This window comes from Kitasatospora sp. NPDC001175 (genome assembly GCF_053598215.1).
In genome coordinates, this window is the sequence record NZ_JBSFJU010000001.1 from 112,855 (window position 1) to 228,197 (window position 115,343).

Consider the following 115,343-nt stretch of genomic DNA (forward strand, 5'->3'; position numbering starts at 1 on the left):
CCGCCCTTGCTCGACGGCGCGAACACGCCGGGGACCAGCAGCAGACCGACCACCGCGGTGGCGATGGAGTTCAGCATGATGGTCGAGATGACCTCGCTGACACCCCGGGTGATCTTCAGGACACCGGCGACACCGGCCCAGATGGCGCCGACCAGCATGGCGACGACGATCAGCAGCGGGATCTGGACGACCGCGGGCAGGTCCACCTGGGAGCCGACGAACGCCGCGAACAGCGCGGCCAGCTTGTACTGGCCCTCGGCGCCGATGTTGAACAGGTTCATCCGGAAGCCGAAGGCGACCGCGACACCCGCGAGGTAGTAGGTGGTGGCCTTGTTGAGGGTGGCCACCTGGGCGTCGGACTTGACGCCGTAGCTCAGCATCGTGCTGAACGCGTTGAACGGGTCCAGCCCGGAGACGGCGAGCAGGACGGCACACAGCACGACCGAGAGCAGCACGGCCAGCACCGGCGCGGAGAGGCCGAGCAGGACGCGCTCGCCGTCGAAGCGCTTGGCCGCCGGGCGCGTGGCGGTTTCAGGACTACTGGTCATGGGTTACTCCCCCGCCTGCGCGTTGCCGTCGGCGGTGTCGGTGGGCTCGTCGGCGGACTCGCCGAGGTGCGGGTGCTCGGCCTCGGCCTCGGTGCCCTCGGCGGCGACCGCCTTGTCCTCCTCGACGGCCTCGGACTCGGACTCGATGTGACCGGTGGCCGCACCGGTCATCGCGGTGCCCAGGTCCTCTGCGGTGACCGTGGCCGGGTCGGCGTCGGCGACCAGGCGGCCGCGGTAGATGACCCGGATGGTGTCGGAGAGGCCGATCAGCTCGTCCAGGTCGGCGGAGATCAGCAGCACCGCCAGGCCCGCGCGCTGCGCGGTGCGGATGTGCTCCCAGATCTGCGCCTGCGCACCGACGTCCACACCGCGGGTGGGGTGGGCGGCGATCAGCAGCTTGGGGTCATGGGCCATCTCGCGGCCGATGATCAGCTTCTGCTGGTTACCACCGGAGAGCGAGGCCGCGGTGACGTCGATCCCGGGGGTGCGAACGTCGAACTCCTCGACGATCCGCTGGGTGTCCTTGCGAGCGGCGGCCGGGTCCAGGAGGACGCCCTTGGAGTTGGGCGACTCGGTGACGTGACCGAGGATGCGGTTCTCCCAGAGCGGGGCCTCCAGCAGCAGACCGTGCCGGTGGCGGTCCTCCGGGATGTAGCCGATGCCGGCCTCGCGGCGGGCGCGGGTGAGCGAACCGGAGAGGTCCTTGCCGTCCAGCGTCACGGTGCCGGCGTTCAGCGGGAGCATGCCCATGATCGCCTCGACCAGTTCGGCCTGGCCGTTGCCCTCGACACCGGCGATGCCGAGGACCTCACCCTTGCGGATGCTCAGCGAGATGTCGTCCAGGACCACGCGCTCGATGCCCTCGGCGTCCGCCTTGGCGATGCGCAGGCCCTCGACCGTGAGCATCTCCACGTCGGTGACGGTGCACTCGCGGCTCTCCGGGGAGGGCAGCTCGGCGCCGACCATCAGCTCGGCGAGCTCGCGGGCGGTCACGCTCTTCGGGTCGGCGTCACCGACGGTGGTGCCGCGGCGGATGACGCTGATCGCATCGGCCACCGAGAGCACCTCGTGCAGCTTGTGCGAGATGAAGATGACGGTGACGCCCTCGGCCTTGAGTTCGCGGAGGTTGTCGAAGAGCGCGTCCACCTCCTGCGGCACCAGCACCGCGGTGGGCTCGTCCAGGATCAGGATCCTGGCGCCGCGGTAGAGCACCTTGAGGATCTCGACGCGCTGGCGGTCGGCCACGCCCAGGTCCTCGACCAGCGCGTCCGGGCGCACGCCCAGGCCGTACTGGTCGGAGATCTCCTTGATCTTGGCCTTGGCCTTGGCGCCTATGCCGTGCAGCTTCTCGCCGCCGAGGACGACGTTCTCCCACACGGTGAGGTTGTCGGCCAGCATGAAGTGCTGGTGCACCATGCCGATGCCGCGCGCGATGGCGTCACCGGGGGTGTGGAACTCGACCTGCTCGCCGTTGATGGTGATGGTGCCCTCATCGGGCTTCTGCATCCCGTAGAGGATCTTCATCAGCGTGGACTTGCCGGCGCCGTTCTCGCCCATCAGGGCGTGCACGGTGCCGGTGTTCACGGTGAGGTTGATGTCGTGGTTGGCCACGACGCCGGGGAAGCGCTTGGTGATACCGCGCAGTTCGACGGCCGGTGTCGCCGTCCCCGTGCTGGGGTTGCCGCCCTTGTTCAGGACGGGTTCGGAAGCGGTGATGGCGATCTCCTGGTGTTCTGGATGGCGCGTCGCTGCGCTGGAGGGCCAAGACGGGGGGATTTGAGGGGGATGGGAGGGGCCCGGTGGAGCGCGTTACGCGCGCCCCGCCGGGCCCCTCCCTGAATTCGCGTCAATCACGCCCTGCCCGGCAGGAGGCAGTGGCAGGTCAGGCTGGTGTCAGTTCTGCGGCGCGGTCGGGACCTTGGTGGCACCCGAGGTGATGGCCGTGGTGGCGTCGTCCAGCTTGGCCTTGAAGTCGCCGATGAAGCCGCCGGTGATGGCCAGCGAGACGCCGTCGCTCTTCAGGTCGAAGTTCTTGACACCGGTGAGCGGGTTGCCGTCCTTGGCCGCCTTGATGTACTGGAACACCGCGACGTTCACGTTCTTCACCATCGAGGTGAGGATGTGGTCCTTGTACTTCTGCAGCGCCGGCTGCTTGGCCTGGTCGGCGTCGACACCGATGGCCCAGGCGCCGTCCTTCTGCGAGACGGCCTCGATGGCGCCCGAACCGGAGGAACCGGCGGCGGAGTAGATGATGTCCGCGCCCTTGTCGAGCTGGCCCTGAGCGGCCTCCTTGCCCTTGCCCGGGTCGTTGAAGCCGCTGAAGTCCGGCGGGGTGCTCAGGTAGGTGGTCTCGACCTGGATCTTCGAGTCGACCGAGGCGACACCGGCCTTGTAACCGGCCTCGAACTTCTTGATCAGCTCGGACTGGACACCGCCGATGAAGCCGACGTGCTTGGTCTTGGTCTTCAGCGCGGCGGCGACACCGGCCAGGTACGAGCCCTCCTGCTCCGAGAAGGTCAGCGAAGTGACGTTGCTCGGCTGGGTGTTGGAGGAGGAGTCGATGATCGCGAACTTGACGTTCGGGTTCTCCTTGGCGACCTTCTCGACGGCCGGCTGGTACACGAAGCCGACTGCGATGATCGGGTTGTAGCCCTTGGAGACCAGGGTGGAGAGACGGGTCTCCTTGTCGGCCTCGGCCTCACCGGTCTTGGCCTCCTGCTCGGCGACGTCCACGCCCAGCTGGGCCTTGGCATCGTCGAGACCCTTGGCGGCCGAGTCGTTGAACGACTGGTCGCCACGGCCGCCGATGTCGTAGGCCATGCCGACCTTGAGGGCGGAGCCGCCGGAGGAGCCGGAGCCGGAGGAGGCGGTGTCGGTGCTCTTTGCGCCGCAAGCGGCGAGCGAGGCGATGCCCAGGGATCCCGAGAGCACTACCGCGGCGAGCTTCATTGAACGGCGCAAGGGAGTTTCTCCTTCTCAACACAGCCGTTTGGCGTGGTTGAGCGCCACCGTAACGCGCGTAGAACACGGTTGGGTTACAGCCTGCGGGGGCCTGGGGGTTGTTACCAAAATGTGGTCCTACGTCCGGACAAAGCGGACAAAAACGAAACCCTCTATCCCCCGAACTGTCAGTGTCGGGTGATAACGCGAACACCCTGCGCCAGTACTCGAACACCCTACGCCAAGACGCCGCTTGCTCTCACATCCGCTTCTCGTATATCCCGCCGCCGCTTGCCACTTGCCGCTTGGCCCCGCGGGGCCGGGAAGGCCCCCGGCTCACACCCGGCCGTGCTCCAGCGCCAGCGCCGCGAAGAGCTCCACCCCGATCCCGATCGCCCGCTCGTCCACGTCGAAGTCGCCCTGGTGCAGGTCGCGCACCCCCTTCTCGTGCGGGGCCCGGACGCCGAGCCGGGCGAGTGCACCGGGGGCCTGCTCCAGGTACCAGGAGAAGTCCTCACCGCCGAGGCTCTGCTCGGTGTCCTCGACCACCGGGCCACCGCCCTGGGCGAAGCGGGCGGTCATCGCCGCCTCCAACTGCGCGATCGACTCGTGCTCGTTCACCACCGGCGGCACGCCGCGGTGGTAGTCGAGGCTCCACTTGGCGCGGTAGGTCTCGGCGATCTTGGCGATCAGCTCGTGCAGCGCGTCGGGCGCCTCGCGCCAGCCCGCCAGCTCCAGGCAGCGGACCGTGCCCTCCAGTTCGGCGTGCTGCGGGATGACGTTCGGCGCCGACCCCGAGGCGATCCGGCCCCAGACCAGGCTGACGCCCCAGCGCGGGTCCATCCGGCGGGCCAGCGCGGCGGGCAGGTCGGCGGCCATCCTGGCCACCGCCGTCACCAGGTCGGTGGTCAGGTGCGGCCGGGCGGTGTGACCGCCGGGACCGTCCAGGTGGAGCTCCAGGCGATCGCAGGCCGAGGTGATGGCACCGATCTTCAGGCCGATCCGGCCGACCGACACCCTGGGGTCGCAGTGCAGCGCGAAGATCCGGCCGACCCCCTCCATGCCGCCCGCCTCGATCACGTCCAGCGCGCCGCCCGGCATCACCTCCTCGGCCGGCTGGAAGATCAGCCGCACCGGCTGCCTCAGCTCCCCGGCCTGCAGCGCCTGGGCCAGCACCAGCGCGGTACCCAGCACCACTGAGGTGTGCACGTCGTGCCCGCAGGCGTGGGCCCGGCCCGGCAGGGTGGAGTGGTAGGGGACCTCGGTCTTGGCGTCGTCGATCGGCAGCGCGTCGATGTCCGCGCGGAAGGCCAGGAAAGGCGCGCCCGGCCTGGCCCCGGCCGGCACCAGGTCCACGATCATGCCGGTGCCACTGGGGAGCACCCGGGGCGTGAGCCCGGCTGCCACCAGCCGCTCGCGCAGCAGCCTGGTGGTACGGAACTCCTGCCGTCCGAGCTCGGGGTGGCGGTGCAGGTCCCGGCGGAACGCGATCAGCTCGGCCTCGTACGCCCGGACCCGGGCGCGCAGGTCGGAGCCCGGCCGGACGGCACCAGGGCGGGCGGGGGGTGTGGGTGCGGACTCGACGGCCTGAGGTTGGTTCACCTCAACAAGAGTAGGCCGGTGACAGGGATTTGGCCTGACTTCCGAAGAAGTCATGCTTACCGGCCGTGCAGATGGGTATGACATACCGTTTCAGCCGCCTTCCCGATGATCACTGCCCTGTGCAACGACTCCAGGGCCCGACGGACACGGCGGCCCCTGGGAGCCTGCCGCAATCCGCCCCTCTGCCCGGATTGCCCCGCACTGCACCCCTACCCGCGGGTCATGCGCTGGCAAAGCTTTTGGATGAACTCTTGAGCAGCGCACACGCGTCCGAATAGACAACTACCGCACAGTCAACTTCCCTGCCACAGCTGGGTGAACAGCTCGTGGCTTCCTCCGTCGTGCCCTGATGAAGGCGATCTGACGGACCGTTCACAGAAGTGGGGACCCTACGTGCCAGCAGCACGAACCCTGCGCACCCGGGCGGCGGTGGCGGCTCCGGCCGTCGCCGCGCTGATCCTGGGCACGCTCGCGGCCGCGACTCCCGCCGGTGCAGCCACCCCGGTCAACGAGCAGGCCGCCAAGGAGCTGCCGGGCAGCCACCCGGCCTGGGCCACCGCGCAGGCCGACGCCGGGGCCGTCGCCGACTCCACCCAGAGCACCGCCCGGGTCTACCTGGCCGGCCAGAACTCCGCCGGGCTGGCCGCGCTGGCCAAGGCCGTCTCGGACGTCAACTCGCCCGACTACGGCAAGTTCCTCTCCGCCGACGAGGCCAAGACCAAGTTCGGCGCCACCCCGGCCCAGGTCAAGGCGGTCACCGCCTGGCTGACCGGCGCCGGCCTCAAGGTCACCGACCAGACCGCGCACTACGTCGAGGTCTCCGGCACCACCGGCCAGCTGGCCAAGGCCTTCGGTGCCCCGATCCACTCGTACCGGACCGCCGACGGCACCCACCGCGCACCCGCCCGCGACGTCGTGGTCCCCGCCGCCCTCGCCGGCTCGGTGCTGGGTGTCGCCAACCTGACCGACGTCCAGCACAAGGCCGTCTCCCAGGCCGTCTCGGTCAAGGACGCCGAGCAGGCCGGGGCCCAGTCCCGGGCCGCCGCCGCGCCCGAGGCCGCCAAGCCGGACGCCGGCCTGCCGACCGTCCCGACCTGCTCGGACAACGGCTACGCCTCCAAGATCGCCAAGGGCGCCCCGGCCGGGTACGAGAAGAACGAGCCCTTCGCTCCGTGCTCGTACACCCCGACCCAGCTGCGCAAGGCGTACGGCATCAGCGATGCCAAGGTGACCGGCAAGGGGGCCCGGATCGCCATCATCGACGCCTACGCGCTCGGCACCATGGAGCAGGACGCGAACCACTTCGCGCAGCTGCACGGCGACAAGCCGTTCGCCAAGGGCCAGTACAGCGAGGTCGTCACCAAGGACAAGTGGAACCACCAGTCCGACTGCGGTGACTGGTCCGGCGAGGAGGCCCTGGACGTCGAGATGGCGCACGGTCTCGCGCCCGACGCCAAGGTCGTCTACGTCGGCGCCGACTCCTGCCTGGACGGCGACCTGAACGCCGCGCTGGCCAAGGTCGTCGACGGTCACCTGGCCGACATCGTCTCCAACTCGTGGGGCGAGATCATGCACGGCAAGAGCGGGGACCTGGACCCGGCCGTGATAGCCGCCGACAACCAGCTCTTCGAGCTCGGTGCCGTCGAGGGCATCAGCTTCACCGTCTCCAGCGGTGACTGCGGCAACGACTCGCCGCAGGCCGCCGCGACCGGCATCAACTGCGAGAAGGAGACCAACCAGGCGCAGGCCCAGTGGCCGTCCTCCTCGCCGTGGGTCACCTCGGTCGGCGGCACCGCCCTGGAGCTCGCCGACAAGACGGGCAAGTACGGCCACGAGGTCTCCATGGGCGACGTGCGCTCGGTGCTCTCGGACGACGGCAAGTCCTGGACCCCGAAGCCCGGCACCGGCACCTTCTACTTCGGCGGTGGCGGCGGCGTCTCCAAGGACTTCCAGCAGCCCTGGTACCAGAAGGGCGTCGTGCCGAAGTCCGTCTCCATGACGGCGGCCGACGGCACCAAGTCCCTCACCCCGCTGCGCGCCACCCCCGACGTCGCGATGAGCGGTGACCTGGTCGCGGCCACCCTGGTCGGTTACACCGACAAGGGCACCTACAGCGAGGGCGGCTACGGCGGCACCTCGGTCTCCGCGCCGGAGTACGCGGCCATCCTGGCCGACACCATCCAGGAGCGCGGCGGCCGGGCGATCGGCTTCGCCAACCCCGCCATCTACGACCGGGCCGGCACCAAGGCGTTCCACGACGTCAACGACGCCGCCGTGCGCACCCCGCGCGGCAACGTGGTCGACCTCGGCATGGTCGGCGGCTCGCTCAAGGTCCGCCTGTACAAGATCGGCGCCGACTACGGCCTGACCGCGAAGAAGGGCTACGACACCGCGACCGGCGTCGGCACCCCGAACGGCGCTGACTACTTCAAGTCCTTCAAGCTGCCCAGGAAGAACTGACGCGGCGCACCACCCGAACGCCCCCGGTCCCTCTGCGGACCGGGGGCGTTCGCCCTGTCGGTCGGCCTCAGAAGCGCTCGACGGGCGCGTACGTCCCCCAGATCTCGCGCAGCGCGTCGCAGACCTCGCCGACGGTGGCCCTCGCCGCCAACGCCTCCCGCATCGGGTACAGCACGTTGTCGCTGCCGGAGGCGGCCCGGCGCAGCGCGGTCAGCGCCCGATCCACCGCCGGACCGTCACGCCGCGCACGGAGGCCGGCCAGCCGCTCGGCCTGCCGCGCCTCGATCGCCGGGTCCACCCTGAGCGGCTGGTAGGGCTCCTCGGCGTCCAGCCGGAAGCGGTTGACCCCGACCACGGTGCGCTCGCCGGAGTCGGTCTCCTGCTGGATGCGGTAGGCGGTGCGCTCGATCTCGCCCTTCTGCCAGCCCCGCTCGATCGCGGCCACCGCGCCGCCCGACTCCTCGACCCTGGCCATCAGTCCGAGTGCGGCCGCCTCGAGGCCGTCGGTCATCGACTCCACCGCGTAGCTGCCCGCGAACGGGTCCACGGTGGCGGTGACGTCGGTCTCGTACGCGAGCACCTGTTGGGTGCGCAGCGCGAGCCTGGCGGCCTTCTCGGTGGGCAGCGCGATGGCCTCGTCGTAGCTGTTGGTGTGCAGCGACTGGGTACCGCCGAGCACCGCGGCGAGCGCCTGCACCGAAACCCGGACCAGGTTCACCTCCGGCTGCTGGGCGGTGAGTTGGACCCCCGCGGTCTGGGTGTGGAAGCGCAGCATCTGCGACTTGGGGTTCTGGGCCCCGAACTCCTCCCGCATCACCCTGGCCCAGATCCGCCTGGCCGCACGGAACTTGGCGACCTCCTCCAGGAGGGTGGTGCGGGAGACGAAGAAGAAGGACAGGCGCGGCGCGAAGTCGTCCACGTCCATCCCGGCGGCGACGGCGGTGCGCACGTACTCGATGCCGTTGGCCAGCGTGAAGGCGATCTCCTGCGCGGGGTCCGCCCCCGCCTCGGCCATGTGGTAGCCGGAGATCGAGATGGTGTTCCACCTAGGGATCTCGGCCCGGCAGTACCGGAAGACGTCCGCGACCAGGCGCAGGCTGGGCTTCGGCGGGAAGATGTACGTCCCGCGCGCGATGTACTCCTTCAGCACGTCGTTCTGGACCGTGCCGCTCAGCCGGCCGGGCGCCACCCCCTGCGCCTCGCCGACCAGTTGGTAGAGCAGCAGGAGCAGGGCCGCGGGTGCGTTGATGGTCATCGAGGTGGACACCTCGCCGAGCGGGATGCCGCCGAACAGGATGTCCATGTCCTCGACCGAGTCGATCGCCACCCCGACCTTGCCGACCTCGCCGGCCGCGATCGGGGCGTCCGAGTCGTACCCCATCTGGGTCGGCAGGTCGAAGGCGACCGACAGGCCCGTGGTGCCGTGGGCGATCAGCTGCCGGTACCGGGCGTTGGACTCGGCGGCGGTCCCGAAGCCGGCGTACTGGCGCATGGTCCACGGCCTGCCGGTGTACATCGTCGGGTAGACCCCCCGGGTGAAGGGGTACTCGCCGGGCCGGCCGAGCCCGGCCCGCGCGTCCCAGCCTTCGAGGTCTTCGGGGCCGTACACCGGCGCGATCGGGAGGCCGGACTCGGTGCGGCGGGGATCAGTGCGGCGGGGGTCGGCTGCCATGCGGGGCCTCCGCGGGATGGAAGGTGCCTTGACCGCAATGTAGTGGGGGACGGAAGGCGGCGCCGGTCGTACGCGTTGAGATGATCAGTTCCAACGACCGGATCTTTCCCAGGAGTGGCAATGACCGAGCAGAAGGTGGCCGTGGTCACCGGTGCGAGCAGCGGGATCGGCGCGGCGACCGCCAGACGGCTGGCGGCGGACGGATTCGACGTGGTCCTCGCCGCCCGCCGGACCGAGCGGATCGAGGCGCTGGCCAAGGAGATCGGCGGCCGCGCCTACACCCTGGACGTCACCGACCGCGCCGCCGTCGACGCCTTCGCCGCCGAGGTCGGCCGGGTGGACGTCCTGGTCAACAACGCGGGCGGGGCGATCGGCGCGGAGTCGGTGGAGAGCGGCGACCCGGACGACTGGCGGGCCATGTACGAGGTCAACGTGATCGGCGTGCTGCACGTGACCCAGGCGCTGCTGCCCGCCCTGCGGGCGAGTGGCGACGGCACGGTGCTGGTGCTCTCCTCCACCGCCGCGCTGGCCGCCTACGAGGGCGGCGGCGGGTACGTCGCGGCCAAGCACGCCGCGCACACCATCGCCGCGACGCTCCGGCTCGAACTGTGCGGCGAGCCGATCCGGGTGATCGAGATCGCCCCCGGCATGGTCAGGTCGGAGGGCTTCGCGGTGACCAGGTACCGCGGGGACGAGGAGAAGGCCGCCGCGGTGTACGCGGGCGTGGCCGAGCCGCTCACCTCCGAGGACATCGCGGACACCGTCTCCTGGGCCGTCACCCGGCCCTCGCACGTCAACATCGACCTGCTGGTGGTCCGCCCGCGCGCCCAGGCCGCCAACCACAAGGTCCACCGCGTGCTGTAGCCCAGATGAGGCTCCTCCGGGCGGCGGGGCGCGGGCCCGCCGCCCACCGTCCCGCGCGCTTCCCGCGCCCCCGTCCGCCCGGGTGCCCCTCGGGAACGCCCTGCCCCTGGGGCCCTGGGACATGACCCGTTGGTGTCAACGTCACAACTTGATAGCTCGATCGAATGAATTCTGCGCGCCGCCTCCACAACTGATGAGCACTCAACTACCGTTGTCCCGCTGCCGGGTCGGACCTCCTGACACCCGGCCCGGCCCGCTCCCACAGGTCGGTCGCGCCATCGCACAGCACGTATGTCCGTGCGCGCACCCGCCCCTGCCTGCTCCCCTCACGAGGAGGACCCGCTGGCCAGCGACATCCCGCCGCAGCGACCCGATCCTCCCCCGGACACCGTCCGGGAGGACCCGCCCCCAGACTTCGTCCGGGGGGACCCGCCCCCAGACTTCGTCCGGGGGGACCCCCGATCGACGCCGTCCCTGCTCGGGCTCCACCGCTTCAACGAGGCCGACCCCGGCGCGGCGGAGGAGGCCCTGCTGGCCTGCTGCGGCAGCCACCGGTGGGCCCTGCGACTCGCGGCCCACCGCCCCTACCCCGACATAGAGTCCCTGCTCGCCGCCGCGAGCGAGGCCTCGTACGACCTGCGGCCGGCCGATCTGGCCGAGGCGCTGGCGGACGAGAGCTGGATGCCGCAGCCGCAGCTAGGCATGCGCGCGCCCGGCAGCCAGGCGGCCCACACCGCCCTGCGGGCCGCACACGCCGCGTACGAGGCGCGGTTCGGCCATGTCTTCGTGGTGTGCCTGGACGGCATCGACCCCGAGGAGATGCTCGACACCGTGCTGAGCTCGATCCGCACCCGGCTGGCGAACGACCCGGACGAGGAGCGCCTGATCGCCGCCGAGGAGCTCCGCCGGATCGCCCTGACCAGACTGGAACACCTGGTCGCCACCCACCAGGCCAGCCCGGCCCGCTAGGGCCTGGCCCAGCGCGTCACCCCGCTGTTACTGCTGCTGCGCCTCCCGCAGCTTGGCCACCTGCGCCTGGACCAGCCCCTGGTCCGGCGCGGGGGCCGGGTTCCCGCCCGCCCCGACGGTGGTGAACACCGCCAGTACCGTGCCGGCCCGCGCCAGCAGGGCGCGCTGGACGAGCGAGGTGGCGTCGGATTCATTCGTGAGGGTGAACGCGCTGGCGCCGTCCGCTCCCTCCGGCGTGGGCGTGTCGATCCTGGACAGCCGGTGCCTGGTACGGACCACGGCCCCCTTGCCGCCCGCCGGTCCGGCGCTCCGGGCGGTCGAGGTGAAGCTGCCGCACTGCGCCAGTACCCGGTCCAGCTCGCCCTGGATGTCGGCGGCCCGGCCGGGCTCGAAGGCCAGCAGGCCGGCGTAGACACTGCCCGCGGGGTCGGCGGCGAGCGCGACGCCGAGATCGGTCTCGGCGATCGGGCCGGAGGCCGCCTTGCCCGGCGCCATCGCGTCGAGCACCGGCTGACAGGCCGCCACGTCGGAGGTCTGGCGGTCGGCGCCCTGGGCGGTCTGCCGGCCCGGGGCCATCAGGGTGACGCTGTATCCGTGACCGAGGTCGCCGTCGGTGACGGCAGCGGCCCTCAGCTGGTCGGCGGTGAGCAGCCGGGGTACTCGGTCGGACGACGGGGCTACGGTGGCGCAGCCGGCCGCCAGCGCGAGCAGCGCACAGCTCAGAACACTCAGGGGACGGTGGGGCACGGCGGTCCTCGACAGCGGGAAGCGGACGGTGGATCGCACCGTAGCGCAGTTGCATCATCACCCAGAGTGACAGTTCCCGGTTCTGCTAGCCCGTACGTGCCTGATTGATCACACCTGACACCCCCGGAGGCGTCCGACGACACGGCGTCGATAGGATGCTGGCGGCCGGTGGACCGTACCCGGCCGGGCTGACCGACACCGAAGCCGGCCGAGCCCCCGAATCCGCTTCCGGAGGGTTTTCCGTGCCGGCTGGAACGCTGTACCGCGGCCGGGAAGGCATGTGGAGCTGGGTGGCTCACCGAGTCACCGGCGTCCTCATCTTCTTCTTCCTGTTCGCACATGTCCTCGACACCGCACTGGTGCGGGTGTCGCCGCAGGCGTACGACTCCGTCATCGCGACGTACAAGACGCCGCTCGTGAACCTGATGGAGTACGGCCTCACCGCCGCCATCCTGTTCCACGCCCTGAACGGCCTGCGCGTCGTTGCCGTGGACTTCTGGGCCAAGGGCCCGAAGTACCAGAAGCAGATGCTCTGGACCGTCGTCGGCGTCTGGGTCGTCCTGATGGCCGGCGCCTTCTACCCGATCCTGCAGCACACCCTTCGCACCTGGTTCGGGGGCTGATCCCAGATGGCTACTGAGACCACCGACACGCTGGTCGTCCCGTCCGCCCAGGCCCACACCGGCCAGGGCCTGGGGACCGGCAACCCGGCCGACGCCTTCGTGATCGAGCCGGCCCGGACCCGCACGAAGAAGACCCCGCGCCGTACGCGCACCAACTTCGAGATGCTCGCCTGGCTGTTCATGCGCCTGTCGGGTGTCGTCCTGGTCGTCCTGATCCTGGGCCACCTGCTGATCAACATCGTCCTCGACGGCGGTGTCTCCAAGATCAGCTTCGCCTTCGTGGCCGGCAAGTGGGCCTCGCCGTTCTGGCAGGGCTGGGACCTGCTGATGCTGTGGCTGGCCATGCTGCACGGCGCCAACGGCATGCGCACGGTCATCAACGACTACGCGGAGAAGGACTCCACTCGCCTGTGGCTGAAGCTCCTCCTGGGTGCCGCGACCGTCTTCACGGTCCTGCTCGGCACCCTGGTGATCTTCACCTTCGACCCCAACATCTAAGTCGGTAGCGAGCCCACAGCGAGGCGACTAACCCCCATGCAGATTCACCAGTACGACACCGTCATCGTCGGCGCGGGCGGCGCCGGCATGCGCGCGGCCATCGAGTCGACGCAGCGCAGCCGCACCGCCGTGCTGACCAAGCTCTACCCCACCCGGTCCCACACCGGCGCGGCCCAGGGCGGCATGTGCGCCGCCCTCGCCAACGTCGAGGAGGACAACTGGGAGTGGCACACCTTCGACACGGTCAAGGGTGGTGACTACCTGGTCGACCAGGACGCCGCCGAGATCATGTGCAAGGAGGCCATCGACGCGGTCCTCGACCTCGAGAAGATGGGCCTGCCCTTCTCCCGCACCGACCAGGGCCGGATCGACCAGCGCCGCTTCGGCGGTCACTCCCGCAACCACGGTGAGGCGCCCGTCCGCCGCTCCTGCTACGCGGCCGACCGCACCGGTCACATGATCCTCCAGACGCTGTTCCAGAACTGCGTCAAGCACGGTGTCGAGTTCTTCAACGAGTTCTACGTCCTCGACCTGCTCATCAACGAGGGCAAGACCGCCGGCGTCGTCGCCTACGAGCTGGCCACCGGCGAGATCCACGTCTTCCAGGCCAAGGCGGTCGTGTTCGCCTCCGGCGGCACCGGCAAGATGTTCAAGGTCACCTCGAACGCCCACACGCTGACCGGTGACGGCCAGGCCGTGGCGTACCGCCGGGGCCTGCCGCTGGAGGACATGGAGTTCTTCCAGTTCCACCCGACGGGCATCTGGCGCATGGGCATCCTGCTCACCGAGGGTGCCCGCGGCGAGGGCGGCATCCTGCGCAACAAGGACGGCGAGCGCTTCATGGAGCGCTACGCCCCCGTCATGAAGGACCTCGCGTCCCGTGACGTCTGCTCGCGCGCCATCTACAGCGAGATCCGCGAGGGTCGCGGCTGCGGTCCGGACGGCGACCACGTCTACCTGGACCTGACCCACCTGCCGCCGGAGCAGCTGGACGCCAAGCTCCCGGACATCACCGAGTTCGCCCGCACCTACCTCGGCATCGAGCCCTACACGGACCCGATCCCGATCCAGCCCACCGCGCACTACGGCATGGGCGGCATCCCGACCAACGTCGAGGGTGAGGTGCTGAAGAACAACACCGACATCGTCCCGGGCCTGTACGCGGCCGGCGAGGTCGCCTGCGTCTCGGTGCACGGCGCCAACCGCCTGGGCACCAACTCGCTGCTGGACATCAACGTGTTCGGCCGCCGCGCGGGCATCGCCGCCGCCGGCTACGCCGAGAAGCACGACTTCGTCGAGCTGCCGGCCGACCCGGGCAAGCTCGTCCAGGACATGGTCGACGGCCTGCGCGAGTCCACCGGCACCGAGTCGGTGGCCCAGCTCCGCAAGGAGCTGCAGGAGAGCATGGACGCCAACGCGTCCGTGTACCGCACCGGTGACACCCTGAAGCAGGCGGTCAAGGACGTTCGCAACCTGCGCGAGCGGTACAAGAACGTCGCCATCCAGGACAAGGGCATGCGCTACAACACGGACCTCCTGGAGGCCGTGGAGCTGGGCAACCTGCTCGACCTGGCCGAGGTGCTGGTCGTCTCCGCGCTGGCCCGCGAGGAGTCCCGCGGCGGTCACTACCGCGAGGACTTCCCCAAGCGCGACGACGAGAAGTTCATGCAGCACACCATGGCGTACCAGGAGGTTGCCGCGGACGGCAGCACCTCGATCCGCCTCGACTACAAGCCGGTCGTGCAGACCCGCTACCAGCCGATGGAGCGTAAGTACTGATGAGCACTCCGACCGTGGAGAAGCACTCGGCCGCTCTGGACGCGGCCGAGTCGGGTGCCACCCAGCTGATCACCGTCACCCTCCGGATCCGCCGGTTCAACCCGGAGGAGCACCCGGACCCGGTGTGGGTCGACTACAAGCTGGAGATGGACCCCAAGGAGCGCGTCCTGGACGCCCTCAACAAGGTCAAGTGGGAGCAGGACGGCACCCTCACCTACCGCCGTTCCTGCGCGCACGGCATCTGCGGCTCCGACGCCATGCGGATCAACGGCCGCAACCGGCTGGCGTGCAAGACCCTGATCAAGGACGTCAACCCGGAGAAGCCGATCACGGTCGAGGCCATAAAGGGTCTCGCGGTCCTCAAGGACCTGATCGTCGACATGGACCCGTTCTTCCAGGCGTACAAGGACGTCATGCCGTTCCTCATCACCAAGGGGAACGACCCGACCCGCGAGCGCCTGCAGTCCCAGGAGGACCGCGAGCGGTTCGACGACACCACCAAGTGCATCCTGTGCGCCGCGTGCACGTCGTCCTGCCCGGTCTTCTGGAACGACGGCCAGTACTTCGGCCCGGCCGCCATCGTCAACGCGCACCGCTTCATCTTCGACTCGCGTGACGAGGGCGCCGAGCAGCGCCTGGAGATCCTCAACGACCGTGAGGGCGTGTGGCGTTGCCGCACCACCTTCAACTGCTCCGAGGCCTGCCCCCGTGGCATCGAGGTCACCAAGGCGATCCAGGAAGTGAAGCGGGCCCTGGTGACCCGCCGCTTCTAGTCGCCGAGCCCCGAGGGCCCGTCCGGTCGAACCGGACGGGCCCTCGGGCGTTCTCGTCAGGACAGGACGCCCAGGTCCTTCGGCGCGGTGAAACCGTGGAAGGTCAGCAGGTGCCGCTCGGCGGTCACCGCGTACAGGTCCGGCACGCCGTCGCCGTCGATGTCGCCCACGCTGGCCAGCGTCGGGTACTCGTCGACCGGGAAGGTGCCGGCCACCGTGCCCGAGGCCGGATCGGCCAGCGCCGAGAAGTCGTACGTGCCGTCGGCCAGTTTGCCGACCGGGTACGTCCGCAGCGTGCCGGTGGCCCGCTCGCGGGCCCACAGGGCGAGGCTGCCGATATGCGTGCGCCGGATAAGCGCCCGGCGCAGATCCTGGCAGCGCCGGGGCGGTGGGGGCAATCGGTTTGGAAGGGTCAGTCCTCGCGGGGCGCGCGCAGGCCGCGGACGCCGATGCCGCCGATCACGAGGCCGAGGAGCAGGGAGGTGACGGCGAGCAGGAGGTGGATCCAGAAGAAGGCGGTGGGCTGGGAGTGGTCGCCGCCCACGAAGGCCTGGCCGCCGGAGTCCTTCCAGAGGTTCTTCACGAAGGTGGTCCAGATGATCAGGGACCAGACGCCGAAGGCGGCGAGGAACCAGGAGGCGCGGCGGCTGAGCTTCATGGGGTGTCCTTGGGCGGGAGGGGCGGTCTCGTTCCAGTATGAGGAGTCTGCCGGACGGCCCAGCGACCGGCACTCTTCGGAGGGACGGATACGGCGCGGCGACCGAATCGGCAGCGGTCTGGGTACGTTCACTTCGTGCGATCAGCCTGTCACCTTGCGTACCGCTGCGCGGCGGTCGCCGCCGCCGTCTCACTCTGCGCCGCCGCGGCGGCCCCCCTCGAGGAGCAACCGCCACCGGGCCTGTCGAAGATCGGCGGCGCCCGGCTCGCCCTGGCCGGCGTCCAGGTCTCCCCCAAGGCCGGGGCGCCGGCCCTTCCGGGGGGTCTGACCGGCCGTGCCTGGCTGGTGGCGGACGCCGTGAGCGGCGAGGTGCTGGCGGCCCAGAACGCCCATGTGCGACTGCCCCCGGCCAGCACGCTGAAGATGCTGTTCGCGGACACCGTGCTGCCCAGGTTCCCTCGCGATCAAGTGCACAAGGTCGCCCACGGGGAGCTGGCCAGCCTCGGCGCGGGCAGCAGCCTGGTCGGGGTGAAGGAGGACCTCGACTACCGGGTCGAGGACCTGTGGCGCGGCGTCTTCCTGAGCTCGGGCAATGACGCGGTGCACGTGCTCGCCCACATGAACGGCGGGATCGACAAGACCGTCGCCCAGATGCAGGCCAGGGCGGACGCGATGGGCGCCCATGACACCCATGTGGTCTCCCCCGACGGCTACGACGCGGAGGGCCAGCTCTCCTCGGCGTACGACCTGACGCTGTTCGCCAGGGTCGGACTGCGCAACACGGACTTCCGCTCGTACTGTTCGACAAAGCAGGCCACCTTCCCCGGCGCCTACGACAAGACCACCGGCCAGCGCGCCAGCTACGGCATCGCCAACACCGACCGGCTGCTCGGCCACTACCCCGGCCTGATCGGCGTCAAGAACGGCTACACCACCAACGCCGGCTCCACCTTCGTCGGCGCCGCCGAGCGCGACGGCCGGACCCTGCTGGTCGCGGTGATGCACCCCGAGACGTACATGAAGGTGTACGAGGAGACGGCGGCGCTGCTCGACTGGGGTTTCGCGGCCGAGGGCAAGGTCGCTCCGGTGGGGCAGCTGGTGGACGAGCCCGCCGGGAAGGCGGAGAGCCCGGGCAGCCGGGGGGCGCACGGCGCGGCGGGGAGGACCCGGACCGTCCAGGCCGCACGGGACGAGGTGGACGCCGGCGGCTGGATCGCCGCCGGGCTGTGCGGGGCGGCCGGGGCGGCCGCGCTGTGCGGGCTGCTGGTGCGGCGCCGTCGGGCCCGGGCCAGGGCTCTGCGGGCCGTGGCGGGGCCCGGGTCCGACGGCTCGGAACAGCCGGTGGGTGCGACCCCGGGGTCGCACGACTGACCGGGCGAACGGTCCGGGGCACGGGGCTGCCGGGGCAGACCGGCTTAGCCCTGGAGGCGGTGCCGGGCCCGGCGCAGAGCCCGGGTGGCGATCGGCGGGAGGACGTCGAGGGCGAGGCGGCGGGGAGTGGAGCGGCCGACCGGCCCGGGGGCGGGCTTGGCGGGATCCTCCCAGGCGAGGCGGTGGAGGGTCCGGCCGGCGATGGTCTCCTCGTCCATGCGGAAGCCCTCGCCGCGCCAGTCGCGGACGCACAGCTCCCGCTTGAGGGCTTCGGCGTCGCCCCAGGTGCCGTAGAACTTCTCGGGCGTCAGGCAGACCGGCTGCAGCCCGTGATCGAAGACGGCCTCCCAGACCGCGGCCGCCACCCCGGGGGTGTGCTCGGAGCGGTAGTCGTCCAGGGCGATCAGGCCGTCCGGGCCGAGGGCCGCTCGGGCCACCTGGATGTCGCCGGCGACGTGCTCGTACAGGTGCGAGGCGTCCACGTGGACGAAGCGGCAGCTCCCGGCGGGGATGCGCCCGTCGGCGAGGGCCGAGGTCGGGGCCTGGACCACGGTCGGCAGTTTCGGGTGGAAGGCCAGGTAGTTGGCCTCGAAGGCGCGGCGGGTCAGCGAATCCCGGTACGACATGGCCATTTCGGCGGAGTTGTCGTCGTCGGGCGCGTCGGAGTCGAAGAGGTCGCAGACGGTGAGGCTCTCGCCGGGCTGGAGGTGTTCGCCGAGCAGGATCGCGCTGCGGCCGAGGTAGGTGCCGAGCTCCAGGATGTCGCCCCCGGTGCCGGCAGCGGTCTGACGCTCCAGCATCCAGCCGAACACCTCCTGGTCGGCCTTCCAGAACCACCCCGGCACGTCGTCCGGAGTACGGGGCGCGGGGGCGGAAACGGGGGCGGTGTCAGCGCTGGTCAATGAGTGCCTCCAGGGAGGGTAGGCGGGGGGGAGGGTCAGTCCCGGGTGGCGGCCAAGGCGGTTCTGGCCTGTTCGGCGGCGCGTTCACGAGCGGCTTCGGGGTCGTCCAGGGCGGTCCAGGAGACGCAGTACATCAGTAGCCGGGAAACGAAGTTGATCCAGAGCAGCAGGGCGATCGGAACGGCGAAAGCCCCGTAGACGCTCCGGCCCGCCACCTTACTGAGGTACGAGGCGAGCGCAACCTTCAGTACCTCGAAACCCACCGCGCCGATCAGCGCGCCGGACAGTACGGCTCGCCGGCGCTGCCCGCCGATCCTGGGGAACGGGCTCAGCAGGTAGGCGAACAGCACCAGGTCGGCGGCGACCGCGATCAGGAAACCGACGACGGCCAGCAGATAGCGGCCGGGGCCGCTCTGGGACAGGCCGAGCCACCCGGCGAGGCGCTGGGCCAGCGTGCTGCCGACGGCGGAGGCGACCATCGAGACGGCACAGACCAAACCGAGGCCCACCAGGACCACGCAGTCCCAGACCTTTCGCAGGATGAAGTTGCCGCCCTCCTCGGGGAGTTGCCAGATGTCACGGATCGATCCGCGCATGGTGTTCACCCAGCCGAGGCCGGAGAGCAGCAGCACCGCGGCGCTGACCACGCCGATGGTCCCGGCGTTGGCGGCCACCTCGTTCAGGTCGAGCGAGTTGGAGATCCCGGGCAGCTGCTTGGCGATGTCGCCCTGCAACTGCTGCACGCGCGCGTGCGAGAGCGTCCCGACGGCGACCGCCATAGCCACCGTGAGCAGCGGGAAGAGCGCGAGGAAGCCGAAGAAGGTGACGGCCCCGGCGAGACGGTTGCTCTTGAGGGCGGTGAAGTGCTCGTACACGCGGTAGGGGCGGCTGCGCAGCACTCGGGCCACCACCGGGCCGATCAACGGCAGTCGGGTCAGAAAGTCCATCGGCGCACTCCCGCCTGGCAGGGCAGTCGACAGGGACAGCGGACGGTAGGGGTGGATACGCGGAGCAGAGCCCTGTATATCCCGGCCGGCCGACGGGGTGGCAACGGCGCTCCGCGGACGGGCCGTTGCGGGCCTCAGCCGGGCCGGTCGGTGAACGGCGCGGTGCCTCCGCAGTAGGCCGGCCAGTCCTTGGCCTCGACGTTGCCGCACCAGAGCCGGGTGTTCCTGCTGTCCTGCGGCCGCCAGTCCGGATGCGGTGCGGCGCAGGTGTGGCCGGGAGCGTACGACGGGCAGCTGCCGTCGGCCCGTTGCAGCAGGTGCGCACGGTAGGCGTCGATGCCCATGGTGTCGGTCTGCGGGCCCTGCGGCATGTACCGGTTGGCGGACCAGGACGCGGCCATCGCCCCGAACACGGCGAGCGAGCAGAGCGAGCCCGCCGCCAGGCGCCGGCCGAGGAAGCGCGGGAGCTTCACCCGCCGCTCGGCGGTCAGCCGCAGCCAGGCACCGCGGGCCCCGCCGGCGAGCAGCATGGCCGAGAGCACGGTGAGGGCGATCAGCGCGTACAGGATCAGCCAGGTGGTGCGCGGGTAGAGCATGACGGCCTGGTCGCGCTCCATGTGCCCGGCGAACCAGAAGCGCAGCAGCCAGGCACCGACCAGGCAGCCGACGGCGGCGATCACCGGGGGCCGGCGCAGGCCGAGGGCCAGGGCGAGGCCGGTGCCGGTCAGCACGAGCAGCGCGAAGGTGGTCTGTCCGGCGAGTTCCCCGGGCGGCGGCCACGCCCAGGCGGCGGGCCATCCGGAGCGGTCGGAGCGCCAGCCGAGGACGTACGCCGGGTCGATGTAGACGTCGAAGTAGGCGTAGCGGTCCACGGTGTCGGCGCCGTGCTCGGCGAGCTTGACCAGCAGCGGCGAGCCGACCGCGGCGGCGGTGGCCGCGGCGGCGCCGAGCAGGCCGGCCGCCCTGGCCAGGGCGGCGGAGCCCTGACGCCACGGTACGAGCAGCAGGACGGCCACCAGGACACCGGGGGCGGACCAGACGAACCAGCCCGAGTAGCACAGGAAGAGCAGACCGAGGACGGCGCCGAGGGCCGCGCCGCGCAGCGCAGCGGTGCGGACGGACATCCGCGGCGCGTGGGCGAGTTCGGTGAGCAGGCGGCCGATCAGCGGCAGCAGCACCACCATCACCAGGTGGCTGTACGGCCGGATGGGGTCGAGGAAGAGGACGGCTGCGGGCAGCGCGACGGCCAGTGCCCAGGCGGGGCGGAGCAGGGTGCGCCAGGCGAGGTAGCACAGCGGGCCGAGGACGGCGCTGAGCAGCAGCTGGAGGTCCTTGAGGGCGTAGCCGACGTGGCCGCCGCGCAGGTACCGGGCCCATTCGGCGAGCAGCACGATGAAACCGGGCGGGTAGACGTCGGGCAGCCCCTCGCCGCGCAGGAAGGACGCGGCGTAGCCCAGCAGGGTGCCCGGGTCGCCGTCCTGGCCGCCGAGGCCCCAGGGGGTGCCGCGCAGGGCGACGGCGATGCCGCCCGCGACGATGCCGGTGCCGAGCCCCGCGACGACGGCGCAGCCGAGGCGCAGCACCAGCTGCCAGCGGTGGCCCCGGGCTCGGTGGGCGGCCCACAGGACGGCGGTCAACAGCGGGACGGCCAGCACGGCCGCCCGGAACTGCAGCACCGCCAGACCGCTGACCTGGCCGACCCTGATCAGCGGGTTCACCTGGATGTTGCGGGACCAGAGCATGAAGCCGACGGCGACGGCGAGGGCGGTGGCCGCCTCCGCCGCGGCGGGCAGCCGGCGGGCCGGTGCACCGGGCGTGGCCGGCCGCGGGCCGGGTGGGGCGAGGTGCGGTTCTTCGGTTGCCTCGGTGGCCACATCGGGCATGCTGCTTCGCTTCCGTCGGGGAGGGGGCGCGTAGTGCGGGTACCCGGTCGCACCGTCGGGGGGCGCCGCGCGGCGCTCCGGCACTGCCTTCGGCGTAACGAGGTGTCACCCGGATGGGGCATCGATTTGTGATCCGATTAGCCCGAATGGGGCACCCGGGGTCGCTCACCGACGTTTCAGCGGACGATCGGACCGATCAGCGGGCGGCCGTCGCCGGTGTAGCGGACCAGGACGACCTCCAGGCGGCCGGCACGGCCCGGCCCGGCGAGCCGCGCGGTGGCGGCCGCCAGGGCGGGGTCGTCGAGGTAGACCCGCAGCGGGGCCGGGGAGCGGTCGGCGAATTGGACGATCTCCTGCGGGGTGCGGCGCCAGCGGCCCCAGATCCAGGCCCGCCAGGAGCGGCCGTTGTCGCGGGCGAGCACCCCGAGCCAGAGGTTGCCCTCGTAGAAGCGCGGGTCCTCGCCCTGCCTCGGCTCGGTGAGCAGCACGCCGATCCCGGGGTCGGGCACCGGGCGGGTGACGTGGACCGCGGTGACCAGGGAGGCGCTGAACGGGGCCGCCCGGTCCCCGTGCAGATAGCCGGCGAACCGGCTGGTCTGCCAGCCGCTGGTCCCGTCGTCGGTCTGGGAGTTGAGCACCAGCGCGGCCAGCACCACGAGGGCGGCGGCCCCCGCCCGGACGGCCCGCGCCGGGTTGCCGGCCGCCGTGCGGCCGCGCCCGGGCGGGCCGAACAGCGGGAGGGCGGCGGCACCGAGCGCGATCAGGCCGACCACGACCAGCTGGTGCAGCAGCTTCTCGTAGTAGTACTCGGTGTGCCCGGTGCTGGCGAGCTGGTACTGGCGCAGGGCGACGACCAGCCCGGCCACCGTGGTCACGGCGCAGAGCGCGGCGCGCCGGACGGCGTTGCGCCGGGCCGCCGCGGTGAGCAGCCCGAGGACGGCCGCCGCGAGCAGCGGCAGCAGCAGGTGCCGCACCACCGGCAGCGCGCCGCCCGGCATCGCCAGCACGGCGGGCGAGTTGGCTTGCCGCCAGTTGGCCAGGACGGGCAGTGCGGCGGCCGTGCCGGTGAGGGCGGCAGCGGCGGCCAGGGCGGCCCGGCGTACCGGCCGCAGGCGGCGGCGGTGCACCACCGCCCAGATCAGCAGCAGCGGGACGGCGGTGACCAGCAGCAGGTAGTACGAGAAGGAGATCCCGACGGTCAGCGCACCCAGCAGCAGCAGCTGTTCGCCGGGGCGGGCGAGCGGACGCAGCACCAGCGCGGTGAGCAGCGCGAACAGGGTGAGGCCGAAGATCTCGCTCTCGAAACCCGAGAGCAGCAGCCCGGTCGCCTCGTCCAGCACCAGGTAGCCGCCGGTCAGCGCGCACAGCAGCAGTACCGCCCAGCCGCCGAACGCCGGCCCCGCTGCCCGGCAGGCCGCCCAGAGCACGGCGGCCACGCAGGCCGCCAGCACCGTCCCGGTGAGCAGGGTGAAGGTGCCGAGGGAGGTGAGCGCGGGCGGTGCTCCGGTGCCGCCGCGCACGAAGCCGGTGAGCGCGGCCAGCACCAGGTGGCTGCCCTGCGGGTAGCTCTGGAAGCCGTCCTGCAGGGCGACGGCGGCCTGCTCGCGGTGGAAGACCAGGTAGCCGCCGAACCTGAGCACGGCGTCGTAGAGCGCGAAGTGCCGGGCCAGGTCCTCGCCGTGGAACAGGACGGCCAGGCGGCCGGTGGCGTCCTCGCCGAGCAGCGGGCGCAGGCAGCACCAACCGGCGGCGGCGAAGGCGAGCAGCAGCAGGCGGTCGGTGAGCGGGAGGGCGAGTCGGGGCGGCGGCCCGGGGCGGGTCAGCGCGAGGGCGGCCAGCGGCAGGGCGGTGGCCTCGGCGAGGGCGACCGGGTGCAGGCCCCACGGCCAGAGCGAGGCGAGGACGCCGAGCAGGCAGCCCCAGCCGGTCAGCAGGCCGGCGGACAGGACCAGCCGGTCGAGCGTCGTGAGGCGGGAGCGGAACCGGGCCGCGGTGGCGCACCAGAGCAGGGCGAGGGTGAGCGGGTCGACGCGGAGCAGGTGGAGCACCGGCGGGGCGAGGAGCAGTACGGCCGCGGGGACCAGTCCGGGCGCCACCGGCCTGAGGGGACGGGTGAGGCGGGGCACCGCGCCCTTGGAGTCCTCGGGGGCCTGGGTCGCCGCGTCGGGCATGGTGATCCGCTTCCGTCGGTCGTCGAGGCCGGGGCAGAAGCGGCGGCGCTCAGCCGGCGGGCGGGCCCCGGCGCACCGAGGTTGGCACAGTCCGCAGCTCCCCTCCGCCACTTCCGGTCCCCCGCCCGCGACGACCACCCGCATGGGCGACGCCCCGCGCCGGTCACCGTCGCTGCGGGGTGCGGGCGAGCGCGCGAGGGAATGCGCGTACGTCCGGCCGGGCCGCCGGGTCCGTGCTCCGCACGGCTCCCCCAGTCCCGGGGCGGGCGTGCGTCAGAAGATGCGCCGGGCGGCGAGGGTGGCGGCGTGGCGGGTGCGGGCCAGGGCGCGGATGGTCTGGTAGGCCAGGTAGCGACCCTGGCTGAGGAGCTCGGTCCGGACGCTGCCGGTGCCCGGGGTCGGGTGGTAGTCGGCGGGCCGCAGGCGGGCGCAGTGGCGGGCGGCCCGGCGGAAGTACTCGCGGCGGTCGCCCGGGGGGATCCGGCCGGGCTTGCTGACCACGGTGTTGAGGTGGTGCAGCATCCGGCCGTAGACCACGGGCCGCCAGTGGGCGAGGTCCTCCCGGCGGTCGAGGAAGGCGAAGACTCGGTCGTACTGGTCGAAGACGTCGAAGTGCTTGCGGGACGCGGTGGCGAGTATGTTGCCCCCGCTCTCGCGCTGGCGGTAGTGGACGCCGACCTGGTCGAGCACGGTGATCGAGCGGGCGGCGAGCAGGGCCGGGAAGGTCCAGGGGGTGTCCTCGTAGTAGCCGGCCGGGAAGGTCAGGCCCTGCTCGTCGATGTAACTGCGGCGGTACGCCTTGTTCCAGACCACCATCAGCAGTTCCAGCAGGTCGGGCCGGTCGTCGAGGGTGAAGACCTCGGGCCCCGGGCGGGCGAAGACGGGGGCGGAGCTGCTGCGCACCACGCGGCCGTCCCAGTAGGTCCGGGCGTAGTCGTAGACCAGGATCTCGGGGTCCGCGCAGGCCTTCAGGCGTTCCTCGACGGCCTCGAGCAGGCCTGGCGTGAGGGTGTCGTCACTGTCGAGGAAGATCACGTAGTCGCCGGCGGCGGCCTCCAGGCCGGCGTTGCGGGCGCGGCCGAGTCCGACGTTCTCCGCCAGGTGCAGTACCCGGATGCGCTCATCGCACTCGGCGGCCCCGTCCAGGATGGCGCCGCTCCCGTCGGGCGAGTGGTCGTCGACCGCGATCAGCTCGAAGTCCGCGAAGGACTGGCTGAGCACCGAGTCGAGACATTCGGTCAGGTACTCCTCGACCTGGTAGACCGGGACGATCACGCTGAAACGGGGCATTGGACTCTTTCCCACGGGGACACGAGGGCCGCCGGAGATCACCGGGCCGCCGACGACGCAGGCCAGGTTTGGCCTGGGGAGACCGGAAACGGAACAGCCCGGTTATGGGCATGATCCGTACCCCCGGCGGCCACGACCGACTCTCCCACCAAGCGCGTAACGAATTGGCGCAATCTCGGTTACCAGCGTCGTACCTTCGGGTGAATCACACGGGCGACAACTTCGCCACCCCTCTACTCTCCGTCACAACTCGATCTCCTATCAACCCTGCCGCACCCGGAACCGACCGGCCGGCACCCCGGAGAGGCCACCGCCATGTCCGAAACCCACGAACCGCCGCAGCCCTCCTCCTCCGCACCGGGCGCCTGCGCCCCCGGCCGCAGCGGCACCGGGGAGGCGACTGCCGGCGCCTCGTACACCGAGCGGCTGGTCACCCTGGAGCGGTCGGGGTTCAAGCGACTGCTGCCCACCCAGGCCCCCTACCGCTGGAACCTGCGGCGGCTGCGGCTCGGGCGGGTGCTGGACGTCGGCTGCGGGGTCGGCCGGAACCTGCAGCACTGCGCGGCGGGCAGCGTCGGCGTGGACCACAACGAGACCTCGGTGGCCACCGCCCGGGCGCGGGGTCTGGAGGCCTACACCGCGGCCGAGTTCGAGAGCGACGCGGGCCTCGCCCGGCCGGGCGCCTTCGACAGCATGCTGGTCGCGCACGTGCTGGAGCACCTGGACGAGGCCACCGGTGCGGAGCTGCTGAAGAGCTACCTTCCGAGTGTCCGCCCGGGCGGGCGGGTGGTACTGATCACTCCGCAGCCGGCCGGGTACCGCTCGGACCCGACGCACGTCCGCTTCGTCGACTTCGGTGGCCTGCGCGGGCACGCCGAGAACGCGGGGCTGGCCGTGCTGCACAGCTACTCCTTCCCGCTACCGGAGGCCGTGGGGCGGGTGTTCAAATACAACGAGTACGTACTGGTGGCCCGCCTCCCCTGAGCTGCGACCGCGCCCGGTCGCGGCTATTCGGTCACTTTCGGGCGGTACTATCCGCCCGTGTGCCGGCTCCGGACCGCCCATGGTCGGCCCGAGACCGGTCGCCAAGCCCCCGATGAAAGGCCCGCGCAGCCGATGGCCCCCCGCCTCTCCGTCGTCGTCCCGATCTACAACGTCGAGCGCTATCTGGAGGAGTGTCTGGACTCGATCGCGGCACAGACGTATCCCGACTTCGAGTGCGTCATGGTGGATGACGGCTCCAAGGACGGCAGCGCGGCCATCGCCGAGGCGTACGCCGCCAAGGACGCGCGGTTCCGGCTGGTGCGGCAGGAGAACAAGGGCCTGGGCGCGGCCCGCAACACCGGCTACCGGCACATCGCCGAGGGCACCGAGTTCCTGGCCTTCGTGGACAGCGACGACACCCTGCCGCCCAGCGCGTACGAGCTGATGATCGGCACCCTGAACGAGACCGGCTCGGACTTCGCCACCGGCAACGTGCTGCGCTTCCGCGCGATCGGGTACTACCAGTCGGGGGGGCACCGCAAGCCGTTCAAGGAGACCAGGCTGCGGACCCACATCACCGAGATCCCCTCGCTGGTGACCGACCGCACCGCGTGGAACAAGGTCTACCGCCGCTCGTTCTTCGACACCGCCGGTGTGCTCTACCCCGAGGGCATCCTGTACGAGGACGCGCCGGTCAGCGTGCCGCACCACTACCTCGCCCGCAGCGTGGACGTGCTCTCCGAGCCGATCTACCACTGGCGCGAGCGCGAGGTCGGCGAGATGTCGATCACGCAGATGCGGACCAACCCCAAGGGCCTGATCGACCGGGTGAAGTCGATGGAGCTGGTCCGCGCCTGGCTGCTGGAGCAGCAGGACCCCAAGTACCGCCGCTACCTGCGCTCCTACGACGAGAACAACCTGGTCGAGGAGATCCCGATGTTCTTCTCCTCGGTGCTGGAGGGGGACCAGGACTACCGCGACGCCTACCGGGAGTGCGTCAGCCGGCTGCTGCGCGCGATCGGCCCCGAGCAGGTCCGCAAGCTGCGCGCACCGTTGCGGCTCAAGTACCACCTGACCCTGCAGGGGCGGATGGACGAGCTCGTCGAGCAGTTGCGCTTCGAGAAGGACAGCAACGGAGCCGCCCCGGCGCGCGGTCTGCTCCGCCCGTACGCCGACTACCCGTTCCTGCGCGGCGGCCGCAAGAGCGTGCCGACCGACGTGCTGCGGCTGGACAACGCGCTGGTGATGCGCAGCCGGCTGTACGACTCCGCCTGGGAGGACGGCAAGCTGCGGATCACCGGGCACGCCTTCCCCGAGCACCTCGGTGCCGAGCACAAGCACGACATGGTCAAGGTGCTGGTGCTGCGCGAGGCCAAGGGGCACCGGGTGCTGGCCGTGCAGACCAGGGCGATGTACAGCCCGGAGGCCACCGCCAGCTCCCCGCACGACCTCTACAGCTGCGACTGGGCCGGCTTCACCGCGGTGATCGACCCGGGGCGCCTCAAGAGCCGGGGCCGTTGGAAGGACGGCTCCTGGCGGGTGCTGATCGCCGGTTTCGGCAAGGGCGGCGTCTACAAGGGCCGGATCTCCGGCGGCTGGAGCGACACCGCAGAGTACCCGCCGGTGCACTGGGTCGAGGACGACGTCCGGATCGTGCCCTGGCTCAAGGACAACCACGTCTACCTGCGGGTCGAGCAGGTCCGGGCCCGTGCGGTGCAGGTGGACTCGGCCGGCGGCGAGGTGCACCTGGCCGGCTCGGTGCGCTCCGGTGCCGACCTGGCCGGCGCCGAACTGCGGCTCAAGCACGTCGAGTCGGACCGGGAGCTGCTCTTCCCGCTGAAGCTCGGCACGCCCGCCGGGCGGACCGTACCGTTCACCGCGAACTTCCCGATCGCCGAGCTGACCGCCGTCCGCGAGGCCTGGGACGCGCTCGACCCGTCCTCCGCCGACCGGATGCGCGACCGCTGGGACACCGAACTGCGGATGGCCGACGGCTCCACCGTGCCGATGGTGATAGACGACCGCCGGGCGCCGGCCCAGCTGAACGTGCCGATCGACCACCGGTCGGCCGGGGCGGCTTCCGGCACCGCGCGCGGCGGTCGGCGGGCGCTCTACTCCAAGCCCTCCCCCAGCGGGTACCTCCAGTTCTGCGACCAGGTGCTGCAGCCGGTCGTCGAGGAGGTCACGGCCGCCCGGGACGACGACGGCTTCCTGCTCAGCGGCAGCTTCCCGCTGCCGGGCACGCACCGGTACGAGCTGGTGATCCGGCACAACTGGCAGGAGGAGGAGCACAGTTACCCGGTGGAGATCGCCGAGGGCCGGTTCCGGGCCGCGCTGCCCGCCGTGCCCACCGCCTCCTTCGCCGGACAGGTACCGCTGCGCCGGGGCACCTGGGAGGTCTTCTTCCGGCCGGCCGGCGCCGCCGCCGACGGCGCCTGGCCGCAGGTGGTGCTGGCGCCGTCCTGCCACGGCTCGCTGCCGCTGGAGGTGGAGGCCAGGGGCAAGCGGATCGCCCTGGAGCGCCGCCGCCACGACATCCTCTCTCTGGAGGCGCACGCCGACCTGCTGCCGGAGGAGCGCAGCGGCTACCGGCAGCGGCAACTGCGCCATGAGTTCGCCGAGTTCCAGCGCCGTCCGCTGACCGACACGGTGCTCTACCTCGCCTCCAGGACCGGGCGGTACGGCGGCTCGCCGCGCGCCGTGCACGAGGAACTGGTCCGCCGCGGCGAGAAGCTGCGTCACCTGTGGACCGCGGACGACCGGCAGGCCGACCTGCCGCGGACCGCGGAGTCGATCCGGTGGGAGTCCACCGAGTGGTTCGAGGCGCTGGCCACCGCCAAGTACGTGGTGACCGGCGACCATCTGCCCGAGTTCTTCGAGCGCCGCCCGGGCCAGGTGGTGCTGCAGACCTGGCACGGCACCCCGCTGAAGCGGATCGGCCACGACTTCGAGAAGGTCTGGTTCACCGACGCCCAGTACCTGCGGCACCTGGAGCACGAGGTACCGCAGTGGAGTCTGCTGGTCGCGGCCAACCGCTGGTCGGCGCCGGTGCTGCGGCGGGCCTTCCGCTACCAGGGCGAGATCCTGGAGAGCGGCTACCCGCGCAACGACCTGCTGTTCGCCTCGGACCGGGAGAAGACCGCCGAGCGGGTGCGCGAGCGGCTCGGCCTGCCCGAGGGCAGGAAGGTGGTGCTGTACGCGCCGACCTTCCGCGAGGACCGGCGCCGCCCGCAGGGCGGCTACCAGCTGGACCTGCGGCTCGACCTGGCCGCCGCGCAGGCCGCCCTCGGCGAGGACCAGGTGCTGCTGGTCCGCGGCCACGAGGTGATGTGCGGCCAGATCCCGGGCGCCGGCAACGGCTACCTCTGGGACGTCGGCACCTACCCCGACATGGCCGAACTGCTGCTGATCGCCGACGTGCTGGTCACCGACTACTCCTCGGCGATGTTCGACTTCGCCAACACCGGCCGCCCGATGCTCTTCTTCACCCATGACCTCGCCCACTACCGGGACAACCTGCGCGGCTTCAGCTTCGACTTCGAGGCCGAGGCCCCGGGGCCGCTGCTCGCCACCTCCGGCCAACTCATCGACGCCCTGGGCCGGGTGGACGCACTCGCCGCCGAACACGCCGACAGGTACGCCGCGTTCCGCGAACGCTACTGCGACCTGGACGACGGCCAGGCCTCGGCCCGAGTGGTGGATGCCCTGCTGGAGAACTGAGCCGAAAAATCAAAAATAAAAACTGAACATAATGGCGGCCGGGCAGCTTTCCGAAAGCCCGGCCGCCACATTTCCGCTGTCAATTTGAAAATTGACCCGCCCGTCGGCCGTGGTGTGAGATAACGGGATATCAGCAGGGCTCTCGACTCCCGCAGCGCGAAGGGCATTGAGGTGCCTCGACCTTCCTTTGCCAGATCCCTCGTATTCTCCGTCCCGCTCCCCCGCCGGGCGGCGCTCACCGGCCCGGCCGATCCCGCCCCCCGGATGGGCATCCGCTCCGCCGCCTGGGTCGACGGACTGCTCGAACTGGTCGGCCACGCCCACGTCCCCGGACGCAGCGCCGACCGCCTCGGCACCGCCCGCACCCTGATCACCCTGCACCGCCCCGGCCGCCGCCGGCTCACCGTGCTGCGCACCACCCCCCGTTACCTCCCCGAGATCACCGACGAACTCGCCGAAGGAGGCCTCAACCTCGACTGGGCCGGGTTCGCGGTCCGGATCGATCCGGCGCTGCTGCGGCGCGGCGGTCACTGGGAGGACGGCGTCTGGCGGATCGGCGGCCTGCTGCTGGACGGGCTGCGCCCTTGGCCCGGCGACTTCACCGCCCACTGGTGCGGCTCGGGCGAGTACCCGCCCGCCGCCTGGGTGGCCGAGGGCGTACAGGCCATCCCGTACTTCCGGGGCGGCCAGCTGTGCCTACGGGTGGAGACCGCCCGCGCCCGGGTCAGCGCCACCCGCACCGTCGGGGACAGCATCGAACTGGCCTGTCTGAGCAGCCGACGGGCGGAGGGGGCGACCGTCCGGCTCAACCACCGCCAGTCCCCCGCCGTCATCGCGCTGCCCGTGCTGCCCGGTCCGGGCCGCAGCCTCACCGTCCGGATCCCGCTCGGCGCCTTCGAGCTCAGCGGCCGCCCCGAGCCCGACCCGGCCGAGACCGCGCACTGGGACCCGGTCCTGCACTACCCGGACGGCCGGACGGAGCCCCTGGTGCTCGACCACCCGTCGTGCGGCCTGGCCGCCCAGTTCGCGCTCCCCGCCCCCGGCCGCACCCTGCGCCTTAAGCACCTCGCCGACAGCCATCTACAGCTGTGCGAGCAGCGCTGCGTCCCGGTGGCGGACACCGTCGCCGCCATCCCCGAGGGCTTTCTGCTCACCGGCCACTTCCCGCAGCCCGGGGCGGGGCCGCACGAACTCGTGCTGCGCCACGGCGGCGGCCTGGACGAGCAGTCGATCGGCGTCGAACCGCTCGCGGGCGGCCGGTTCCAGGCCCGGCTGCCGATCACCGCCCCCACCTCGTACGGCGGTCGGCTACCGCTGCGCAAGGGCGTCTGGGACGTCCTGATCCGGCCCGCAGGCGACCCCGGGGGCGAGCAGCCGGTGGCGCTGGCCCCCGACGTGCTGCACGTGCTGCCGCTGGCGGCCGAGGCCCGGGGCAAGCGGGTCCTGCTGCAGCGGCGCTGGCACGACACCCTGATCGTGGACTCCACCCCCGTCCTGCCCGCCGCCGAGCGCAGCGCCCACCGCCAGCTCGGACTCCGCTCCCAGAGCTACCCGGCGGCCAGGGTGGAACCGCTGCGCGAAGCCGTGCTGTACGACGTCTTCGGCGGGCGCGGGTACGCCGACTCCCCGCGCGCGGTCCACGCCGAACTGGCCCGGCGCGCCAGCGGGCTGCGCCACCTGTGGACGGTGGACGACGCGCAGGCCGAACTCCCCGACGGCGTCGAGGCGGTGACCGTCTGGAGCGCCGAGTGGTACGAGGCCCTGGCCACCTGCCGCTACCTGGTCGGAAACACCCACTTCCCCGAGTTCGTCCGGCGCCGGGACGGCCAGGTCCTGCTGCAGACCTGGCACGGCACCCCACTGAAACGGATCGCCCACGACGTCGCCACCGGCTGGCTGGACGGCGACGGCTACCTGCGTCGCCTCGCCCAGGAGGTGCCGCAGTGGAGCCTGCTGCTGTCCCCCAACTCCTTCAGCACCCCGATCCTGCGCCGGGCCTTCCGCTACGACGGCGAGATCCTGGAGAGCGGCTACCCGCGCAACGACCTGCTCGCCCACCCGGACGCCGCGCTGGCCGCGGCCGTGCGCCGGCGGCTGGGCATCCCGGAGGGCAGACGGGTCGTGCTGTATGCGCCCACCTGGCGCGAGGACGCCAGGAGCGGTGACGGCTACCGGCTGGACCTGCGGCTCGACCCTCAGGCGGCGCGCCGGGCGCTGGGGGCGGACCACGTCCTGCTGGTCCGGCCGCACTCGCACGTGCTCCAGCGGTGTCCCGGCCGCGGGGACGGCTTCCTGTACGACGTCGGCGACTACCCCGACACGGCCGAACTGCTGCTGATCGCCGACGTGCTGGTCACCGACTACTCCTCGGTGATGTTCGACTTCGCCAACACCGGCCGCCCGATGCTCTTCTTCACCCACGACCTCGCCCACTACCGGGACGACCTGCGCGGTTTCTACTTCGACTTCGAGGCCGAGGCGCCGGGCCCGCTGCTCGCCACCTCCGGCCAACTCATCGACGCCCTGGGCCGGGTGGACGCACTCGCCGACGAACACGCCGACAGGTACGCCGCGTTCCGCGAACGCTACTGCCACCTCGACGACGGCCGGGCCGCTGGGCGGGTCGTGGACGCCCTGCTGGAGCACCGCTAGCCGCACGGGTCCGGTGCCCCGGAAGTCTCACCCCTGGCCGAAGAGGTAGCCGCGCCAGGGCCGCCAGACCTCGTCCGCGTCGAAGCGGGACAGGCAGAACCCCAGCACGTCGAAGGCGGCGTGAAAGGTCCGGGCCTTCTCGTACGCCGCGTCGAGGACCTCGTCGGGAAGGCCGTGGGCGACCGTGACGTGCGGGTGGTACGGGAAGGCGAGCTCACGGGCGAGCGGCCCGGAGCGGACGGCGGCCTCCAGCACCCGGCACTCCTGGGCGCCCTCCTCCACCCGGATGAAGACCACCGGGGAGACCGGGCGGAAGGTGCCGCTGCCCTGGAGCAGCATCGGGAAGACGGCGTGTTCGGCGGCGACCGCGCTCAGGTGCTTCTCGATGTCGGGCAGCCGCTCGCACGGGACCTCGGTCGGCGGCAGCAGGGTGACATGGGTGGGTATCGAACGGGCGAGCGGGTCACCGTGGCCGTCGCGGGCGTCCTGGATAGCACTGCCGTACGGCTCCGGGACGGTTATGGACACACCGATGGTGACGGCCTCCGGGAGGTCGCCACCACCGGGAAGTGAGCGCGAGGGCATCAGCGCGTCAGCGCTTCGGCGCCAGGAAGCCGATGCGGTCGTAGACCGTCGCCAGGGTCTGCGAGGCGACCTCGCGGGCCTTCTCGGCGCCGAGGCCGAGCACCCGGTCCAGCTCGGCCGGGTCGTCCAGGTAGGTCTTGGTCCGGACCTGGAACGGGGTGACCCACTCGGTGAACAGCTCGGCCAGCTCGGTCTTCAGGGCGCCGTACATCTTGCCCTCGAAGTGCTCGACCAGCTGCTCGATCGACTGGCCGCTGAGCGCGGAGTGGATCCGCAGCAGGTTGGAGACGCCGGCCTTGTTCTCCTCGTCGTAGGAGACCACGGTGTCGGTGTCGGTGACGGCGCTCTTGAACTTCTTGGCGCTGACCTTGGGCTCGTCCAGCAGGTTGATCAGACCCTTGGGCGAGGCGGCCGACTTGCTCATCTTCGCGGTCGGGTCCTGGAGGTCCTGGATCTTCGCCGTCTCCTTGAGGATGTACGGCTCCGGCACCGTGAAGGTCGGGCTGTAGCGGGTGTTGAAGCGGTCGGCGAGGTCGCGGGTGAGCTCCAGGTGCTGGCGCTGGTCCTCGCCGACCGGGACGGCGTCCGCCTGGTAGAGCAGGACGTCCGCGACCATGAGGACCGGGTAGGTGAACAGGCCGACCGTGGTGCTCTCGGCGCCGTGCCGGGTGGACTTGTCCTTGAACTGGGTCATCCGGGAGGCCTCGCCGAAGCCGGTGAGGCAGTTCATCACCCAGGCGAGCTGCGCGTGCTCGGGCACGTGCGACTGGACGAAGAGGGTGCAGTGCTCCGGGTCCAGGCCGGCGCCGAGCAGCTGCGCGGCGGAGATCCGGGTGTTCTGGCGCAGCGCCTCCGGGTCCTGCGACACGGTGATCGCGTGCAGGTCGACCACCATGTAGAAGGCGTCGTTCTCCCTCTGCAGGTCGACCCATTGGCGCACTGCGCCCAGGTAGTTGCCCAGGTGGAAGGAGCCTGAGGTGGGCTGGATGCCGGAGAGCACCCGGGGACGGTCCTTCACCGGACCGGTGACCGCTGCGTTGACCATGTGGGCCATTGTTCCAGCTCCACCTCCCGGTCAGGAAACGTCTGCGCCTGGAGGGTCGGACAGTGTGACCGCACTCACCTTGATGCGTTCGATCCGGCGGCCGTCGAGCTTGGCCACGGTTAGCCGCACCCCGTCCTCGGTGACGGTCTGGTCGCCCGCCTTCGGCAGCCGTCCGAGCGCGCTCACCAGGTAGCCCGCCACGGTCTCGTACGGGCCCTCGGGGAGGGTGACGCCGGTCTCCTCGGCGAAGTCAGCGAGGTTGAGCAGGCCGTCCAGCTCCATGCCGCCGCCGTCCAGCCGGCGGGTGGCGGTGGTGTCCTGGGCGTCGTACTCGTCGCGGATCTCGCCGATCACCTCCTCGACCAGGTCCTCCAGGGTGACGATCCCGGCGGTGCCGCCGTACTCGTCCACCACGATGGCCAGGTGGTGGCCCTCGCGACGCATCTCGCTCATCGCCTCCAGCACCCGCTTGGTGGCGGGCAGCAACTTGACCGGGCGGGCGATGTCGCGGATCCGCACCGCCTGACCGCCCTTGGCGCCGTACAGGTCGCGGACGTGCACGAAGCCGACCACGGCGTCGTACGAGCCCTCGACCACCGGGTAGCGGGAGTGCGGGGCGGAGGCGGCCTCCTCGCGGACCTCGGTGAGCACCCGGTCGGCGTCCAGGAAGGTGACCTCGGTGCGCGGCACCATCACCTCGCGCAGCTGGCGTTCCCCGGCGGCGAACACGTCGGCGATCAACGCCCGCTCGTCACTGCCGAGTTCGGTGTTGGCGGCGACCAGTCCGCGCAGTTCCTCCGAACTCATGCTGCCGCGCCCGGCCTTCGGATCGCTGCCGAGCAGCCGGACCATGAGGTTGGTGGAGTGCCCGAGCAGCCAGATCACCGGGCGCAGCGCCACGGACATCACGTCGACCACCGGTGCGGCCAGCACCGCGATGGAGTCGGCACGTTGCAGGCCGATCCGCTTGGGGGTCAACTCGCCCAGCACCAGCGAGACATAGCTGATCACCAGGGTCAGCCCGACCAGCGCCACGGCGTCCGCGATTCCCGGGGCCAGGCCCAGCCGGGCGATGTAGGGGGCGGCCTTGCCGGCCAGCGTGTCCGCGCCGAAGGCGGCGGACAGGAAGCCCATGCAGGTGACCCCGACCTGGACGGCGGCCAGGAACCTGTTGGGGTCGGCGGCGAGGTGTGCGGCCCGGACGGCGCCCCTGGTGCCGCGCGCCTCCAGCTCGCGGATCTGGCCCTCGCGCAGCGAGATCAGTGAGATCTCGGCGACGTTGAACAGGCCGCCCAGCATGATGAAGACCAGGACGAGGGCAGCGTCCTGCAGGGTTTCGCTCACATCGGTTCAGTCTACGGCCGCGGCCGGGCGCCTCCCGTTATTCCTCACGAGCCAAAAGGCTCGTGAGGGGGGTGGGTGGCACCCGGCCGCGTCATGCCGCGGGAGCGGCTCAGATGAGGCCGAGCTCCTGGACCGCGTCGCGCTCCTCGATCAGCTCGCCGACCGAGGCGTCGATGCGGGCGCGGGAGAACTCGTTGATCTCCAGGCCCTGGACGATCTCGAACTTGCCGTCCTTGCAGGTGACCGGGAAGGAGGAGATGATGCCCTCCGCCACGCCGTAGGAGCCGTCGGAGACGATGCCCATCGAGGTCCAGTCGCCCTCGGCGGTGCCGTTGACCCAGGTGTGCACGTGGTCGATGGCGGCGTTGGCGGCCGACGCGGCCGAGGAGGCGCCACGGGCGTCGATGATGGCGGCACCGCGCTTGGCGACGGTCGGGATGAACTCCTCGGCCAGCCACTTCTCGTCGTTGACCTCGGCGGCGGCGTTCTTGCCGGCGACCTCGGCGTGGAAGATGTCCGGGTACTGGGTGGCCGAGTGGTTGCCCCAGATGGTCATGCGCTTGACCTCGTTGACGGTGACGCCGAGCTTCTTGGCCAGCTGGGCGACCGCACGGTTGTGGTCCAGGCGGGTCATCGCGGTGAAGCGGTCGGCCGGGACGTCCGGCGCGTTGCGCTGGGCGATCAGGGCGTTGGTGTTGGCCGGGTTGCCGACGACCAGGACCTTGATGTCGTCCGCGGCGTGGTCGTTGATGGCCTTGCCCTGCGGGCCGAAGATGCCGCCGTTGGCCTGCAGCAGGTCGCCGCGCTCCATGCCGGCGGTGCGCGGACGGGCGCCGACCAGCAGCGCGACGTTCGCGCCGTCGAAGGCCTTGTTGGCGTCGTCGGTGATGGTGATGTCGCGCAGCAGCGGGAACGCGCAGTCGTCCAGCTCCATCGCGGTGCCCTCGGCGGCCTTGACGCCCTGCGGGATCTCCAGCAGGCGGAGGTTCACCGGCACGTCGGCGCCGAGCAGGTGGCCCGAGGCGATGCGGAAGAGCAGCGCGTAGCCGATCTGGCCGGCCGCTCCGGTGACGGTGACGTTGACGGGGGTGCGGGTCATTTTTACCTTCTCCAGCAAATCGCCAGTGCCCCAGGCACATCGGCGCTGGAGCCGAGGATGATCTCTCGACATCGAGAGATCCGCCGTCAGGTTATCGCAAGGCGTCCTCCCGGAGCGCGTACGGGCCCGGTTGTTGCGTCACAGACGCACCGGGCCCCGCCCGCGGTGCGGACGGGGCCTCGGCGCCCGACGGGAGGGACTGTGCTCAGTAGTGCCGGCGGCCGATGAGCTGGCCGATGTTGTCCAGTACGGACAGGTGCAGCCAGGGGTCCGGCTGGGTCACCAGGGTCAGCAGCACGATCACCGCTCCGAGGAAGCTCAGCACCGAGATGTCGGTGAACCGGCTGCGCACCGCCAGCATGCCGACCTCCGGCAGCAGCAGGCGCAGCACGGCGGCCAGCAGCAGCGAGCCGCCGACCGTGAGCAGCCCGGCCTTCGTCAGCAGACCGGACTTGGAGTCGCCGAACCAGGCGATGGCGAGTCCGGTGCAGGCCACCGCCAGGACCAGCGTTATCGGCCACTGCCGGACCGGCAGGGGGTGGCTGTAGTGCAGCGCCGTCCCCGAGCCCTCGGGGGGCAGGGTGCCCGTGGTCTTCACCGGCCGACGCCTCGACCGGTTCACCTTGATCCCCATCCGGCTCAGCGACCGGCGCGGCGCTCGGCCGCCTCGACGATGTTGTTGAGCAGCATCGCGCGGGTCATCGGGCCGACCCCGCCGGGGTTCGGGGAGATCCAGGCGGCCACCTCGGCCACGCCCGGGTCCACATCGCCGACGATCTTGCCCTCGGCGTCCCGGCTGACGCCCACGTCCAGCACGGCCGCACCCGGCTTGACGTCCTCCGGCTTGACCAGGTGCGGCACACCGGCGGCGGCCACGATGATGTCGGCCTTGCGCAGGTGGTAGGCCAGGTCACGGGTGCCGGTGTGGCACAGGGTGACGGTGGCGTTCTCGCTCTTGCGGGTGAGCAGCAGACCGATCGAGCGGCCCACGGTGATGCCGCGGCCGAGCACGACCACCTCGGCACCGTTGATCTCGACCTTGTGCCGGCGCAGCAGCTCCACGATGCCCAGCGGGGTACACGGCAGCGGGCCCTCGATGCCCAGCGCGAGGCGGCCCAGCGAGGTGGGGTGCAGACCGTCGGCGTCCTTGTCCGGGTCCATCAGCTCCAGGACCGGGTTCTGGTCCAGTCCCTTGGGTAGCGGCAGCTGGACGATGTATCCGGTGCACGCCGGGTCGGCGTTGAGCTCGCGGACGACGTCCTCCACGTCCTGCTGGGTGGCGGTCGCGGGCAGCTCGCGCTGGATGGAGGCGATGCCGACCTCCGCGCAGTCCCGGTGCTTGCCGTTGACGTACCAGCGGCTGCCCGGGTCGTCGCCGACCAGGACGGTGCCGAGGCCGGGGACGATGCCCCGTTCCTTGAGAGCCGCGACGCGCACGGCCAGTTCGGACTTGATCGCGGCGGCTGTGGCCTTGCCATCGAGAATCTGGGCAGTCATGGCCCCATTGTCCTGGATCCCCCCCGGTGCCCGCGTCACCGCCCCGGCGGCGTCGGAAGTACCGTTCGGGAGGACGTAGCGTGGGTTTCGGGTTGCGGTTGCGCCACAGTTGGGCGCCGCGCCGGAACTCGGCTGGACACCGCCGCGCGGGCCGGTTGACGATAGGGACTTGTAATCTCCGCCGCCGCTCGCTACGTCCGTGACGGGCCGTAGGAGACGACGGGGAGATCCCGGGGGAAGAGAAACAAGTGAGCAATCCGTACCAGACGCCGCCGTCCGATCCGTACGGCGGATACGGCGGCCCGCCGCAACAGCCCTACGGCGCACCGCAGTACCAGCAGCAGCCGCAGCCCGGCTACGGCTACCCGCATCAGCCGGTGCCGCAGCAGCCGTTCACGGCCCCGCCGTTGGCGCAGACACCGCAGCGGGACTCCTACGCCACCGCCTCGGTGGTGCTCGGCTTCCTCGCCATCGTGCTCTCCTGCGCCTACCTTGGCTTTCTCGGACTGATCGGACTCGGCCTCGGCATCGCCGCGCTGAACCGCTCGGCCGCCACCGGGACGGGCCGGGGCGTGGCGGTCGGAGGGATCGTGCTCAACGCCCTGGGCATCCTGATCTCCGTCGCCATGGTCGTCCTCTTCACGGTCATCTACAAGTAGCCGTGTCCGCCACTACTGTGACGGTGCTGCGGGACCGCTGGCGCCGCTCGGAGGAGCGGCTGTCGGGGGCGGTTCTGCGAGTGCTGCTGCGCGGGGGAGGCGGTGCGGCGGCCGCCCTGGCGGTGGCCCGACTGCACGACGTGCACGACCCGGGAGCGCTGTGCATGCTGCGCCGGTTCACCGGGATCCCCTGCCCGGGCTGCGGCAGCACCACGGTCTTCATCGAGGCGGGGCACGGCAATTGGGCGGCCGCGCTGGCGGCCAACCCGGTCACCGTGGTGGCGGCCATCGGCTTGCTGTTCGCCCCGCTCGGCCCCGGGCGCTGGTGGTGGCAGCTGCCGAACGGCCGTCGGAACGTCCTGCTGGGCACGGCGTTGACGGTCTCCTGGCTGTGGCAGCTGCACCGGTTCGGCTTCCTCCATCTCTGAGGTCGCGTCGGCGCTCCTCATGCGCACGGATTTCCGGGCGATGCCGACCCTGTCTCGGTGTCAGCCCGGTCCGCTAAGGTCCCACCCGGTCGGCACGCTCAACTGCCCGTCCGCACCGGGATTCTCCTGTCCCACCCGTCCCAACATCCCAAACCGCTCGGAGGCACCGATGAGCTACCCGCCCGACCCGAACAACCCGTACGGCCAGCAGCCCCCGCAGCCCGGCTACGGCTACCCGCAGCAGTCCCCGCCGCCCGCCCCGGGCTACGGCTACCCGCAGCAGCAGGCCCCGGCCCCGGGTTACGGCGCCCCGCAGCCCGGCTACGGCGCACCGCAGCCCGGCTACGGCGGCATCCCGCAGCAGCCGGGTCCGTACGGCAACGCCGGCATGGTGCAGAACTTCTACGCCGGCTGGGGCAGCCGGGTGGTCGCCCGCATCATCGACTCGATCGTGATCGGCATCATCCCCGGCATCATCCTGTTCGTGCTGAAGCCGAAGACCAAGGTCGACTGTTCGGCGCTCATGTCGCCGGGCGGCCACTGCGTCACCACCACCACCGGTGGCGTCAACCCGGCCGTCTACAACGTGGTCCAGGGCGCGATGATGATCCTCATCTGGGCGATCCTGGCCCTGATGAAGAGCCAGATGGGCCAGTCGCTGGGTCAGAAGGCCGTCAACATCCGCATGGTCCGCGAGGACAGCGGCCAGCCGCTGGGCTTCGGTGCCGCCTTCGCCCGCGAGGCACTGCACCTGCTGGACGAGCTCAGCTGCTGCGTCGGTTTCCTGTGGCCGCTGTGGGACGCCAAGAAGCAGACCTTCTCCGACAAGATCATGGGCACCGTGGTCGTCAAGTCGCAGTAACTGTCCGGCGGTTACCGCAGGCGAGAGGCCCTGCACTCCCGAGCGGAGGGCAGGGCCTCTGCCTTGGACCGGCCGGCGACAGGACCTGTCCGAAGCCGGCCGGGGCCGGCCGGAACCGAAAGGCCCCGGCCGGCCCGGCATCAGTGGAAGAAGTGCCGGATGCCGGTGAAGTACATCGTCACCCCGGCCTCGGCGGCGGCCGCGATCACCAGCTCGTCGCGGATCGAACCGCCCGGCTGGACAATGGCCTTGACCCCGGCGGCGATCAGGATCTCCGGGCCGTCCGGGAACGGGAAGAAGGCGTCGGAGGCCGCGTACGAGCCCTTGGCCCGCTCGCCGGCCCGCTCGACCGCCAGCTTGCAGGAGTCCACCCGGTTGACCTGGCCCATGCCGACGCCGACCGAGGCGCCGTCCTTGGCCAGCAGGATCGCGTTGGACTTGACGGCCCGGCAGGCCCGCCAGGCGAAGGCCAGCTCTGCCAGCTCGGCTTCGGACAGCGCCTCACCGGTGGCCAGGGTCCAGGTCGACGGGTCGTCGCCCTCGGCGTGGATCCGGTCGGTCTCCTGCAGCAGCACACCGCCGGAGATCGGACGGGCCTCCTTGCGGTTGCACGGGGCGTCCGGGGCGACCAGCACCCGGATGTTCTTCTTCTGGGCCAGCACCTCGACCGCGCCGTCCTCGTAGGCGGGGGCGACGACGACCTCGGTGAAGATGGGCGCGATCTGCTCGGCCAGCTCCACGGTGACCGGACGGTTGACCGCGATCACACCGCCGTAGGCGGAGACCGGGTCGCACTCGTGCGCCTTGCGGTGCGCCTCGGCGACGTCCTTGCCGACGGCGATGCCGCACGGGTTGGCGTGCTTGATGATCGCGACGGCCGGCTCGGTGTGGTCGTACGCGGCCCGGCGGGCCGCGTCGGTGTCCACGTAGTTGTTGTAGGACATCTCCTTGCCGTGCAGCTGCCGGGCGCCCGCGAGGCCGCCGCTGCCGTCGGTGTAGAGCGCCGCCGCCTGGTGCGGGTTCTCGCCGTAGCGGAGCACGTTCTGGCGCTCGAAGGCGGAGCCGAGGAAGGCCGGGAAGGCGCTCTCGGACTCGGTGTAACCCGAGGTCTCGAACCAGTTGGCCACCGCCACGTCGTAGGCGGCGGTGTGCGCGAAGGCGGCGGCCGCCAGGCGCTTGCGGGTCAGCAGGTCGAAGCCGCCGGAGCGGACGGCGTCCAGGACGTCGCCGTACCGGGCCGGGTCGACCACCACGGCCACCGAGGGGTGGTTCTTGGCGGCGGCGCGGACCATCGACGGGCCACCGATGTCGATCTGCTCGACGCACTCGTCCGGGGTGGCGCCGGAGGCGACGGTGGCCTTGAACGGGTAGAGGTTCACCACGACCAGGTCGAAGGGCTCGATCTCCAGCTCGGCCAGCTGGGCCCGGTGCGTCTCGAGGCGCAGGTCGGCGAGCACGCCGGCGTGCACGCGGGGGTGCAGCGTCTTCACGCGCCCGTCCAGGCACTCCGGGAAGCCGGTCAGCTCGGAAACCTCGGTCACCGGGACGCCGGCGGCGGCGATCCGGCCGGCGGTCGAACCGGTGGAGACGATGGCGACCCCGGCGGCGTGCAGGCCCTGGGCGAGCTCCTCCAGACCGGTCTTGTCGTACACGCTGATCAGCGCGCGGCGGATCGGCCTCACGTTCTCGGAGACGGGGGGCGTGGTGGAGCTGGCACTCATGCTCCCACCTCGCTGCGCTCGGCGGGCGCTGCGCGCCGGGCACCCCGCTCGATGATTCCTTCGCTGCGCTCACTCATGTGCCGGGATCCATACCTTTCGGTCCTCGATGCGGTGACCTTCGCGGGCCAGGCGGCCCACGACGTCGACGAGCAGGGTGCGCTCGACAGTCTTGATGCGCTCGTGCAGCGCTTCGCCGCCATCGGCGTAGTCGGCGTCCTCGACCTGGACGACGCCCTGCGCGATGATCGGCCCGGTGTCCACTCCGGCGTCGACCAGGTGGACGGTGCAGCCGGTGACCTTCACCCCGTACGCCAGCGCGTCGGTGACACCGTGAGCGCCGGGGAAGGAAGGCAGCAGGGCGGGGTGGGTGTTGACGATCCGTCCGGAGAACGCGGTGAGGAACTCGGCGCCGAGGATCTTCATGAAGCCGGCCGAGACCACCAGGTCCGGCTGGTAGCCGAGGACCGAGGCGGTCAGCGCGCGGTCCCAGTCGGCGCGCTCGGCATGGTCCTGGACCCGCTGGACGAAGGTGGGGATGCCCGCCTGCTCGGCACGCCCCAGCCCCGCGATCCCGGTCCGGTCGGCGCCCACGGCGACGATCTCCGCTCCGAACGCCGGGTCGTCGGCGGCGTCGATCAGCGCCTGCAGATTGGTGCCGGAACCGGAGACCAGGACCACCAGACGGGCCGGTCCCGGCGTACGCGGCGGGAAGACTTGGGCGGAAGCAGCGGCCACTGCGCGTTTCTCCGTACGTCGTTGCTCGCTGGTACATCCACCGTCGGTGGGGCCACTACGAGCGGCGAACATGTCATGAGCGGATCCTGGTTGCCGGGACGCGCGCTGCACTGCCGGGGCCCCGGGAACCCTTCCGAGCTGCTGACCGTCACCACGATAACGGCTGGTCGGAGGCCTTCCGTACGCACCTGGCAGCGCTACGCGCGTAGTTGAGACGGGGATCTCGATGATCGGCTCGGCCGCTCCGCGGGTGCGGAGCACCGACCGGCCCCGCGGACCCCGCGCACCCCGGGGTGGCGCAGGTCGGCAGGGCGGCGTCAGGCCCGAGGCGGCCTGCGGGATCATTGGTTGCGCGGCCCCGCACCGACCCGTCCCCGACGGCGCACCGGCCCGCACCGATCGAACCGATCACACCGATCGCACCGACGAGAAGGAATGGCTGACCCGATGAGCAGCGGCGACGACACCGGCGAGCGCAACCCCTTCGCGCCCCCGCCGGCGGGCACCCCCGATCAGCCGTGGCAGCCGCGCACCCCGCAGCAGCCACCGGCCGCCCCCGAGGACGAGGACGACCGCCCCGCCGTACCGCCGCCGCACCCCTGGAGCCCGCACTACCAGGGCCGCTGGTCGGCCCCGCAGCCGCCGCAGACGCCGAAGTTCGATCCAGGCGACCCGCTGCAGCGCCGCTCCAGGTACGCCCTCAGCGCGGGCATGGGCGCCCTGTTCTGCGTGGTCACCGGCATCGCGTACGTGGCCCTGCTGCTCGGCGCGCTCGCCCTCTACTGGGGCATCAGCGCCCTGCGGGCCCCTCGGCAGGCCGCCGCTGCCACGGCCGACGGCACCGCCGGTACCGGCCGGGCCGGTGCACCCCCGATCGGCCCGCAGCCGGTCCGCCCGCAGACCCCGGCGGCCGTGGGCGGCCTGGTGACGGGGGGTGTCGCGGTGCTCTTCGTACTCAGCTTCCTCGGCGTCAACCTGTACTACCACGACTACGTGACCTGCGTGAGCGACGCCCTCACGGCCGAGGCCCAGCAGGGCTGCAGCCCGCTCGGCCCGAAGATCCTGGTCGACCTCTACAACGGCGCCAACCAGTAGCGGGGCATCCGCCGGGACGCGAGCGGACGGGTAGCCAGGCGGACGGGTAGCCAGGCGGACGGGTAGTCGGGTGTGCGGGGCTCGTGCGGGCGGCGGGTAGCCGTGCGGGCGTGTCGGCAGGCGGTACGGATCGCGCGCAGGCGTGTCCTCCGGCCGCGTGGCCGCTCGCGCGGCTCCCGAGGCCCTGGTCGGCGTGGGTGCGGGGTCACGGCGTCGCTGCCCGGCCGCGGTGTCCGGGCGGCCTCCCGTGGCCCTGACGTTGTGCCCTGCCGTGGGGCGTTCAGCGCCGAGGGGGCAGGCGGTCGGCGGCGCGGGTCAGGGTGCGGTGGAGGGCCAGCCGGGTGAGAGCGGCGCGGCGGCGGGCGACAGTGGTGCACCGGCCCCACCAGGTGGGCGCGGTACCGCGGGTGAGCCACCAGCGGCCTAGCAGTGCCCCGGGCAGCGTGACCGCGGCCAGCCAGCCCGCGGCGGCCGGTCCGGCCAGCCACGGGACGGGCCCGAGTTCGGACATCCGCCCGCCCGCGAGCGCGCCACCCGACAGCCAGGCGCAGAGCGCGGCCCCGGCCCCGGTCAGCAGGGCGCTGCCGAGCGCCGCGACGGCGGTGGCCACCGGATGCCACGGCCGTGCGTCCGTCCCGGTCCCCGCACCGGTCGCCACCCCTGCCACCGGCTCCGGCTCAGGTCTGCCCTCCTCGTCCTGCACGGCCGTCCCGCCCCGCGCCGGCCTCCAGCTCCGTTCCCCGGCCGCCGCCCGGCCGATCAGCACCGCCGGCACCACCCCCGCGAACAGCGGAAGCGCGCACGCCGCCAGCCGCCAGCCCGCTCCGCCGGCCTCGGGCAACAGCGCGAAGAGCGGGAAGTCGGGCAGCGGGCCGAGCCGGGTGCCGGTCGGTGCGACGGCCGTGCCGGTGCCCACGGCGAAGCCCGGTCCGAGCGTGTACGAGGCGGCCCACAGCACCGCGTTGGGGAGCAGCAGCAGACAGGCGACGAGCAGCCCGGCGTACCCGGCCATGCTCTCGTCCACGGCCCGGGCCGATCGCCCGGTGGCACCGAGGCCGGTCAGCAGGGCGGCGAGCAGGAGCAGTCCGCCCGCCGCCACCAGGCCGGACCCCCCGGCCGCGGCGGCCCGGCGGATCGCGGGGCCGCCGCCGGTCGGCACGGCCCACGACGGCAACCAGGTCCGTGAGCGTACGCCGGAGCGTGCCGGCCACCAGCCGCACTCGGGGCGCGCCCCTCCGATGACCGTGCCACTCAGCAGCGCGGCGGCGGCCAGTACCGCGACGGCGACCATGTCGTACGCCGGGCGGGACCGGAACGGCCCCTCCCCGGCGCACCCGGAGACCACGGCCACCGCGACACCCAGATACCCGGCGCACACCATCAGGGGAGCCCGCCACTGGACCGGCTGGCGCCGTCCGACGTGCGCCCCCGTCCGGTAGAGCAGCGTCACGGTGAACAGGGTCGGCAGCAGCGGGGTGAGGGTCACCTGAGTCATCTGGTCGGCATCGGTCAGCGGCCCGCCGTGGCCGAGCAGCCAGAGCGCGCAGACCAGCCGCCCCGCACCGGAGGGCGTGTCGTCCGCGTACGGGGTCAGCACCCAGAGCCCGAGGACGGGGACACCGATCGCGGCAAGGGTGACCAGTCCCACCCGCACTCCGGTGAGCAGGTCGGCGATGACCGGACGGGCGCCCAATTCTCCCGGTACGCCCAGCATCGGACGGCCCATCAGCTGCGTCATGGGCCTCATGGTCCCAACTCCGACCCGTTGTGCCCCGTCAAGCGGCAAAACCTCGACGTGTCCCGGATTATTTGCTTATGTGCCAAGTTTGCACGCGTGGCCGCGCCAGGTGACGCGGTGACGACGACACCCGCAACGGCACGCAGTCACCCGGATGCCGCCAGACTGCTCCGGGTGCTGTCGCCGCGTGAGGCCCAGATCCTGGCCATGCTGGCTGCCGGTACCGAGCTCCAGGCCGTCGCCTGGGAACTCGGCATCGCCTCGAACACGGCGCGCAGCCACCTGACCCGGGCCGTGCGGAAGCTGGGCCTGCGGACCAAGGAGGAGGCCGTCGCCCTGGCGGCCGTCCTCGTCGCACCGGGCCCGGCACCGTCCGCCGACCGGGCGCAGGCGGCGGCCCCGACGGACGCCCTGGACACGGCAGGACCGAGCGACGCTCAGGACGCGGGCCCGGACGGCACGCAGGGCGCAGCTGGCACGGCCGGCGCTCGGGAGGCGGGTCGGGCCGGCGCGAAGGGCACGGCTGGCACGGCCGGTGCCCGGGACGCCACGGACTCGGACGAGGCGCAGCACACCGCAGTCCCGGACGGAGCCCCGGAGGCCGCCCGACCCCCGGAGGTGCTCTGGGGAGCCGGCTGGACCCCCGGCCGGTCCCGGGCCGGCACGGCACCCAAGGACGCGAACGGCATCCTGTACGACCCGATCGACGGCAAACCCGTCCCGCCGCGGCTCGTCTTCGCCGACTTCGACGCGCTGTGCACCGTCACGCACACCCGGCTGGTGCAGCAGACCTTCCTGCTCACCGGCTGCCGTCACCGCGCCGTGCACATCGTGCGTCTGGCGCTCGGTGTCGCCGGCCGCCGGTGGCACCAGATGTCGCGGCTGCCGGACCCGGAGCGCTGGGTGCGCTCGTACGCGTTCGAGACCGCGCTCTCCCCCTGGCGCCGGGGCGGCCCCCGGCGCACCCACCGCTTCTGGCGTCTGCCGCGCCCGCGGATCAAGGTCTGCCCGGTCAGCCAGGACCGTCAGGCCGACCCCGGCCGGGAACGGTTGACATCCCGTGACCGGGCGCTGCTCAGGGCGCTCCGGCGGCTCTCCCGCCCTCAGCGCCACGCGCTGGTGCTGCACGACGCGCTCGGGCTGCCCGTCGCCGAGGTCGCGGTGGAGGTCGAGTCCAGTACGGCGGCGGCCGAGAGCCGGGTGCGCCGGGCGCGGGCCGCGCTGGTGCGGTCCGTGCCCGACCTGGTGGGCCGGGATCCGTCGGCACCGGGGTTCGGCGAGCAGTTGGCCACCCTGCTGTACCGGGCGGCGGTGCACGGCTGCCCGGCGCCGCGCCGGCCGTCGCCGCTGCGGTTGAGGGTGCAGGCCGGGCTGCGCAGCGGGCTGCTGACGGCGGCCGCCGGGCTGGTGGTGCTGGTGGTGGGCGCGGCGATCGTGGCGGTCGCGATCGGCTACGGCCCGTCGCGGCTGATGCGGCCGTCCGCCCCGGTGCCGCCGCCGCTGTGCACCGGGCCGGGCAGCGGCGGCGCGGGACCGCTGCTGCCGGGCAGCGAGGCCGGACTGCGCACCGTGTGGTGCGGGCCGACGCCCGGCCGGCCGCTGCCGATGGTGGCCCCTCCCCCGCTTCGTCAGCGGCGGCCCAAGACCATGTCGACTCCGGGGCTCAGACCGCCTCGGCCCGAGCGCGGCGCGGCCGGGCGGGGCACGTCGAGCGCCGAGGGGATGCAGCTACCGGGGACGCCGGTCGCCCGTGCCGCCCAGGCAGTGCCGGGGGCTGCGGCTCTGTCCGGCGGCGTCGCCGACCGACCTTCCGCTGCCGATCTGGCCGACCGCCTGGGAGGAGTGACGGCGGCGCAGCTGGCGTGGGCACGGACACACAGCGGCGCCCCTACCGGTGGGCAGGGGCGCCGCTGCGAACGCTCGGCTACGGCTCAGCGGCTAGCGCTGCGCCGTACGGCTCACTTGTTGGCGTCGAAGAGCTCGCGAGCCAGGCGGGCGGTCTCGGACGGCGTCTTGCCGACCTTGACGCCGGCGGCCTCGAGGGCCTCCTTCTTCGCCTGGGCGGTGCCGGAGGAGCCGGAGACGATGGCGCCGGCGTGGCCCATGGTCTTGCCCTCGGGGGCGGTGAAGCCCGCGACGTAGCCGACGACCGGCTTGGTGACGTGCTCGGCGATGTAGGCCGCGGCACGCTCCTCGGCGTCGCCGCCGATCTCACCGATCATGACGATGAGCTCGGTCTCCGGGTCCTCCTGGAACGCCTTGAGGGCGTCGATGTGGGTGGTGCCGATGACCGGGTCACCGCCGATGCCCACAGCGGAGGAGAAGCCGATGTCCCGCAGCTCGTACATCAGCTGGTAGGTCAGCGTGCCGGACTTGGAGACCAGACCGATCTTGCCGGCCTTGGTGATGTCCGCCGGGATGATGCCCGCGTTGGACTGTCCGGGGGAGATCAGGCCGGGGCAGTTCGGGCCGATGATGCGGGTCTTGTTGCCCTTGGCACCGGCGTAGGCCCAGAAGGCCGCGGTGTCGTGGACCGGCACACCCTCGGTGATGACGACCGCGAGGCCGATCTCGGCGTCGATCGCCTCGACAACGGCGTCCTTGGTGAACTTCGGCGGCACGAAGATGACGGTGACGTCGGCACCGGTCTTCTCGATGGCCTCGGCAACGGAGCCGAAGACCGCGACCTCGGTGCCGTCGACGTCAACGGTGGTGCCGGCCTTGCGCGGGTTCACGCCACCGACGATCTGGGTGCCCGAGGCGAGCATCCGGCGGGTGTGCTTCATGCCCTCGGAGCCGGTCATGCCCTGGACGATGACCTTGCTGTCCTTGGTAAGGAAGATAGCCATGGTTAAAGTCCCCTTCCTTACTTCTGGTTGGCCAGCTCGGCGGCGCGGTCGGCCGCACCGTCCATGGTGTCCACCTGCTCGACCAGCGGGTGGTTGGCGTCGGTCAGGATCTTGCGACCCAGCTCGGCGTTGTTGCCGTCCAGACGGACGACGAGCGGCTTGGTGACCTGCTCGCCCTTCTCCTCGAGGAGGGCCAGGGCCTGCACGATGCCGTTGGCGACCGCGTCACAGGCGGTGATGCCACCGAAGACGTTGACGAAGACCGACTTGACGTCGGCGTCGCCCAGGATGATCTCCAGGCCGTTCGCCATGACCTCGGCGGAGGCGCCGCCACCGATGTCGAGGAAGTTGGCGGGCTTGACGCCACCGTGGTTCTCACCGGCGTAGGCGACGACGTCCAGGGTGCTCATGACGAGACCCGCGCCGTTGCCGATGATGCCGACCTCACCGTCGAGCTTGACGTAGTTGAGGTTCTTGGCCTTGGCGGCGGCCTCCAGCGGGTTGGCCGCGGCGTGGTCGACCAGCGACTCCATCTCCGGCTGACGGAACTCGGCGTTCTCGTCCAGGGAGACCTTGCCGTCGATCGCGATGAGCTTGCCCTCACCGCTCTTGACCAGCGGGTTGACCTCGACGAGGAGGGCGTCCTCGGCGACGAAGGTCTTCCACAGGGTCTGCAGAACCTCGGCGGCCTGCTCGGCGATCTCGGCCGGGAACTTGGCCGCGGCGACGATCTCGGCGGCCTTCTCCGGGGTGACACCCTCGTTGGCGTCGACCGGGACCTTGGCGAGGGCCTCGGGCTTGGTGGCCGCGACCTCCTCGATGTCCATGCCGCCCTCGACGCTGGCCATGGCCAGGAAGGTGCGGTTGGTGCGGTCGAGCAGGAAGGAGACGTAGTACTCCTCCTTGATGTCCGCGGTCTGGGCCAGCATCACCTTGTGGACGGTGTGGCCCTTGATGTCCATGCCGAGGATCGCCCCGGCCTTGGCGACGGCGTCCTCCGGGTCCGAGGCGAGCTTGACGCCACCGGCCTTGCCCCGGCCACCGACCTTCACCTGCGCCTTGATGACGGCGCGGCCACCGAAGCGCTCTGCGATCGCGGCAGCAGCCTCGGGGGTCTCGATGACCTCGCCGTCCAGCACGGGCACGCCGTGCTTGGCGAAGAGGTCCCTCGCCTGGTACTCGAACAGGTCCACGTGTGTTCGTCCTTGTTCGTGGTCGCGGATTGTGTTCTACGAGCGTGCCACGGCAGGATCTTCGCTGCGGGTCGTCGGGGCTGGGCAGGTACGCAGATGTACGGCCTTGCGGCCTGCGGAGCCTCGGGCGCACACGTCAATCAACACGCGCGTCACGTCCGTCTGGCAGGTTATCCCCGTACGACGGCCGTGTTTCGCCCCGGGCCCGCTCCTGTTTGGTGAGAACCGTCACAACGGGCGCATCCGAGCGTGTCGTGCGCCCAGCTCACAGCGGGTATGCCGATCGGGTGAGAGCCCTGTGCGGGACTCGCGACCCGCAGGTGACGGGCGGCGGCCCTTCCGGCCCTGTCCCTGCCCCGCCCCGGTCCTCACTTCCGCTCCGGCCCTCGTCCCTCCGGCCGTCCTCATGCCCCTTCCGGGTGGTCTTCGGCGTCGACTACGTGGTCAGTCCTGCTTCGGTATCGGCAGGGGCCGCTTCTCGATCGCGGCGGCCATGATCTCCGGGAAGGCGTCCGGTGTGCAGGCGAAGGCCGGGGCACCGAGCTCGGCCAGCGCGGCGGCGTGCGCGTGGTCGTACGCCGGGGCGCCCTCGTCCGAGAGCGCCAACAGCGCGATGAACTGCACGCCCGCCGCCTTCATCGCGGCCACCCGCTTGAGCATCTCGTTGCGGATGCCGCCCTCGTACAGGTCACTGATCAGCACCACGATGGTCTCGGACGGGCGGGTGATCTTCGACTGGCAGTAGGCGAGGGCGCGGTTGATGTCCGTACCGCCGCCGAGCTGGGTGGCGAACAGGACGTCCACCGGGTCGGTCAGCTGCTCCGTCAGGTCGACCACCGAGGTGTCGAAGACGACCAGCCGGGTGGCCAGGCTCTTCATCGACGCCAGCACCGCGCCGAACACCGCCGAGTGCACCACCGACGGCGCCATCGAACCCGACTGGTCGATGCAGAGGATGACGTCCTTCTTCACCGCCCGCTGGGCCCGGGCGTACCCGATCAGGCGCTCGGGCACCACCGTGCCACGACCGTCAGGACCCGCGTCGGGCAGGTAGTTCTTGAGGTTGGCCCGGATGGTGCGATCCCAGTCGATGTCGCGGTGGCGCGGGCGGTTGACCTTGGCGCTGCGGTCCAGGGCGCCGCCGAGCGTCGCCCTCGTCCGGTCCGCGAGGCGGCGCTCCAGCTCGGCGACCACCTTGCCGACCACCATCCGGGCCGTCTCCCTGGTGGTGGCGGGCAGGGCGTGCTTCAACGAGAGCAGCGTGCCGACCAGATGCACGTCCGGCTCGACCGCCTCCAGCATCTCCGGCTCCAGCAGCAGCCGGTCCAGGCCCAGGCGGGTGATCGCGTCCTGCTGCATCAGCTGGACCACCGAGGTGGGGAAGTACTCCCGGATGTCCCCCAGCCAGCGGGCCACCTGCGGCGCCGACCCGCCGAGCCCCGCGCTGCGGGCGCCCTGCCGCCGGCCGGCCGCCGGGTCACCCCCACCCCGGTAGAGCGCGGCGAGCGCGTCGTCGATCGCGGTGTCCCGGCCGGTGAGTCGGCAGCCGGTGCCGTCGGACTCGCCCCCGAGCACGAGCCGCCACCGGCGCAGCCGCTCGGCGGCGCCGTCCTGGAGGGGGGCGGTGGGGTCGGTGGCGGGATCGGCGGCGGTGGGCATCTCGGTCTCCTCGTCTGGAGAGCTCTCGGGAGAGAGCTCTCGGGTTCGAAGGCGGCTGCTCGGCGGACTGGGGCGTGGCGGCCGGGGCTCGGCGGCAGGGCTCGGCGGTGGAACTCGCCTGCGGGATTCGATCTGCGCGCTGTCAGCTTCTCGGACGGCACTGACATCGATGCCGATGCTCGGGTTCCGATGGGCCGGTCCCCTCCCTGGCCGGGTCAGCGGGCTCGGCGGTCGGACTGGCGGGGGATGCGGGGCGGTCCGGGGTTGCCGGAGGGGGCCGGGAGGCCGAGCAGCAGTGCGAGGGTGGGGAGTGCGGCGTCGGCCCTGGACTGGTCGAGACGGACGGCGGCGCGGGCGGCGGTCGGACCCGTGCCGAGGGGACCGGCGGCGACCCGCTCGCCGACCGTGCGCCGGACACCTGCCTCCAACTCGGCGAACGTCCGTCGGAGCAGCGGCAGTACGTCGACGAAGACCTCGCCGGACACACCACACAGCCACGCGTCGAGCAGACCTAGCAGCCGGGTGTCGTGCAGCAGCAGGGCGCCACCGCCGGCGAGGAAGCCCTCCACCCAACCCGCCGCGTCCGCAGGGGAGTTGGCGACAGAGAGGACCAGCCCCATCCGGCGCCCGGCCTCCTCGGAGTCGAGCCGGCCGTCGTCCAGCAGCAGCCGGACGGCGCGGCCGCGCAGCAGCCCGGGCACTCCGGTGGCCGGCCCTGCGGACGGCTCCCGGCGGGAGAGCGCGAGCAGCGTCGCGGCCCACCGGTCGGCGGGCGAGTCGCCCCCGCCCGGAACGGCGGCGACGGCGGGAGCGTCGTGCGAGTCCGCGCGGCCGTTCTCCGCCGTACCCGGGGCGGTGGCTCCCTCGGTCTGCGTACCGGCCGGGCGGCCCGTCTCCGCCGCGGGGTCGACCTGTGCCGACGCCAGCAGGCCGACTGCGGTGTGCACGGCGTCGAGACGGGCGCGCATGGCGGCGGCGCCGTCCGCGTCCAGGCCGGTGCAGGCGGACGGGAGGCCGATGCAGATGCGGTCGGCGAGGCTGCGGGCGACGCCCTCCAGGGCACTGCTGTCGGTGCCCCGGACGTCGCCGTAGCGCAGCGCCCGGACCAGCGCGGGGAGGGCGTCGGCGAGGTGGGCGACGTCGGTGTCGAGGGCGGCCCGGTCGCCCAGGACCCGCATCACGGCCGGCAGTGCGGTGGACAGCCCGGCGAGCAAGCAGCGTTCGGCGAGGCCGGTGAGCCGGGCGAGCTCGGTGGTGCCGAGCGCCGTCTCGACGGCCTTGCCGGTCGCGGCGTCCTCGACCGTGGTGCCCCACTGTGCGGCTTCGACGACGCGCACCGCGAACTCCGGCTCCCAGCGCAGTCGCCAGCTCTCCCGGAAGGTGCCGGTGGAGTTGACGGCGGACCGGGCCGGGGTGCCCCAGTCGACGCCCAGCAGGCGCAGCCGGTGCAGGAGCCGGGACCGGGCGGCATCCAGCTCCTTTCGCAGGTCGAGGTCGAGCTGACGCTCCTCGGGCTCCGGCTTGAGCCGGAGGCTGCGCTGCAGCCGGGCGAGGTCGCGCTGGAGCGGTACGGCGGGCACCGCCTCCGGGACCTCGCCGAGGGCGTCGCCGACCACCAGACGGTCGTGCACCAGGGCGAGGGCGATGTCGGAGCCGTCGCACATGACGGACCGTACGGCGTCGAGGGTCTCGGTGAGCCCCGCGAGCGGACGGCCGCGCATCACCGCGAGCGAGTCGGCGAGCCGGACGGCCTCGATGACATGGGCGGAGGAGACCGGGTGGTCCTCCGCGCGGAGCAGCTCGGCGACCTTGGTCATCCAGCGGGTCACCGGCTCGGAGCCGGCGGTGAAGAGGTGGTGGTACCAGCCGGGCGAGTCGATGCCGGCGCCGTAGCCGGTGTGCTGGGAGAGCCTGCGGTGGGTCCACGGCACCCAGGTGATGTCGGTCTTCGGCTTCTTCGGCAGCCCGGCGAGCAGGGCGCGGTCGTGGGCGACGGTCGGCATGGACTGCAGGGCGGGAACGTGCCAGGCGCCGCAGACCACGGCGATCCGGGTGTGCCCGGCGCGGCGGGCGGCACGGATCTGCTGGCGCATGTGGGCCTCGCGCAGCTCGTCCCGGCGGCCGACGGCCACGGCGGTGCCGGAGCCCGGCTCGCGCAGGGCGTTCATCGCCTCGGCGACGGCCGCGAAGGGGGCGAGTGCGTCGGCGCCGGGCGCGCGGTGCTCGATGACGTCCTCCCACCAGCGCTCGGGGTCGTCGTGGCCGGCGGCCTCGGCGAGTGCGCCGATCGGGTCGTGGACGACCGGCGCCGTACCCGCCGGCACGGTGCCGCAATCGCCGTCGGTGTCGCTCGCCGGCCCGGTGCCGGTGCCCGGTGCCGGGGAAGTGCCCCCCGGCACTCCCCCGGCGGCCTCCGCCAGGGCGAAGGTCTGGGCAGCGGGCAGGTCGATGAACCTGACCGGGAGCTCGTGCTCGACCGCGTACCGGATGGCGACCCATTCGGGCGAGAAGACCGCGAAGGGCCAGAACGCGGCCCTGGCCGGGTCGTCGACGACATGGGCGAGCAGGGCGACGGGCGGCACCATGTCCTTCTCGCCCGCCAGCGCGATGATCTGATCTGCCTCCGGCGGGCCCTCGATCAGGACGGCGTCCGGCCGCAGTTGCTCCAGCGCGGCGGCCACCGCACGGGCGGAGCCGGGCCCGTGGTGCCGTACGCCCAGCAGAGTCACCTCGGTGCTCATGGTGTCCTCCCCTCTCGGTTGGTCCGGTGGATCAGCGGGAGTGCTCGCGGGCGGCGCGGTAGAAGTCCTTCCAGCCGTCCCGCTCGCGGATCACGCCCTCGACGTACTCGCGCCAGACCGCCTGGTCGGCCACCGGGTCGCGGACGACGGCGCCGGCGATGCCGGTGGTGACGTCGGCGGCGCGCAGCACGCCGTCGCCGAAGTGGGCTGCCAGGGCGAGGCCGTTGGTGACCACCGAGATCGCCTCGGCCGTGGAGAGGGTGCCGCTGGGCGTCTTGACCTTGGTACGGCCGTCGGCGGTGATGCCGTCACGCAGCTCGCGGAAGACGGTGACGACCCGTCGGATCTCCTCGGCGCCGCCGGGCAGGTCGGGCAGGTCGAGCGAGCGGCCGAGCTGGTTGACCCGGCGGGTGACGATGTCGACCTCCTCCTCCAGCGTGGCGGGCAGCGGCAGCACCACGGTGTTGAACCGGCGGCGGAGCGCGCTGGAGAGGTCGTTGACGCCGCGGTCCCGGTCGTTGGCGGTGGCGATCAGGTTGAAGCCGCGGACGGCCTGGACCTCGGTGCCGAGCTCGGGTACCGGCAGTGTCTTCTCGGACAGGATGGTGATCAGGCTGTCCTGGACGTCGGCCGGGATGCGGGTCAGCTCCTCGACCCGGGCGATCTTGCCGTCGGCCATCGCCCGCATCACCGGGGAGGGCACCAGGGCCTCCCGACTGGGGCCCTGTGCGAGCAGCTGGGCGTAGTTCCACCCGTAGCGGACGGCCTCCTCGGGCGTACCCGCGGTGCCCTGGACGAGCAGGGTGGAGTCGCCGCTGATCGCGGCGGCGAGGTGCTCGGAGACCCAGGTCTTCGCGGTGCCCGGGACACCTAGCAGCAGCAGCGCGCGGTCGGTGGCCAGCGTGGTGACGGCGACCTCGACGACCCGGCGCGGGCCGATGTACTTGGGAGTGATCACGGTGCCGTCAGGCAGTTCACCGCCCAGCAGGTAGGTGGCGACGGCCCAGGGCGAGAGCCGCCAACGCTCGGGGCGCGGCCGGTCGTCGTGGGCGGCGAGGGCGGCCAGCTCGGCGGCGAAAGCGTCCTCGGCATGCGCGCGCAGGACCTCGGCCGGGGCCTCGGACCGAGCTGTGGATTCACTCGAAAGGATGGTCATCAAAAGCTCCTCGGAGTCGGCCGCCGAGCCCCTGCGAGGGGGCGCCCGGGCGGTGGTGGATCGGTGGGGAGCATCGGCGCAGATGTCTTCTGACGTGCGAAGACGGGTGGGTCGTACGTACGTTCCCGACTCGCAGGAACAACCATGCACCCGCCCACTGACAACCGACGCCCGACCGGTGACCGGACGTCAGTTCCCCCAGTCCGGCTGTCAGTGGCCCGTCCTAGCGTCGTCGGCATGGAGGAACGCTGGAGCACCGAACACGTCCTGTCCCTCGCACCCGACCAGGCGTCGTGCAAGGCGGCCGGGAAGCTGTCCGCGCCCGCTCCCTGGTCGCAGGTCGGCTGGGGGCAGGGCGCTCTGTGGGGGCAGTGCAAGGGCAGCGGCGGCACGCCGTACCGGACGGTGGTCGAACTGGCCACTCCCGCGTACAAGTGCACCTGCCCCAGCCGGAAGTTCCCGTGCAAGCACGCCCTGGGCCTGCTGCTGCTCTGGAGCGGCAGCCCGGAGGCGGTCGCCGAGGGCGCCGAGCCACCGGATTGGGCCACCGAATGGCTGGAAGGACGTCAGCAGCGCAGTGAGCAGGTCGCGCAGCGGCTGGCGGCCAGGGCGGAGGCCGAGGCGGCCGACCCGGCGGCGGCCAGGCGCCGGGCCGACCGGCGGGCCGCCAGGGTCGCGGCGGGCGCCCAGGAGCTGCGGCTGCGGCTGGCCGACCGGGTCCGGCACGGGCTCGCCGACCACTCCACGGCCGCTGGCGACTGGGGCGAGGTCGCGGCCCGGATGATCGACGCCCAGGCCCCCGGGCTGGCCGCCCGGGTCAGGGAGTTGGACGGCACCCCGCAGGACGGCCTGCTCGCCGAGTACGCGCTGCTGCACCTGCTGGCCGGGGCGTACGGCCGGGCCGACCGGCTGCCCGACCCGCTGGCCGCCACGGTGCGGGCCCGGGTCGGCTACACCACCGACACCGCCGAGCTGCTCGCCGGGCCGACGGTGCGGGACCGCTGGCTGGTGCTCGGCGCCCGTGACACCTCGGACGAGCGGCTGACCACCCGCCGGATCTGGCTGCGCGGCGCCAAGACCGGCCGCCCGGCCCTGCTGCTCTCCTTCGGCCGCCCCGGCCAGGCTCCCGACCTTGCCCTCCCCACCGGCCGCCTGCTGGAGGCCGAGCTGGCCTTCCACCCGGGCGTCCGCCCCCTGCGGGCCGTCCTCGGCACCCGGTACGGTGCCCCCGGGGCAGGGCCGGCCGAGGCGCCCAGCGGCCTCTCGGTGGCCGAGGCGGTCACCGAGTACGGCGCGGCGGTCGCGGACGATCCGTGGCTGGAGTCCTGGCCGACCACGCTGAGCGGTGTCGTGCCCGTCCTGGCCGCCGAGGGCTGGCAGCTGACGGATGGCCTGCACAGCGTCCCGGTCCGCCGCGGCAGCGCCCCGGAGTCCGCGCTCTGGCGGCTGGCCGCCGTGTCGGCCGGCCACCCGGTGACCCTCTTCGGGGAGTACGGCCACACGGGCTTCGCCCCGGTCACCGCCTGGGGCCACGACCACCGCCCGACGGGGGTGGCCCAATGACCCTCCGTCCCGGTCCGCCGCGCGACCGGCCGGCCGTGGCAGAGCACGCCGGAGCCGGTCGGCGCCCACCGTCCTCCCACCGCATCGGCAGCGGGCGGCGGGCGGCCGGGCCGCACACCCCGACTCGCCCGCCCCGTACGGCCGGTGGCCCGATCCCCTCCGTTCACCGGGGCCGGCCGGGGCCGGCCCCCGCACGCACCGCGGCGCACCCGGTCCCACCGGCCGCCGTACGCACCGCCGCAGGCCGCCCGGCCCGCCCGAGCAGAGGAGCCAACCGGTGACCGCTCTCACCACCGCCGGCGACAGCTGGGAAGAACTCCAGACCACCGCCATGCTGGGCACCGACCGCCGTCCGCTGCCCGCCCTGACCGGCTCGCCGGCGCTGAGCGCGGCGGCCCAGGCCGTGGAGCGTGCCGACGCCGCCACCGCGCTGCTGGAGCTGGCCGCGCTGGAGACGGTCCGCCGCCGGGCCGGGGCGGTGGCCGCCGAGGCCGACGGGCTGCCCGAGCCAGCCGCCCCCGACCCGCGCCGCGAGCTGCCCGAGGCGGCGGCCAGGCGGCTTGCCGTCCTGGTCGGCGGGCGGAGCAGCGCGGGCATGGTGGCCAACCTCGGCGAACTGCTGCCGCAGTGGCTCGCCACTGCCCGGGAGCATGACTTCCGAGCGCCCGCCGCTCTGCTCCCCGCGCTGTTGGACGCGGCCCGGGCCCGCAGCGAGCTGCGGCCCGACGCGGTCGCGCTGGCCGGCCCGCTGGGCCGCTGGCTGGCCGAGCGGAACCCGGACTGGCGGTTCGTCACCCGCACCGCGGTCGAGCCGGGCCGCTCCGCCAGTGCCGCAGGCGGCGCCTCGGGGGGCGGGGGCGGCACCGCCCCGGCCGATCCGGGTGACCGGATATGGGAGGAGGGCCTGTTCGCCGAGCGGGTCACCCACCTCACCAGGCTCCGCCGCAGCGCTCCGGCCGCCGCCCTCGACCTGCTGCGCGGCACCTGGTCCACCGAGCGCGCCGAGGACCGCCTGCTCTTCCTGGACGCCCTGCAGGAGGGCCTCTCCCCACTCGACGAGCCGTTCCTGGAGGCCGCGCTCTCGGATCGCAGCAAGAACGTCCGGAGTACGGCCGCCGAACTGCTCTCCACCCTGCCGAGGTCGGCGCTCGCCGCCCGGATGGCGGAGCGCGCCCGCGCCGCCGTGCGCCTGGTCCGCCCGGCCGGCGAGACGGGTGGCACCCGATTGGTGGTCAGCCCTCCCGTCGAGTGCGACTCGGCGATGCAGCGGGACGGCATACCGCCCAAGTCGCCGACCGGGCGTGGCCAGCGGGCCTGGTGGTTCGGCGAGATCATCGCTGCGGCACCGCTCGACCTGTGGACCAGCGACACCGGCCTCACCCCCGAACAGCTGCTCCGCCTTCCCGTCGTCGACGCCGATGTCGACCTCACCGGCCAGGGCGGCGACGGCTCGGTGCAGGCCGGGAGTTGGGCCGACGACCTGCGGGAGGGATGGGCGCGGGCCGCCGTCCGCCAACAGCACGTCGAGTGGGCCCGGGCCCTGCTCGGCCCGAGTCCTCGCCCGGGCCAGGCCGGCGGTACGGTGGGCGCACCGGCCAAACTGCTCGCCGTTCTGCCACCGGCCGAACGGGCCGCCTGGACGGCCGCGTTCATCGAGAGCCACGGACTCGGCGAGGCGTTCCAGCTGCTGGGCGCCTGCGCCACCCCGTGGACACCGCCGCTGAGTACCTCCGTGGTGGCGGCACTTGAGCGCTCGGCCCGCACCGGGGCCTACCCCTGGAGCCACAGCGGGGTACTCGGTATGACGGAGCGCGCGCTGGCTCCCGAAACCGCCCCGGCCGTCGAGGCGCTGGCATCCGGCGCCGCACCGGACACCGCCTGGGCCGACACCTTCAACCGGCTGGCCGCGACACTGCGCTTCCGGGAGGCGATGCTGACCGAGCTGAACGTCTGATCGCCGCCCCGTCTGGTGGGCCGGCGGCCCGGATCACCCGTACGACCGCCTCGGGAGCGCGCGTCGGCACCCCCGAGGCGTCGGGGCCCTGGTGCGAGCGTGGCCGACTGCCGGGGCCTGCCTCAGCCGGCGACGCGGAGAAAGGCCTCAGCCCGCAATGCGGAGGGCACGGTCTCAGCCGGCGGCACGGAGGTTGGCCTCGACCCAGGCGACCACGTCCCGGGTCGGGGTGCCCGGGGTGAAGATGTCCGCGACACCGATCCGCTTGAGCTCGGCGATGTCCTCGTCCGGGATGATCCCGCCACAGAAGACCTTGATGTCGGCGGCGTCCCGCTCCTTGAGCAGTTCGATGACCCGCGCGCACAGGGTCATGTGCGCGCCCGAGAGGATCGACAGTCCAATACCGTCCGCGTCCTCCTGGATCGCGGTGTCCACGACCTGCTCCGGTGTCTGGTGCAGGCCGGTGTAGATGACCTCCATGCCGGCGTCGCGCAGTGCTCGAGCGATGACCTTGGCCCCGCGGTCATGACCGTCCAGCCCCGGCTTGGCGACCACCACTCGGATCGGCCCTGACACACCCATCACTGCCTCCTGGACCACGTTGTCCACCACAGCGGCCGACCGGGTCGGGCACGCGCGCGGTTAACCACCGATAACAGAACTGAGGGGAGGTTAGCGCCACCAGGACCGGTTGGCCGTTTCGGCCGTCAAGAGGAGGGGAAAATCACAGCACCACCCACCAGTCACCCCCGTACGTACCCACTTCCGCGCGGTGCGTACCCACTGCCGTGCCCCGCCGACCCCCGGGTCGGCGCCACCTGCGCCGCCGCGTGCACTGCGCGCGCCCGTATGTGCACTGCCCACGCCCGTCCCGGCACCGCAGACTCCTGGGTAAGCGCTGTCGCACCCGCCCATGCGGGCACCACTCGCACGAGCAACGCCTGGACGAACCCTGCCCAGAGCGACACCCGGGCGAGCGGTGCCCGGGTGGTCAACGCCCGTACCGGTGCTGCCTGTACGAGCGCTGCCCGCGCTAGCACCGAGTGTGCGGGCAGCGCCCCTGCGGGCGAGCAGCATGTGAGCACCGCCTGCCCCGGCGCCGACCGGCCCGGGGAAACCCGCGCCGCCCTGCCGGGGAGGGCCGAATGAGCATTCCGTTCCAGCGGACCGCCGTCACCGTCCGTGGCGCGGGCGCGGAGGCCGCCGCCCTCGCCGGCCACCTGCTGCGCTATCCGACCGGCGTCCCGCCCGAGCACCAGCCGCGCCCGTGCCCGGCCCGGTACGCGGCGGCTCCCGCGCACCACGGTCCGGTCCTGCTGCTGCACGGCTTCATCGACAACCGCGCGGTCTTCGCCCCGCTCCGCCGCACGCTGGGCGGTCATGGCTGGACGCATCTGCACGCCCTCAACCACAGCCCGCTGACCAGGGACGTACGGGCTGCCGCCATCCTCCTGGCCCGTCACGTGGAGTGGGCCAGCCAGGCGCACGGTGGCGCTCCGGTCGCGCTGATCGGGCACAGCCTGGGCGGGGTGATCGCCCGCTACTACGTCCAACGCTTGGGCGGGGACGAGCTGGTGGACACCCTGGTCACCCTGGCCACCCCGCACGAGGGAACCACCGCCGCGCTCCTCCCGACCCCGTTCCCGATCACCCGCCAACTGCGCCCGAACAGCCCCCTGATGGCCGAGCTGCGGCTGCCCGCGCCGGGTGCCGTACCCACTTCACCGCCGTCCGGGGCGAGTTCGACGAACTGGTCCTGCCCGGCCCGCACGCCTGGCTGCACCACCCGGACCTGACCGCCGACAACCAACTCGTCGCAGGCGCCGGGCACATCGGCCTGCCCTCGCACCCCCGCACGGTCGAGTCGGTGCGGCGCGCGCTGGAGGCGGCGGAGCGAAGGCGGGCGGAAGCGGCGGAGCCGAGGGCCGAGCGGCGCGCCTCGTGAACCGCGCGCTCCGCCCGACTACTCACGCCGCCCGGCCGCACGTCCCACCACACCAAGCCGACGGCCGACAGCAGGCCGCCGGCCAACGGATCACCGCTGCTCCCGGGGCGGCAGTCAGAGCTTGTCCACCGGCGCGTACCGGAGCAGCAGTTGCTTCCGCCCGGAGGCACCGAAGTCGATCGTCGCCTGCGCCTTGTCGCCCACGCCCTGGGTGGCCACCACGGTGCCCAGGCCGAAGCTGTCGTGGGTGACCCGGTCGCCGACCGCCAGCGAGACCACCTCGCGCTCGACCACCCGCCGGGCCGACTGCCCCCAGCCCGCCTTCGGTCCGGCCGCCGTACGCGGGGCCGAGGACGACGACGAAGAGGAGGACCCGTACGACGAGGAACCGTACGAGGACCGCGAGGAGGAGGCCGGGCGCGAGGAGGAGGACGAGCGCGCGGAGGAGGACGAGAAGCCGCGCGAGGCCGACGCCGCACCCGTACGCTTCCACTCCACCAGCGTCTCCGGGATCTCCTCCAGGAAGCGGGAGGCCGGGTTGTACGAGGGCTGGCCCCAGGCACTGCGCAGCACCGACCGTGTGAGGTAGAGGCGCTGGCGGGCGCGGGTCAGTCCGACGTACGCCAGGCGGCGCTCCTCCTCCAGCTCCTTGACCTGGTTGAGCGCACGCATGTGCGGGAAGATCCCGTCCTCCATGCCGGTCAGGAAGACCACCGGGAACTCCAGGCCCTTGGCGGTGTGCAGGGTCATCATCGTGATGACGCCCGTGCCCTCCACGTCCTCGTCCGGGATCTGATCGGAGTCGGCGACCAGTGCCACCCGCTCCAGGAAGTCGGCGAGCGAGCCGACCGGCGGTGTGCCCTCCTCCTCGGCGTCGGGCCGCTCGCCCGGGTCCTGCTCGTACTCCAGCGCGACCGAGGCGAGCTCCTGGAGGTTCTCCACCCGGGTTTCGTCCTGCGGGTCGGTGGAGGACTGGAGTTCGGCCAGGTAGCCCGTCTCCTCCAGGACCGCCTCCAGCACGGCGGCCGGACCGGCGCCCGACTCGACGACCTGGCGCAGCCCGGCCATCAGCGCGTTGAACTTCTTCACCGCGTTGGCCGAGCGCGCGGCCATCCCGTACGCCTCGTCCACCCGCAGCAGCGCCTGGGCGAAGCTGATCCGCTCGCGTGCGGCAAGCGCGTCGATCATGGCCTCGGCGCGCTCGCCGATGCCGCGCTTGGGCACGTTGAGGATCCGGCGCAGCGGCACGGTGTCCTCGGGGTTGGCCAGCACCCGCAGGTAGGCAAGGACGTCCCGGACCTCCTTGCGCTCGTAGAAGCGCACGCCGCCGACCACCTTGTACGGCAGGCCGACCCGGATGAACACCTCTTCGAAGACACGGGACTGCGCGTTGGTGCGGTAGAAGATCGCCACGTCGCCCGGCCTGGCGTCCCCGGCGTCGGTGAGCCGGTCGATCTCGTCGGCGATGAACTGGGCCTCGCCGTGCTCGTCGTCGGCGACGTAGCCGACCACCTTCTCGCCGTTCTCGCCGGCCGTCCACAGGTTCTTCTTGCGGCGGTTGGTGTTGCGCTCGATGACGGCGTTGGCGGCGGTGAGGATGGTCTGGGTGGAGCGGTAGTTCTGCTCCAGCAGGATGGTGGTGGCGTTGGGGTAGTCCTCCTCGAACTGGAGGATGTTGCGGATCGTCGCGCCGCGGAAGGCGTAGATCGACTGGTCCGCGTCACCGACCACGCAGAGCTCGGCGGGCGGCACCTCGGCGAGGCGTCCGGCGGCCTCGTTGACCCAGTCGCCGTCCACGGTGCGCTTGGGGGCGGCCGCCACCGAGCCGCCGCTGAGCTCGCGCACCAGCATGTACTGGGCGTGGTTGGTGTCCTGGTACTCGTCGACCAGGATGTGTCGGAACCGGCGCCGGTAGTGCTCGGCGACGTCGGGGAACGCCTGGAGCAGGTTCACCGTGGTCATGATGATGTCGTCGAAGTCCAGCGCATTGGCCTCGCGCAGGCGCCGCTGGTAGAGGGTGTATGCCTCGGCCAGCTTCCGCTCCATCGGGTTGGCGGCCTGCCCGGCGTAGGCCTCCTCGTCGATCAGCTCGTTCTTGAGATTGCTGATCTTCGCGGTGAAGGACTTCGGCGGGAACTGCTTCGGGTCCAGGTCCAGGTCGCGGCAGACCAGCGACATCAGCCGCTGCGAGTCCGCCGAGTCGTAGATGGAGAAGCTGGAGGTGAAGCCGAGCAGCTTGGACTCACGGCGCAGGATCCGTACACAGGCGCTGTGGAAGGTGGAGACCCACATCGCCCGGGCGCGCGGGCCGACCAGTGCCTCGACGCGCTCGCGCATCTCGCCGGCCGCCTTGTTGGTGAAGGTGATCGCCAGGATCTCGCCCGGCTGCGCCCCGCGCGCGGCCAGCAGGTGCGCGATCCGGTGGGTCAGCACCCGGGTCTTGCCCGAGCCCGCACCGGCCACGATCAGCAGCGGGGAACCGGCGTGCAGCACGGCCTCGCGCTGCGGGTCGTTCATGCCCTCCAGCAGCTGCGCCGGGTCGACCACGGTGCGGGCGGCGCCGTTGCGGTGCCAGGCGTCGCGCTCGGTGGCGGCGGCGTAGTCGGTCTGGAACAGCCCGTCCGGAAGCTCCTCCTCGTAGGGGGCCTCCTCGTAGGGGACCTCCTCGTACGGAGCCCCGTCGGACGGCTCGTAGGGCTCGTACGGCTCGTCGGTGCCGTACGGCGGCTCATCGGCGGCGGTCGGCTTCGACCCGGCGGCAGGAGCCTCGAAACCGGGGAGCGGGAGGTCGTCAAAGAGGCTAGTCATGGCCCTTCGAGTCTATGGCCCGGCGCCGACAACCCCGGGGGCGATCCCATAGCTCCACCGCCCGGCCGGTTCGCGACGGTTGCCACGCCCGCTCCGTTCGGCGTTCACCCGCGGAACGGGCCGGCGACGGCCCGGGGCCCGGCGGCGCGCCGCTGCCTGCCTCCGGGCGGGCCGCCGCCGCGATCGCCTTCGCCCGGACCCAGCTCGGCAAGCCCTACGCCTGGAGAGCCACCGGCCCGGGGGTTCACCGCTCGAAGAGCGTGACGACCAGTCCCCGCACCTGCGTCGAGGTCCGCTTCGGGAACAGCCGGTCCAGCGCCGTGGCCTGCGGCTTCTCGTACTGGTCCAGCGGCTTGTCCACCGAGGAGCCGGGGGTCAGCACCCACACCCGGCGCGTGTCGCCGATGCAGGCGACGGGATCCGCGCACAGCTGCGGGTAGATGTCGCCGATGGCCTGCGCGCTGCGCTCCACCAGCACGTCCTTCAACTGCACCGAGTGCGGCAGGTAGTAGCTCATCGCGCTGTCCAGGTTGAGGTACGCGGCCTGGCTGCCGCGCAGCGCCACGATGCCGTCCCCGGGCCGGTAGCCCTTGGCGATCACGGCGGCGGCCGCCTTGGTGTCCAGGCCGTCATGCGCGAACTCCCGGCGGATGGCGCGCTGGTCGTACGCCCCGAGGAGCAGCACCAGCACCAGCCCCAGCGGCGGCAGCCAGCGCGGCCGCAGCGCGGTCAGCCCGGCCCCGGCCAGGACGCACCAGGCGGGCACGGTGAAGAGCAGGTAGCGGTCCAGGAAGTACGCGGTCGGTCCCTGCGACATCGACCAGACCAACACGATCGGCAGCACCGCCATCAGCCCGATCTCGACGGCGAACCGCCGCCCGGCGGGCCAGGCCAGCGGCAGCACCGCGAGCACCAGCACCACCAGGCTCACCGCGGCCGAGCCGAACAGCATGTGCCAGAAGGTGTCGAAGACGTACTGGAGGGTCGGCGCGGTCAGCCAGTTCAGCTGGCGTCCCACCTGCCGGTGGCCGAGCAGCGCGAGCGGGACCACCGGCAGCAGCGCGACCCCCGCCGAGAGCGCGAAGCCGACCAGCAAGGGGTGGCGCCGCTGCTGCCACCAGCGGCCGAGCACCACGATCCCGTGCGCGGCCAGGAAGACCAGCGAGATCATGTGGAAGAACCCGGCGGCCGTCACCGCACAGCCGTACGCCGCCCAGCGCAGCGGCCGGGACTGCTCCAGCGCGCGCAGCAGCAGCCAGGTCGCTGCCGCCACCGCGAGCACCACGAAGGCGTAGCCGCGCATCTCCTGGGCGTACCGGGAGATGGACGGCACCAGCGCGAACAGGCACCCGGCCGCCAGCCCGGCCCGTCGTCCGAACAGCCGCTCGCCGGTCAACGTGACGAACGCCGCCGCGCCGGACATCGCCAGCACCGTGGGCAGCCGCAGCACCACCAGCGAGTCGCCGAACAGGGCCACCCAGTAGTGCATCATCAGGTAGTAGAGGCCGGTGACCGCGTCGACGTGTCTGAGCAGGTCGAACAGCTCGCCGCCGGTCCGATGGGCGGCGTTCCAGCTGACCAGTTCGTCGCGCCACAGCACCGGGCGCCAGCTGCCGTAGCCCCCGATCGCCAGCATCAGCAGGGCCGGCCAGAGCCACCGGAGGCGTCCGATGGACGCAGTGCGGGCGTCCGACGTCTGGTCGGACGCCCGCCGGGCTATCGGTACGGCGGCCGTAGCGCTCGCGGTCATCACAGACTCCCCTTCAACGTGACCTCAAGAACCGGCAATCGCCCAGCATCAGGGCGAGTTGGTGTACACGAAGACGACATAACCGCCGTACGAGGCGGAGCAGAGCGCGGCGAAGGCGAGCACGGCCGCCGCCGCCCCCTTCGTCCGAAGCCTGGCCAGCCCCGCGGCCAGCGGCAGCAGCAGGGCGAAGGCCGGGATCAGAAAGCGGGCGCGGGAGTTGAAGTACGCCGCGTCACCGAGCGCCAGCAGCAGCATCATCCCGCTGAACACCAGCAGGGTCAGCGGCTGGCGCTGCAGCACGCAGACCGCGAAGAGCAGCACCGACGCCGCCAGCGTCCCCGCCACCATCGCGTCCGTCAGCCAGACCGGCTCGGCGTTCATCAGCATGGCCCGCAGCACCTTGTAGGTGGAGCGGCCGAAGTCGAACTGGGACTCCCAGGCCTCCTGGACCTTGAAGTACCCGTCCCAGCTGCCCTTCTGCAGACCGACCCAGCCGATGTAGCCCGCGAAGCCGAGCGGTGCGATCGCGGCCCCGAGCACCGGCCGCCACCATGCGGGGGCCTTGGTCTTCCGGTCGCGGCGGCGCCACCAGCGCACCACCAGGGCGCCGAACGCCCCTAGGCCGACCGCCACCGCCACCGCCACACCGGTCGGCCTGGACAGCCCTGCCAGGGTGCTCAGCGTCCCGGCCCAGATCCAGCGGTGCGTCACCGCCGCGTACATGGCCCAGGCGGCGAAGGCGGTGAACACCAGCTCGGAGTACGCCATGCTCTCCACCACGGCGTACGGGGTCACCCCCCACAGGGCCGCGGCGATCACGCCCGTCCGCCGCCCGTACAACCGGGCCGCCACCGCGAAGATCCCCCAGGCCGCGGCCAGTGCCCCGACCCAGGCCACCAGCAGCGCCGCGTAGTTGACCGGCAGCGGCAGCAGCGACCAGACCAGCTTGATCAGCGCCGGGTAGACCGGGAAGAACGCGTACGCCTGGTACGGGCCGTTCGGCCCGGGCACCGGCTTGGAGCCCGCGTAGCCGTGCACCGCGATGTCCTGGTACCAGTACGCGTCCCACATCGTGCTCAGCCGGTGCAGGCTGTGGGTGCCGTGCTTGAGGTCCCACAGCGCCAGCAGCACCAGCCCCACCGCACGCACCGCCGCATAGCCGAGCAGGGCGGGTGCCGCGTAACGCGCCGAAGCGAGCAGCCGGTTCAGCGGTCCACGGCGGCGGGGGCTCCGCGCCGCCGGGCGCCGCGCACGTGGCGCGGGCACCGCCGCCGGGGCGCGCGTCCCGCCGTCGACCGAGGTGTCTGACATCATGCTCCGTCGTTCGGGCCGATACGGGCGGGCGGCGGTCGTGCCGGTGCGCGGCGCACTCCGAATCGGCCCGTATACACGGCCGCGCGCACCCATTATGACCCTGGGAGAAATCAGCCCTTCACCCCCCGGCGGTGCAGGATTATGCCCGGCGGTGCGGGTACGGGCAATGGTGCACCTACGCGGTATGCATGGACTAGCCTGCGAGTCGTGACTGTAATCGAACAGCAGCATGCCAGCGCGGCTGACGGCACCGGCAGGCCCCCTCCGGCCCAACCCGCCCTGCGCATGGGCTGGTTGGATGCGCTCAGAGGAGTGGCGGCGCTGCTGGTCGCCATCCACCATTTCGGGCTGATCCACCTGATCCCGTACGGGGGAACAATTAACCGGGAGTTCGATCTCGGTATATACGCCGTCATGTTGTTCTTCCTGGTCAGCGGATACATTGTTCCCGCTTCTCTGGAACGGCGGGGCGATGTCCGGGGCTTCTGGATCGGCCGGATCTTCCGGATCTACCCGCTGCTCGTCGTGGTCGTCACGGCCGCACTGCTGATCCTGCCGCGTGCCCACTCCGCCGTGCCCGACGCCGCCCACCAGACCCCGGTCCGCTTCGCCGTCGCCAACGGCCTGCTGCTGCACGAGATGCTGAACGTGCCGAGCGCGCTGGGCGCGATGTGGACGCTCTGCTACGAGATGGTCTTCTACTTCTTCGTCGGCGCGCTCTTCGTCCAGAACCGGCACCGGCTCAGCGCCCCGATCGCCGTGGGCTTCGCCGCGCTCGCCCTGCTGCTGGGCGGCACGGTCTCACCCGCGATGATCACGACCGACGACGGCTCGACCCGGAACACGGTCGCCGCCACCGCCGTGGTCATGGTGGCGGGCCTGGTCTGCGTCCTCACCGGGCGGGACACCCTGGTCCGGATCGGGTCGCTGGTACTGGGCGCACTCGGCGCGGTGCTGCTGTTCCTCAACGCCAGGTCGACGTTCTTCGAGTCGATGACGATCCTGGCGACGATGTTCGCCGGCACCGTGATCCACCGCATCGAACGCGGCCGGATATCCCGCCGGTGGGGTCTGGCGTGCTGCGGCTCCGTCCTGCTCTGCGGCGTCCTGGTCGGCTACCTGTACAACCACGGCGACGCCGTCTACCGGACCTGGACCACCAGTTGGGTGGGGTTCTCGCTCCCCTACGCCGCCGCCTGGGCCACCTTCGGCCTCGGCATGCTGCTGCGGAACCGCAGCTTCCCCCGGGTACTGACCTGGCTCGGCGCGATCAGCTACTCGGTGTACGTGGTCCACCTCCCGGTCCTGCAGGCGGTCCACTGGCTGTTGCCCGATGACGCCTTCCCGCACCACGGCCCGGGCAGGTTCGGCCCCGCGCTGGTCTTCCTGGCGGCCGTCCTGGCGCTCAGCCACCTGACGTACCGCCTGGTCGAGCTCCCCGGCCAGAACCTGGGCCGCCGCCTGTTGAAGTCCCTGAACGCCCCCTCGGCCCGGTCCGGGACCTGACCACCGGGGCCGGGACCGGCCGGAGCCCGGACGCGCACCCGCGCGTCCGGGCTCCGCCGCTGCTCGCGGTGGTCAGACCAGGCGGCGGGCGGTGGCCCAGCGGGTCAGCTCGTGACGGTTGCTCAGCTGGAGCTTGCGCAGCACCGCCGAGACATGGCTCTCCACCGTCTTGACCGAGATGAACAGCTGCTTGGCGATCTCCTTGTACGCGTAGCCGCGCGCGATCAGCCGCAGCACCTCGCGCTCGCGCTGGGTGAGCCGGTCGAGGTCCTCGTCCACCGGCGGGGTGTCGGTGGCTGCGAAGGCGTCCAGCACGAAGCCGGCCAGGCGCGGCGAGAACACCGCGTCGCCGTCGGCGATCCGGAAGATCGCGTTCACCAGGTCGGTGCCGGTGATGGTCTTGGTGACGTACCCGCGCGCACCGCCGCGGATCACGCCGATCACGTCCTCGGCGGCGTCCGAGACCGACAGCGCCAGGAAGCGCACTCCACCCGACTCCCCCATCAGCGGGGCCGAGCGCCGCAGCACCTCCACCCCGCCGCCGCCGGGCAGGTGGACGTCCAGCAGCACCACGTCCGGCCGCTGCTCGGCGACGACCTGGACCGCCGACTCCACGTCGTCGGCCTCGCCGACCACGTCGATGCCGGTCAGCTCGGTCCGGCCGATCTCCGCCCGGACCCCCGTGCGGAACATCCGGTGGTCGTCCACCAGGACGACCCTCGCCACCCGCTCCGGTGCAGCGTCAGTCATGAACCCTCTCCATCTCCAGCTCGACCTCGGTACCGCCGTCCGGCGCCGGCCGCACCCGAGCGGTGCCCCCGTTGCGCTTCATCCGGCCGATGATCGACTCCCGTACGCCCATCCGGTCCTCGGGCACGGTGTCCGGGTCGAAGCCGGGGCCGTGGTCGCGGACGAACACCGACACCGTCCTCCCCTCCACCTCTGCGTACACCTGGACCGGTCCCCCGCCACCGTACTTGGCCGCGTTGACCATCGCCTCCCTCGCGGCCTGCATCTGCGCCGCGATCCGCTCGTCCATCGGGCAGTCGCCGACGCAGACCAGCTCCACCGCGACACCGTGCCGGTCCTCGACCTCGGCGACCACCTCGCGGATCCGCTCGGCCAGGGTGTCGGGCGCGGCCTCGGCGGCGGCCTCCGGGCGGTATAGCCACAGCCGCAGCTCGCGCTCCTGGGCCCGGGCGAGGCGCAGCACCTCCTTGGGGTCCTCCGCGCGGCGCTGGATGAGGGTGAGGGCGTGCAGCACGGAGTCATGGATGTGGGCGGCGATCTCGGCGCGCTCCTGGGCCCGGATGCGCGCGGTCCGCTCGGCGCCGAGGTCCTGCCACATCCGCAGCACGTACGGGCCGACCAGCACCAACACACCGGCCAGCACGGCGACCGAAGCCTCGATCACCGCGGCCAGGGTGGAGCTGCTGTTCTGCAGGACCAGGAAGCCGACGATGCCGGCCACCACCAGCAGCACACCCGTGCCGACCCGGGTGTACGCGGCGCGGCGCTTGGTGCCCTCCAGGCCGAACCAGCGCTGCCAGCGCGAGTCGTCGGCCTGCCGCCAGACCAGCGCGACGCCGACGCCGACGGTGAGCAGCGGCCAGACGTACGGCTTGGCGGTCTGGATGTGCAGGGCGCTGAGCAGCGCCATGATGCCGACCACCAGCAGCAGCAGGGCGAACAGCTGCCCGAGGCCGCCCCTGGTGCTCCCCGGGGAGAGCGTGGCCGCCTCGGGCGGTGCGCCGTCGTCTCCGGCGGGCTCGCCGTGGAAGGTGCGCTGGAGCAGCTCGCGCAGCCGGCCGAGCCGGCCCTCCCCGCCCTTGCGCAGTTCGCCGTAGCCGCCGTCGGCGGGGACGAAGGTGCCGCCCAGGTAGACCCACTGGGTGCCGCCGCGCGCGGGCTCGCCGATGCCGATCGGCACCACGAACCAGAACGCCGCGTACAGCAGCCCGCCTATGCCCTCGGTGAAGAAGAGCAGGATGAACGCGGCCCTGACCCAGGTGACCGGCACTCCGAGGTGCACCGCGAGCCCGTGGGCGACGCCGCCGAGCATCCGCCCGTTCGGGCTGCGGTACAGCTTGCGGAAGGGCGGGCGCCGCGGGTCGTGCGCGGTCGGGTCGGGCCCCGTCGCCGACGGGCTGTCAGGAACGAGGGGCTTGGGGTCGGTGCCGGGTGCTGCCACGTCACCGATGGTCACACGTTTGCACGTCCGAGCGCATCAGGGTACGCCCCTGAGCTGCTTCTCAGGGGGAGATCAGGGTCGGTCCCGGGCCGCCGGCGGTTGGGCCCGGCCGCTTCGGACGGGAGGATGGTGTCCATGACGGACGAGCAGACCACAGCGGCGGAGGACCCCGCCGCCCCCCGACCGGATCAGCGGCCTCCGCTGACCCGCAGCGACAGCCACCGCGTGGTGGCCGGCGTGTGCGGTGGTCTCGGTCGGCACCTGGACATCGACCCGGTGGTCTTCCGAGTGGTCATCGCGGTGCTCTGCCTCTCCGGCGGGCTCGGGCTCTTCCTGTACGGGCTGGCCTGGCTGGTCGTCCCGAAGGAGCCGGTCGACGGCAAGGCGGGCCAGACCGAGCTGCAGCGGGTCCTGACCGGACGGGTGGACGGGCAGTCGGTCGGCGCGGTGCTGCTGACGGTGATCGGCACCGGGGTGTTCTTCTCCTCCATGGACGACTCCGGGCAGATGTTCCCGTTCCTGCTGCTGGCCGGCCTGATCTTCCTGGCGGTCCGCCACGACCCGGAGCGCCGCCGGCGTGCCAGGGGCCAGGGCGCCGACCGCCCCGGCGGCCCGTACGACCGGCTGGTGGACCAGGACGGGCCGCTCGACTGGTCCCGGTGGGGGCAGCGGGTCGCCCAGGACGTCAAGGCCGGGTGGGACCAGCACAAGGGCGACTGGGACGCCTACCGGGCGACCTGGGACGGCTACCGGGCGACCTGGGACGCGCGCAAGGCGGAGTTCGACAGGCGCATGGACGACTGGGACGGCCGGGCGCGGGTCGACCTCTCCAAGGAGAGCGGACCGGCCGGGGAGGCGAAGGACGCAGCCGCGGGGGCGAAGGACGCAGCCGCGGACGAGAGCGGCCGGCCGGCGCAGGAGCAGCCCGCCCAGGCGCGCGCCGCGGACACGAAGCCCGCGGACACCCCGCCGCACGGCCCGTCCGGCTACCTGTGGGACCCGCGCCACCCGGAGCGCAACCCGTACCTGGCGCACACGCTCCCGCCGGGGGCGGCCCGGCCGCTCGGCGCGCCGGCGCAGGCCTGGTGGCAGCGCACCGATCTGCCGGAGGGCGATCCGCTGCGCAAGTCCGGCACGGCGGCCGGTCCGGCGGGCGGCGCGGCCGCGGTGGCCAGGCCGCGGCGGCACCGCTCCTTCGCCGGCCCGCTGGGGCTGCTGCTCGCGATCGGCGCGGGTGCGCTGGTCTGGGCGATCCCGTACGCCGACGGCAGCCGGGCGCGGGTCTCCACCGTGCTGGCGGCGGCGCTGCTGGGCCTCGGGGTGTCGATGCTGGTCGCGGCGAAGTTCGGCCGGGCCCGCGGGCTGCTCGTCCCGGCGCTGGCGCTCACCGTCCTGCTGACCGGGCTCTCCGGCTCCAGGGCCACCCTCGAATCGTCCTTCGGCGACCGGGTCTGGGCGCCGGCCTCGGCGTCCGAGCTGCAGAGCGGCTACGCGCTCGCCGCCGGCAACGCCCAGCTCGACCTGAGCGGGGTCGACCCGGCGGGCGGCACGCTCAGCACCACGATCCGGATGGGCGGGGGCGACCTCGAGGTGACCGTGCCGTCCGACGTGGAGGTGCACCTGACGGTGCGCAACGGCATCGGCAACATCCAGACCCCGAACAGCGAGGCCGACTCCGGGATCGGCAACAACCGCGACTTCGTGATCCACCCGACCAACGGCCAGAAGTCCAGGGGGACGGTGGATCTGACCGTGAAGCTCGGAATCGGCGACATCCAGGTGGAGCAGGCATGAGGAAGCACCGACTCGACCCGTTCTCGCTGATCGCGGGCGCACTCTTCACCGTGATCGCGGTGCTCTACCTGGTGGCCTCGCTCGGCGACCGCTCGGTCAACGGACGGATCGTCATCCCGGTGACCTTCATCGTCCTCGGTGTGGCCGGCCTGGCCAGTGCGGTCACCGCGATGTCCCGCCGCAACCGCTGACGGGCTGGCCTGGAAGCGGCCGCGCGCCGAGCCGTTCCATCGGCTTCGCTACGGCCCGGCGGCCGGTGGGGAGCGGGACGCCCGTACGGCTCAGCTCTGCAGGGGGCCGAGGTCGAGCCGGTCGCCGTTCCTGGTGACGGTGTACCTGGGCAGTGGCTTGGTCGCCGGCCCGTTGACCACCGCGCCGGTCGCCGCGTCGAAACGCGAGCCGTGGCAGGGGCAGTACAGCTGCCCGCCCTTCGGGGCGTTCACCGTGCAGCCGGAGTGGGTGCAGATCGCGGAGAGGCCGCAGTACTGCCCGGTCTTGGGCTGCACGATGTAGACGGCGTCACCGCTGGCGGGGTCCGCGACCTGCGCAGAGCCCCCGACCGGCACGGCCGAGACGGCCACCGAGGGCTTCTGGCCGCCTGCCGCGGTGGCCCCCCGGGACGGGGCGGCGGACCCGGACGGCGCCGTCGAGGGCCCGGTGGCCGCCTTCTTCGGTCGCCCGAAGGTGGCCGTCAGCGACCCGGCGAGCAGCCCGGCCCCGCCGAGCGCGACGGCGGCGATCCCGCCGTCCATCAGCGAACGCCGGTTGACCTGCCCCTCGACCAGCCCGCGCTGCCGGTCCCGTTCGGCCCGCCGCTGCAGATAGCCGTCGATCGAGAGGTACGGCGTGCCGGCCAGCAGCAGCGGGGTCCAGGCCGCCAGGTAGGCGAGGTCGTTGCCGAGGTAGTACGGAGTGACGTTCCAGCTGACGGTCAGGCAGAGGACGAAGCTGATCGCCGCGCCGCCGAGCGCGGCCAGCCGGCCCCAGAGCCCGAAGAGCGTGCCGAGCCCGACCGCCAGTTCGCCGAAGGCGACGAGCAGCGAGAAGAAGGCCGGCGCGTGCAGGGCGGGGCCGAGCAGGAAACCGATCGGGCTGGACGCCTTCACCACCTGGGTCTGGGAGTAGAAGGAGGCCGGGTCGCCGGAGCCCGCCAGGTAGTGCGGGTCGGAGAGCTTGTCGATGGACGCGTAGACGAAGGTGGCCCCGAGGAAGATCCGCAACGGCAGCAGGGCGTACCCGGCGGCCTCTGCTCGCAGCCTGGCCACCAGCTCGGCTCTGCCCGGCCTTTCTGCTCCGTCGTTCGCCGCCGTCATGCCGACCCCTTTGTTCACCGCCTGTCAACTGCTGACAGGTCCGGTCCGATTCTGCCCTGTTTCGCACGGCTTTCCCGGGTACCGTCTGCACAGCAGACGGCCGCGCCGCCGCTCCCGAACCCACGGGAGCGGCGGCGCGGCCGTTCGAAGCCGGGGGAGATCACTCCCACTCGATGGTGCCCGGCGGCTTGCTGGTGCAATCCAGCACGACCCGGTTCACGTCGCGGACCTCGTTGGTGATCCGGGTGGAGATGCGGGCCAGCACCTCGTAAGGCAGGCGCGACCAGTCGGCGGTCATGGCGTCCTCGGAGGAGACCGGGCGCAGCACGATCGGGTGGCCGTAGGTGCGGCCGTCGCCCTGGACGCCGACGCTGCGGACGTCCGCGAGCAGCACCACCGGGCACTGCCAGATCTCGCGGTCCAGACCGGCCGCGGTCAGTTCCTCGCGGGCGATGGCGTCGGCCTCGCGGAGCAGGTCCAGGCGCTCCTTGGTGACCTCGCCGACGATCCGGATGCCCAGGCCCGGGCCCGGGAACGGCTGGCGGTGGACGATCTCCTCCGGCAGGCCGAGCTCCTGGCCGACCATCCGGACTTCGTCCTTGAACAGCTTGCGCAGCGGCTCGACCAACTTGAACTCGAGGTCCTCGGGCAGGCCGCCGACGTTGTGGTGCGACTTGATGTTCGCGGTGCCGGTACCGCCGCCGGACTCCACCACGTCCGGGTAGAGGGTGCCCTGCACCAGGAACTCGACCGGCTGGCCCGAGGCGCCGGCCTCGGCGATGATCTCCGCCTGGGCCTGCTCGAAGACCCGGATGAACTCCCGGCCGATGATCTTGCGCTTCTCCTCGGGGTCGCTGACCCCGGCGAGCGCGGTCAGGAAGCGCTCCTGCGCGTCCACGACCTTCAGCTGGACGCCGGTCGCGGCGACGAAGTCCTTCTCGACCTGCTCGGTCTCGCCCTTGCGCATCAGACCGTGGTCGACGTAGACGCAGGTGAGCTGGTCGCCGATGGCCTTCTGCACCAGCGCGGCCGCGACGGCGGAGTCCACACCGCCGGACAGGCCGCAGATGGCGCGCTTGGTGCCGACCTGCTCGCGGATCAGCGCGACCTGCTCGTCCACCACGTTGCTCGTGGTCCAGGTCGGGGCGATCCCGGCGCCGCGGTACAGGAAGTGCTCCAGCACCTGCTGGCCGTAGTCGGAGTGCAGCACCTCGGGGTGGTACTGGACGCCGTAGAGCTTCTTCTCGTCGTTCTCGAAGGCGGCGACCGGCACCAGGTCGGTGGACGCGGAGACGGCGAAGCCCTCGGGGGCGGCGGAGCAGGCGTCGCCGTGCGACATCCAGACCGACTGCTGCTCGGGGGTGCCCTCGAACAGGGTGGAGCCGGGCTTGACGACGGTCAGCGGGGTACGGCCGTACTCGCGCGCACCGGTGTTGTCCACGGTGCCGCCGAGGGTGATGGCCATCAGCTGGAAGCCGTAGCACATGCCGAAGACCGGGATGCCGGCCTCGAAGATGGCGCGGTCCAGGCGCGGCGCGCCCTCCTCGTAGACCGAGGACGGGCCGCCGGAGAGGATGATCGCCTTGGGGTTCTTGGCGAGCATCTCGGCAACCGGCATGGTGCTCGGCACGATCTCGCTGTAGACCCGGGCCTCACGCACCCGACGGGCGATGAGCTGGGCGTACTGGGCACCGAAGTCGACGACCAGGACGGTGTCGAGCTCGTGTGCGGACTGGTCGGGAATAGCAGAGGACACAGACGGCCTTCCGGCAGCGGTATCAAGAGGTGTCGCACGCGGCACGCCCCTGGCAGGGTGGCGGGCGACTGTGGGGGTGTCTGCCCTTGAGTCTACCGGGCGGCCGGAAGACTGTGGCTTCACCCAGTTGCCAAGGCTTCGCACCGTGACCCCGGGGTGCGGCGATTCGTTGCACCCCACGACCGTACGAGCGCTCGCACCCCCCAGGTTCGGGCCGCCCGGTACGGGCACCGAACCACGCGTGGATCTCACCTCAGTCCACCCGTGCGCGTGGCGCTGCCGTCCTCGGGCCAGACCGGGCGCGGCCCGCCGTGGGACCGTGCACGGGTGCAGTGGCCGGGTGGCAGGGGACAGCCTCCGGTCACGACTGACCAAGGGAGGTGCGGCGGCCGGTGCCGGGGACGCCCGGTTCCGTCCGCCGCACCATCCAGGGTCGGCACCGCCCGCGCCGACCGCCCCCGGCACACTCCCGTACGCCGCCGCCCCACCGGCTACTACGGAACGTAGTCGGCCTCCGCCTGCCGTCCGGCACGGCCTGTCGTGCGGCGGGCAGGGTACGGCAGGCCGGGCCCGGAAAATTGGACTGTGCCGAACTGCGTCGAATCGGTTGCACAGTAAGGGCTCCGTCCACCACGATGCTGGAGCGGGGGTCGACCGGGCCCTCGTACCGCACACCTTCCCGGCGCCGGGCGGCCGCCCTGAGCGCCGAACGAAAACGGTTGTCACCTCACGCTCCGTGAGGGATGAGCTGACCCGTTCCCCCGTGCCGCTCGGCCCACCCCTGCCGGGCGTCCGGCTCGACCCACGACCAACCGTCCGGACGGCGCTCCTCCCCCGGCGCCGTCACCCCAGCACCGGTGCTGCCCTGACACCGTGTGCTGAGCGACAAAGGGCCCCGTTCCCCCGCGGGGCCCTTTGCCCTGCGCTCTCCACGCCGCGCGGCAACCGGACGCACGGCTTCCAGCAACCCGGCCTAGCCGCGCCGCACCAGCGGCAGCAGCCGCAGCGCGCCGAAGGCCCCCGCCGGCACCGCCGGCCGCACCGGCACCACCGGTGCCACCCGCCGGTACTCCTCGCCCTGGACGGGCCTCGGGTCGGCCTCACCCCGGTTCGGCCACATCGACATGGCCCGCTCGGCCTGGGCCGTGATGGTCAGCGAGGGGTTGACCCCGAGGTTGGCGGAGATCGCGGAGCCGTCCACCACGCTGATCCCGGGGTAGCCGTGAACGCGGTGGTACGGGTCGATGACCCCCTTCTCCGGTCGGTCGGAGATCGGGCAGCCGCCGATGAAGTGGGCGGTCATCGGGATGTCGAAGATCTCTCCGACGGTGCTGCCGGCGAAACCGTTGATCGATTCGGCCAGTGCCTTGGCGCCCTCCTCCGCCGCCGGGATCCAGGTCGGGTTCGGCGCGCCGTGCCCCTGGCGGGAGGTGAGCCTGCCCTTCCCCGGGCCGGTCTTCTTCAACGACACCGTCAGCGAGTTGTCCAGCGACTGCATCACCAGGCCGATGATGGTCTTCTCCGACCAGCGGTGCTGGTTCCGCGACTGCGCGAAGATCACCGGATGCCTGAGCGCCGTGACGGCGAACCGCAGCCAGCGCGGCCCGCGCCCGGCCCCGGGCACCTGCTGGACGCTCAGCGCCCCCATCGCGTTCGACCCCTTGCCGTACCGCACCGGCTCGATGTGGGTGTTCTCGTTCGGGTGGATCGAGGAGGTGATGGCCACCCCCTTGGTGAAGTCGACGCGCGAGCCGTAGCGCCGGTCGGTGGTCGAAGCACCCACCAGAGCCTCGGAGTTGGTGCGGGTGAGCTCACCGAGGCGGGCGGAGAGCGCGGGCAGGTGGCCCCGGTCGCGCATCCGGTGCAGCAGCGTCTGCGTCCCGTACGTCCCGGCGGCGACCACCACCTGCGCGGCGGTGACCGTCCGCGCCCCGGCCCTGGCCCGGTCCTTGGCCCGCCCCCTGGAACGAGCGGGCATGCCCGAGTTGGTGCGCCGTACGTCCACCGCGAAGCCGCCCGCCGCCAGCGGTCGGATCCGCTCCACCGTGGTGAGCGGGTGGATCTCGGCGCCGTTCCGTTCGGCGAGGAACAGGTAGTTCTCGGTGAGCGTGTTCTTGGCGCCGTGCCGGCAGCCGGTCATGCACTCGCCGCACTCGACGCACGCCTTCCGGCGCGGGCCCGCGCCCCCGAAGTACGGGTCCTCGACCTCCTCGCCGGGCGCGGCCTTCGCGCGACCGTCCGAGTCCTTGCCGTCTCCGAAGAAGACCCCGACCGGGGCGAGGTGGAAGGTGTGCCCGACGCCCATCTTCTCCGCGGCGTCCTTGAGATGGACGTCGGACGGGGTCACGGTCGGGTTGGTGCGCACCCCGAGCATCCGCTGCGCCTGGTCGTAGAAGGGGCTGAGCTCCTCCTGCCAGTCGGTGATGTGCCGCCACTGGCGGTCATCGAAGAACTGCTTCGGCGGAACGTACAGGGTGTTGGCGTAGTTCAGCGAACCGCCGCCGACGCCCGCGCCGCCGAGCACCAGGACGTTGGCGAGCAGGTGGATCCGCTGGATGCCGTACAGGCCGAGCGAGGGTGCCCACAGGTAGTTCCTGATGTCCCAGGAGTTCTTGGGCAGTTCGTCCGGTCCGAACCTGCGCCCGGCCTCCAGGACGGCGACCTTGTAACCCTTCTCGGTCAGCCGCAGGGCCGCGACCGAGCCGCCGAACCCCGAACCGATCACCACCACGTCGTAGTCGTGCACACCCTCGACCGCCATACCGCTTTCCCTTCGAAGTGACGTACCGGACAACCGGGTTCGGCTACTTCAGCCGGAAGGCCTTCATGGCCTTCAGCCCGGTGGTGAAGAGCGCGGCGAAGCGCTCGTCGTCCAGTCCGAAGGACGGCGCGAGCGGCACCAGCCGCTGGGTGGCGACGGTCTGCGCCTCGGTGTAGCGCAGGATGCCCTCGGCGCCGTGCCGGCGGCCGAGCCCGGAGTCCCCCATGCCGCCCATCGGCGAGGCGACCGAGCCGTACGCCGCCGCGTACGCCTCGTTGACATTGACCGTGCCGGTGCGCAGCCGGGCGGCAACGGCCCTGCCGCGGCGCGAATCCCTCGTCCAGACACTGGAGTTGAGGCCGTAGGGGGTGGCGTTGGCGGCGGCGACGGCCTCCTCCTCGGTGTCGAAGCGGTAGATCGACACCACCGGGCCGAAGGTCTCCTCGGCGCAGACCGCCATCTCGGGGGTGACCCCGTCCAGGACGGTCGGCTCGTAGAACAGCGGGCCGAGGTCGGGGCGGGCCCGCCCTCCGGTGAGCACGGTGGCCCCGGCCTTGACGGCCTCCTCGACGTGCCGGGTGACGGTCTCCAACTGCCGCTCGGAGACCAGCGAACCCATGTCCGCCCCGTACGCCAGGCCGCCGCCGAGCCGCAGCGCGGCGGTCCGGGCGACGAAGCGGGCCAGGAAGTCGTCGGCCACCGAGCGGTGCACGAAGAGCCGCTCGATCGAGATGCACAGCTGGCCGGCCGAGGAGAAGCAAGCGCGGACGGCCCCCTCGGCGGCACGGTCCAGATCGGCGTCGGCGAGCACCAGCATGGCGTTCTTGCCGCCGAGTTCGAGCGAGGCACCGACCAGCCGGGCGGCGGCCTGCTGGGCGACCTGGCGGCCGGTGCGGGTGGAGCCGGTGAAGGAGACGTAGTCGGCGTGCTCGATCACGGCGGGGCCGATCACCGGTCCGTCGCCGATCACGATCTGCCACAGGTCGGCGGGCAGTCCGGCCTCCACCAGCAGCTCGCGGGCCCACAGGGCGGTCAGCGCGGTCTGCGTGTCGGGCTTGTTGACCACGGCGTTGCCGGCCGCGAAGGCGGGCAGGGCGTCGCCGACGGAGAGTTCCAGCGGGTAGTTCCACGGGGAGATCTGGCCGATCACCCCCTTGGCGCGGCGGGACTCCACGGCGTGGGTGAGCACCGGGATCGCCCCGGAGCGGCGCCGGTCGCGCAGATAGCCCTCCGCCCGGCGGCCGTAGTGCCGGGCGGCCATCGCCACCGCCAGCACCTCCTCGAAGGCGTGCAGCCTGGCCTTGCCGGTCTCGGCCTGGATCAGGTCGAGCACCTCGTCCTGCCGCTTGAGCAGCAGGTCGTGGAAGCGCAGCAGCACCGCGGCACGGCGGCGGACGGGCAGCGCGGCCCAGCTGCGCTGCGCCCGCCGCGCCAGCTGGTAGGCCACCTCGACGTCGGCCGGGGTGGACTGCGGCAGCGCGGCGAGCCGCTCCCCGGTGAGCGGGGCGGTGGTGTGCACCAGCTCCGGTTCACCGGCCGCGGTGATGCTCCGGGCCAGCCGGGCCACCAGCGAGGCCGGTACGGCCGCGGCGACCGTACGCGCGCCGCCGCCGGCCGCCGGGTTGCGCCGCTCGCCCCGGCCGGGGGCCTGACCATCTGCCGTGATGTCCGTCATGAGCGCAGCCTAGGCGCTCGGCGGCCACTGCGGTACCCGTCGGTAACAGGCGATCGCGACCGAACGTCCAGTCGCGGTGGGCGGTTTCAGCGCGTGCTGAAGTTGTTGAGCACCGTGGTGAACCGCCGCTGCCCGGTGAGCCAGTCCTTCTCCGGGGTGCACACGTAGATGCCGTACGAGGTGCCCTTGTCGTCCAGGTACTCCACCTCCTTGGCGTGGCGCCGGATCCCGTCCTTGCTGCCGACGAAGGTGAAGTCCCAGGACGCGGCCTCGTGCCCGTTCACCTTGGCGTCGACCAGGCTGCCCCGGTGGTAGTCCTTCAGCTTCTTGATCAGGTCGCGCTCCATCTCGAGGAAGTGCTCGCGCGGCCCGAGCGACTGGGCGACCGTCTTCGAGAACTGCACGAAGTGCAGCCCGCCGTCGGGGCTGTAGATGATCTGTTCGACACCCTGCGTCGAGCGCACCCAGGGCGCGCCGTCACTCGGAACCGGGAAGCGGAAACCCGCCGGATCGTCCACCCAGGTGTAGCCGGTGGGGGCCGGGCCGGTGGCGGGCGCCGCGGAGATGGTCACGGTGGGGCCCGGGTCCGGCGCCGTGGGCGTGGGCGTGGGCGGGGGCGTGGGGTGGTCGTCGCGCAGCAGCTCGGGTACCGCGAACGCGGCACCGGCGGCCAGCGCGGCGGCGACGGCCAACGCCACCGCGATCCACAGGCCCCTGCGGCGCCTGGGCCGGGCCGCGGCGGGCGGCTCGGTGTCCGCGGACGCGGGCATCGCCGTCTGGGTGGGCGCCGACTCGACAGCGGGGGCGGCGGCGGGGACGGCCGGGTCGGCCGGCCGGTCCGCCTCCTCGACGGCCGGCTCGGCCCGGTCCACCACCGGGACGGCCTGGGTCGGCATCCGCGGCTCGCCCTTCGACACCGCCCTGATGCCGATGGTGTGCCCGGCGGTCACCTCGGCGAGCATCCGGGTGGCCTCGTCCGCGCTCGGCCGGTCCGCCGGGTCCTTGGCCATCAGCGCGGCCAGCACCGGACCGAGCGCCCCGGCCCGGCGCGGCTCCGGCAGTGGGTCGCCGACCACCGCCGCCAGGGTGGTGATCGGCGAGGTGCGGCGGAACGGCGACTGGCCCTCCACTGCGGCGTACAGCGTCGCTCCGAGGCCCCACAGGTCGGAGGCCGGGCCAGGGCGCTCACCCTGGGCCCGCTCGGGCGCGAGGTAGTCGGGCGAGCCGACCAGGTCGCCGGGCCGGGTCAGCTCGGTGGAGCCCTCGAAGGTGGCGATGCCGAAGTCCAGCAGCACCACCCGGCCGGTGTTGTGCTCCAGCAGCACGTTGGCGGGCTTCACGTCGCGGTGCAGCACACCCAGCTGGTGGCCCCTGTGCAGCGCGGCCAGCACCTGCAGGCCGACCTCGGCGGCCTCCCTGGGCTGCAGGGTGCCGTCCTGGCTGATCACGTCGGCCAGCGAGCGGCCGTCGATCAGCTCCATCACGATCCACGGCCGGCCGTCCTGCTCCACCACGTCATGGATGGTGATCACACCCGGGTGCTTGATCCGCCCGGCGGCCCTGGCCTCGCGCTTCATCCGGGACTGGAGGATCTCCAGCTCCTCCTCGGGGAGGTGGTTGACGGTGAGCTCCTTGACCGCCACCTCGCGGTCCAGCATCTCGTCCCGCGCCCGCCAGACCGTTCCCATGCCGCCGCGGCCCAGCCGCTCGCCCAGCGTGTAGCGCCCGACCAGCACTCGCTGCGCTTCTCTGGCCTGCGCCGACTGGTCCTGCACGCCCATGGCGACCGTTCCCCCTCATCAGCCCACCGTCACCTTGACGGAGGTGGTTCCGGTGCACCGTTGACTCACCGATAGGACAACTTCCATGCACAGGTTAGGCGCCCGACTCCACGCCCGGAATTCCGACCCGGCCGGCTGACCCGGGTGTGACCTAGACCTCACCTCGTCTCGGACCGTCCAGTCGGGCGGTACGCATGCCCACGAGCCGCTCAGCCCGCCAGCGAAACCACCAGCACCAGTGCCACCACCAGCAACACCAGCACCCCGGCCACCAGTAGCGGCCCCAGCAGCGCGGGCGGCAGGGCCGACGGCCGGTGTGCCACCACCCGCTCCGGTCTGCTCCGCCGGATGGCCGGACCGTTCGGGTGGCGCACCAGCGGCCCGCGCGGACGGCGCACCGGCAACTCCTGCACACCCTGCGGCCGCGGCCCGTACGGCTCCGGAGCCGCGCCGATCAGCGTGGCCAGCTCCCGCCGGACCTCGGCGATCCCGGGCCGGGCGGCCGCCTCGGACCGCAGCAGCCGCTCGACCAGCGGCGCCAGCGGCCCGCAGCCGTCCATCGGCCCCGGGTGCCCGGCCCGGATCGCGGCCAGCAGGGTGGGCAGGTCGTCCTCCGGGTACGGGGCACGGCCGGTCAGCAGCCGGTACAGCAGGACGCCCAGCGCCCAGCAGTCCGCGGCGGGACCGGTCTCCAGCGCCCAGCGCTCGGCCCTGGGGCCCAGCAGTAGGGATCTGGCGTCGAGGATCCGTCTGGCCTGCAGCGGGGTCGGCGCGGCGTCACCAGGGCCTCCCAGGGCCGCGCACAGCTCCTCCTCGGCCGCCCCGAGCAGCAGGCCGCCGAGCAGCGCGGCACCGTCCTCGCAGACCACCACGCTCTCCGGCGCAACGTTTCCGTGTGCCAGCCCGGCCCGGTGCAGCTCATGCAGCCCGGCCGCCAGGTCGGCGGCGATCTCCGCGGCCCGGTACGGCGGGAGCGGCCCCGCACCGGCGAGAGCGGCCAGCGAGCAACCCGGCGGACGCTCCTCGGCCACCCAGAGCAGGTCCTCCTCCGCCACGGCCTCGACGGGCCGCAGCAGCCTCGGGTGCTCCGGCGCGCACTCGGCCGCGGCCGCCGCCCGCCGGGCGATCCACTCGCCGTGCGCGGGGTCCGGACCGGCTGCTGCCCGCCCGGGCACCAGCAGCCCGGGCAGGTCGAGCGCGTACAGCAGCACCTGGTCACCGGTCTGCTGGTCCTGCGCGAGCATGCCGCGGCCGTCCGGATGGTCCGTCAACCGGTACCGTCCGGCCACCACTTGGCCTGGAGCCGCTCGCATGGGCCTTCCTCGCTGGACTGGGAATCAGGTCGGGCCGCTCGTCTCCCGTCGCCGTCAAGGACGGCCGGCCGCCGCCACCGGTTGCAGAACGCCTCAGGACGCGGGCTGGAACGTGTCGAAACCGACCTGCCTGGCCTGCGCGTTGGCGCTCGAGTTCCAGTCGGCGTCCGGGGTGATCCAGTAGAGCGCGTAGCCGTACTTGCCGGTGACGAGACCCCGGTTGAGCGAGTGCAGCACGGGGTTGCTGCTGCTGGTCCACTCCCAGTCCGCGGCGTTGGTCCACTGCCGGTAGGTGATCTGCTCGACCCGGATGCGGTGGTAGTTGCTCATGGTGCTGGTCTTGTCGCCGTCCTGCCAGTCCGCGAGCGCGCTCTTGCCGGGCGGGGTCTTCCAGTCCACCACCAGCTTCACGCCGTTGCCGGTGAACTTGCGGCTGGTGTCGTGGTAGTCGGGCCCCTGGTCCTTCAGCCAGTCCGGCAGGACGATCGAGAAGCCCGAGCCGTCCTGGTACCGGTAGAACCCCTCCGGCACCTGGGAGCCGCCGGTGGACGGGCCGGGCGAGGACGACGCGGGTGCGCTGCCGGGCGAGTCCGAGGCACTGGCGGAGGCAGTGGCGGAGGCAGTGGCGGAGCCGCTGGGGCTGGCGGCGGGTGCCGGGGCGGCGGCCCCGGTGGCGGTCGGCACGGCGGACGCGGACGCGCGCTGGATACCGGCGTTCCCGGAGCTCGCGCTCGCGCTGCCGTGGCCCTTCTCCCGCAGCACCACGAACAGCACCGCGACCACCACCAGGATGACCACCAGCGCGGCCCCCGCGAGCACCGCCGGGCGGCGGAGCAGCCCGGGCACCCCGGCCGTCGGCCTCGTCCCCGAGGGCACCATCGTGGTCTCGAATCCGCTGACCGGCGCGGGCGCGGGCGCGGGTATGGGCGCCGCCGCGGGCTGCTCCGCCGCCCGGCTGCCGACCCGGACCGTCCCCAGCAGCCCGCTCACGCCGCGCCTGGGGGCCTCGGCCTCCTCCGGCTGCTCCGCCTTGGCGGCCTGCTCGGACTTCGAGGCGGCCTGCTCCGCCCTGGCCGCGGCCTGCTCCGCCTTCGCGGCGGCCTTGGCCGACTTCCTCGGCGCGGCCGCCGGCACGTCGGCGGCGGGGGCGGGCACGGCCTGTTGGGTGGTGGACTCCGCCTCGGCGGTCGCGTCGGCGACGATCCGCTTGAGCATCGAGCGGGTGGTGGAGGCGTCCAGCCGCTTGGCCGGATCCTTCTCCAGCAGGCCCTCGATGACGGGCTGCAGCGGCCCGGCCTTCTCCGACTTCGGCAGGGACTCGGTCATCACCGCGGTGAGGGTGGCCAGTGCCGCCCCCCGGTCGTACGGCGGCTTGCCCTCGATCATCGCGTACAGCGTGCCGCCGAGCGACCAGAGGTCGGCGGGCGGTCCGGGCTTCTGCCCGCGCGCCCGCTCGGGCGAGATGTACGAGGGCGCACCCACCAGCATGCCGGTGGAGGTGATCGAGGCGTCGCCCTCGACGCTGGCTATGCCGAAGTCGGTGAGCACGACCCGGCCGTCCTCGCCGATCAGGACGTTCGACGGCTTGACGTCACGGTGCAGGATGCCCTGGCTGTGCGCCGCACCGAGCACGCCCAGCACCTCGAGCGCGATCTCGGCTGCGCGGGCCGGGCTCAGCGTGCCGTCCTCCTTGATGACCTCGGCCAGCGAGCGCGACTCGACCAGTTCCATCACGATCCACGGCCGCTCGTCCTCCTCGACCACGTCGAAGACGGTGACGGCGGCGGTGTGCCTGATCCGCGCGGTCGCCTTGGCCTCGCGCAGCGTACGGACGATCAGACGGTGCTTCTCCTCCTCGTCCGTACCGCCCTGCATGCGCAGTTCCTTGACGGCGACGATCCGGCCGAGCAGTTCGTCCTCGGCCCGCCACACGGTGCCCATCCCGCCCCGGCCGAGCACCTCGTTCAGCCGGTAGCGGCCGGCGAGGAGACGCCCGGTGGAACCCTGCGGCTGGGTCATTGGTGCCTCTTCCCCCTTGTGCGGCGGCGTTCGGGATGACGGCGCGTCGGCAGGAGCCGCGAGCAGACCGGCCGGGGCCGTGGACTGCGCCCGGCGGTGGGGCTCCGAACGCCAAGCCTCCATCATCCCCTGTCCCCGGCGCGCCCCACCACCCGCCCCGGGTCTGATCGTCGGGTTCCGGCCGGTAGGACGATGCTACGTGCCCGACCGGCCATCAGAAATGGCCGCGGACCCGCCCATTGCTTTCGCCGCCGGCCGCAGCCGTTCACCGAATCTCCCGGCGAGTACACCGAGATCACCACACCGGAACGCGGCAGGGCCCCCGCCGAAGCGGGGGCCCTGCCGCGTTCCTACGGTCCGTCAGCGCCGCGGCGCCGGCGCCTACCGGTGGTTGAGCGCCGGGTTGACGGTGACCTCGACCCGCTGGAACTCCTTGAGCTCCGAGTAGCCGGTGGTGGCCATCGCACGGCGCAGCGCGCCGAAGAGGTTCATGGTGCCGTCGGAGGTGTGCGACGGGCCGGTGAGGATCTCCTGGGTGGTGCCGACCGTGCCCAGGTCCACCCGCTTGCCGCGCGGCAGCTCGGCGTGGACGGCCTCCATGCCCCAGTGGAATCCCTTGCCCGGGGCGTCGGTGGCGCGGGCCAGCGCGGCACCGATCATCACCGCGTCCGCGCCGCAGGCGACGGCCTTGGCGATGTCGCCGCTGTAGCCGACGCCGCCGTCCGCGATGACGTGCACGTAGCGGCCGCCGGACTCGTCCATGTAGTCGCGGCGGGCGGCGGCCACGTCGGCCACGGCGGTCGCCATCGGGACCTGGATGCCCAGGACGCCCCGGGTGGTGTGCGCGGCACCGCCGCCGAAGCCGACCAGCACACCGGCCGCGCCGGTCCGCATCAGGTGCAGCGCGGCGGTGTAGGTGGCGCAGCCGCCGACGATCACCGGGACGTCCAGCTCGTAGATGAACTGCTTCAGGTTCAGCGGCTCGGCGGCACCCGAGACGTGCTCGGCGGAGACCGTGGTGCCGCGGATCACGAAGACGTCCACACCGGCGTCCACGACGGCCTTGGAGAACTCGGCGGTGCGCTGCGGCGAGAGCGCGGCGGCGGTGACCACACCGGACTCGCGCACCTCCTTGATCCGCTTGCCGATCAGGTCGGCCTGGATCGGGGCCGCGTAGACCTCCTGCAGGCGCCGGGTCGCGGCGGCCTCGTCCTCGATAGCGGCGATCTCGTCCAGCAGCGGCTGCGGGTCCTCGTACCGGGTCCACAGGCCCTCGAGGTTCAGCACCCCGAGGCCGCCGAGCTGGCCGATCGCGATGGCCTGCGCGGGCGAGACCACGCTGTCCATCGGGGCCGCCAGGAACGGCAGCTCGAAGCGGTAGGCGTCGATCTGCCAGGCGATCGAGACCTCCTTCGGGTCCCGGGTGCGACGGCTGGGGACGACGGCGATGTCGTCGAAGGAGTACGCCCGGCGGCCGCGCTTGCCTCGCCCGATCTCGATCTCAGTCACTTCGAGCCCTTCTGCTGCTTGCTTAACTCGCGCCGGGTCACCCCGACCGCACCCCAGTATCCCGCACCGGCGCCCCTGAGCGCTCGGCGCCGGCCCGCGGACGGGGGCCGCCGGTCAGGGGTGCGAGGCTCCGCTTGATCAACTGTGCGCGGCGGAAGGCCGGGCCTGCGGGGACCCGCAGGCGGGAGGCGCACCGCCGCTCCGGGGCACTCGGGGTGCGACCGGCCGACCACGGCCTTCCGCCTTCTCACGCACGGCCGGGCAGGGGCCCGTCTCCCGACCCGACTTCCCGACCGCCCGCACCCAAGCCGAAGGCCCGCCACCGTTCCCGATGGACGGCAGCGGGCCTCGGCGTCAGCTCAGCGCTCGGCGACCGCTCAGCGGCTGGTGTAGTTCGGCGCCTCGACGGTCATCTGGATGTCGTGCGGGTGGCTCTCCTTGAGGCCCGCCGAGGTGATCCGGACGAAGCGTCCCTTGGTCTGCATCTCCTGGATGGTGGCCGCACCCACGTAGCCCATGGTCTGGCGCAGACCGCCGACCAGCTGGAACAGCACCGCGGCGAGCGGACCGCGGTAGGGCACCTGGCCCTCGATGCCCTCGGCGATCAGCTTCTCGTCGGAGCTGACCTCGGCCTGGAAGTAGCGGTCCTTGGAGAAGGACTTCGCCTGGCCGCGGGTCTGCATCGCGCCCAGCGAGCCCATGCCTCGGTACGACTTGAACTGCTTGCCGTTGATGAACATCAGCTCACCCGGCGACTCCTCGCAGCCGGCCAGCAGGGAGCCGAGCATCACGGTGTCGGCACCGGCGCAGAGCGCCTTGCCGATGTCACCGGAGTACTGCAGGCCACCGTCGCCGATGATCGGCACGCCGGCGTCATGGCAGGCCAGCGCGGCCTCGTAGATCGCGGTCACCTGCGGCACGCCGACGCCGGCCACCACCCGGGTGGTGCAGATCGAGCCCGGGCCCACACCGACCTTCACACCGTCCACGCCGGCGTCGATCAGCGCCTGGGCGCCGTCCCGGGTGGCGACGTTGCCGCCGATGACGTCCACGTTCACGGCCGCCTTGATCTTGGCGATCCAGGCCAGCGCGTTGTGGCTGTGGCCGTGCGAGGTGTCCACGACCAGGAAGTCGACACCGGCGCCGACCAGGGCCTGGGCGCGGTCGAACGCCTCTGCGGAGGCGCCGACGGCGGCACCGACCAGCAGCCGGCCCTCGGCGTCCTTGGCGGCGTTGGGGTACTGCTCGGCCTTGACGAAGTCCTTGACGGTGATCAGGCCCTTGATCCGGCCCTCGTCGTCGACCAGCGGCAGCTTCTCGATCTTGTGGCGGCGGAGCAGGCCGATGGCCTCCTCGCCGGAGATGCCGACCTTGCCGGTGATCAGCGGCATCGGGGTCATGATCTCGCGGACCTGCCGGCTGCGGTCCGTCTCGAAGGCCATGTCGCGGTTGGTGACGATGCCGAGCAGCTTGCCCTCGGGGTCGGCGACCGGCACACCGCTGATCCGGAACTTGGCGCAGAGCGCGTCCGCCTCGGCCAGGGTGGCCTCCGGGCCGACCGTGATCGGGTCGGCGACCATGCCGGACTCGGAACGCTTCACCAGGTCGACCTGGTTGACCTGGTCCTCGATGGACAGGTTGCGGTGCAGCACACCGACGCCACCCTGGCGGGCCATCGCGATGGCCATCCGGGACTCGGTGACCTTGTCCATGGCCGCCGAGAGCAGCGGGATGTTCAGCCTGACGTTGCGGGAGACCCGCGAGGAGGTGTCGACCTGGTTCGGCAGCACCTCGGAGGCCCCGGGCAGCAGCAGGACGTCGTCGTACGTGAGCCCGAGCATGGCGAACTTCTCGGGTACGCCTGCGGCGTTGTAAGACATGTGAGGGGGACCTTCCGTGGCGGGGCCGTCGATCTGAATCACGTCCGGTGAGGGGTTCCGGGCGCGTCGCTCTCAGCAGGGCGGAGGAGCGGCCGGGACAACCGGCCCCATCCACCCGCGCGCGCACCAGCGCAGGGCCCAGGCCACCAGAACGCTTCGGCGTTTGGAGGATCCTCCGGGAGGACCCCGCGCACACCCACGAAACTTTGGGCAACCCGACCAGGCGCCGATACCCCATGGTACTGGTGTCCGGGGTAATGGAACGCGCTCCTTGACAACACCCGAACTACGAGGACTCTTCCGCCAGCGCCCGCAGCCGGCTCAACGCCCGGTGCTGAGCGACCCGGACGGCCCCCGGGGACATCCCGAGCACCTCGCCGGTCTCCTCCGCCGACAACCCGGCGGCCACCCGCAGCAGCACGAGTTCGCGCTGCCTGGCGGGCAGGTTGGAGAGCAGTTCCTTGGCCCAGGCGGCGTCGCTGCTGAGCAGCGCCCGTTCCTCCGGGCCGAGCGCCTCGTCCGGCAGCTCGGGCAGGTCGTCGGGCGGGATCACGGTGGAGCCGGGGCCGCGCATCGCGGCCCGCTGCAGGTCCGCGATCTTGTGCGCGGCGATCCCGTACACGAACGCCTCGAAGGGACGGCCCTCGTCCTTGTAGCGCGGCAGCGCGCAGAGCACCGCGACGCAGACCTCCTGGGCCACGTCGTCCACGTGGTGCCGGGCACCGCCGGGCAGCCGGACCAGCCGGCCCCGGCAGTAACGCAGGGCGAGCGGATGGACGTAGGCGAGCAGCGCGTCGATCGCGGGACCCTCGCCGCGCACGGCGGCCGCGACCAGCCCGGCGAGCTGTGCCGAGCCGCCGGCACCGAGCACCGGGGGACGCACCTCGTCCTCCTCCGGGTACGACCGATCCGCCTGATCCGCGATGGGAGCACCGGGCGGGTGCTCGTCGGACCGAGCCTCGTCGTCGTACATCGGTCCATGGTGCCTGGTCGAACCGGAAAACGCGGCACCGCGTCCGGAGTTGTGCATCGGAACGTTATGCACCGCACCACCGTGCGTCGCCGCCGTGCGCACCGCGCCGCCTCCCGCCCCGCCCTCCGAAGCCACTGCCGGCCCGGAGATGCCTTGTTCCGTTCCGATCGCCGAGCCTCCTGCGGCCGCACTCTTCGCCGCAGTTTCTGTCCGCCGGTCCCCGAGGTGCTCCACAACTCCATGGTGCAGCCTCGGGACCACAACGTCATACGTCTGAGCGATCGAAACGGCCGGGCGGCCTCTCTCAGCGGACCAGACCCCAGCGGAAACCGAGGGCCACCGCGTGCGCGCGGTCCGACGCGCCCAGTTTCTTGAACAGGCGCCTGGCATGGGTTTTGACGGTGTCCTCGGACAGGAACAGCTCCCGGCCGATCTCCGCGTTGCTGCGCCCGTGGCTCATGCCTTCGAGCACCTGGATCTCACGCGCCGTCAGCGTGGGCGCCGCACCCATGTCGGGACTGCGCAGCCGGCGCGGGGCGAGCCGCCAGGTCGGGTCGGCCAGCGCCTGGGTGACGGTGGCCCGCAGTTCGGCGCGCGAGGCGTCCTTGTGCAGATAGCCCCGGGCGCCGGCAGCCACCGCGAGGGCGACCCCGTCCAGGTCCTCGGCGACGGTGAGCATGATGATGCGGGCGCCCGGGTCCGCCGACAGCAGCCGCCGGACGGTCTCCACACCGCCCAGGCCCGGCATCCGGACGTCCATCAGAACGAGATCGGAGCGATCGGCCACCCAGCGGCGGAGTACCTCCTCACCGTTGGTCGCAGTGGTCACCCGGTCGACGCCGGGCACCGTCGCCACCGCGCGGCGAAGCGCCTCCCGGGCGAGGGGGGAATCGTCGCAGACGAGTACGGATGTCATGACCGTCCTCCGCAGCTGATCCGCGTCACGTTGAGCCTCCTGGCTGGTTCGAACTCTCTCCGACACGGCCGATCGGCGACGGACTTCGTCTGGATCGTGGATGTCCCGCGACCGTTCCCGACGCCCGGCGCCCGCTAACCGCCTCCGCACAACCAACGACCGTCACTCGAATGAGTTACGGCCTTCGGAGCCTTCTCCACCACTGTACGTGGCCAACCCATTACGGATCGGCCACCTCGCGGTGCACACGCCGCACTTTTGTGCTGCTCGCGCGCGGTCCGTGCGCCATGCGCGCACCGTGCGGCCCGCCCACGCCCCCAGGTGCCACCCGGTTGCCACAGCGGCACCGCCAAACACCATGCCCGAATTTGTCCGTTTTTATAGCTTCCGTACGGTCATTGACTGTTGCGTAACTCTGTGGGTGACTTGTCCCAGTAGCTGCCGTAAGTCATATTTCCAGGTGTCCATACCGGTCCTGTCGCGACCTCGCCGAGCCGACGAGTCTCCCGGCGTCGAACCCTCGAAGGGAATGAGCCATGGCAGATTTCTCCCGCCTCCCCGGCCCCAACGCAGACCTCTGGGACTGGCAGCTCTCCGCCGCCTGCCGCGGCGTGGACAGTTCGCTCTTCTTCCACCCGGAGGGTGAGCGCGGGGCCGCGCGAAGCTCGCGCGAGGCCAGCGCCAAGGAGGTCTGCATGCGGTGCCCGGTGAGGGCAGAGTGCGCGGCACACGCACTGGCCGTGCGCGAGCCCTACGGCGTCTGGGGCGGCCTGACCGAAGACGAGCGCGAGGAGCTGATGGGCCGCTCCCGCAACCGGTTGACCGAGGTCCAGGTGCCGCTCAGCATGCCCACGGCGGCAGGTCACTGACATTCCGATACCTCGTGAAGAAACGTTTCTTCACGAGGCTTCCGTGTGCCACGGGCCCGCCCTACTCACCCGTACGGAGTAATGGTCAGCCGGCGAGCCCGGCACCCGAGAGCTGGTCCAGGGAGGCCGAGAGCTGGTCCAGCATCAGCGCGACGGCCGGCACCTCGGCGAGGTCCGGCAGGGTCAGCGCCACCACCTGACGGGCCGCCGCCTCGCCGCCCGCCGCCCGTACCGGCACCGCCGCGACGCCCGCCTGCCGCACCGAGCGCAGCGCGAGGCCCGGCAGTACCGCCACCCCGAGACCGGCCGCGACCAGGCCGACCACCGCCGGGTAGTCGTCGGTGGCGAAGTCGATCCGGGGCTCAAAACCTGCGGCGGCGCAGAGCTCCACCAGATGCCCCCGGCACTGCGGGCAGCCCGCGATCCACTGCTCGGCCGCCAGTTCGACCAGGTCCACCGGGTTGTCCTCGTCCCGTCCGGCCAGTGGGTGCCCCGCCGGAAGCAGCCCGACCAGCGGATCGTCCAGCAGTTGCCGGACCACCAGGTCGGACCAGTCGTTGGCGGCCAGCGCGGCGGCCGCCTCCAGGGTCGCCTCGGCGCGGGCCTCGCGCGGCGTGGCGTGCGCACCGGCCGGGAAGATCCCGCCCTGGGACTCCGGGTAGCGGAAGGCCAGCGCGATCTCGCACTCGCCGCCGCGAAGCATCGCCAGCGACTCCGGCGGCTCGGCCTCGACCAGGGACACCCGCACCCCCGGGTGCGCGCCCCGCAGCCGGGCCACCGCCGGCGGGACCAGGGCGGAGGAGGCCGTCGGGAAGGAGACCAGCCGCACCCGGCCGGCCCGCAGGCCGGCGATCGCCGCCACTTCCTCCTCGGCCGCGCAGAGGCCGGCCAGGATGCCGGCGGCGTGCTTGAGCAGCACCTGACCCGCCTCGCTCAGCTGCATGCCCCGGCCCGAGCGGACCACCAGCGGGGTGGCGACGGACTTCTCCAGCGCCTTCATCTGCTGGCTCACGGCGGGCTGGGTGCAGCCGAGCTCACGGGCGGCTGCGGAGAAGGAGCCGGTCTTGGCGACAGCGCGCAGGACACGCAGATGGCGGGCCTCGATCATGCCTCAGTTATAAGGCAGACTTTGGCTATTTCAAAATTTTGCTGATATCCAGCGGGTTTCGGCGCGCTCAGGCCCTCAGCGTGCGGGCATGCGCGGCGCACCCCGGCCGGCGTAGTGCACCGGCATCCGCGGTACGACGGGCCCGGCCGGCGAAGCGCCGCTCGCGCAGGCCGGAAGGCCGCCCCCCAACAGCCGGGAAAACGCCGGAGGCCCGGCTCGCACCCCACAGGGTACGGGCCGGACCTCCGGTCACCGGCAGCGAGTGTCAGTGGGCGTGGCCGTGGCCGCCGTGCGAGTGACCGGCGGCCTCCTCCTCGACCTTCTTCTCCACCACGAGGGTCTCGGTGGTGAGCAGCAGGGAAGCGATGGAGGCGGCGTTCTCCAGGGCGGAGCGGGTGACCTTGACCGGGTCGATGACGCCGGCCTTGACCAGGTCGCCGTACTCACCGGTGGCGGCGTTGTAGCCCTGGCCGGCCTCCAGCTCGGAGACCTTGGAGGTGATGACGTAGCCCTCCAGGCCGGCGTTCTGGGCGATCCAGCGCAGCGGCTCGACCAGCGCGCGGCGGACGACGGCGACACCGGTCGCCTCGTCGCCGGTCAGGCCCAGGCCGTCCTCGAGCACCTTGGCGGCGTGGACCAGGGAGGCGCCACCACCGGCGACGATGCCTTCCTCGACCGCGGCGCGGGTCGCCGAGATGGCGTCCTCCAGACGGTGCTTGCGCTCCTTGAGCTCCACCTCGGTGGCGGCACCGACCTTGATGACGCAGACGCCGCCGGCCAGCTTGGCCAGGCGCTCCTGCAGCTTCTCGCGGTCCCAGTCCGAGTCGGTGACGGCGATCTCGGCCTTGATCTGGGCGACCCGGCCCGCGACGGCCTCGGCGTCGCCGGCACCGTCGACGACGGTGGTCTCGTCCTTGGTGATGGTCACGCGGCGGGCGGTGCCCAGCACGTCCAGACCGGCCTGCTCGAGCTTGAGGCCGACCTCCTCGGAGATGACGGTGGCGCCGGTCAGGACGGCCAGGTCGCCGAGGATGGCCTTGCGGCGGTCACCGAAGCCCGGGGCCTTGACGGCCACGGCGTTGAAGGTGCCACGGATCTTGTTCACCACGAGGGTGGAGAGCGCCTCGCCGTCCACGTCCTCGGCGATGATCAGCAGCGGCTTGGAGGCGCCGCTCTGCAGGATCTTCTCGAGCAGCGGGAGCAGCTCCTGGATGGAGGAGATCTTGCTCTGGTTGATCAGGATGTACGGGTCCTCCAGGACCGCCTCCTGACGCTCGGCGTCGGTGACGAAGTACGGCGAGAGGTAACCCTTGTCGAACTGCATGCCCTCGGTGAAGTCCAGCTCCACGCCGAAGGTGTTCGACTCCTCGACGGTGATGACACCGTCCTTGCCGACCTTGTCGATCGCCTCGGCGATCAGCTCGCCGACCTGGGTGTCCTGCGCGGAGAGCGAGGCGACGGCGGCGACGTCGTCCTTGCCCTCGATCTCGCGGGCGACGGAGAGCAGGTGCTCGGAAACGGCGGCGACGGCCTTGTCGATGCCCTTCTTCAGGGCGGCCGGGCCGGCACCGGCGGCGACGTTGCGCAGACCCTCGTTGACCAGGGCCTGGGCCAGCACGGTGGCAGTGGTGGTGCCGTCACCGGCGACGTCGTTGGTCTTGGTGGCGACCTCCTTGACCAGCTGGGCGCCGAGGTTCTCGTACGGGTCGTCCAGCTCGACCTCGCGGGCGATGGTCACACCGTCGTTGGTGATGGTCGGAGCGCCGAACTTCTTGTCGATGACGACGTTGCGGCCCTTGGGGCCGATGGTCACCTTGACGGTGTCGGCCAGCTTGTTGACACCGCGCTCCAGCGAGCGGCGGGCGTCCTCGTCGAACTGCAGGATCTTCGCCATGGTTCCGTTCCCTCGGGGTTTCTGCGTACGTGAGCCAACAACCGCGCCCCGGGCTCCTGTGTCTGGTCCGACACGGATCCGGGGCGGGTCGCTACGACTTACTTCTCGACGATCGCGAGGACGTCGCGGGCCGACAGGACGAGGTACTCCTCGTTGTTGTACTTGACCTCGGTGCCGCCGTACTTCGAGTACAGGACGACGTCACCGACCTTCACGTCGAGCGGGAGACGCTGGCCGTCCTCGAAGCGGCCCGGGCCGACGGCCAGGACGACGCCCTCCTGGGGCTTCTCCTTGGCAGTGTCCGGGATAACCAGGCCGGAGGCCGTGGTGGTCTCGGCCTCGAGCGGCTGGACCACGATGCGGTCCTCGAGCGGCTTGATGGCAACCTTGCTGCTGACGGTGGTCACGTCCGAGCTCCCCTTCGGAGATTACGGGGTAGTCCTACAGGTTGGTGGCGATGCCTGCGGGCCTGCCGTCGCGGGGGTCAGACACGCTCGATCGCGTTAGCACTCTCCCGGTGGAGAGTGCCAGGAACGACCATAGGGGGCCGTTAGCACTCAGTCAACCAGAGTGCCAACGGCGTGGCTCGGTGTTCCGCGGAACCCGCTCGAAGCGGCCAATCAACCGCACTCGTGCTCGAATCACCGGCCGCCGGAGCACCGTGAGCGCGCCGGCGCCAGACGCGATCCGCCCCGCCGGGGAGCGGCGCAGCCCCACCCCGGGTCGGCGGGACGACCGGCCGGTCCGTGCCGAACGGGGAGAATGGCCCCGTGGAGATCGAATCGTTCCGGGCCCTGCTGACCGACGAGGGCCAGACGCTGCTGGCCGAGCTGCGTGACTTCAAGGCCGGCGAGGAACTCGCGGTGGCCACCCGGCTGCGCCGCGGGCACCCGGCCGAGCTGGTGTCGGCCGCGCTCGCCCAGGCGCAGCTGCGGCAGCGGGCCAGGGCGAAGTTCGGCGATCTGGCGGACCGGCTGTACTTCACACCCAACGGGGTCGAGCAGGCGACCCGCCGCAGCGTGGCCGAGTGGCGCGCGCGGCGCTTCGCCGAGCTGGGGGTGCGCCGGCTGGCCGACCTGTGCTGCGGGATCGGCGGCGACGCCATCGCACTGGCCCGGCTGGGGATCTCCGTACTGGCGGTCGACCGCGACCCGCTGACCTGCGCGGTCGCCGGGGCGAACGCCGCCGCACTGGGCCTGGCCGAGCTGATCGAGGTGCGCTGCGCGGACGTCACCGAGGTGGACGTGACCGGGTACGACGCGCTCTTCACCGATCCGGCGCGGCGCACCTCGCGCGGCCGGGTGTTCGACCCCGAGGCGTACTCACCGCCGCTCTCCTGGGCGATCGGGGCCGCCCGCCGTACGCGGTTCGGAGCGCTCAAGGTCGCGCCGGGCATCCCGCACGAGCTGGTCCCCGAGGACGCCGAGGCCGAGTGGGTCTCCGACCACGGCGAGGTGAAGGAGGCCGCGCTCTGGTTCGGCACCCGGGCCGCCCAGCCGCACCGCGCGACCCTGCTGCCCGGCCCCCACACCCTGACCGGCGGCCGCCTGCCCGACCCCGAGGCGGGTCCGGTGGGCCGCTACCTGTACGAGCCGGACGGCGCGGTGATCCGGGCCCACCTGGTCGCCGAGGTGGCCGGGCAGGTGGACGGGCGGCTGATCGACCCGATGATCGCGTACGTGACCTCGGACCGGCTGGCTCCGACCCCCTACGCGCACGCCTACGAGATCAGCGACGTGTTGCCGTTCAACGTGAAGAAGCTCAAGGCACTGCTGCGCGAGCGTGGGGTCGGCACCGTGGTGATCAAGAAGCGCGGCATCGGCATCACCCCGGAGGAGTTGCGCCGCCAGCTCAAGCCCAGTGGCCCGAACGAGCTGACGGTGATCCTCAGCCGCACCGACCACGGTCCGCTGATGATGCTGGCCAGGCCGGTGACGGCGGCCCAGCCGGTGGGTGCCTGAAACTCAGCCGGCGGGCGCCTGGATGTAGTCCTCCAGCCGGGCGACGGCGAAGCCCTGCTCCTGGATCCGACTGAGCAGCTCGCCGAACATCTCGGTCATGGTCTCGCCGTGCAGCTCGGAGGGGCCGCGGAAGTGCGCCAGGATGATGTCGCCGGGCTTCAGCTTCTTGTCGCCGGTCTGGTACTGCATGTCGTGGACCTGCATCGACTCCTGCCAGAGCACCACCGCGCGCGGGCCGCACTCCTGGACCGCTGTGTTCAGCGCCGCGGTGTGCGCGCCGTCCCCGAACGGCGGGCGGAAGAGCAGCGGTGCTTTGCCGTACTGCTCGGTGAGCGTCGCCTGGTCCTCGCAGACCTCGGACTTCTGCTTGGCCGGCGAGATCTTGCTCATCTGCGGGTGGTCCACGGTGTGGTTCTGGATGTGGTTGCCGAGGGCCTGCAGCGGCTTGAAGTAGCCGTAGTCGCTCTTGATGATGTCCTTGGTCAGGAACATCGTGACCGGGACCTTGAGGTCGGTCAGCATCTCGACGAACTTGGGGTCCTTCTCGGCGCCGTCGTCGATGGTGACGAAGACGATCTTGTCCTTGGTCGGGACCTCGCTGAAGACCGGGACCTGACCCTTGGCGGTCAGCTTGATCGGCTTGTCGGCCGGGGCGGCGGGCGCCTCGGGCAGCGGCTTGAGCTTCCACTTCGCCCAGGCCGCGGCATCCGCCTGCGGCGCCGCCGAGGAGGCCGCGGCCTGCGGGGAGGCGGAGGCCTGCGCCGAGGGGGCCGCCGGGGCCTGGGACGCGGCGCTCGTGCCGCCCCCGCTGCTGCTGCAGGCGGTCAGCGTCGATATGAGCACCGCCGTCCCGGCCGCGTACATCCTGTAGTTCTTCACCGCGCCGCGCTTCCCGTCGTCGTTCTTCGAACACTTGACGGGACGCCACGCTATTCCACGTGGTTGCTGGTGAAACTCCAGCGGTGGGCCGGACGGGCCAACAGCTCGGCCGGCGGGTCGGGAACCGGGACGGGTTCGGCCGTCCACCAGGTGATCAGCAGCACCCGGTCCCCGGCGGCGGTGAACACCTCGGTACGGGCGAGCCCGGCGCTGCCGCGCAGCGCGGGCAGGGCGGCCTCGTGCACCCAGCGGTGCAGTTCGCCGCCCCGGCCCTCGGCCGCACGGGCCTCCCACATCTGCGCGAGGGTCATCCCTTCAGCGCCTCGTGCGCGGCGGAGTGCAGGTCGCCGTGCCCGACCGCCGCCGGTACGGAGACCTCGGTGACCGGCAGCGAGGAGTCCGCCGACAGGTCGAAGGCGGACGGCGTCCGGTTCCGCCAGACCATCTCGGCGCCGAGCGCGGCGACCATCGCGCCGTTGTCGGTGCACAGGCCCGGGCGCGGCACCCGCAGCACGATGCCCGCCTTGTCGCAGCGCTGCTGGGCCATCTCGCGCAGCCGGGAGTTGGCCGCCACGCCGCCGCCGATCATCAGGTGGTCGACGCCGTTGGCCTTGCACGCCTTGACCGCCTTGCGGGTGAGCACATCCGTGACGGCCTCCTGGAAGGACGCGGCGACGTCGGCGACCGGCACCTCCTCCCCCGCCCGGCGCTTGGCCTCCACCCAGCGGGCCACGGCGGTCTTCAGGCCGGAGAAGGAGAAGTCGTACTCCGGGTCCTTGGCGCCGCTGAGGCCGCGCGGGAAGGCGATCGCCTTCGGGTCACCCTCGCGGGCCCTGCGGTCCACCACCGGGCCGCCGGGGAAGCCCAGGCCCAGCACCCGTGCGACCTTGTCGAAGGCCTCGCCCGCCGCGTCGTCGATGGTCGCGCCGAGCGGGCGGACATCGGTGGTGATGTCCTCGCTGAGCAGCAGCGAGGAGTGCCCGCCGGAGACCAGCAGCGCCATCGTGGGCTGCGGCAGCCGCCCGTGCTCCAGCTGGTCCACGCAGATGTGCGAGGCGAGGTGGTTGACCCCGTACAGCGGCTTGTCCAGCGCCCAGGCGTACGCCTTCGCGGCGCTCACCCCGACCAGCAGCGCGCCGGCCAGGCCGGGACCCGCGGTGACGGCGATGCCGTCCAGGTCGGGCGCCTTGATCCCGGCGGTGTCCAGGGCGCGCTGGATGGTCGGGATCATCGCCTCCAGGTGCGCGCGGCTGGCGATCTCGGGCACCACACCGCCGAACCGGGCGTGGTCGTTGACGCTGGAGGCGACCGCGTCGGCCAGCAGGGTGGTGCCCCGGACGATGCCGACGCCGGTCTCGTCGCAGGAGGTCTCGATACCGAGGACGAGCGGTTCGTCAGCCATGATCGGGTTCCTTCACGTCGTACTGCTTCACGTCGTACTGGGCTTCATGTCGTACCGGGGGACGTCCCGCTGCGGGGCGTCCTCCCTCGGGTGGTCGAGCCGCATGACCAGCGCGTCCACGTTGGCGGGCTGGTAGTAGCCGCGCCGGACGCCGACCGGTTCGAAACCGAAGCGCTCGTAGAGGTGCTGGGCGCGCAGGTTGTCCACCCGCACCTCCAGGAGCAGCTCGGCGCAGCCGCGCCGGGCGGCCTCGGCGACCAGGTCGGTCAGCAGAGCGGCGCCGAGGCCCGCGCCCTGGTGACCCGGCTCGACCGCGATGGTCTGGACGTCGCCCTCGCCGGCCACCGTCATCAGCCCCGCGTAGCCGACCACCGCGCCGTCCGGGGTGGTGGCGACGGTGTAGTGGCGGCTGCCGCCGGGGCGGGCCTCGGCCAGCTCGGACCAGAACATGCCGTGCGACCAGGCGTCGTCGGGGAAGAGCCGGAGTTCGAGCTCCATCACCGGCCCGATGTCCCACCAGCGCATCGGCCTCAGGGCCACCGCTCCGCGATGTCCCGCCGCGAGCTCGGTGCGCTCGCTCGTCACGCGGGGAGCACCGCCTTGTAGCCCGCGGGCACCTGGGCGTCCGGGCGACGCAGGTAGAGCGGGGCGTTCGGCAGCAGCTCGCGTCCGGCGGCCAGCTCGGTGACGGCGAAGTCGGCGAGCGCACCGGCCGAAACGTGCTCGGGTCCGTGCGCGCCGGGGAATGCCTCGGGGTAGAGCAGCGCACCGGCGCCGACCGAACGGGCCTCGGGGGTCAGCTCGGCCGGGCGGTCAACGGCCGGGCCCCGGGTCCGGGCGCCGGAGGTGTCGTAGGAGGCCCAGTAGACCTCCTTGCGCCGCGCGTCCGTGGCGACCGTGAACGGCCCGGTCAGCCCCTCGGTACGGGCCTGGTGGGCGACGGCGTCCAGGGTGCAGACGCCGTACACGGGCAGACCGAGCGCGTGGCCCAGCGCGGCGGCGGTGACCAGGCCGACCCGCAGGCCGGTGTACGGGCCCGGGCCGACGCCCACCGCGATGGCGGTCAGCTGGTGCTTGTCGACGCCTGCGGCGCCCAGCACCTCGTCCACGGCGGGAAGCAGCAGCTCACCGTGCCGTCTGGCATCGACCTGGAAGGTCTCGGCGAGGACGGCCGTGCCGTCGTGGACGGCGGCGGTGACGGCGGGGGTTGCGGTGTCGAACGCGAGCAGCAGCACGAGTCAAGGTTAGAGGGTCGCCAGGGTCGACATTTCGTACTGGTTCGGAACACACGTCCGGATCAAGCCTGCCCCGCCCGGCGGACCTGGCACGATGGGCCAGGACAGCACAAGGCGGCGATCGGAGCGCACGTGGCGAGCACGCGTCCTGGAGTGGTGGTCACCGGCCTGACCGTCGGTGCCCTGGCGGTGGTCGGACTGCTGGCCTTCCAGGCGGACGGCGCCCAGAGCCGGGCGCTCGCGGCGAAGCCCTCGACGAGCGCCGGCACCCCCACCGCCACCACGGCCGCCCCCTCCCCCGGCGAGAGCCAGGCCCCGCCCCTGCTGCCCGTCGCCTCCGGAACCGGCCGGCGGGTGGTCTACTCGCTCGGCAGCCGCGCGGTCTGGCTGGTGGACCCGAAGAAGACCCCGCCGGTACAGGCCGCCTTCAACGTCACCCCGGGCAGCGCCGCCCCGACCATCGGCAACTACATCGTCTACAGCCGCACGGTAGCCACCACCGGCACCGACGGGCGCCGCGTCGAGCACGTCGTCCGGTTCGCCCAGCAGAACGGGACGGTCTTCGGCTTCAGCGCCCTCGTCGACACCCCGAGCGCCTCCCCGGTCCCGACGCCCTCCGAGGCCGACCCGGCCAGGCCCAGGACCGGCGGCATCCGCTCCACCCGGGCCGACGGGCAGACCCTGTGGGACTTCGCCCCGAGCGGCACCCGGGTCGTCGTCGTCCCGTAACCCCCGGGTTAGCGGGACCTGGACTTCCGGGCCGCGGTCGTCTTCCGGGCAACGGCAGCAGCGGGCCGGGAGTGACACCACCCCCGGCATGGCGAAGCAGGTGAAGAAGCCGCAGCTCAGGCGGCCCGCGGTGGCGCGGCGGGCGGCCGGGCGCCGGGCTCCGGCGGGGTCGACACGGCGGCGGCGGCCGCGCAGGCGGCGAGCAGGGCACGCATCGGAACCGCCCGCTCTCCCTCGGCGGGTCGGGGCGCCTCGTCCCGCGGGCGCGGGGCGGGCTTGGCGGCGGGGGTGGTGCTCTGCATGGCGCCTCCCTAGTTAGGCAGACCTAACCGCGAGACCATCCCACCATGCCGGGCCACCCGGCCGCAACAGTTTGCCGACACCTTGTCGGAAAGCTCCCCCGGACGTGCGACGGGCTTCACTCGTTCCGGTGGTTGACCCGGGCGGATTACGCCGAACGGCCCAGGCCGATTCGACGCGGACCGCCCGGCCGCCGCCGGAGCAGCGGCCGGCAGGTCGGACCGCGAGCGCCCTCAGGCCACCAGCGCCGAGAGGTCGACCTCGGCCCAGCGCGCGCCGATGCCGGTGAGCGTCACCTGGCGCGGGTCCGTGTCGTCCTCGGCCGCGGCCGCGCCGCCGATCGCCCGCTCGATCCGGACTTCGAGCCGGTCCTCCGTCAGCTGCTCGACCTTGCCCTCGCCCCACTCGACCACGACCACCGACGCGGGCAGCGAGACGTCCAGGTCGAGGTCCTCCATCTCCTCCAGACCACCGCCCAGCCGGTAGGCGTCCACGTGCACCAGCGCGGGGCCACCGGTCAGCGAGGGGTGCACCCGGGCGATCACGAAGGTCGGCGAGGTGACCGCCCCCCGCACCCCCAGGCCCTCGCCGAGCCCTCGGGTCAGGGTGGTCTTCCCGGCACCCAACTCGCCGGAGAGCAGCACCAGGTCACCCGCCCTGAGCAGGGCGGCGAGGTCCCGGCCGAGCCGGTTCATCCGCTCGGGCGAGGCAACGGTGATGGCGGTCTGCGGGCCCATCAAGGTCACGGTTTCCTTCCGGGGAGTGGGTCATGCGTCAAGCCGGCCGCGTTCGGCCGGCCGGGTAGGGGCCGGCCGGACGGGATCGAGCCGGGTAGGGGCCGGCCGGCTCCGTCGGCTCCGGCCGCGGTCAGGCTTCGGGGCTGCCGTCCGGCGCGGCGAGGTCGTGGACGGACTGCGGCAGTGCCGCCGCGCCGACGTGCTCGACGGCCTGCCCGAGCAGCGCGGCGAGCCGCCGGCAGACCAGCTCGGGCCGTTCCAGCATCACCAGGTGACCGGCGTCCTGGACCAGCACCAACTCCGCCTCGGGCAGCTCGCGGGCGATCGCCTCGCTGTGCTCGGGCGGCGTGAGCAGGTCCTTGGTGCCGGCCAGCACCAGGGTCGGGATGCCGCGCAGGGTGGCCAGCGCGGCAATCTTCTCGTGGGCGCTGAAGGCCGGGTAGAACTCGGCGACCACGTCGATCGGGGTGGCGTCCAGCAGCTGCTCGGAGAACCGGACCACGGCCGGGTCCACATCCTTGGTCCCGAAGGAGAACCTGCGGTACACCACGCTGGTCAGGTCCGCGCCGAGGCGGCGGGTGGCCTCCACCAGTTCGACCTGTCGGCCGAGCAGGCGCACCACTCCGGGGGCCAGGCGGCGCAGCAGCTTGGCCCCGGCCGCGGGCAGACCGAGCGTGACGGAGTCCCAGTCGCCGGCCAGGGTACCGATCAGGGCGACCGCGGCCACCCGCTCGCGGAACAGTTCGGGGTGCTGGTCGGCGAGGGCCATCACGGTCATGCCGCCCATCGAGTGGCCGACCAGGACGATCGGGCCCTCCGGGGCGACCGCGTCGATGACGGCCTTGAGGTCGCCGCCCAGCTGGTCGATCGAGGCGTTCTCCCCGGCCAGGTAGGACCGGGAGCGCTCGGAGCGGCCGTGGCTGCGCTGGTCCCAGAAGACCAGCCGCATGCCCTCGCGCAGCGCGGCGCGCTGGAAGTGCCAGCTGTCCTGGGCGAGGCAGTAGCCGTGGCAGAAGACCACGGTCAGCGGCGGCCGCGGCTCATGGGTGGCCCCGAAGCTGCGGCGGCCCGCCGCCCCGGCCAGCGTGCCCGACCCCGCCAGCACGCCGGGCAGGCCCGTCCGGTCGACCTGGCCGTCGCCGCGCCTGCGGGTGAACCAGCCGCGCCCGGTCCGGCCGTCCTCGGGGTGCACCTGGACGGGGGCCGGCCAGCCGGTGCCGTCCAGCTCCACGTACAGCTCGGTGCCGTCCGGGGCGGGCACCGTGCGCGGGCGGCCGCGCAGCGAACCGTACGGCGCGGCGGCGTCCAGCTCCTGGCGCGCCCGGCGGCGCATGGTGCGGCCGACCGTCAGCCGCTCTATCGCCACTCCGGCGGCGGCACCGGCGGCGACCACACCGACCGAGATGCCGATCAGCCCGGCCCGGCTCACCCCGGCCGAGGCCGACTCGGCAGCCTTCGCGACCTTCGCCACGGCGGCCACCGGGCTGCTGCCGGTCGGCTCGCTCACGGCCGCTGCCCCCACGAGGCGCCCAGGTAGCGGCGGGGTACCCGGGAACCGATCCGGGTGACGATCTCGTACGCGATGGTGCCGGCGGCCAGCGCCCAGTCCTCGGCGGTCGGCTCGCCGCGCTCGCCGTTCCCGAACAGCAGCACCTCCTCGCCGGCCTCGGGCGTGTCACCGCCCAGGTCGACGACGAACTGGTCCATCGCGACCCGGCCGGCGACGGTCCGCCACTTGCCGCCCACCAGCACCGGTCCGGCGCTGCTCGCGTGGCGCGGGATCCCGTCCGCGTACCCGACCGGGACCAGGCCCAGGGTGGTCTCACCGGGGGTCGTGTAGTGGTGCCCGTAACTGACCCCGTGGCCGCCGGGCACCGACTTCACCAGCGCCAGCCGGGTGGTCAGCGCCATCACCGGACGCAGCCCGAAATCGGCGGGCGAGCCGACCTCGGGGACCGGCGAGACGCCGTACATGGCCAGGCCCGTACGGACCAGGTCGTAGTGCGACTGCGGGAGCAGCAGGGTCGCCGGGGAGTTGGCGATGTGCCGTACCTCCGGGCGCAGCCCGCCGCCCTCCGCCTGTGCCAGGGCGGCGGCGAAGCTGTCCAGCTGTGCCTGGACGGACGGGTGGCCCGGCTCGTCCGCCGCCGCGAAGTGCGACCAGATGCCGACCACCTTCAGCAGGCCCTCGGTCTCGGCGCGCCGCGCCCGGGCGACCAGCTCCGGCCAGTCGTGCGGCTGGCAGCCGTTGCGGCCCAGGCCGGTGTCGGCCTTCAGGTGCACCCTGGCGCTGATGCCGGTCGCCCGGACCGCCGCCAGCAGCTCGTCCATCGCCCACTGGCCGCTCACCGAGACGTCCAGCTCGGCGCGGAGCGCCTGCTCCCAGGGGCCGCCCGGCGTCCACAGCCAGCACAGCACCCGGGCCTGGTCCGGGCCGATCCCGGCCGCGCGCAGCGCCAGCGCCTCCTCGGGTGTGGCGGTGCCCAGCCAGGTCACTCCTGCGGCGACCGCCTCGCGGGCGCACTGAACCGCGCCGTGGCCGTAGGCATCCGCCTTGACCACCGCCATCAGCGCAGGCCCACCGGTGCGCTCCCGCAGCGAGGCCAGGTTCCCGCGCAGGGCGGCCAGATCGATGGTCGCCTCGGCCCGGAACCCGTCGGTGAGAAGGGCCGGACCGGTCGTGTTCGCAGTTGTCATCGCGCAACAGTCTCCCAGACCCGCTCGGCGCCCCCGGCCATCCCCTGGATCGACGCGGCGGCAGGAACCACTCAAGACGCCTCGGGGACGCTTGGAGGTTCCCTCCCAGGGACCGTACGGGCGTCCTTCGGGGCAGCGCCCCCGGACGGCGCACCTTACGCGGTCCCCTCCGGCACGGCACCGCCGCCCCCTCGCCTCGCGCCTCCCCGCGCCGCCGGAACGGTCAGTGGACGGACCGTACGGTCCGCCAGGCGGCCGGCAGCGCCGCGGCGACGTCCAGCGCGGTGACCGGGGCGCCGCCCCGGGCGGCCTCACGACCGGCCAGGCCGTGCAGGTAGGCGGCGGCCGAGGCGGCGTCGAGCGGGCCGAGCCCGGCGGCGAGGAGCGAGCCGGCCAGACCGGAGAGGACGTCGCCGCTGCCCGCCGTGGCCAGCCACGAGGTGCCGGTCGGGTTCACCCGGACGTCTCCCCCGGGCGTGGCGATCACCGTCGTGGAGCCCTTGAGCAGCACCGTCGCCCCGTACGCCTCGGCCAGCCGCCGCGCGGTGGCCAGCCGGGCCTCGGCCGGCTCCCTCGAGCCGCCGCCGTCCCGCTGCCCCGCACCGGTCCCGGCCGGCTCGCCGGTGCCGTCGCCGGCTCCCAGCCCGGCCAGGAGGCGGGCGGCCTCACCGGTGTGCGGGGTGAGCACGGTGGGCGCGGTGCGTCCGGCCAGCGCGGTCGGGCCGAGGCGGGCCAGTTCGGTGAGGCCGTCGGCGTCGACCAGCACCGGGACCTGGCCCGCCAGGGCCTCCTGCAGGGCGCGGGCGGCACCGTCCCCGGAGCCGGGCCCCACCACCCAGGCCTGCACCCGGCCGGCCCCGGCCGGGGAACCCTCGGTGACCAGGGTCTCGGGGAAGCGCCGGACCACCTCCTCGGCCGCCGTGCCCACGTACCGCACCGCCCCGGCCCCGCCCCGCAGCGCGCCCGCCACCGCCAGCAGAGCCGCCCCCGGGTACCGCGCCGACCCCGCCGCGACCCCGACCACGCCCCGCCGGTACTTGTCGCTCTCCGCCGACGGCACCGGGAGCAGTGCTGCCAGATCCGGGTGCTGCAGCACCGTCACCGCGGGCCGGGGCGGCTCCAGGCCGATGTCCACCAGCTGGAGCGCGCCGGCGTACGAGGCGCCGGGGTCGATCAGCAGCCCGGGCTTGTACGTGCCGAAGCAGACCGTCACGTCCGCCCGCAGCGCGACGCCGGCGACCTCGCCGCTGTCCGGGTCGACCCCGCTCGGTACGTCCACCGCGACGACCACGCCGCGCCGCTCGGCCCGGGCGAACCGCTGGGCCTCGGGCCGCAGCCCGCCCCGGGCGCCGATGCCGACGATCCCGTCGAGGACCAGGTCCGCCCGCTCGAAGGCGCTCAGGTCGGACGTCAGGCGGCCGCCCGCCGCCCGCAGCGCGGCCAGGCCGCCCGCATGCGCCTTCTCGGGCGCGAGCAGGATCGCGCTGACCGCCGCGCCGCGGCCGGCCAGCCGGGCGGCCGCGTACAGGGCGTCACCGCCGTTGTCCCCGCTGCCCGCGAGCACCAGCACCCGGCTGCCGTACACCCGCCCGAGCAGCCGGGCGCAGGTCGCGGCCAGTCCGGCGGCGGCCCGCTGCATCAGGGTGCCTCCGGGCAGCCGGGCCATCAGCTCGGCCTCCGCGGCACGTACTTGTCCGACCGTGTGTGCGTGGCGCACGGCGCCCTCCCCGTACTCAGCCTTCGGCGATCACTACCGCCGACGCTACGCCCGCGTCATGGCTGAGCGACACGTGCCACGACGCCACGCCCAGTTGCGCCGCCCGGGCCGCGACCGTACCGGTCACCCGCAGCACCGGCCGGCCGGAGTCCTCGGTGTGCACCTCGGCGTCGGTCCAGCGCAGTCCCGGCGGTGCGCCGAGTGCCTTGGCCAGCGCCTCCTTGGCGGCGAACCGCGCCGCCAGCGAGGCCGTCCCGCGCCGCTGCCCGGACGGCAGCCACAGCTCAGCTGCAGTGAACAGCCGTTCGGCCAGGCCCGGTGTCCGGGCCAGCGAGGCCTCGAAGCGCTCGATCTCCGCGACGTCGATCCCGACTCCGATGATCATCTGTGCACCTCCCGGTGCGATCTGCCACCTGGAACGCGGGCCACTGGAAAGGACTGCAGTCACATCCGTACCAGGAGGGACACGGCGATGGCGAAGACCAGGGCCGGTCACGTGGTTCGACGACGGTCCGGCTCCGTCACCCCACCGACGCCAGGGGCCCGTCGACCGTCGACGTGGTCGCGCCCTGGAACGCGCGGGCCCGCCCCTCCCGGAGCAACCGGGAGGAGCGGGCCCATGGCGCGAGGACCGGTTACTCGACCGTGACCGACTTCGCCAGGTTGCGCGGCTGGTCCACCTCGTGGCCCTTGGCCGTCGCCAGCTCGCAGGCGAAGACCTGCAGCGGGACGGTCGACACCAGCGGCTGCAGCAGGGTCGGGGTGGCCGGGATGCGGATCAGGTGGTCGGCGTACGGGACGACGGCCTCGTCGCCCTCCTCGGCGATCACGATCGTGCGGGCACCACGGGCCCGGATCTCCTGGATGTTGGAGACGATCTTGTCGTGCAGGATCGAGCGGCCGCGCGGGGACGGCACGACCACGACGACCGGCAGGCCCTCCTCGATCAGCGCGATCGGGCCGTGCTTGAGCTCGCCCGCGGCGAAGCCCTCGGCGTGCATGTACGCCAGCTCCTTGAGCTTGAGCGCACCCTCCAGGGCCACCGGGAAGCCGACGTGGCGGCCCAGGAACAGCACCGAGCGGGCGTCGGCCAGCGAGCGGGCCAGCTCGCGCACCGGCTCCATGGTCTCCAGCACCTGCTCCACCTGCTTCGGCGCGTCGCCGAGCTCGCGGATGATGTCGAAGATCTCGTCGCCCCACTTGGTGCCGCGGACCTGGCCGAGGTACAGCGCGACCAGGTAGCAGGCCACCAGCTGGGTCAGGAACGCCTTGGTGGACGCGACCGCGACCTCCGGGCCGGCGTGGGTGTACAGCACCGCGTCCGACTCGCGCGGGATGGTCGAGCCGTTGGTGTTGCAGATCGCCAGCACCTTGGCGCCCTGCTCGCGCGCGTGCCGCAGCGCCATCAGGGTGTCCATGGTCTCGCCGGACTGCGAGATGGCGATCACCAGGGTGCGGTCGTCCATGATCGGGTCGCGGTAGCGGAACTCCGAGGCGACCTCGACCTCGCAGGGGATGCGGGTCCAGTGCTCGATCGCGTACTTGGCGATCATGCCCGCGTGGTACGCGGTGCCGCAGGCGACGATCACGACCTTGTCGACCTCGCGCAGCACCGAGTCGGAGATGCGCAGCTCGTCCAGGGTCAGCCGGCCGTCGGCGCCGATCCGACCGAGCAGGGTGTCGGCGACGGCCTTCGGCTGCTCGGCGATCTCCTTGAGCATGAAGTAGTCGTAGCCGCCCTTCTCGGCGGCGGAGGCGTCCCAGTCGACGTGGTACTCGCGCACCTCGGCCGGGGTGCCGTCGAAGTTGGTGATCGTGACACCCTCGCGGCGCAGCTCGACGACCTGGTCCTGGCCCAGCTCGATCGCCTCGCGGGTGTGCGCGATGAAGGCGGCGACGTCGGAGGCGAGGAAGTTCTCGCCCTCGCCGCGGCCGACCACCAGCGGCGAGTTGCGGCGGGCGCCGACCACCACGTCCGGGGCGTCCGCGTGCACCGCGACCAGGGTGAACGCGCCGTCCAGCTGGCGGCAGACCGCCCGCATGGCCTCGGCCAGGTCACCGTCGTACGCCTCGGCCAGCAGGTGGGCGACCACCTCGGTGTCGGTCTCCGAGCGCAGGGTGTGGCCGCGCTCGGCGATCTCCGCACGCAGCTGGGCGAAGTTCTCGATGATGCCGTTGTGGACGACGGCGACCTTGCGGTCGTCGTCCAGGTGAGGGTGGGCGTTGGCATCGGTCGGACCGCCGTGGGTGGCCCAGCGGGTGTGGCCGATACCGGTCGTGCCTGTGGGCAGCGGCGTCTCGGCGAGAGACTTCTCCAGGTTGGCGAGCTTCCCGGCCCGCTTGTCGGTGGCGAGGCTCCACTGCCCGTCGGCGCCCCGGGTCTGCACGGCCACACCGGCGGAGTCGTACCCTCGGTACTCCAGCCGCTGCAGGCCTGCGATCACTACGTCGAGGGCCGTCTGAGAGCCCACATATCCAACAATTCCGCACATGTGAGCCAGCATAAGCGTGCCAGGACCCGCCTTGTTCCAGCCAACCGGCCACAGCCCGTGACCGACACCACACCACCCAGGTGGTCCACGACGGCCCACAATGGAGCATGTGCTGACCGAACTCTGTACCCGGGGCGCCTCCACGCCCTCCCCTTCCCCGTACGTGGATCTGGACCGGGCCGAGTGGAGTGCCCTGCGCGAGCGCACGCCGCTGCCACTGACCGCCGACGAGGTCGAACAGCTCCGGGGGCTCGGCACAGCACTCGACCTGGACGAGGTCAGGGACGTCTACCTGCCGCTCTCCCGGTTGCTCAACCTCTACATCCACGCCACCCACGAACTGCGCGGCACCCTGGGCACCTTCCTGGACACCCCGGACACCGAGCGCACCCGCACCCCCTTCGTGATCGGGGTGGCCGGCTCGGTCGCGGTCGGCAAGTCCACCACCGCCCGTCTGCTGCAGGCACTGCTGGCCCGCTGGCCGGAACACCCCCGGGTCGAACTGGTCACCACCGACGGCTTCCTGCTCCCCAACGCGGAGCTGCGCCGCCGCGGTCTGATGGCCCGCAAGGGCTTCCCCGAGTCGTACGACCGCCGGGCGCTGATGCGTTTCGTGGCCGACGTGAAGGCGGGCAAGGAACGGGTCTCCGCACCGGTGTACTCGCACCTGGTGTACGACATCGTGCCGGACGAGAAGCTCACCGTGGAGCGCCCGGACATCCTGATCGTCGAGGGCCTGAACGTGCTCCAGCCCGCCCTGCCGGGCACCGACGGCCGCACCCGCCTGGCGGTGGCCGACTACTTCGACTTCTCGATCTACGTGGACGCCCGCACCGACGACATCGAGACCTGGTACCTGGACCGCTTCAAGAAGCTGCGCGACACCGCCTTCCAGGACCCCAACTCCTACTTCCGGCGCTTCACCGAAGTGCCGGAGGAGGAGGCGATGGAGTACGGCCGGCAGGTCTGGCGCACCATCAACAAGCCGAACCTGCTGGAGAACGTCCTGCCCACCCGCGGCCGGGCCACCCTGGTGTTGCAGAAGGGCCCGGACCACAAGGTCCGCCGCGCGCTGCTGCGCAAGCTCTGACGCACGCCCAGCAGCCCCCCGCCCAGCGGGCGGGGGGGCTGCTGACATCCGATCAGTGCGTTCTGACGCCGGATCAGCCGAGGTGGGTGCGGACGGCCTCGGCCAGCCGCTCGGCGACCGCCTTGGCCTGCGCCGGGTCGGCCGCCTCGACCATCACCCGGACCAGCGGCTCGGTGCCCGAGGGGCGCAGCAGCACCCGGCCGCTGTCGCCGAGTTCGGCCTCCGCCTCCTTGACCGCCTGGGCGAGGTCCTCCGAGGTCTTCACCCGGGTCCGGTCCACGCCCTTGACGTTGATCAGGACCTGCGGCAGCCGGGTCATCACGGCGGCCAGGTCGGCCAGCGACTTCTTGGTGGCGGCCAGGCGGGCGCCCAGCATCAGGCCGGTCAGGGTGCCGTCACCGGTGGTGGCGTGGTCCAGCAGGATGACGTGGCCGGACTGCTCTCCGCCCAGCGCGTAGCCCTCGGCCTTCATCGCCTCCAGCACGTACCGGTCGCCGACCGCCGTCTCGGCCAGGTCGATGCCCTCGCGCTGCATCGCCTGCTTGAAGCCCAGGTTGGACATCACGGTGGCGACGGCGGTGTTGCGGCGCAGCGTGCCGGCCTCCTTCATGGCCACCGCGAGGATGGCGATGATCTGGTCGCCGTCCACCTCGTTGCCGTCGGAGTCGGCGGCCAGGCAACGGTCGGCGTCGCCGTCCAGGGCGATACCGAGATCGGCCCGGTGCTCCTTCATCGCGGCGCGCAGCTTGTCCAGGTGGGTGGAGCCGACGCCGTCGTTGATGTTGAGGCCGGTCGGCTCGGTGCCCAGGGTGTGCACGACCTCGGCGCCCGCACGGGCGAAGGCCTCGGGGGCGACCCGGGCAGCCGCGCCATGGGCACCGTCGATGACGACCCTGATGCCGTCCAGCCGGTTGGGCAGCACGCCGATCAGGTGGGCGACGTACCGGTCGAAGCCCTCGTTGTACGAGCGGACCCGGCCGACGGCCTCGCCGGTGGGGCGGGTCCAGTTCTCGTCGCCGACACCGTAACGCGCGTAGTGCGCCTCGATGGCGTCCTCGATGGCGTCGTCCAGCTTGTGGCCGCCGCGGGCGAGGAACTTGATGCCGTTGTCGGGCATCGCGTTGTGGCTGGCGGAGAGCATCACGCCGAAGTCGGCGCCGAGCGCACCGGTCAGGTAGGCCACGGCGGGCGTCGGCAGCACGCCGACCCGCAGCACGTCCACACCGGCGCTGGCCAGGCCGGCGATCACCGCGGCCTCCAGGAACTCACCGGACGCGCGCGGGTCGCGGCCCACCACCGCGACCGGCCGATGCCCCTCAAAAGCCCCCGCGTCGCCGAGCACGTGCGCCGCGGCCACCGACAGGCCGAGCGCCAGTTCGGCGGTCAGGCCCTCGTTGGCCACACCGCGCACACCATCCGTACCGAAGAGTCGTCCCACGTTCCTGGTCCTCCGTCGCCAAAGTTACTGGCCAATTTCTCGCGGCTCCCCAGCCTCCGCACAGGCGTGAAGGGGAGAAAAGCACGACGCCCCGGAGCACACGGGGTGCTCCGGGGCGTACGACTGCACCCAAGGGTGCGAACCATCGCAGATGGTACGCCCCCCGGCGGAGGTGCTTAGCGCTTGCTGTACTGCGGCGCCTTGCGGGCCTTCTTCAGACCGGCCTTCTTGCGCTCGACGGCGCGGGCGTCGCGGGTCAGGAAGCCGGCCTTCTTCAGCGGACCACGGTTGTTGTCCACGTCGGCCTCGTTCAGGGCACGGGCGACGCCGAGGCGCAGCGCGTAGGCCTGACCGGAGACGCCACCACCCGAGATGCGGGCGACGACGTCGTAACGGCCATCCAGCTCAAGCAGCTTGAAGGGCTCGTTGACGGTCTGCTGGTGCACCTTGTTGGGGAAGTAGTTCTCCAGGGTGCGACCGTTGATCTTCCACTGGCCGGTGCCCGGGACGATGCGCACGCGGGCGATCGCCTCCTTGCGGCGGCCGAGGCCGGCGCCCGGGGTGGCCTCGCCGAAACGGCCGGCCAGCGACTCAGAGGTGTACTCGGTCTCCGAGGTGTACTCTTCGACGTTCTCGTCGAAGTCGACCTCGAGGGTGTTCTCGATGGCAGTCTCGGCCACGGTGTTCCTCAGCTCCTGCTATTCAGTGTGATGGGGTTGGGTGGCCGGAATTACTGCGCGACCTGGGTGATCTCGAACGGCACCGGCTGCTGGGCAGCGTGCGGGTGCATCGGGCCCGAGTAGACCTTGAGCTTCGAGAGCATCTGGCGGCCGAGGCTGTTCTTGGGGATCATGCCCTTGATGGCCTTCTCGACGGCCTTCTCCGGGTTCTTGTCCAGGAGGTCGTCGTAGCGGACCGAGCGGAGACCGCCCGGGAAGCCGCTGTGGCGGTAGGCCAGCTTCTGGGTCTTCTTGTTACCCGACAGGTGCACCTTGTCCGCGTTGATGATGATGACGAAGTCACCAGTGTCAACGTGCGGCGCGTAGATCGCCTTGTGCTTGCCCCGGAGGAGGTTGGCGGCCTGGGAGGCCAGGCGGCCGAGCACGACGTCGGTCGCGTCGATGACGTGCCACTGACGCTGGACGTCGCCGGGCTTGGGGCTGTACGTACGCACGGTCGTAGCCTTCGCTTTTCAGTGAGTGGGTCCTGACAGGAGCACCCGGACGAAGAGATCAGCCTGGTCCCACTTGGACGCAATCAAGGGGAGCCGCTGGTCGTCGGCCTGGTTGTCTCCGGCGTACCGACCTCTCACGTGAGATGGAGCGAGCCAATACGCACAACAAGAACCCACGATACCGCTATCGGCCCGCGAGCCAAAATCAGCGCTCGCGCGCCACCCTGGTCTCGTCCCAGACCGGCTCCGGCGACTCGTACACCCGGCCGTCCGACCCGAAGACCAGGAAACGGTCGAAGGTGCGGGCGAACCAGCGGTCGTGGGTGACGCAGAGCACCGTGCCGTCGAAGGCCTCCAGGCCCTCCTGCAGCGCCTCGGCGCTCTCCAGGTCGAGGTTGTCGGTCGGCTCGTCCAGCAGCAGGGCCGTCACACCGGACAGCTCCAGCTTGAGGATCATCAGCCTGGCCTGCTGGCCGCCGGAGAGCGACTCGAACTTCTGCTCCTCCTGGCGGTCCAGCTCGTAGCGGCGCAGCGCGCTCATCGCCGCCTTGCGGTCCAGCGCGTGCTCCTCCTCGATGATCGAGCGGACGGTGCGGCCGAACAGCTCCGGGTGGGCGTGGGTCTGCCGGAAGTGACCGGGCACCACGCGGGCGCCGAGCTTCCAGCTACCGGTGTGCGCCACCGACTCGTCGCCGGCCAGCAGGCGCAGGAAGTGCGACTTGCCGGAGCCGTTGGAGCCCAGCACCGCGACCCGCTCGCCGTAGTAGACCTCCAGGTCGAACGGCCGCATGAGGCCGGTGAGTTCGAGCTTCTCCAGGGTGACCGCGCGCACGCCCGTCCGACCGCCCTTGAGCCGCATGCTGATCTTCTGCTCGCGCGGCGGCGCCTCCGGGCGGCCCGCCTCCTCGAACTTCTTCAGCCTGGTCTGCGCGGCGGCGTACCGGGAGGCCATGTCATGGCTGACCGCGGCCGCCTGGCGCAGGGTGACCACCAGCTTCTTCAGCTTGGCGTGCTCCTCGTCCCAGCGCCGGCCGAGCTCCTCGATCCGCTCGAAGCGCTCCTTGCGGGCCTCGTGGAAGGAGTCGAAACCGGACCCGTGAACCCAGACGCTGCTGCCCGCCGCACCTGCCTCGACGCTGACGATCTTGTCGGCGCTGCGCGAGAGCAGCTCGCGGTCGTGCGAGATGAACAGGACGGTCTTCGGGGTGGCCTTGAGCGCCTCCTCCAGCCAGCGCTTGCCGGGCACGTCCAGGTAGTTGTCCGGCTCGTCCAGCAGCAGCACCTCCTCGGGGCCGCGCAGCAGTGCCTCCAGGACCAGCCGCTTCTGCTCGCCGCCCGAGAGGGTGTTCAGACCGCGCCACTGGACCTTGTCGAAGGGCATGCCGAGGGCCGCCATGGTGCAGACGTCCCAGTCGGTCTCGTAGTCGTAACCGCCGACGTCCGCCCAGTCGGAGAGCGCCTGGGCGTAGGCCATCTGGGTCTTCTCGTCGTCCTGGGCCATCATCGCCAGCTCGGCGGCGTCCACGGCGCGGGCGGCGGTGGCGATCCGCCCGGGGGCGACGGAGACCAGCAGGTCGCGCACGGAGGCGTCCGGGGGAAGCGCACCGGGCGTCGCCCGCTGGTCCTCGCGGCCGGTGGTCCCGATGAACTGGCGCATCACACCGAGGCCGCCGCTGACCGTGACCGAACCACCGTGCGGCTGGATGTCCCCGGCGATCATGCGCAGCAGGGTGGTCTTGCCGGCGCCGTTCGCGCCCACCAGCGCGACGTTGGCGCCCTCCCCCACCCGGAAGGACGCGTCGTCGAACAGCACCCGCCCGTCCGGCAGGTAGTACTCAAGGTGCGAAATCTCGACGTGTCCCATAGGTCGGATTTTGCTATGGCACCCCGCCCCCACCCAAACGGATTTCGGTACCGATTCGGCACGCCCTCCGAGCAGCGACGGTGCCATGCCCTAAAATTCGCCCTTATGAGCGATGGGGCGGGAATCACAGCAGGACCGGGCGGGCAGTCGGGCGAACAGCAGCCGCAGAACCCTGCCGTGCCCGGGCAGGCGACGCCGCCGGCCTCGCCGTTCCCCGCCCATGTGCAACCCCAGCAACCGCCGGCCGGGCAGCAGCCGATGCCTCCGCAGCAGCCCGGCGGCTTCCCGCCGCAGGCCACCCAGCAGCCGCCCGGCCACGGCTACCCCTCGGGGCAGCCCAGCTACGGCTACCCGCCCCAGGGCGGCGGTTACGGCTACCCCCCGCAGGGCGGCTACGGCTACCCGCCGCTCGCGCAACCGGGCGAGCCGGACTGGGCGGAGCTGGCCGAGCAGAACGAGACGGCCACCCGCCGCCGCAAGCGGCTGCTGATGATCAGTGGTGGCGTGCTGGCGGTCGCCGCGGTGGCCGGCATCGTGACCACCACCCTGCTGCTCTCCGGCAAGGACAAGAACGACAAGCCGGTCGCCAACCCGACCGCCAGCACGAGCGCGACCGCCGCCCCCGGCGACGACGCGCCGGGCCCCGCGCCGACCTCGCCCGAGGGCTTCCTGAACCGGCTCAAGACCGACAAGGCGCCGCTGACCCCGCAGACCCTGTTCGCCGACACCAAGGTCAGCGAGGGCAACCGCCAGTACAACCTGGTCGCGACCGACGTCACCACCACGGCCAACGACTGCTCCGCCGGACTCGACCCCGACCTCGCCAAGATCGCCAAGGTCTTCGGCTGCCTGCACGTCTTCCGGGCCACCTACCTCAACGGCGCGACCGCCGTGACGCTGGCCATCGCCGACTTCCCGGACAGCGACAGCGCCGACAAGACCGCCAAGGCCGCCGCCTCGATGACGGTCAACGCGCTGGTGGACGGCGGGAACGCCCCGAAGTTCTGCCAGGGTGACACCGCCTGCCGCAGCAGCCGGACGTCCGTCGGCCGCTACTACGTCAGCACGGTGGCCGGCCGGGCGGACGGCAATTCGGCCACCGCCGCCGACAAGCTCGTCCCGGTGGCCGCCCGTGACCTGGCCAACTACGGGTCCAAGGTCCTCATCGCCCGCGGCAAGGCCGCGATGGCCGCCGCCGGCGGCGGCCAGGCTCCCGCGGCCGGCTCCCCGTCGCCGACGGCCTCGCCGACCGGCTGAGACAGCAGCGCCCCGAGGGGTGGGGGGCCCGCGGGGGCGGAGCTCTCCTCACCCCGGGGCCGGTGCGCCGCCGGTCAGGCGCCGGACGGCATCCCCGGCAGGGTCCGCATCCGGCGGGCGGCCCGGTTGCGTTCGGCCAGCTGGTCGTCGGCGGGATAGCCGACCTCCTCCAGGGTCAGCCCGTACGGCCGGACCACGTTCACGGCGCTGTTGCGCACCCGGCCCGCCAGCACCTCGCCGGGGAACTCCACCGGCCGGTGCCCGTCGCCGACCAGCAGCATCGCGCCGACCAGCGACCGCACCATGTTGTGGCAGAACGCGTCCGCCCGCACCGTGGCCACCGCCAGCGACCCCTCCTGCGCCGCGTAGGTGTCCACCGGCACCCGGTCCCAGTGCAGTTCGAGCAGCGTGCGGATCGTGGTCGCGCCCTCGCGCTTCTTGCAGTACGCCGCGAAGTCGTGCTCGCCGAGGAGCAGCCGCGCCGCCTCGTTCATCTTCTCGATGTCGAGCGGCCGGTCGTGCCAGAGCACATGGCCGCGCAGCAGCGGATCCACCCCGCCCGGGTGGTCGGCGACCCGGTAGGCGTACCGCCGCCAGATCGCGGCGAACCGGGCGTCGAAACCGTGCGGCGCCTCGCTCACCCGGTAGATCCGGATGTCCCCGGGCAGCCGCCCGGCCAGCCTGCGGAGCAGCTTCTCCCCGTGTTCGGCCCACAGCTCCACCGGCAGGTCGACGTGCGCCACCTGCCCGCGGGCGTGCACCCCGGCGTCGGTCCGCCCGGCCACCGTCAGCGGGTACAGCTGCTGGCTCCGGGTGACGACCTGCAGCGCGCTCTCGATCTCCTCCTGCACGGTACGGCGCCCCCGCTGCCGTGCCCAGCCGGAGAACTCCGCCCCCTGGTACGCCAGATCGAGCCTGATCCGCACGTGCCCCTCGGCCGGACCGTCCTGCTGCGGCGCCGTCTGCTCGCAATCCTTCAGCACTGCTGCTCTCTCCACATCAGAAAAGGAACGGGCCCGCTCCCCCATTCCTGGGAAAGCGGGCCCGTCACAACACCGGGAGGTGTCAGGCGTTCTCGCCCTCGGCAACCTCGGTGGTCTCGGCCACAGCCTCGTCGGCCTCCTTGACGGCACGCTTGGTGGCGGCCTCGGCCTCGCCGACAGCGGTCTGCGCGACGGTCAGCGCCTCGACCAGCTCGATCACGGCCATCGGGGCGTTGTCGCCACGACGGGGACCGATCTTGGTGATGCGGGTGTAGCCACCCGGGCGGTTCTCGTAGCGCGGCGCGATCTCGGTGAAGAGGGTGTGCAGCACGGCGAC

Annotated in this window: 91 protein-coding genes and 2 pseudogenes (2 of these 93 only partly in view); 27 read left to right on the plus strand and 66 right to left on the minus strand. The window is 72.3% G+C overall.

Annotation, left to right across the window (positions count from 1 at the left end):
* The 4 genes from ACWDAK_RS00505 to ACWDAK_RS00520 form a co-directional block, all read right to left on the minus strand.
* On the minus strand, positions 1 to 548 hold the beginning of the coding sequence (locus ACWDAK_RS00505; protein ID WP_344638086.1) for an ABC transporter permease. The gene continues 607 nt to the left of window position 1, outside the view; the window shows 548 of its 1,155 coding nt (coding positions 1-548); it begins with the start codon at positions 546 to 548; its stop codon lies off the left edge, out of view.
* Positions 549 to 551: 3 nt separating this feature from the next.
* Positions 552 to 2,159: an ABC transporter ATP-binding protein gene (locus ACWDAK_RS00510; protein ID WP_427392840.1), complete on the minus strand. Its 1,608-nt coding sequence runs from the start codon at positions 2,157 to 2,159 to the stop codon at positions 552 to 554.
* Between the two features lie 282 nt (positions 2,160 to 2,441).
* A complete protein-coding gene (locus ACWDAK_RS00515; protein WP_427392839.1) occupies positions 2,442 to 3,509 on the minus strand; it encodes a BMP family lipoprotein in 1,068 nt (355 codons plus the stop codon).
* 315 nt (positions 3,510 to 3,824) lie between these two features.
* Positions 3,825 to 5,090 carry an amidohydrolase gene (locus ACWDAK_RS00520; protein WP_427392838.1) on the minus strand — a complete coding sequence of 422 codons (1,266 nt, stop codon included), beginning with the start codon at positions 5,088 to 5,090 and terminating at the stop codon, positions 3,825 to 3,827.
* Between the two features lie 393 nt (positions 5,091 to 5,483).
* Between ACWDAK_RS00520 and ACWDAK_RS00525 the strand changes: the two genes are divergently transcribed.
* Positions 5,484 to 7,550 (plus strand): S53 family peptidase, encoded by a 2,067-nt coding sequence (locus ACWDAK_RS00525; protein WP_427392837.1) that lies wholly within the window; start codon positions 5,484 to 5,486, stop codon positions 7,548 to 7,550.
* Between the two features lie 67 nt (positions 7,551 to 7,617).
* Here the strand turns inward: ACWDAK_RS00525 and ACWDAK_RS00530 are convergent, their stop codons facing one another.
* Entirely contained in the window at positions 7,618 to 9,222 is a 1,605-nt protein-coding gene (locus ACWDAK_RS00530; RefSeq protein ID WP_427392836.1) for an acyl-CoA mutase large subunit family protein, read from the minus strand.
* Between the two features lie 120 nt (positions 9,223 to 9,342).
* Between ACWDAK_RS00530 and ACWDAK_RS00535 the strand changes: the two genes are divergently transcribed.
* The gene (locus ACWDAK_RS00535) at positions 9,343 to 10,086 is read left to right on the plus strand and encodes an SDR family oxidoreductase (RefSeq protein ID WP_344638090.1); all 744 of its coding nucleotides are present in this window, start codon (positions 9,343 to 9,345) and stop codon (positions 10,084 to 10,086) included.
* A 474-nt stretch (positions 10,087 to 10,560) separates the two neighbouring features.
* Positions 10,561 to 11,055, plus strand: coding sequence for a 2-oxo-4-hydroxy-4-carboxy-5-ureidoimidazoline decarboxylase (locus ACWDAK_RS00540; RefSeq protein WP_344638133.1), 495 nt, complete (start codon positions 10,561 to 10,563; stop codon positions 11,053 to 11,055).
* 27 nt (positions 11,056 to 11,082) lie between these two features.
* On the opposite strand, the gene ACWDAK_RS00545 is transcribed toward ACWDAK_RS00540, so the two are convergent.
* The gene (locus ACWDAK_RS00545; protein WP_427392835.1) at positions 11,083 to 11,802 is read right to left on the minus strand and encodes a hypothetical protein; all 720 of its coding nucleotides are present in this window, start codon (positions 11,800 to 11,802) and stop codon (positions 11,083 to 11,085) included.
* Positions 11,803 to 12,044: 242 nt separating this feature from the next.
* Between ACWDAK_RS00545 and sdhC the strand changes: the two genes are divergently transcribed.
* Genes sdhC through ACWDAK_RS00565 form a run of 4 tightly spaced genes read left to right on the plus strand, consistent with a single transcriptional unit; the run spans position 12,045 to position 15,475 of the window.
* A complete protein-coding gene (gene sdhC, locus ACWDAK_RS00550) occupies positions 12,045 to 12,425 on the plus strand; it encodes a succinate dehydrogenase, cytochrome b556 subunit (protein WP_344638092.1) in 381 nt (126 codons plus the stop codon).
* 6 nt (positions 12,426 to 12,431) lie between these two features.
* The gene (locus ACWDAK_RS00555) at positions 12,432 to 12,923 is read left to right on the plus strand and encodes a succinate dehydrogenase hydrophobic membrane anchor subunit (protein WP_344638093.1); all 492 of its coding nucleotides are present in this window, start codon (positions 12,432 to 12,434) and stop codon (positions 12,921 to 12,923) included.
* 36 nt (positions 12,924 to 12,959) lie between these two features.
* On the plus strand, positions 12,960 to 14,702 hold the full coding sequence (gene sdhA / locus ACWDAK_RS00560) for a succinate dehydrogenase flavoprotein subunit (RefSeq protein WP_344638094.1): 1,743 nt from the start codon (positions 12,960 to 12,962) through the stop codon (positions 14,700 to 14,702).
* Complete coding sequence (locus tag ACWDAK_RS00565) at positions 14,702 to 15,475, plus strand: succinate dehydrogenase iron-sulfur subunit (RefSeq protein ID WP_344638095.1); 774 nt, start codon at positions 14,702 to 14,704, stop codon at positions 15,473 to 15,475. The genes sdhA and ACWDAK_RS00565 overlap by 1 nt, the downstream gene beginning before the upstream one ends.
* A 56-nt stretch (positions 15,476 to 15,531) precedes the next feature.
* Here the strand turns inward: ACWDAK_RS00565 and ACWDAK_RS00570 are convergent, their stop codons facing one another.
* Together ACWDAK_RS00570 and ACWDAK_RS00575 are read right to left on the minus strand one after the other, a co-directional pair.
* Positions 15,532 to 15,873, minus strand: a complete 342-nt coding sequence (locus tag ACWDAK_RS00570) for a hypothetical protein (RefSeq protein ID WP_344638096.1) — start codon at positions 15,871 to 15,873, stop codon at positions 15,532 to 15,534.
* 14 nt (positions 15,874 to 15,887) lie between these two features.
* Positions 15,888 to 16,133: an SCO4848 family membrane protein gene (locus ACWDAK_RS00575; protein WP_344638097.1), complete on the minus strand. Its 246-nt coding sequence runs from the start codon at positions 16,131 to 16,133 to the stop codon at positions 15,888 to 15,890.
* Positions 16,134 to 16,268: 135 nt separating this feature from the next.
* Here ACWDAK_RS00575 and ACWDAK_RS00580 point away from each other — a divergent pair, with 135 nt between their 5' ends.
* Positions 16,269 to 17,504, plus strand: a complete 1,236-nt coding sequence (locus ACWDAK_RS00580; RefSeq protein ID WP_344638098.1) for a D-alanyl-D-alanine carboxypeptidase family protein — start codon at positions 16,269 to 16,271, stop codon at positions 17,502 to 17,504.
* Positions 17,505 to 17,548: 44 nt separating this feature from the next.
* Here ACWDAK_RS00580 and ACWDAK_RS00585 read toward each other — a convergent pair whose 3' ends face one another.
* The 5 genes from ACWDAK_RS00585 to ACWDAK_RS00605 all read right to left on the minus strand — a co-directional run bounded on the left by ACWDAK_RS00585 (position 17,549) and on the right by ACWDAK_RS00605 (position 24,697).
* Positions 17,549 to 18,406, minus strand: a complete 858-nt coding sequence (locus tag ACWDAK_RS00585; RefSeq protein WP_344638099.1) for a class I SAM-dependent methyltransferase — start codon at positions 18,404 to 18,406, stop codon at positions 17,549 to 17,551.
* Between the two features lie 35 nt (positions 18,407 to 18,441).
* Entirely contained in the window at positions 18,442 to 19,353 is a 912-nt protein-coding gene (locus tag ACWDAK_RS00590; RefSeq protein WP_344638100.1) for a YihY/virulence factor BrkB family protein, read from the minus strand.
* A gap of 134 nt (positions 19,354 to 19,487) precedes the next feature.
* Entirely contained in the window at positions 19,488 to 21,227 is a 1,740-nt protein-coding gene (locus tag ACWDAK_RS00595) for a hypothetical protein (RefSeq protein ID WP_427392834.1), read from the minus strand.
* 185 nt (positions 21,228 to 21,412) lie between these two features.
* Positions 21,413 to 23,407 carry a hypothetical protein gene (locus ACWDAK_RS00600; RefSeq protein WP_427392833.1) on the minus strand — a complete coding sequence of 665 codons (1,995 nt, stop codon included), beginning with the start codon at positions 23,405 to 23,407 and terminating at the stop codon, positions 21,413 to 21,415.
* Positions 23,408 to 23,680: 273 nt separating this feature from the next.
* Complete coding sequence (locus tag ACWDAK_RS00605) at positions 23,681 to 24,697, minus strand: glycosyltransferase family 2 protein (RefSeq protein WP_425557709.1); 1,017 nt, start codon at positions 24,695 to 24,697, stop codon at positions 23,681 to 23,683.
* A 315-nt stretch (positions 24,698 to 25,012) separates the two neighbouring features.
* On the opposite strand from ACWDAK_RS00605, the gene ACWDAK_RS00610 reads away from it, so the two are divergent.
* The 3 genes from ACWDAK_RS00610 to ACWDAK_RS00620 all read left to right on the plus strand — a co-directional run bounded on the left by ACWDAK_RS00610 (position 25,013) and on the right by ACWDAK_RS00620 (position 32,053).
* Entirely contained in the window at positions 25,013 to 25,681 is a 669-nt protein-coding gene (locus ACWDAK_RS00610) for a class I SAM-dependent methyltransferase (protein ID WP_344638103.1), read from the plus strand.
* Positions 25,682 to 25,813: 132 nt separating this feature from the next.
* Positions 25,814 to 29,401 (plus strand): bifunctional glycosyltransferase/CDP-glycerol:glycerophosphate glycerophosphotransferase, encoded by a 3,588-nt coding sequence (locus ACWDAK_RS00615; RefSeq protein ID WP_427392832.1) that lies wholly within the window; start codon positions 25,814 to 25,816, stop codon positions 29,399 to 29,401.
* Positions 29,402 to 29,665: 264 nt separating this feature from the next.
* The gene (locus ACWDAK_RS00620) at positions 29,666 to 32,053 is read left to right on the plus strand and encodes a CDP-glycerol glycerophosphotransferase family protein (protein WP_427392831.1); all 2,388 of its coding nucleotides are present in this window, start codon (positions 29,666 to 29,668) and stop codon (positions 32,051 to 32,053) included.
* Between the two features lie 27 nt (positions 32,054 to 32,080).
* On the opposite strand, the gene ACWDAK_RS00625 is transcribed toward ACWDAK_RS00620, so the two are convergent.
* From ACWDAK_RS00625 to ACWDAK_RS00650, 6 genes are all read right to left on the minus strand, one after another.
* A complete protein-coding gene (locus tag ACWDAK_RS00625; RefSeq protein ID WP_344638106.1) occupies positions 32,081 to 32,638 on the minus strand; it encodes a 2'-5' RNA ligase family protein in 558 nt (185 codons plus the stop codon).
* 7 nt (positions 32,639 to 32,645) lie between these two features.
* Positions 32,646 to 33,683 carry a tryptophan--tRNA ligase gene (gene trpS / locus ACWDAK_RS00630; protein WP_344638107.1) on the minus strand — a complete coding sequence of 346 codons (1,038 nt, stop codon included), beginning with the start codon at positions 33,681 to 33,683 and terminating at the stop codon, positions 32,646 to 32,648.
* Positions 33,684 to 33,713: 30 nt separating this feature from the next.
* Entirely contained in the window at positions 33,714 to 35,027 is a 1,314-nt protein-coding gene (locus ACWDAK_RS00635; protein WP_344638108.1) for a hemolysin family protein, read from the minus strand.
* A gap of 109 nt (positions 35,028 to 35,136) precedes the next feature.
* The gene (locus ACWDAK_RS00640) at positions 35,137 to 36,126 is read right to left on the minus strand and encodes a malate dehydrogenase (protein WP_344638109.1); all 990 of its coding nucleotides are present in this window, start codon (positions 36,124 to 36,126) and stop codon (positions 35,137 to 35,139) included.
* A 205-nt stretch (positions 36,127 to 36,331) separates the two neighbouring features.
* Positions 36,332 to 36,724 carry a DUF3017 domain-containing protein gene (locus ACWDAK_RS00645; RefSeq protein WP_344638110.1) on the minus strand — a complete coding sequence of 131 codons (393 nt, stop codon included), beginning with the start codon at positions 36,722 to 36,724 and terminating at the stop codon, positions 36,332 to 36,334.
* A gap of 41 nt (positions 36,725 to 36,765) precedes the next feature.
* On the minus strand, positions 36,766 to 37,623 hold the full coding sequence (locus tag ACWDAK_RS00650; RefSeq protein WP_344638111.1) for a bifunctional methylenetetrahydrofolate dehydrogenase/methenyltetrahydrofolate cyclohydrolase: 858 nt from the start codon (positions 37,621 to 37,623) through the stop codon (positions 36,766 to 36,768).
* Between the two features lie 248 nt (positions 37,624 to 37,871).
* On the opposite strand from ACWDAK_RS00650, the gene ACWDAK_RS00655 reads away from it, so the two are divergent.
* The 3 genes from ACWDAK_RS00655 (at position 37,872) to ACWDAK_RS00665 (ending at position 39,572) form a co-directional block, all read left to right on the plus strand.
* Entirely contained in the window at positions 37,872 to 38,282 is a 411-nt protein-coding gene (locus tag ACWDAK_RS00655; RefSeq protein ID WP_427392830.1) for a hypothetical protein, read from the plus strand.
* Positions 38,283 to 38,284: 2 nt separating this feature from the next.
* A complete protein-coding gene (locus ACWDAK_RS00660) occupies positions 38,285 to 38,710 on the plus strand; it encodes a DUF2752 domain-containing protein (protein WP_344638113.1) in 426 nt (141 codons plus the stop codon).
* A gap of 169 nt (positions 38,711 to 38,879) precedes the next feature.
* Positions 38,880 to 39,572, plus strand: coding sequence for an RDD family protein (locus tag ACWDAK_RS00665; protein ID WP_344638114.1), 693 nt, complete (start codon positions 38,880 to 38,882; stop codon positions 39,570 to 39,572).
* Between the two features lie 140 nt (positions 39,573 to 39,712).
* On the opposite strand, the gene purH is transcribed toward ACWDAK_RS00665, so the two are convergent.
* Together purH and purN are read right to left on the minus strand one after the other, a co-directional pair.
* Entirely contained in the window at positions 39,713 to 41,293 is a 1,581-nt protein-coding gene (gene purH, locus ACWDAK_RS00670) for a bifunctional phosphoribosylaminoimidazolecarboxamide formyltransferase/IMP cyclohydrolase (protein ID WP_427392829.1), read from the minus strand.
* A gap of 69 nt (positions 41,294 to 41,362) precedes the next feature.
* Positions 41,363 to 42,028, minus strand: coding sequence for a phosphoribosylglycinamide formyltransferase (gene purN / locus ACWDAK_RS00675; RefSeq protein ID WP_344638116.1), 666 nt, complete (start codon positions 42,026 to 42,028; stop codon positions 41,363 to 41,365).
* A gap of 447 nt (positions 42,029 to 42,475) precedes the next feature.
* Here purN and ACWDAK_RS00680 point away from each other — a divergent pair, with 447 nt between their 5' ends.
* A complete protein-coding gene (locus ACWDAK_RS00680; RefSeq protein ID WP_344638117.1) occupies positions 42,476 to 43,123 on the plus strand; it encodes a hypothetical protein in 648 nt (215 codons plus the stop codon).
* 280 nt (positions 43,124 to 43,403) lie between these two features.
* Here ACWDAK_RS00680 and ACWDAK_RS00685 read toward each other — a convergent pair whose 3' ends face one another.
* Positions 43,404 to 44,861, minus strand: coding sequence for a cell division protein PerM (locus tag ACWDAK_RS00685; protein WP_427392828.1), 1,458 nt, complete (start codon positions 44,859 to 44,861; stop codon positions 43,404 to 43,406).
* Between the two features lie 174 nt (positions 44,862 to 45,035).
* Between ACWDAK_RS00685 and ACWDAK_RS00690 the strand changes: the two are divergent.
* A pseudogene (locus ACWDAK_RS00690) lies at positions 45,036 to 46,073 on the plus strand (sigma factor-like helix-turn-helix DNA-binding protein); the annotation flags it as partial.
* A gap of 746 nt (positions 46,074 to 46,819) precedes the next feature.
* On the opposite strand, the gene sucD reads toward ACWDAK_RS00690, so the two are convergent.
* The 5 genes from sucD to ACWDAK_RS00715 all read right to left on the minus strand — a co-directional run bounded on the left by sucD (position 46,820) and on the right by ACWDAK_RS00715 (position 54,459).
* Complete coding sequence (sucD, locus tag ACWDAK_RS00695) at positions 46,820 to 47,710, minus strand: succinate--CoA ligase subunit alpha (RefSeq protein ID WP_344638119.1); 891 nt, start codon at positions 47,708 to 47,710, stop codon at positions 46,820 to 46,822.
* A gap of 17 nt (positions 47,711 to 47,727) precedes the next feature.
* Positions 47,728 to 48,903: an ADP-forming succinate--CoA ligase subunit beta gene (sucC, locus tag ACWDAK_RS00700; RefSeq protein ID WP_344638120.1), complete on the minus strand. Its 1,176-nt coding sequence runs from the start codon at positions 48,901 to 48,903 to the stop codon at positions 47,728 to 47,730.
* A gap of 444 nt (positions 48,904 to 49,347) precedes the next feature.
* Positions 49,348 to 50,562: a VWA domain-containing protein gene (locus ACWDAK_RS00705; RefSeq protein ID WP_344638121.1), complete on the minus strand. Its 1,215-nt coding sequence runs from the start codon at positions 50,560 to 50,562 to the stop codon at positions 49,348 to 49,350.
* Positions 50,563 to 50,777: 215 nt separating this feature from the next.
* On the minus strand, positions 50,778 to 53,303 hold the full coding sequence (locus ACWDAK_RS00710) for a DUF5682 family protein (RefSeq protein WP_427392827.1): 2,526 nt from the start codon (positions 53,301 to 53,303) through the stop codon (positions 50,778 to 50,780).
* A gap of 31 nt (positions 53,304 to 53,334) precedes the next feature.
* Positions 53,335 to 54,459 carry an ATP-binding protein gene (locus ACWDAK_RS00715; protein WP_344638123.1) on the minus strand — a complete coding sequence of 375 codons (1,125 nt, stop codon included), beginning with the start codon at positions 54,457 to 54,459 and terminating at the stop codon, positions 53,335 to 53,337.
* A 237-nt stretch (positions 54,460 to 54,696) separates the two neighbouring features.
* Here ACWDAK_RS00715 and ACWDAK_RS00720 point away from each other — a divergent pair, with 237 nt between their 5' ends.
* Positions 54,697 to 56,022: an SWIM zinc finger family protein gene (locus tag ACWDAK_RS00720; RefSeq protein ID WP_344638124.1), complete on the plus strand. Its 1,326-nt coding sequence runs from the start codon at positions 54,697 to 54,699 to the stop codon at positions 56,020 to 56,022.
* 277 nt (positions 56,023 to 56,299) lie between these two features.
* The gene (locus ACWDAK_RS00725; protein ID WP_449806436.1) at positions 56,300 to 57,976 is read left to right on the plus strand and encodes a DUF5691 domain-containing protein; all 1,677 of its coding nucleotides are present in this window, start codon (positions 56,300 to 56,302) and stop codon (positions 57,974 to 57,976) included.
* A 174-nt stretch (positions 57,977 to 58,150) separates the two neighbouring features.
* Here the strand turns inward: ACWDAK_RS00725 and ACWDAK_RS00730 are convergent, their stop codons facing one another.
* Positions 58,151 to 58,558 carry a cobalamin B12-binding domain-containing protein gene (locus ACWDAK_RS00730; RefSeq protein WP_145790664.1) on the minus strand — a complete coding sequence of 136 codons (408 nt, stop codon included), beginning with the start codon at positions 58,556 to 58,558 and terminating at the stop codon, positions 58,151 to 58,153.
* 563 nt (positions 58,559 to 59,121) lie between these two features.
* Here ACWDAK_RS00730 and ACWDAK_RS00735 point away from each other — a divergent pair.
* On the plus strand, positions 59,122 to 59,772 hold the full coding sequence (locus tag ACWDAK_RS00735) for an esterase/lipase family protein (protein WP_427392826.1): 651 nt from the start codon (positions 59,122 to 59,124) through the stop codon (positions 59,770 to 59,772).
* A gap of 263 nt (positions 59,773 to 60,035) precedes the next feature.
* Here ACWDAK_RS00735 and pcrA read toward each other — a convergent pair whose 3' ends face one another.
* From pcrA to ACWDAK_RS00750, 3 genes are all read right to left on the minus strand, one after another.
* Positions 60,036 to 62,729, minus strand: coding sequence for a DNA helicase PcrA (pcrA, locus tag ACWDAK_RS00740; RefSeq protein ID WP_344634761.1), 2,694 nt, complete (start codon positions 62,727 to 62,729; stop codon positions 60,036 to 60,038).
* A gap of 244 nt (positions 62,730 to 62,973) precedes the next feature.
* Positions 62,974 to 64,479, minus strand: coding sequence for a glycosyltransferase family 39 protein (locus ACWDAK_RS00745; RefSeq protein WP_427392825.1), 1,506 nt, complete (start codon positions 64,477 to 64,479; stop codon positions 62,974 to 62,976).
* Between the two features lie 48 nt (positions 64,480 to 64,527).
* Entirely contained in the window at positions 64,528 to 65,790 is a 1,263-nt protein-coding gene (locus ACWDAK_RS00750) for a glycosyltransferase family 39 protein (RefSeq protein WP_344634763.1), read from the minus strand.
* 210 nt (positions 65,791 to 66,000) lie between these two features.
* Between ACWDAK_RS00750 and ACWDAK_RS00755 the strand changes: the two genes are divergently transcribed.
* Positions 66,001 to 67,299 carry an acyltransferase family protein gene (locus ACWDAK_RS00755; RefSeq protein WP_344634764.1) on the plus strand — a complete coding sequence of 433 codons (1,299 nt, stop codon included), beginning with the start codon at positions 66,001 to 66,003 and terminating at the stop codon, positions 67,297 to 67,299.
* A 72-nt stretch (positions 67,300 to 67,371) separates the two neighbouring features.
* Here the strand turns inward: ACWDAK_RS00755 and ACWDAK_RS00760 are convergent, their stop codons facing one another.
* A complete protein-coding gene (locus tag ACWDAK_RS00760) occupies positions 67,372 to 68,049 on the minus strand; it encodes a response regulator transcription factor (RefSeq protein WP_344634765.1) in 678 nt (225 codons plus the stop codon).
* Positions 68,042 to 69,490 (minus strand): PspC domain-containing protein, encoded by a 1,449-nt coding sequence (locus ACWDAK_RS00765; protein ID WP_425557530.1) that lies wholly within the window; start codon positions 69,488 to 69,490, stop codon positions 68,042 to 68,044. The genes ACWDAK_RS00760 and ACWDAK_RS00765 overlap by 8 nt, the downstream gene beginning before the upstream one ends.
* Before the next feature lie 135 nt (positions 69,491 to 69,625).
* On the opposite strand from ACWDAK_RS00765, the gene ACWDAK_RS00770 reads away from it, so the two are divergent.
* Positions 69,626 to 71,284: a PspC domain-containing protein gene (locus ACWDAK_RS00770; RefSeq protein WP_344634766.1), complete on the plus strand. Its 1,659-nt coding sequence runs from the start codon at positions 69,626 to 69,628 to the stop codon at positions 71,282 to 71,284.
* Entirely contained in the window at positions 71,281 to 71,475 is a 195-nt protein-coding gene (locus tag ACWDAK_RS00775) for a hypothetical protein (protein WP_344634767.1), read from the plus strand. Before ACWDAK_RS00770 ends, ACWDAK_RS00775 begins: the two co-directional genes overlap by 4 nt.
* A 90-nt stretch (positions 71,476 to 71,565) precedes the next feature.
* On the opposite strand, the gene ACWDAK_RS00780 is transcribed toward ACWDAK_RS00775, so the two are convergent.
* From ACWDAK_RS00780 to ACWDAK_RS00835, 12 genes and pseudogenes are all read right to left on the minus strand, one after another.
* Positions 71,566 to 72,036, minus strand: a complete 471-nt coding sequence (locus ACWDAK_RS00780) for a QcrA and Rieske domain-containing protein (RefSeq protein WP_425557539.1) — start codon at positions 72,034 to 72,036, stop codon at positions 71,566 to 71,568.
* 48 nt (positions 72,037 to 72,084) lie between these two features.
* Positions 72,085 to 72,597, minus strand: a pseudogene (locus ACWDAK_RS00785) (DoxX family protein); the annotation flags it as partial.
* A 160-nt stretch (positions 72,598 to 72,757) separates the two neighbouring features.
* Positions 72,758 to 74,353 carry a glutamine-hydrolyzing GMP synthase gene (gene guaA, locus ACWDAK_RS00790; RefSeq protein ID WP_344634769.1) on the minus strand — a complete coding sequence of 532 codons (1,596 nt, stop codon included), beginning with the start codon at positions 74,351 to 74,353 and terminating at the stop codon, positions 72,758 to 72,760.
* Between the two features lie 973 nt (positions 74,354 to 75,326).
* Complete coding sequence (locus ACWDAK_RS00795) at positions 75,327 to 77,114, minus strand: GMC family oxidoreductase (RefSeq protein ID WP_344634770.1); 1,788 nt, start codon at positions 77,112 to 77,114, stop codon at positions 75,327 to 75,329.
* 43 nt (positions 77,115 to 77,157) lie between these two features.
* Complete coding sequence (locus ACWDAK_RS00800) at positions 77,158 to 78,789, minus strand: succinic semialdehyde dehydrogenase (RefSeq protein WP_427392824.1); 1,632 nt, start codon at positions 78,787 to 78,789, stop codon at positions 77,158 to 77,160.
* An 86-nt stretch (positions 78,790 to 78,875) separates the two neighbouring features.
* A complete protein-coding gene (locus ACWDAK_RS00805) occupies positions 78,876 to 80,570 on the minus strand; it encodes a serine/threonine-protein kinase (protein ID WP_344634772.1) in 1,695 nt (564 codons plus the stop codon).
* A gap of 209 nt (positions 80,571 to 80,779) precedes the next feature.
* Positions 80,780 to 81,883 (minus strand): protein kinase family protein, encoded by a 1,104-nt coding sequence (locus ACWDAK_RS00810; protein ID WP_427392823.1) that lies wholly within the window; start codon positions 81,881 to 81,883, stop codon positions 80,780 to 80,782.
* A gap of 93 nt (positions 81,884 to 81,976) precedes the next feature.
* Positions 81,977 to 83,902, minus strand: a complete 1,926-nt coding sequence (locus ACWDAK_RS00815) for a serine/threonine-protein kinase (protein ID WP_427392822.1) — start codon at positions 83,900 to 83,902, stop codon at positions 81,977 to 81,979.
* Positions 83,903 to 84,283: 381 nt separating this feature from the next.
* Positions 84,284 to 85,411, minus strand: coding sequence for a GuaB3 family IMP dehydrogenase-related protein (locus ACWDAK_RS00820; RefSeq protein WP_344634775.1), 1,128 nt, complete (start codon positions 85,409 to 85,411; stop codon positions 84,284 to 84,286).
* 377 nt (positions 85,412 to 85,788) lie between these two features.
* Positions 85,789 to 87,291: an IMP dehydrogenase gene (gene guaB / locus ACWDAK_RS00825; protein WP_344634776.1), complete on the minus strand. Its 1,503-nt coding sequence runs from the start codon at positions 87,289 to 87,291 to the stop codon at positions 85,789 to 85,791.
* Between the two features lie 286 nt (positions 87,292 to 87,577).
* The gene (gene shbA, locus ACWDAK_RS00830) at positions 87,578 to 88,264 is read right to left on the minus strand and encodes an RNA polymerase sigma factor ShbA (RefSeq protein WP_344634777.1); all 687 of its coding nucleotides are present in this window, start codon (positions 88,262 to 88,264) and stop codon (positions 87,578 to 87,580) included.
* 304 nt (positions 88,265 to 88,568) lie between these two features.
* Positions 88,569 to 89,180 carry a response regulator transcription factor gene (locus ACWDAK_RS00835; RefSeq protein ID WP_014136228.1) on the minus strand — a complete coding sequence of 204 codons (612 nt, stop codon included), beginning with the start codon at positions 89,178 to 89,180 and terminating at the stop codon, positions 88,569 to 88,571.
* Between the two features lie 536 nt (positions 89,181 to 89,716).
* Here ACWDAK_RS00835 and ACWDAK_RS00840 point away from each other — a divergent pair.
* Positions 89,717 to 90,049, plus strand: a complete 333-nt coding sequence (locus tag ACWDAK_RS00840; RefSeq protein WP_344634778.1) for a WhiB family transcriptional regulator — start codon at positions 89,717 to 89,719, stop codon at positions 90,047 to 90,049.
* An 85-nt stretch (positions 90,050 to 90,134) separates the two neighbouring features.
* Here ACWDAK_RS00840 and ACWDAK_RS00845 read toward each other — a convergent pair whose 3' ends face one another.
* The 3 genes from ACWDAK_RS00845 to groES form a co-directional block, all read right to left on the minus strand.
* Positions 90,135 to 91,157, minus strand: a complete 1,023-nt coding sequence (locus tag ACWDAK_RS00845) for a LysR substrate-binding domain-containing protein (protein ID WP_344634779.1) — start codon at positions 91,155 to 91,157, stop codon at positions 90,135 to 90,137.
* Positions 91,158 to 91,422: 265 nt separating this feature from the next.
* Complete coding sequence (gene groL, locus ACWDAK_RS00850) at positions 91,423 to 93,051, minus strand: chaperonin GroEL (protein ID WP_344634780.1); 1,629 nt, start codon at positions 93,049 to 93,051, stop codon at positions 91,423 to 91,425.
* Positions 93,052 to 93,149: 98 nt separating this feature from the next.
* Complete coding sequence (gene groES / locus ACWDAK_RS00855; RefSeq protein WP_344634781.1) at positions 93,150 to 93,458, minus strand: co-chaperone GroES; 309 nt, start codon at positions 93,456 to 93,458, stop codon at positions 93,150 to 93,152.
* Between the two features lie 363 nt (positions 93,459 to 93,821).
* Between groES and ACWDAK_RS00860 the strand changes: the two genes are divergently transcribed.
* On the plus strand, positions 93,822 to 95,012 hold the full coding sequence (locus ACWDAK_RS00860) for a class I SAM-dependent methyltransferase (protein ID WP_427392821.1): 1,191 nt from the start codon (positions 93,822 to 93,824) through the stop codon (positions 95,010 to 95,012).
* Positions 95,013 to 95,015: 3 nt separating this feature from the next.
* On the opposite strand, the gene ACWDAK_RS00865 is transcribed toward ACWDAK_RS00860, so the two are convergent.
* The 5 genes from ACWDAK_RS00865 to tsaB are packed head-to-tail and all read right to left on the minus strand — an operon-like array spanning position 95,016 to position 98,528.
* Positions 95,016 to 95,891, minus strand: coding sequence for a polysaccharide deacetylase family protein (locus ACWDAK_RS00865; RefSeq protein ID WP_344634783.1), 876 nt, complete (start codon positions 95,889 to 95,891; stop codon positions 95,016 to 95,018).
* Between the two features lie 50 nt (positions 95,892 to 95,941).
* Positions 95,942 to 96,202, minus strand: a complete 261-nt coding sequence (locus ACWDAK_RS00870; RefSeq protein WP_344634784.1) for a hypothetical protein — start codon at positions 96,200 to 96,202, stop codon at positions 95,942 to 95,944.
* Positions 96,199 to 97,293 (minus strand): tRNA (adenosine(37)-N6)-threonylcarbamoyltransferase complex transferase subunit TsaD, encoded by a 1,095-nt coding sequence (tsaD, locus tag ACWDAK_RS00875; RefSeq protein WP_427392820.1) that lies wholly within the window; start codon positions 97,291 to 97,293, stop codon positions 96,199 to 96,201. Before tsaD ends, ACWDAK_RS00870 begins: the two co-directional genes overlap by 4 nt.
* Positions 97,294 to 97,320: 27 nt before the next feature.
* On the minus strand, positions 97,321 to 97,818 hold the full coding sequence (gene rimI, locus ACWDAK_RS00880) for a ribosomal protein S18-alanine N-acetyltransferase (RefSeq protein ID WP_344635087.1): 498 nt from the start codon (positions 97,816 to 97,818) through the stop codon (positions 97,321 to 97,323).
* A gap of 56 nt (positions 97,819 to 97,874) precedes the next feature.
* On the minus strand, positions 97,875 to 98,528 hold the full coding sequence (tsaB, locus tag ACWDAK_RS00885) for a tRNA (adenosine(37)-N6)-threonylcarbamoyltransferase complex dimerization subunit type 1 TsaB (protein ID WP_344634786.1): 654 nt from the start codon (positions 98,526 to 98,528) through the stop codon (positions 97,875 to 97,877).
* Between the two features lie 132 nt (positions 98,529 to 98,660).
* Here tsaB and ACWDAK_RS00890 point away from each other — a divergent pair, with 132 nt between their 5' ends.
* The gene (locus tag ACWDAK_RS00890) at positions 98,661 to 99,257 is read left to right on the plus strand and encodes a hypothetical protein (protein ID WP_344634787.1); all 597 of its coding nucleotides are present in this window, start codon (positions 98,661 to 98,663) and stop codon (positions 99,255 to 99,257) included.
* 116 nt (positions 99,258 to 99,373) lie between these two features.
* Here the strand turns inward: ACWDAK_RS00890 and ACWDAK_RS00895 are convergent, their stop codons facing one another.
* The 7 genes from ACWDAK_RS00895 to glmS all read right to left on the minus strand — a co-directional run bounded on the left by ACWDAK_RS00895 (position 99,374) and on the right by glmS (position 107,200).
* The gene (locus tag ACWDAK_RS00895; protein ID WP_344634788.1) at positions 99,374 to 99,559 is read right to left on the minus strand and encodes a hypothetical protein; all 186 of its coding nucleotides are present in this window, start codon (positions 99,557 to 99,559) and stop codon (positions 99,374 to 99,376) included.
* 231 nt (positions 99,560 to 99,790) lie between these two features.
* Positions 99,791 to 100,294 (minus strand): tRNA (adenosine(37)-N6)-threonylcarbamoyltransferase complex ATPase subunit type 1 TsaE, encoded by a 504-nt coding sequence (gene tsaE / locus ACWDAK_RS00900; RefSeq protein ID WP_344635088.1) that lies wholly within the window; start codon positions 100,292 to 100,294, stop codon positions 99,791 to 99,793.
* A 130-nt stretch (positions 100,295 to 100,424) separates the two neighbouring features.
* Positions 100,425 to 101,801, minus strand: coding sequence for an alpha/beta fold hydrolase (locus ACWDAK_RS00905; protein WP_344634789.1), 1,377 nt, complete (start codon positions 101,799 to 101,801; stop codon positions 100,425 to 100,427).
* Entirely contained in the window at positions 101,798 to 102,991 is a 1,194-nt protein-coding gene (gene alr, locus ACWDAK_RS00910; protein WP_344634790.1) for an alanine racemase, read from the minus strand. The genes ACWDAK_RS00905 and alr overlap by 4 nt, the downstream gene beginning before the upstream one ends.
* 223 nt (positions 102,992 to 103,214) lie before the next feature.
* Positions 103,215 to 104,708, minus strand: coding sequence for an NAD(P)H-hydrate dehydratase (locus ACWDAK_RS00915; protein WP_344634791.1), 1,494 nt, complete (start codon positions 104,706 to 104,708; stop codon positions 103,215 to 103,217).
* A gap of 16 nt (positions 104,709 to 104,724) precedes the next feature.
* Positions 104,725 to 105,093, minus strand: coding sequence for a holo-ACP synthase (locus tag ACWDAK_RS00920; RefSeq protein WP_344634792.1), 369 nt, complete (start codon positions 105,091 to 105,093; stop codon positions 104,725 to 104,727).
* A 250-nt stretch (positions 105,094 to 105,343) separates the two neighbouring features.
* Complete coding sequence (glmS, locus tag ACWDAK_RS00925; RefSeq protein ID WP_344634793.1) at positions 105,344 to 107,200, minus strand: glutamine--fructose-6-phosphate transaminase (isomerizing); 1,857 nt, start codon at positions 107,198 to 107,200, stop codon at positions 105,344 to 105,346.
* A 100-nt stretch (positions 107,201 to 107,300) separates the two neighbouring features.
* Between glmS and coaA the strand changes: the two genes are divergently transcribed.
* Positions 107,301 to 108,290, plus strand: a complete 990-nt coding sequence (gene coaA, locus ACWDAK_RS00930; protein WP_344634794.1) for a type I pantothenate kinase — start codon at positions 107,301 to 107,303, stop codon at positions 108,288 to 108,290.
* Positions 108,291 to 108,363: 73 nt separating this feature from the next.
* Here the strand turns inward: coaA and glmM are convergent, their stop codons facing one another.
* The 4 genes from glmM to ACWDAK_RS00950 all read right to left on the minus strand — a co-directional run bounded on the left by glmM (position 108,364) and on the right by ACWDAK_RS00950 (position 112,766).
* On the minus strand, positions 108,364 to 109,728 hold the full coding sequence (gene glmM / locus ACWDAK_RS00935) for a phosphoglucosamine mutase (protein WP_344634795.1): 1,365 nt from the start codon (positions 109,726 to 109,728) through the stop codon (positions 108,364 to 108,366).
* A 176-nt stretch (positions 109,729 to 109,904) separates the two neighbouring features.
* Complete coding sequence (gene rpsI / locus ACWDAK_RS00940; protein ID WP_344634796.1) at positions 109,905 to 110,408, minus strand: 30S ribosomal protein S9; 504 nt, start codon at positions 110,406 to 110,408, stop codon at positions 109,905 to 109,907.
* 50 nt (positions 110,409 to 110,458) lie between these two features.
* Positions 110,459 to 110,902: a 50S ribosomal protein L13 gene (gene rplM / locus ACWDAK_RS00945; RefSeq protein WP_344634797.1), complete on the minus strand. Its 444-nt coding sequence runs from the start codon at positions 110,900 to 110,902 to the stop codon at positions 110,459 to 110,461.
* Positions 110,903 to 111,107: 205 nt separating this feature from the next.
* Entirely contained in the window at positions 111,108 to 112,766 is a 1,659-nt protein-coding gene (locus ACWDAK_RS00950; protein ID WP_344634798.1) for an ABC-F family ATP-binding cassette domain-containing protein, read from the minus strand.
* A gap of 105 nt (positions 112,767 to 112,871) precedes the next feature.
* Between ACWDAK_RS00950 and ACWDAK_RS00955 the strand changes: the two genes are divergently transcribed.
* Positions 112,872 to 114,023, plus strand: coding sequence for a flagellar basal body-associated FliL family protein (locus ACWDAK_RS00955; protein WP_427392819.1), 1,152 nt, complete (start codon positions 112,872 to 112,874; stop codon positions 114,021 to 114,023).
* 74 nt (positions 114,024 to 114,097) lie between these two features.
* On the opposite strand, the gene truA is transcribed toward ACWDAK_RS00955, so the two are convergent.
* The gene (truA, locus tag ACWDAK_RS00960; RefSeq protein ID WP_425557540.1) at positions 114,098 to 115,003 is read right to left on the minus strand and encodes a tRNA pseudouridine(38-40) synthase TruA; all 906 of its coding nucleotides are present in this window, start codon (positions 115,001 to 115,003) and stop codon (positions 114,098 to 114,100) included.
* A gap of 85 nt (positions 115,004 to 115,088) precedes the next feature.
* Positions 115,089 to 115,343 carry the 3' portion of a 50S ribosomal protein L17 gene (gene rplQ, locus ACWDAK_RS00965; RefSeq protein ID WP_344634801.1) on the minus strand. Its footprint extends 216 nt past the window's final position, so 255 of the gene's 471 nt are visible here — the last part of the coding sequence; its start codon lies off the right edge, out of view — the gene reads right to left on this strand; it ends in the stop codon at positions 115,089 to 115,091.

What these genes read in the sequence shown, in the direction of transcription:
- shbA (WP_344634777.1), bottom strand. Translation starts at nt 88,264, where the DNA reads ATGTACGACGACGAGGCTCGGTCCGACGAGCACCCGCCCGGTGCTCCC.
- ACWDAK_RS00590 (WP_344638100.1), bottom strand. Translation starts at nt 19,353, where the DNA reads ATGGACTTTCTGACCCGACTGCCGTTGATCGGCCCGGTGGTGGCCCGA.
- ACWDAK_RS00845 (WP_344634779.1), bottom strand. Translation starts at nt 91,157, where the DNA reads ATGATCGAGGCCCGCCATCTGCGTGTCCTGCGCGCTGTCGCCAAGACC.
- glmS (WP_344634793.1), bottom strand. Translation starts at nt 107,200, where the DNA reads ATGTGCGGAATTGTTGGATATGTGGGCTCTCAGACGGCCCTCGACGTA.
- ACWDAK_RS00665 (WP_344638114.1), top strand. Translation starts at nt 38,880, where the DNA reads ATGAGCTACCCGCCCGACCCGAACAACCCGTACGGCCAGCAGCCCCCG.
- rimI (WP_344635087.1), bottom strand. Translation starts at nt 97,818, where the DNA reads ATGCGCTGGTGGGACATCGGGCCGGTGATGGAGCTCGAACTCCGGCTC.
- ACWDAK_RS00575 (WP_344638097.1), bottom strand. Translation starts at nt 16,133, where the DNA reads ATGAAGCTCAGCCGCCGCGCCTCCTGGTTCCTCGCCGCCTTCGGCGTC.
- ACWDAK_RS00835 (WP_014136228.1), bottom strand. Translation starts at nt 89,180, where the DNA reads ATGACATCCGTACTCGTCTGCGACGATTCCCCCCTCGCCCGGGAGGCG.
- ACWDAK_RS00870 (WP_344634784.1), bottom strand. Translation starts at nt 96,202, where the DNA reads ATGACCCTCGCGCAGATGTGGGAGGCCCGTGCGGCCGAGGGCCGGGGC.
- ACWDAK_RS00795 (WP_344634770.1), bottom strand. Translation starts at nt 77,114, where the DNA reads ATGGCGGTCGAGGGTGTGCACGACTACGACGTGGTGGTGATCGGTTCG.
- purH (WP_427392829.1), bottom strand. Translation starts at nt 41,293, where the DNA reads ATGAGTGCCAGCTCCACCACGCCCCCCGTCTCCGAGAACGTGAGGCCG.
- ACWDAK_RS00895 (WP_344634788.1), bottom strand. Translation starts at nt 99,559, where the DNA reads ATGCAGAGCACCACCCCCGCCGCCAAGCCCGCCCCGCGCCCGCGGGAC.
- ACWDAK_RS00730 (WP_145790664.1), bottom strand. Translation starts at nt 58,558, where the DNA reads ATGGGTGTGTCAGGGCCGATCCGAGTGGTGGTCGCCAAGCCGGGGCTG.
- ACWDAK_RS00920 (WP_344634792.1), bottom strand. Translation starts at nt 105,093, where the DNA reads ATGATCATCGGAGTCGGGATCGACGTCGCGGAGATCGAGCGCTTCGAG.
- ACWDAK_RS00530 (WP_427392836.1), bottom strand. Translation starts at nt 9,222, where the DNA reads ATGGCAGCCGACCCCCGCCGCACTGATCCCCGCCGCACCGAGTCCGGC.
- ACWDAK_RS00640 (WP_344638109.1), bottom strand. Translation starts at nt 36,126, where the DNA reads ATGACCCGCACCCCCGTCAACGTCACCGTCACCGGAGCGGCCGGCCAG.
- ACWDAK_RS00625 (WP_344638106.1), bottom strand. Translation starts at nt 32,638, where the DNA reads ATGCCCTCGCGCTCACTTCCCGGTGGTGGCGACCTCCCGGAGGCCGTC.
- ACWDAK_RS00750 (WP_344634763.1), bottom strand. Translation starts at nt 65,790, where the DNA reads ATGTCAGACACCTCGGTCGACGGCGGGACGCGCGCCCCGGCGGCGGTG.
- ACWDAK_RS00720 (WP_344638124.1), top strand. Translation starts at nt 54,697, where the DNA reads ATGGAGGAACGCTGGAGCACCGAACACGTCCTGTCCCTCGCACCCGAC.
- groL (WP_344634780.1), bottom strand. Translation starts at nt 93,051, where the DNA reads ATGGCGAAGATCCTGCAGTTCGACGAGGACGCCCGCCGCTCGCTGGAG.
- ACWDAK_RS00620 (WP_427392831.1), top strand. Translation starts at nt 29,666, where the DNA reads ATGGGCATCCGCTCCGCCGCCTGGGTCGACGGACTGCTCGAACTGGTC.
- ACWDAK_RS00745 (WP_427392825.1), bottom strand. Translation starts at nt 64,479, where the DNA reads ATGACCGCGAGCGCTACGGCCGCCGTACCGATAGCCCGGCGGGCGTCC.
- ACWDAK_RS00770 (WP_344634766.1), top strand. Translation starts at nt 69,626, where the DNA reads ATGACGGACGAGCAGACCACAGCGGCGGAGGACCCCGCCGCCCCCCGA.
- alr (WP_344634790.1), bottom strand. Translation starts at nt 102,991, where the DNA reads ATGACAACTGCGAACACGACCGGTCCGGCCCTTCTCACCGACGGGTTC.
- ACWDAK_RS00950 (WP_344634798.1), bottom strand. Translation starts at nt 112,766, where the DNA reads ATGGGACACGTCGAGATTTCGCACCTTGAGTACTACCTGCCGGACGGG.
- ACWDAK_RS00780 (WP_425557539.1), bottom strand. Translation starts at nt 72,036, where the DNA reads ATGGACGGCGGGATCGCCGCCGTCGCGCTCGGCGGGGCCGGGCTGCTC.
- ACWDAK_RS00710 (WP_427392827.1), bottom strand. Translation starts at nt 53,303, where the DNA reads ATGAGCACCGAGGTGACTCTGCTGGGCGTACGGCACCACGGGCCCGGC.
- ACWDAK_RS00775 (WP_344634767.1), top strand. Translation starts at nt 71,281, where the DNA reads ATGAGGAAGCACCGACTCGACCCGTTCTCGCTGATCGCGGGCGCACTC.
- ACWDAK_RS00705 (WP_344638121.1), bottom strand. Translation starts at nt 50,562, where the DNA reads ATGCCCACCGCCGCCGATCCCGCCACCGACCCCACCGCCCCCCTCCAG.
- tsaE (WP_344635088.1), bottom strand. Translation starts at nt 100,294, where the DNA reads ATGGGCCCGCAGACCGCCATCACCGTTGCCTCGCCCGAGCGGATGAAC.
- ACWDAK_RS00955 (WP_427392819.1), top strand. Translation starts at nt 112,872, where the DNA reads ATGAGCGATGGGGCGGGAATCACAGCAGGACCGGGCGGGCAGTCGGGC.
- ACWDAK_RS00615 (WP_427392832.1), top strand. Translation starts at nt 25,814, where the DNA reads ATGGCCCCCCGCCTCTCCGTCGTCGTCCCGATCTACAACGTCGAGCGC.
- sucD (WP_344638119.1), bottom strand. Translation starts at nt 47,710, where the DNA reads ATGGCTATCTTCCTTACCAAGGACAGCAAGGTCATCGTCCAGGGCATG.
- ACWDAK_RS00815 (WP_427392822.1), bottom strand. Translation starts at nt 83,902, where the DNA reads ATGACCCAGCCGCAGGGTTCCACCGGGCGTCTCCTCGCCGGCCGCTAC.
- ACWDAK_RS00600 (WP_427392833.1), bottom strand. Translation starts at nt 23,407, where the DNA reads ATGCCCGACGCGGCGACCCAGGCCCCCGAGGACTCCAAGGGCGCGGTG.
- pcrA (WP_344634761.1), bottom strand. Translation starts at nt 62,729, where the DNA reads ATGACTAGCCTCTTTGACGACCTCCCGCTCCCCGGTTTCGAGGCTCCT.
- sdhA (WP_344638094.1), top strand. Translation starts at nt 12,960, where the DNA reads ATGCAGATTCACCAGTACGACACCGTCATCGTCGGCGCGGGCGGCGCC.
- ACWDAK_RS00650 (WP_344638111.1), bottom strand. Translation starts at nt 37,623, where the DNA reads ATGACTGCCCAGATTCTCGATGGCAAGGCCACAGCCGCCGCGATCAAG.
- guaB (WP_344634776.1), bottom strand. Translation starts at nt 87,291, where the DNA reads ATGTCTTACAACGCCGCAGGCGTACCCGAGAAGTTCGCCATGCTCGGG.
- ACWDAK_RS00760 (WP_344634765.1), bottom strand. Translation starts at nt 68,049, where the DNA reads ATGACTGACGCTGCACCGGAGCGGGTGGCGAGGGTCGTCCTGGTGGAC.
- ACWDAK_RS00805 (WP_344634772.1), bottom strand. Translation starts at nt 80,570, where the DNA reads ATGGGCGTGCAGGACCAGTCGGCGCAGGCCAGAGAAGCGCAGCGAGTG.
- coaA (WP_344634794.1), top strand. Translation starts at nt 107,301, where the DNA reads ATGGAGCATGTGCTGACCGAACTCTGTACCCGGGGCGCCTCCACGCCC.
- tsaD (WP_427392820.1), bottom strand. Translation starts at nt 97,293, where the DNA reads ATGGCTGACGAACCGCTCGTCCTCGGTATCGAGACCTCCTGCGACGAG.
- ACWDAK_RS00715 (WP_344638123.1), bottom strand. Translation starts at nt 54,459, where the DNA reads ATGACCATCCTTTCGAGTGAATCCACAGCTCGGTCCGAGGCCCCGGCC.
- ACWDAK_RS00685 (WP_427392828.1), bottom strand. Translation starts at nt 44,861, where the DNA reads ATGACGCAGCTGATGGGCCGTCCGATGCTGGGCGTACCGGGAGAATTG.
- ACWDAK_RS00840 (WP_344634778.1), top strand. Translation starts at nt 89,717, where the DNA reads ATGGCAGATTTCTCCCGCCTCCCCGGCCCCAACGCAGACCTCTGGGAC.
- ACWDAK_RS00680 (WP_344638117.1), top strand. Translation starts at nt 42,476, where the DNA reads ATGAGCAGCGGCGACGACACCGGCGAGCGCAACCCCTTCGCGCCCCCG.
- ACWDAK_RS00810 (WP_427392823.1), bottom strand. Translation starts at nt 81,883, where the DNA reads ATGCGAGCGGCTCCAGGCCAAGTGGTGGCCGGACGGTACCGGTTGACG.
- ACWDAK_RS00800 (WP_427392824.1), bottom strand. Translation starts at nt 78,789, where the DNA reads ATGACGGACATCACGGCAGATGGTCAGGCCCCCGGCCGGGGCGAGCGG.
- trpS (WP_344638107.1), bottom strand. Translation starts at nt 33,683, where the DNA reads ATGGTCAACGCAGCGGTCACCGGTCCGGTGAAGGACCGTCCCCGGGTG.
- ACWDAK_RS00605 (WP_425557709.1), bottom strand. Translation starts at nt 24,697, where the DNA reads ATGCCCCGTTTCAGCGTGATCGTCCCGGTCTACCAGGTCGAGGAGTAC.
- ACWDAK_RS00565 (WP_344638095.1), top strand. Translation starts at nt 14,702, where the DNA reads ATGAGCACTCCGACCGTGGAGAAGCACTCGGCCGCTCTGGACGCGGCC.
- ACWDAK_RS00535 (WP_344638090.1), top strand. Translation starts at nt 9,343, where the DNA reads ATGACCGAGCAGAAGGTGGCCGTGGTCACCGGTGCGAGCAGCGGGATC.
- ACWDAK_RS00610 (WP_344638103.1), top strand. Translation starts at nt 25,013, where the DNA reads ATGTCCGAAACCCACGAACCGCCGCAGCCCTCCTCCTCCGCACCGGGC.
- ACWDAK_RS00735 (WP_427392826.1), top strand. Translation starts at nt 59,122, where the DNA reads ATGAGCATTCCGTTCCAGCGGACCGCCGTCACCGTCCGTGGCGCGGGC.
- ACWDAK_RS00555 (WP_344638093.1), top strand. Translation starts at nt 12,432, where the DNA reads ATGGCTACTGAGACCACCGACACGCTGGTCGTCCCGTCCGCCCAGGCC.